The sequence below is a fragment of the Paraprevotella sp. genome (assembly GCF_986071375.1).
The window spans coordinates 1-115,343 of the sequence record NZ_CFQRNQ010000002.1 but is presented as its reverse complement, the minus strand read 5'-3'; the positions used below and the strand labels follow the sequence as shown (position 1 = coordinate 115,343).

The 115,343-nt window shown below is 48.2% G+C and carries 82 protein-coding genes, 4 tRNA genes and 4 pseudogenes; 39 read left to right on the top strand and 51 right to left on the bottom strand.

The features are described 5' to 3' along the window. Positions 1-57: 57 nt before the first annotated feature. The 6 genes from AC5RDV_RS01645 to AC5RDV_RS01620 form a co-directional block, all read right to left on the bottom strand. Entirely contained in the window at positions 58-1,302 is a 1,245-nt protein-coding gene (locus tag AC5RDV_RS01645; RefSeq protein WP_282747644.1) for an ABC transporter permease, read from the bottom strand. A gap of 13 nt (positions 1,303-1,315) precedes the next feature. Then, positions 1,316-2,518, bottom strand: coding sequence for a pyridoxal phosphate-dependent aminotransferase (locus AC5RDV_RS01640; protein WP_008625064.1), 1,203 nt, complete (start codon positions 2,516-2,518; stop codon positions 1,316-1,318). A gap of 139 nt (positions 2,519-2,657) precedes the next feature. After that, positions 2,658-2,730 (bottom strand) — tRNA-Lys (locus AC5RDV_RS01635). Between the two features lie 15 nt (positions 2,731-2,745). Continuing rightward, a tRNA-Lys gene (locus tag AC5RDV_RS01630) sits at positions 2,746-2,818 on the bottom strand. A 72-nt stretch (positions 2,819-2,890) separates the two neighbouring features. Further along, on the bottom strand, positions 2,891-3,700 hold the full coding sequence (locus AC5RDV_RS01625; protein WP_282747643.1) for an MBL fold metallo-hydrolase: 810 nt from the start codon (positions 3,698-3,700) through the stop codon (positions 2,891-2,893). A gap of 74 nt (positions 3,701-3,774) precedes the next feature. Beyond that, a complete protein-coding gene (locus AC5RDV_RS01620) occupies positions 3,775-6,645 on the bottom strand; it encodes a glycoside hydrolase family 38 N-terminal domain-containing protein (RefSeq protein WP_345894534.1) in 2,871 nt (956 codons plus the stop codon). Between the two features lie 183 nt (positions 6,646-6,828). On the opposite strand from AC5RDV_RS01620, the gene AC5RDV_RS01615 reads away from it, so the two are divergent. Next, the gene (locus tag AC5RDV_RS01615) at positions 6,829-7,278 is read left to right on the top strand and encodes a hypothetical protein (RefSeq protein WP_130892742.1); all 450 of its coding nucleotides are present in this window, start codon (positions 6,829-6,831) and stop codon (positions 7,276-7,278) included. On the opposite strand, the gene tamL is transcribed toward AC5RDV_RS01615, so the two are convergent. Continuing rightward, positions 7,244-9,568 (bottom strand): translocation and assembly module lipoprotein TamL, encoded by a 2,325-nt coding sequence (tamL, locus tag AC5RDV_RS01610; RefSeq protein WP_282747641.1) that lies wholly within the window; start codon positions 9,566-9,568, stop codon positions 7,244-7,246. The genes AC5RDV_RS01615 and tamL overlap by 35 nt on opposite strands. A 119-nt stretch (positions 9,569-9,687) precedes the next feature. Here tamL and AC5RDV_RS01605 point away from each other — a divergent pair, with 119 nt between their 5' ends. Next, positions 9,688-10,479, top strand: coding sequence for a TrmH family RNA methyltransferase (locus AC5RDV_RS01605; RefSeq protein WP_021979780.1), 792 nt, complete (start codon positions 9,688-9,690; stop codon positions 10,477-10,479). Here the strand turns inward: AC5RDV_RS01605 and AC5RDV_RS01600 are convergent. The 15 genes from AC5RDV_RS01600 to AC5RDV_RS01530 form a co-directional block, all read right to left on the bottom strand. Then, a complete protein-coding gene (locus AC5RDV_RS01600; RefSeq protein ID WP_282747640.1) occupies positions 10,445-10,765 on the bottom strand; it encodes a hypothetical protein in 321 nt (106 codons plus the stop codon). The genes AC5RDV_RS01605 and AC5RDV_RS01600 overlap by 35 nt on opposite strands. A 22-nt stretch (positions 10,766-10,787) precedes the next feature. Next, positions 10,788-11,783, bottom strand: coding sequence for a DUF4296 domain-containing protein (locus AC5RDV_RS01595; RefSeq protein ID WP_282747639.1), 996 nt, complete (start codon positions 11,781-11,783; stop codon positions 10,788-10,790). A gap of 14 nt (positions 11,784-11,797) precedes the next feature. After that, positions 11,798-12,424: a lipoprotein signal peptidase gene (locus tag AC5RDV_RS01590; RefSeq protein ID WP_282747638.1), complete on the bottom strand. Its 627-nt coding sequence runs from the start codon at positions 12,422-12,424 to the stop codon at positions 11,798-11,800. Continuing rightward, positions 12,424-12,801 carry a TraR/DksA family transcriptional regulator gene (locus AC5RDV_RS01585; RefSeq protein ID WP_039865307.1) on the bottom strand — a complete coding sequence of 126 codons (378 nt, stop codon included), beginning with the start codon at positions 12,799-12,801 and terminating at the stop codon, positions 12,424-12,426. The genes AC5RDV_RS01590 and AC5RDV_RS01585 overlap by 1 nt, the downstream gene beginning before the upstream one ends. Before the next feature lie 33 nt (positions 12,802-12,834). After that, positions 12,835-16,257, bottom strand: coding sequence for an isoleucine--tRNA ligase (gene ileS, locus AC5RDV_RS01580; protein ID WP_282747637.1), 3,423 nt, complete (start codon positions 16,255-16,257; stop codon positions 12,835-12,837). A 310-nt stretch (positions 16,258-16,567) separates the two neighbouring features. Then, positions 16,568-18,496: a RagB/SusD family nutrient uptake outer membrane protein gene (locus AC5RDV_RS01575; RefSeq protein WP_282747636.1), complete on the bottom strand. Its 1,929-nt coding sequence runs from the start codon at positions 18,494-18,496 to the stop codon at positions 16,568-16,570. 11 nt (positions 18,497-18,507) lie between these two features. Beyond that, positions 18,508-21,723: a SusC/RagA family TonB-linked outer membrane protein gene (locus tag AC5RDV_RS01570; RefSeq protein WP_130894305.1), complete on the bottom strand. Its 3,216-nt coding sequence runs from the start codon at positions 21,721-21,723 to the stop codon at positions 18,508-18,510. Positions 21,724-21,786: 63 nt separating this feature from the next. Continuing rightward, positions 21,787-23,487 (bottom strand): fasciclin domain-containing protein, encoded by a 1,701-nt coding sequence (locus AC5RDV_RS01565; protein WP_282747635.1) that lies wholly within the window; start codon positions 23,485-23,487, stop codon positions 21,787-21,789. 27 nt (positions 23,488-23,514) lie between these two features. After that, positions 23,515-25,716 carry a fasciclin gene (locus AC5RDV_RS01560; RefSeq protein ID WP_282747634.1) on the bottom strand — a complete coding sequence of 734 codons (2,202 nt, stop codon included), beginning with the start codon at positions 25,714-25,716 and terminating at the stop codon, positions 23,515-23,517. A gap of 3 nt (positions 25,717-25,719) precedes the next feature. Continuing rightward, on the bottom strand, positions 25,720-27,438 hold the full coding sequence (locus tag AC5RDV_RS01555) for a RagB/SusD family nutrient uptake outer membrane protein (RefSeq protein WP_282747633.1): 1,719 nt from the start codon (positions 27,436-27,438) through the stop codon (positions 25,720-25,722). An 11-nt stretch (positions 27,439-27,449) separates the two neighbouring features. Further along, complete coding sequence (locus AC5RDV_RS01550; protein WP_130892731.1) at positions 27,450-30,812, bottom strand: SusC/RagA family TonB-linked outer membrane protein; 3,363 nt, start codon at positions 30,810-30,812, stop codon at positions 27,450-27,452. A gap of 5 nt (positions 30,813-30,817) precedes the next feature. After that, positions 30,818-33,661, bottom strand: coding sequence for a hypothetical protein (locus AC5RDV_RS01545; protein WP_282747632.1), 2,844 nt, complete (start codon positions 33,659-33,661; stop codon positions 30,818-30,820). 341 nt (positions 33,662-34,002) lie between these two features. After that, the gene (locus AC5RDV_RS01540) at positions 34,003-35,157 is read right to left on the bottom strand and encodes an MFS transporter (protein WP_282747631.1); all 1,155 of its coding nucleotides are present in this window, start codon (positions 35,155-35,157) and stop codon (positions 34,003-34,005) included. Between the two features lie 3 nt (positions 35,158-35,160). After that, positions 35,161-35,982 (bottom strand): 3-methyl-2-oxobutanoate hydroxymethyltransferase, encoded by an 822-nt coding sequence (gene panB / locus AC5RDV_RS01535; protein ID WP_130892729.1) that lies wholly within the window; start codon positions 35,980-35,982, stop codon positions 35,161-35,163. Between the two features lie 33 nt (positions 35,983-36,015). Further along, on the bottom strand, positions 36,016-36,693 hold the full coding sequence (locus AC5RDV_RS01530) for an HAD family hydrolase (protein ID WP_282747630.1): 678 nt from the start codon (positions 36,691-36,693) through the stop codon (positions 36,016-36,018). Between the two features lie 109 nt (positions 36,694-36,802). Here AC5RDV_RS01530 and AC5RDV_RS01525 point away from each other — a divergent pair, with 109 nt between their 5' ends. From AC5RDV_RS01525 to AC5RDV_RS01490, 8 genes are all read left to right on the top strand, one after another. Continuing rightward, positions 36,803-38,464 (top strand): AMP-binding protein, encoded by a 1,662-nt coding sequence (locus AC5RDV_RS01525; RefSeq protein ID WP_282747629.1) that lies wholly within the window; start codon positions 36,803-36,805, stop codon positions 38,462-38,464. 5 nt (positions 38,465-38,469) lie between these two features. After that, positions 38,470-41,718, top strand: a complete 3,249-nt coding sequence (locus tag AC5RDV_RS01520; RefSeq protein ID WP_282747628.1) for a UvrD-helicase domain-containing protein — start codon at positions 38,470-38,472, stop codon at positions 41,716-41,718. A 13-nt stretch (positions 41,719-41,731) separates the two neighbouring features. After that, positions 41,732-44,545 (top strand): PD-(D/E)XK nuclease family protein, encoded by a 2,814-nt coding sequence (locus tag AC5RDV_RS01515; RefSeq protein ID WP_282747627.1) that lies wholly within the window; start codon positions 41,732-41,734, stop codon positions 44,543-44,545. A gap of 74 nt (positions 44,546-44,619) precedes the next feature. Beyond that, positions 44,620-44,694 (top strand) — tRNA-Arg (locus AC5RDV_RS01510). 122 nt (positions 44,695-44,816) lie between these two features. Then, entirely contained in the window at positions 44,817-45,299 is a 483-nt protein-coding gene (locus AC5RDV_RS01505) for a GFO_1088 family ECF-type sigma factor (RefSeq protein ID WP_008625127.1), read from the top strand. Next, positions 45,292-45,879, top strand: a complete 588-nt coding sequence (locus AC5RDV_RS01500) for a PG0215 family putative anti-sigma factor (RefSeq protein WP_008625129.1) — start codon at positions 45,292-45,294, stop codon at positions 45,877-45,879. The genes AC5RDV_RS01505 and AC5RDV_RS01500 overlap by 8 nt, the downstream gene beginning before the upstream one ends. 21 nt (positions 45,880-45,900) lie before the next feature. Continuing rightward, the gene (locus AC5RDV_RS01495) at positions 45,901-46,287 is read left to right on the top strand and encodes a DUF5024 domain-containing protein (protein WP_008625131.1); all 387 of its coding nucleotides are present in this window, start codon (positions 45,901-45,903) and stop codon (positions 46,285-46,287) included. 17 nt (positions 46,288-46,304) lie between these two features. Next, positions 46,305-47,075 carry a GIN domain-containing protein gene (locus AC5RDV_RS01490; RefSeq protein ID WP_008625134.1) on the top strand — a complete coding sequence of 257 codons (771 nt, stop codon included), beginning with the start codon at positions 46,305-46,307 and terminating at the stop codon, positions 47,073-47,075. A gap of 263 nt (positions 47,076-47,338) precedes the next feature. Here AC5RDV_RS01490 and AC5RDV_RS01485 read toward each other — a convergent pair whose 3' ends face one another. From AC5RDV_RS01485 to AC5RDV_RS01455, 7 genes are all read right to left on the bottom strand, one after another. Beyond that, positions 47,339-48,748: a VWA domain-containing protein gene (locus AC5RDV_RS01485; protein ID WP_276787645.1), complete on the bottom strand. Its 1,410-nt coding sequence runs from the start codon at positions 48,746-48,748 to the stop codon at positions 47,339-47,341. Beyond that, on the bottom strand, positions 48,723-50,291 hold the full coding sequence (locus AC5RDV_RS01480) for an AAA family ATPase (protein WP_276787644.1): 1,569 nt from the start codon (positions 50,289-50,291) through the stop codon (positions 48,723-48,725). Before AC5RDV_RS01480 ends, AC5RDV_RS01485 begins: the two co-directional genes overlap by 26 nt. Before the next feature lie 18 nt (positions 50,292-50,309). Further along, on the bottom strand, positions 50,310-50,717 hold the full coding sequence (locus AC5RDV_RS01475; protein WP_008625152.1) for a hypothetical protein: 408 nt from the start codon (positions 50,715-50,717) through the stop codon (positions 50,310-50,312). Positions 50,718-50,735: 18 nt separating this feature from the next. After that, positions 50,736-52,145, bottom strand: coding sequence for a sodium:proton antiporter NhaD (gene nhaD / locus AC5RDV_RS01470; protein ID WP_008625153.1), 1,410 nt, complete (start codon positions 52,143-52,145; stop codon positions 50,736-50,738). Positions 52,146-52,166: 21 nt separating this feature from the next. Continuing rightward, positions 52,167-52,239 (bottom strand) — tRNA-Gly (locus AC5RDV_RS01465). Between the two features lie 67 nt (positions 52,240-52,306). Next, entirely contained in the window at positions 52,307-53,476 is a 1,170-nt protein-coding gene (purT, locus tag AC5RDV_RS01460; RefSeq protein WP_282747626.1) for a formate-dependent phosphoribosylglycinamide formyltransferase, read from the bottom strand. A 39-nt stretch (positions 53,477-53,515) separates the two neighbouring features. Further along, positions 53,516-55,030, bottom strand: coding sequence for a DUF4301 family protein (locus AC5RDV_RS01455; protein ID WP_172604630.1), 1,515 nt, complete (start codon positions 55,028-55,030; stop codon positions 53,516-53,518). A 113-nt stretch (positions 55,031-55,143) separates the two neighbouring features. Here AC5RDV_RS01455 and AC5RDV_RS01450 point away from each other — a divergent pair, with 113 nt between their 5' ends. Then, positions 55,144-57,357, top strand: coding sequence for a RelA/SpoT family protein (locus AC5RDV_RS01450; RefSeq protein WP_008625157.1), 2,214 nt, complete (start codon positions 55,144-55,146; stop codon positions 57,355-57,357). Positions 57,358-57,384: 27 nt separating this feature from the next. On the opposite strand, the pseudogene AC5RDV_RS01445 reads toward AC5RDV_RS01450, so the two are convergent. Further along, positions 57,385-57,603, bottom strand: a pseudogene (locus AC5RDV_RS01445) (ABC transporter C-terminal domain-containing protein); the annotation flags it as partial. A gap of 101 nt (positions 57,604-57,704) precedes the next feature. Further along, a pseudogene (locus AC5RDV_RS01440) lies at positions 57,705-59,289 on the bottom strand (ABC-F family ATP-binding cassette domain-containing protein); the annotation flags it as partial. 283 nt (positions 59,290-59,572) lie between these two features. Between AC5RDV_RS01440 and rho the strand changes: the two are divergent. Beyond that, positions 59,573-61,591: a transcription termination factor Rho gene (rho, locus tag AC5RDV_RS01435; RefSeq protein ID WP_008625160.1), complete on the top strand. Its 2,019-nt coding sequence runs from the start codon at positions 59,573-59,575 to the stop codon at positions 61,589-61,591. Positions 61,592-61,721: 130 nt separating this feature from the next. Here the strand turns inward: rho and AC5RDV_RS01430 are convergent, their stop codons facing one another. Beyond that, positions 61,722-62,561: a helix-turn-helix domain-containing protein gene (locus AC5RDV_RS01430; RefSeq protein WP_008625161.1), complete on the bottom strand. Its 840-nt coding sequence runs from the start codon at positions 62,559-62,561 to the stop codon at positions 61,722-61,724. A gap of 165 nt (positions 62,562-62,726) precedes the next feature. Between AC5RDV_RS01430 and AC5RDV_RS01425 the strand changes: the two genes are divergently transcribed. Genes AC5RDV_RS01425 through AC5RDV_RS01415 form a run of 3 tightly spaced genes read left to right on the top strand, consistent with a single transcriptional unit; the run spans position 62,727 to position 68,475 of the window. Beyond that, on the top strand, positions 62,727-63,878 hold the full coding sequence (locus AC5RDV_RS01425) for an efflux RND transporter periplasmic adaptor subunit (RefSeq protein WP_008625162.1): 1,152 nt from the start codon (positions 62,727-62,729) through the stop codon (positions 63,876-63,878). A gap of 26 nt (positions 63,879-63,904) precedes the next feature. Next, entirely contained in the window at positions 63,905-67,108 is a 3,204-nt protein-coding gene (locus AC5RDV_RS01420; RefSeq protein WP_130892717.1) for an efflux RND transporter permease subunit, read from the top strand. After that, entirely contained in the window at positions 67,105-68,475 is a 1,371-nt protein-coding gene (locus AC5RDV_RS01415; RefSeq protein WP_008625165.1) for a TolC family protein, read from the top strand. The genes AC5RDV_RS01420 and AC5RDV_RS01415 overlap by 4 nt, the downstream gene beginning before the upstream one ends. A 199-nt stretch (positions 68,476-68,674) precedes the next feature. On the opposite strand, the gene AC5RDV_RS01410 is transcribed toward AC5RDV_RS01415, so the two are convergent. Then, positions 68,675-69,052: a DUF3127 domain-containing protein gene (locus AC5RDV_RS01410; RefSeq protein WP_008625166.1), complete on the bottom strand. Its 378-nt coding sequence runs from the start codon at positions 69,050-69,052 to the stop codon at positions 68,675-68,677. A gap of 133 nt (positions 69,053-69,185) precedes the next feature. On the opposite strand from AC5RDV_RS01410, the gene dnaN reads away from it, so the two are divergent. The 6 genes from dnaN to AC5RDV_RS01380 are packed head-to-tail and all read left to right on the top strand — an operon-like array spanning position 69,186 to position 76,602. Continuing rightward, positions 69,186-70,310 carry a DNA polymerase III subunit beta gene (gene dnaN / locus AC5RDV_RS01405; protein WP_008625167.1) on the top strand — a complete coding sequence of 375 codons (1,125 nt, stop codon included), beginning with the start codon at positions 69,186-69,188 and terminating at the stop codon, positions 70,308-70,310. 10 nt (positions 70,311-70,320) lie between these two features. Further along, a complete protein-coding gene (locus tag AC5RDV_RS01400) occupies positions 70,321-71,091 on the top strand; it encodes a 3'-5' exonuclease (protein ID WP_008625168.1) in 771 nt (256 codons plus the stop codon). 6 nt (positions 71,092-71,097) lie between these two features. Further along, the gene (gene coaBC / locus AC5RDV_RS01395) at positions 71,098-72,297 is read left to right on the top strand and encodes a bifunctional phosphopantothenoylcysteine decarboxylase/phosphopantothenate--cysteine ligase CoaBC (protein ID WP_130892716.1); all 1,200 of its coding nucleotides are present in this window, start codon (positions 71,098-71,100) and stop codon (positions 72,295-72,297) included. Between the two features lie 6 nt (positions 72,298-72,303). Beyond that, entirely contained in the window at positions 72,304-73,239 is a 936-nt protein-coding gene (gene porD / locus AC5RDV_RS01390; RefSeq protein ID WP_008625170.1) for a type IX secretion system protein PorD, read from the top strand. A gap of 4 nt (positions 73,240-73,243) precedes the next feature. Beyond that, positions 73,244-74,917, top strand: coding sequence for a DNA repair protein RecN (recN, locus tag AC5RDV_RS01385; RefSeq protein WP_130892715.1), 1,674 nt, complete (start codon positions 73,244-73,246; stop codon positions 74,915-74,917). Next, the gene (locus tag AC5RDV_RS01380) at positions 74,914-76,602 is read left to right on the top strand and encodes a serine protease (RefSeq protein WP_130892714.1); all 1,689 of its coding nucleotides are present in this window, start codon (positions 74,914-74,916) and stop codon (positions 76,600-76,602) included. Before recN ends, AC5RDV_RS01380 begins: the two co-directional genes overlap by 4 nt. A gap of 132 nt (positions 76,603-76,734) precedes the next feature. Here AC5RDV_RS01380 and AC5RDV_RS01375 read toward each other — a convergent pair whose 3' ends face one another. Further along, positions 76,735-76,971 carry a winged helix-turn-helix domain-containing protein gene (locus AC5RDV_RS01375; protein WP_008625173.1) on the bottom strand — a complete coding sequence of 79 codons (237 nt, stop codon included), beginning with the start codon at positions 76,969-76,971 and terminating at the stop codon, positions 76,735-76,737. A 262-nt stretch (positions 76,972-77,233) separates the two neighbouring features. Here AC5RDV_RS01375 and AC5RDV_RS01370 point away from each other — a divergent pair, with 262 nt between their 5' ends. Genes AC5RDV_RS01370 through AC5RDV_RS01360 form a run of 3 tightly spaced genes read left to right on the top strand, consistent with a single transcriptional unit; the run spans position 77,234 to position 81,912 of the window. After that, positions 77,234-78,748, top strand: coding sequence for a GDSL-type esterase/lipase family protein (locus AC5RDV_RS01370; protein ID WP_008625174.1), 1,515 nt, complete (start codon positions 77,234-77,236; stop codon positions 78,746-78,748). A 28-nt stretch (positions 78,749-78,776) separates the two neighbouring features. Beyond that, entirely contained in the window at positions 78,777-80,054 is a 1,278-nt protein-coding gene (locus tag AC5RDV_RS01365) for a GDSL-type esterase/lipase family protein (RefSeq protein ID WP_282747624.1), read from the top strand. Beyond that, positions 80,044-81,912, top strand: coding sequence for an MBOAT family O-acyltransferase (locus AC5RDV_RS01360; protein ID WP_282747623.1), 1,869 nt, complete (start codon positions 80,044-80,046; stop codon positions 81,910-81,912). The genes AC5RDV_RS01365 and AC5RDV_RS01360 overlap by 11 nt, the downstream gene beginning before the upstream one ends. Positions 81,913-82,657: 745 nt before the next feature. Here AC5RDV_RS01360 and nqrF read toward each other — a convergent pair. Genes nqrF through AC5RDV_RS01330 form a run of 6 tightly spaced genes read right to left on the bottom strand, consistent with a single transcriptional unit; the run spans position 82,658 to position 88,676 of the window. Then, entirely contained in the window at positions 82,658-83,926 is a 1,269-nt protein-coding gene (gene nqrF / locus AC5RDV_RS01355) for an NADH:ubiquinone reductase (Na(+)-transporting) subunit F (protein WP_008625179.1), read from the bottom strand. A gap of 18 nt (positions 83,927-83,944) precedes the next feature. Further along, positions 83,945-84,571: an NADH:ubiquinone reductase (Na(+)-transporting) subunit E gene (gene nqrE / locus AC5RDV_RS01350; RefSeq protein WP_008625183.1), complete on the bottom strand. Its 627-nt coding sequence runs from the start codon at positions 84,569-84,571 to the stop codon at positions 83,945-83,947. 36 nt (positions 84,572-84,607) lie between these two features. After that, positions 84,608-85,240, bottom strand: coding sequence for an NADH:ubiquinone reductase (Na(+)-transporting) subunit D (locus AC5RDV_RS01345; RefSeq protein WP_008625185.1), 633 nt, complete (start codon positions 85,238-85,240; stop codon positions 84,608-84,610). Positions 85,241-85,252: 12 nt separating this feature from the next. After that, on the bottom strand, positions 85,253-86,143 hold the full coding sequence (nqrC, locus tag AC5RDV_RS01340) for an NADH:ubiquinone reductase (Na(+)-transporting) subunit C (RefSeq protein ID WP_008625186.1): 891 nt from the start codon (positions 86,141-86,143) through the stop codon (positions 85,253-85,255). Beyond that, on the bottom strand, positions 86,127-87,293 hold the full coding sequence (locus tag AC5RDV_RS01335; protein WP_008625188.1) for an NADH:ubiquinone reductase (Na(+)-transporting) subunit B: 1,167 nt from the start codon (positions 87,291-87,293) through the stop codon (positions 86,127-86,129). Before AC5RDV_RS01335 ends, nqrC begins: the two co-directional genes overlap by 17 nt. 33 nt (positions 87,294-87,326) lie before the next feature. Beyond that, positions 87,327-88,676, bottom strand: a complete 1,350-nt coding sequence (locus AC5RDV_RS01330; protein ID WP_282747622.1) for a Na(+)-translocating NADH-quinone reductase subunit A — start codon at positions 88,674-88,676, stop codon at positions 87,327-87,329. 244 nt (positions 88,677-88,920) lie between these two features. Here AC5RDV_RS01330 and AC5RDV_RS01325 point away from each other — a divergent pair, with 244 nt between their 5' ends. From AC5RDV_RS01325 to AC5RDV_RS01275, 11 genes are all read left to right on the top strand, one after another. After that, entirely contained in the window at positions 88,921-93,249 is a 4,329-nt protein-coding gene (locus AC5RDV_RS01325) for a translocation/assembly module TamB domain-containing protein (protein ID WP_282747621.1), read from the top strand. 47 nt (positions 93,250-93,296) lie between these two features. Further along, complete coding sequence (locus AC5RDV_RS01320) at positions 93,297-93,764, top strand: nucleoside deaminase (RefSeq protein WP_276787618.1); 468 nt, start codon at positions 93,297-93,299, stop codon at positions 93,762-93,764. 480 nt (positions 93,765-94,244) lie between these two features. Next, positions 94,245-95,528 (top strand): leucine-rich repeat domain-containing protein, encoded by a 1,284-nt coding sequence (locus AC5RDV_RS01315; RefSeq protein WP_282747620.1) that lies wholly within the window; start codon positions 94,245-94,247, stop codon positions 95,526-95,528. Between the two features lie 598 nt (positions 95,529-96,126). Further along, positions 96,127-97,188: a DUF1573 domain-containing protein gene (locus AC5RDV_RS01310; RefSeq protein ID WP_282747619.1), complete on the top strand. Its 1,062-nt coding sequence runs from the start codon at positions 96,127-96,129 to the stop codon at positions 97,186-97,188. Between the two features lie 56 nt (positions 97,189-97,244). Beyond that, entirely contained in the window at positions 97,245-97,766 is a 522-nt protein-coding gene (locus tag AC5RDV_RS01305; RefSeq protein ID WP_282747618.1) for a hypothetical protein, read from the top strand. A gap of 8 nt (positions 97,767-97,774) precedes the next feature. After that, a complete protein-coding gene (locus tag AC5RDV_RS01300; RefSeq protein WP_282747617.1) occupies positions 97,775-98,293 on the top strand; it encodes a hypothetical protein in 519 nt (172 codons plus the stop codon). Between the two features lie 91 nt (positions 98,294-98,384). Next, positions 98,385-99,077: a TlpA family protein disulfide reductase gene (locus tag AC5RDV_RS01295; RefSeq protein ID WP_282747616.1), complete on the top strand. Its 693-nt coding sequence runs from the start codon at positions 98,385-98,387 to the stop codon at positions 99,075-99,077. 88 nt (positions 99,078-99,165) lie between these two features. Then, positions 99,166-99,834, top strand: a complete 669-nt coding sequence (nth, locus tag AC5RDV_RS01290) for an endonuclease III (protein ID WP_008625199.1) — start codon at positions 99,166-99,168, stop codon at positions 99,832-99,834. A 173-nt stretch (positions 99,835-100,007) separates the two neighbouring features. Beyond that, positions 100,008-101,255 (top strand): phosphoglycerate kinase, encoded by a 1,248-nt coding sequence (locus AC5RDV_RS01285; RefSeq protein WP_282747615.1) that lies wholly within the window; start codon positions 100,008-100,010, stop codon positions 101,253-101,255. Between the two features lie 75 nt (positions 101,256-101,330). After that, positions 101,331-102,293: an ABC transporter substrate-binding protein gene (locus tag AC5RDV_RS01280; RefSeq protein ID WP_282747614.1), complete on the top strand. Its 963-nt coding sequence runs from the start codon at positions 101,331-101,333 to the stop codon at positions 102,291-102,293. 4 nt (positions 102,294-102,297) lie between these two features. Next, a complete protein-coding gene (locus tag AC5RDV_RS01275; RefSeq protein WP_008625209.1) occupies positions 102,298-104,511 on the top strand; it encodes a tetratricopeptide repeat protein in 2,214 nt (737 codons plus the stop codon). A 9-nt stretch (positions 104,512-104,520) separates the two neighbouring features. Here AC5RDV_RS01275 and AC5RDV_RS01270 read toward each other — a convergent pair whose 3' ends face one another. The 3 genes from AC5RDV_RS01270 to kdsA all read right to left on the bottom strand — a co-directional run bounded on the left by AC5RDV_RS01270 (position 104,521) and on the right by kdsA (position 107,570). Then, on the bottom strand, positions 104,521-105,798 hold the full coding sequence (locus tag AC5RDV_RS01270; RefSeq protein WP_008625210.1) for a phospholipase D-like domain-containing protein: 1,278 nt from the start codon (positions 105,796-105,798) through the stop codon (positions 104,521-104,523). A 72-nt stretch (positions 105,799-105,870) separates the two neighbouring features. Next, positions 105,871-106,821, bottom strand: a complete 951-nt coding sequence (locus AC5RDV_RS01265) for a KpsF/GutQ family sugar-phosphate isomerase (protein WP_008625211.1) — start codon at positions 106,819-106,821, stop codon at positions 105,871-105,873. Further along, complete coding sequence (gene kdsA / locus AC5RDV_RS01260) at positions 106,818-107,570, bottom strand: 3-deoxy-8-phosphooctulonate synthase (protein ID WP_021979445.1); 753 nt, start codon at positions 107,568-107,570, stop codon at positions 106,818-106,820. Before kdsA ends, AC5RDV_RS01265 begins: the two co-directional genes overlap by 4 nt. A 209-nt stretch (positions 107,571-107,779) precedes the next feature. Here kdsA and AC5RDV_RS01255 point away from each other — a divergent pair, with 209 nt between their 5' ends. Then, positions 107,780-107,956 (top strand): restriction endonuclease subunit S domain-containing protein, encoded by a 177-nt coding sequence (locus AC5RDV_RS01255; RefSeq protein ID WP_282747613.1) that lies wholly within the window; start codon positions 107,780-107,782, stop codon positions 107,954-107,956. Positions 107,957-107,996: 40 nt separating this feature from the next. Here the strand turns inward: AC5RDV_RS01255 and AC5RDV_RS01250 are convergent, their stop codons facing one another. Both AC5RDV_RS01250 and AC5RDV_RS01245 read right to left on the bottom strand, forming a co-directional pair. Next, positions 107,997-108,296 (bottom strand): WG repeat-containing protein, encoded by a 300-nt coding sequence (locus tag AC5RDV_RS01250; RefSeq protein WP_253271000.1) that lies wholly within the window; start codon positions 108,294-108,296, stop codon positions 107,997-107,999. 105 nt (positions 108,297-108,401) lie between these two features. Next, a complete protein-coding gene (locus AC5RDV_RS01245; RefSeq protein WP_008625214.1) occupies positions 108,402-108,791 on the bottom strand; it encodes a hypothetical protein in 390 nt (129 codons plus the stop codon). 137 nt (positions 108,792-108,928) lie between these two features. Here AC5RDV_RS01245 and AC5RDV_RS01240 point away from each other — a divergent pair, with 137 nt between their 5' ends. Both AC5RDV_RS01240 and AC5RDV_RS01235 read left to right on the top strand, forming a co-directional pair. Continuing rightward, positions 108,929-109,210, top strand: a complete 282-nt coding sequence (locus AC5RDV_RS01240) for an Imm17 family immunity protein (RefSeq protein WP_008625215.1) — start codon at positions 108,929-108,931, stop codon at positions 109,208-109,210. Positions 109,211-109,214: 4 nt separating this feature from the next. Then, a pseudogene (locus tag AC5RDV_RS01235) lies at positions 109,215-109,608 on the top strand (hypothetical protein). Here the strand turns inward: AC5RDV_RS01235 and AC5RDV_RS01230 are convergent. The 6 genes and pseudogenes from AC5RDV_RS01230 to AC5RDV_RS01205 form a co-directional block, all read right to left on the bottom strand. Beyond that, a complete protein-coding gene (locus AC5RDV_RS01230; protein WP_253271001.1) occupies positions 109,592-109,969 on the bottom strand; it encodes a hypothetical protein in 378 nt (125 codons plus the stop codon). The pseudogene AC5RDV_RS01235 and the gene AC5RDV_RS01230 sit on opposite strands and share 17 nt — an antisense overlap. 35 nt (positions 109,970-110,004) lie before the next feature. Beyond that, positions 110,005-110,448 (bottom strand): hypothetical protein, encoded by a 444-nt coding sequence (locus AC5RDV_RS01225; protein WP_282747612.1) that lies wholly within the window; start codon positions 110,446-110,448, stop codon positions 110,005-110,007. Between the two features lie 74 nt (positions 110,449-110,522). Next, entirely contained in the window at positions 110,523-111,263 is a 741-nt protein-coding gene (locus tag AC5RDV_RS01220) for a toxin-antitoxin system YwqK family antitoxin (protein ID WP_282747611.1), read from the bottom strand. A 103-nt stretch (positions 111,264-111,366) separates the two neighbouring features. After that, the gene (locus AC5RDV_RS01215) at positions 111,367-111,759 is read right to left on the bottom strand and encodes an Imm51 family immunity protein (protein WP_008620118.1); all 393 of its coding nucleotides are present in this window, start codon (positions 111,757-111,759) and stop codon (positions 111,367-111,369) included. A 93-nt stretch (positions 111,760-111,852) separates the two neighbouring features. Next, positions 111,853-112,554 carry a DUF1963 domain-containing protein gene (locus AC5RDV_RS01210; RefSeq protein ID WP_172884489.1) on the bottom strand — a complete coding sequence of 234 codons (702 nt, stop codon included), beginning with the start codon at positions 112,552-112,554 and terminating at the stop codon, positions 111,853-111,855. A 60-nt stretch (positions 112,555-112,614) separates the two neighbouring features. After that, positions 112,615-113,735, bottom strand: a pseudogene (locus AC5RDV_RS01205) (tyrosine-type recombinase/integrase). 298 nt (positions 113,736-114,033) lie between these two features. Here AC5RDV_RS01205 and AC5RDV_RS01200 point away from each other — a divergent pair. After that, a complete protein-coding gene (locus AC5RDV_RS01200) occupies positions 114,034-114,750 on the top strand; it encodes an AlbA family DNA-binding domain-containing protein (RefSeq protein ID WP_282747610.1) in 717 nt (238 codons plus the stop codon). The last annotated feature ends 593 nt before the right edge of the window (positions 114,751-115,343 follow it).

Genomic DNA, 115,343 nt, shown 5'->3' with positions numbered 1-115,343 from the left:
TCCTATAACATTTTTCACAAAAATGCAACACAAACGAACCACTCCCATAATGTACGTTTATTCAAAACGAATAGACCGAGCCGGATGGATACGGGAAACCAAGAAGCTCGGAACGATAAGCGAAAACACGCATATCACCAAAGTAGCCACGTTGATAGCCAACACATAACAGAAATTGAACAAAACCGGTACCGAATCCACGTAGTATATCGACGCATCCAAACGGAATATTCCTGCATAATGCTGAAGAAGCACTATGCCTATACCTATTATATTTCCCAAAAGCAATCCTTTCCCCATGACGAACACGGCAAAATACAAGAAAATATGGCGGATGCCACGGTTGGTCGCTCCTAATGCTTTCATGATTCCGATAAAATTCGTGCGTTCCAATATAATAATAAGCAAACCGGAAATCATCGTAAACCCTGCTACTGATACCATCAAAGCCAAAATGACCCACACATTGACATCCAAAAGACTGAGCCATGCAAATATCTGAGGATAAAGTTCCTGTATCGTCATGGCCACATACGAACCACCATAAGCGTCCGTTTCCCGATTCATACGCTTAACCAACACACTGGCAACTTCGTCCACACGGTCCAAGTCCTTCACGGCGATTTCCATTCCACTATATTGGTCCGGAGCCCACGCATTCAAACGGTTGCAAGTATAAATGTCCGTAAAAACCAAAGCCTTGTCGAACTCCGTCAAATGCGTACAATAAATACCCGACACCGTAAAACGACGGGTACGCACGGAGTTCTCGAAGAAATAGGCAAACACTTTAGAGCCAACTTCCAAATGCAATTCATCGGCTATCTGCCGGGATATGACAATCCGGTTGGAAGCCACCGTATCAGAAAAAGACGGTAGTTCCCCCTCTTCCATGTGGGCTTTCAGGAAAGATGTATCGAATTCCGCCCCCACACCGTGCAAAAGGATACCTTTAAAATCGGCATCCGTCTTGAGTATTCCCTCCTTATTGCAAAAACGCTGCACATGCGCCACCCCTTCCACGTCCCCGACCTCCTTCATCAAAGCAGAAGGTATCGCAATAGGCTGAGGGGAATTCGTCGTGACCGACGCATAGTTTTGAATCTGTATATGAGAACCGAATCCAACGACTTTCGAACTGATTTCCTGTTTGAAGCCCAACACCACGCACACCGAAATAACCATCACGGCCAAACCGACAGCCACTCCGGACGTAGCTATCAATATGGCCGGACGCGATACTTTTTTCACATCACCGTGCTCACGGAACAGCTTTCGGGCTATAAACAAATTGAAATTCATCCCTCTTGCCGTCTTATTCCGCTACACGGCCGGGATATGCCTCCAATGCCTTGCGCAATACAAAAAGGGCACGCGTCAAATCTTCTTTCTTCAACACGTAAGCTATGCGCACCTCGTTCTTACCCGAACCGGGCGTAGTATAGAATCCTGCCGCCGGAGCCATCATCACAGTCTCCCCCTCATAATCAAAGTCTTTCAAACACCATGCACAAAACTCCTCGGCATCGTCTACGGGAAGCTTGGCCACCGTATAGAAAGCCCCCATGGGGATGGGAGAATACACTCCAGGGATACGGTTCAACCCGTCAATCAAGCACTTACGCCGCTCCACATATTCGTCATACACTTCCCGTCCGTATTCTTCAGGCTCGTCGAGCGAAGCCTCCGCCGCAATCTGTCCGATTAAGGGAGGGCTTAAACGGGCCTGGCAAAATTTCATCACGGCCTTACGAACCTCCACATTCTTCGTTATCAACGCACCGATACGTATGCCGCACTCGCTATACCGCTTGGATACGGAATCTATCAGCACCACATTGTTTTCTATCCCCTCCAAGTGGCAAGCCGAGATATAGGGAGAACCGGTATAGATAAACTCACGGTACACTTCATCCGAAAAAAGATACAAATCGTACTTCTTCACCAAGTCGCGAATCTGGTTCATCTCACGGCGCGTATAGAGGTATCCCGTGGGGTTGTTCGGATTGCAAATCAGAATGGCCCGCGTACGTTCGTTAATCAGCTCCTCGAACTTCTCGACCTTCGGCAACGAAAAGCCTTCTTCTATCGTAGTGGATATCGTACGGATGACCGCCCCCGCCGAAATGGCAAATGCCATGTAATTAGCGTATGCCGGTTCGGGAACGATGATTTCGTCGCCCGGATTCAGGCAAGAGAGGAATGCGAACAATACAGCCTCCGAACCTCCCGACGTGATGATGATGTCGTCCGCCGTAAGATTGATATTGTATTTGGCATAATATCCGACCAACTTTTCCCGGTAACTCAAATATCCCTGGCTCGGGCTATATTCCAAAACCGTCCGGTCTATGTGTCGGATAGCATCTATGGCCGCTCGCGGAGTCGGCAAATCAGGCTGGCCGATATTCAAATGGTACACATGTATCCCTCTACTTTTAGCCTCAAAGGCCAACGGAGCCAATTTGCGAATCGGTGACTCCGGCATTTCCTGACCGCGAACGGATATTTTAGGCATGTCTTTTCTTTTTTGTTTTTATTGGTTCGAAATTCATGCAAAGATAGCATTTCAACATAAAACAAGCAACAAATCAGCCTACAAAATCCATAAACCGCTCACCTGTCAACAAAAAAGGCAACCCTAAGGCTGCCTTCTGTACGCCCTCAGGGATTCGAACCCTGGACCCATTGATTAAGAGTCAATTGCTCTACCAACTGAGCTAAGGACGCAAACAATTTTTGAAGTACGCCCTCAGGGATTCGAACCCTGGACCCATTGATTAAGAGTCAATTGCTCTACCAACTGAGCTAAGGACGCATCATCTTTGATTTTGCGAGTGCAAAGGTAGGGCTTTTTATTTAACCCTCCAAACTTTCGCCCCTCTTTTTCTTATTTTTTTTCCAATTCGTAAATTTCGGAAGGTATACGGCGCTTCAACACTTCCAGTTCAAAGTCCCTTCCTGAGACAATCCCTGCGGAACGGAGACAAGTATCAACCGTTTTTCGCGCCAGTTCCGGATGATTGTTCTCCTCGCTGATATGGCACAACCATACATGCCGAAGCCTGTTCGTAACATGCTCCGCCAACAGCTGCGCCGCAACCTTATTACTCAAATGTCCGTAATCACCGCTAATCCGTCCTTTCAGATAAGCCGGATACGGCCCCATCATCAACATGTCTTCGTCATGATTGGCCTCCAATACCAGATAATTCGCTTGGGCGATATAGCCACCGAATTGTTCGGTCACATGTCCGGCATCGGTAATGAGGCAAAAATTGACATCTCCGTATTGCACGCTATAGCCCACATTGTCCGCACTGTCATGAGGCACATCGAAAGGCGTGATTACAAAATGGTCTAGCTCCAAGGTCTGTCCTTTCTGCAAGAAACGTATGTTTTCTTCCTTCAACTTAGGATGTACGCAATAATTACGCTTGATTCCGCCGTGCACAAGTTCGGTGGCATAGACCGGAATCCCGTATTCATTCGCCAAGCTCCCGACAGCTTTGACGTGGTCTGCATGGTCGTGCGTAATCAATACGGCCTTTATTTGTTTCAAAGAAAGCCCGCAAGTATTAAAATGTTTTTTCAGTGTTCGTATCCCAATTCCGGCATCAATCAATATCCCATAATTTTCTGAGAAGAGGAAGTAGCTGTTTCCGCTACTGCCGCTCCCCAGACAAATAAACTTCAGCATATCCGTATTTTTGTTTATGCAAATATACGAAAACATGAAAGAACGGACAAATATTTCTTTCCCGCCCTCCTGCCTTACCAGCTCAATTTAATAAATTTACTCTCCCACGGCCTGAACTCCGCTTTCCCCTTCTCGTCGATTGGTTTTCCTGTCACGTCACAAACCGTGGCTTTCCGTATCTTCACACAATCGGAAGTAACGGCAAAGACTGCCGGCCGACCATCCGTTTCACGTAAATGCAGCATCACGGCATGTTCCCCCTCCACCGGTGACATGTTGACCAACAAAAGGTTATCCGGGCGAAGCGTGAGAAAATTTCCGCAAGAGGGCGCAGCCTTGCCCTCACGGCCGCCGGCCTGAAGTACCCGGGTCAGGAAAGGAATCCGGTTTTCCCAAGCAAAACGCGTGGCAAATCCGGCTGTCGTGTCCGCCGACGAAGTGATGAAATAACTCCACTGCAAACCTCCGGTCTGGTCTGCGTTAAAATTGGTAGTCCAATAGTTATTCATCGGCCAGGAATACATATTAGTAGTCTGGGGTACGGCACCAGACTGATAACGTCCGGTATTGATGGCACCGAATTGCATCAGGGGTATTTCAGGGCTTCCCATTACAACCTGAACGCCCGGACTGCGTGCCGCCGCAAAATTCTGCACGGTATACCAATCGTTCGACGAACCGGGAATCTGGTCTATCCCGGCTTCGATATTTCCGCCGGGCACGTCCAGAAAGATTCTGCCGCCCTCTATCTGGTACGGAAAAGACACATATACGGCTTCCGGCTCTGCCTCTGCTTTTTTACGCAAACTGTAAACCACTTCTATCTTTTTCTCTACCTTATATATATGGTACTCCACCGTCAGATTATCCTGCCCTATCCCGGCTGCCGTCTCTCCTTTGAAACGGTAAGTATCCCATATAGCCCCTTCCTCGTACGCCTCGAAGCGCATTTTCTCCGGATGCCTGCGTGTAAAGCGTGGGTACGTATATCGCTCCAAAGCGCCCCGGTCGTCTATCGTCTCATAAATGAATTCTCCCAACTCCCATTCCGCATCCTCCGTCAACAACTGCCGTTGCAGGTCTTTATCGTAAAGTCGGGAAATGGTGCCCCGTTGCAGATTGAAATCAAGACCATACCACTCATTCTCTACATGCGTACCGGACAAACTCCCTGCGGATGCTTCGGACGGCAATGGCTCGTCTTTCACGTCTATGCGACACCGGATGAAGCCCAAAGCCGGTACATCCCGGACATAAATATACCAATACGTTCCGTCCGAACGGCTCTCACCGGCCTGAGCAGGAACGCTACGTCCCGACGCATCCGTAATCTCAAAAGCTTTGTCGCGCGGCAAAAGCTGATGGTCTACATACACCTTGGCTATTCCGCTATAGCTCCAGTTCAATGTATTGAAAACCAATACGGAAGGCTCATCCGTTTTCGGAATGAAAGACTGCAAAAGCCCCATTACCGCCTCGCCCAACAATCCGGCATGCCGGTAAGCCTCCCACGCATACGACTGTTTCAGCGAGCGTTGCTCCCACGTCTCCCGGCCATACGGGTCACGCACACTCTCGCAATACCCGAACGTATGCTCATCATAGAAAAGCAGGGCTTCGTTCATACCACTCACCTTCCCCATCACCCCGTGGGGCAACTCGGCTCCGGCCAGTTTTGCCAAAGCCAAACCGCCTTGCCCGGCAATCGCATGGGAATGGGTAGTACGGGAAACAGCCGCTTCGCGTGCTCCGGAAGCAAAACCATCCGTCCACCAGTCCGGCCACGCTCCCCGAATGACGGGTATCTGCCCGGCATAATCACGCTCCACGGTCTTGATAAAATCCGTAGCGACTGCCGAACGTAATTTAGGCCATTCGTACTTTTCATTCCAACGTTTCACCATCTCGCAACTCCGGGTAGAAGGAGGAGCATTATCGGTCAGATACCCGGAATGCTGAATGGCACAAATGTCATACGGGTATCCCTTAGCTTCCAGTTGCCCCAGATAATCCCACACGCATTGCTCGAACTTTGTGAAATCATCAGGGTTGTGCACACCCCAATAGTTCCCCTGATGGTAATGTTCCGCACGATAAGCCAGGATTTTTTTCCCCGATGGCGACTCCCACCAAAATACCGTGGGCTTATCGAAGCATATCAATGCCCGATGCCCATGCGTCCCCATATTCAGGTACTTCACTCCTGCGTCGGCAAAATATTCACTGAAACACCAGGCTATTCCGTTTACATCATCTTGCATGGCCAAGTCCGTCCGTAACCCTTCCTCCCGGAACAACTTCAACGGAGCCAAGGATGCAGCCAAGGTCTGTTCGTCCGGCAACTCATCAAAATTCAGGTACATGGCACCCAACTCAATTCGCCCTTCTTTCACCCTGCGTTTCAAACGTTCGACCTGGGAAGCCGGACGATTTTTCAAATACTCTTTCACGGGCCAAGACACCTCGCAAGTCCATCGGAACCGCTCGGCATCTGGATAATGATCCGTGGCATCACAATAATCCAAAGCATAATCTATGTAACGCAAATGTTCTGCCAAAATCTCCATCTGCGAACGAGTATAGCCGATGTCCGTATGTGTATGCTGCACCAGATTCATCTGCCAATGCCGGGCTACCGGTACTTTTATTTCATCCGAAGCCAAAGACACCTGCCCGGTGCGTAAAGACAACGGCAATGTACGGTCCACGCCAGCGTCAGGAATATCAAATACAAAATGATTTTCCCCCTTTTCCAAACGGACATGCTGCACCAACCTGCCCAACGCCAATTCCGCCTCTGTGACCTGTCCGTCATAGCCTACCGTCACAGCCACCCGGCGGACCGGACCTGAAGAAGATTTATACACAGCCGGATACAGCTTCGCCTGAAGCACCGGAGACGCTGCGGAACAAACCGAATGAAAAGCCGCCCCCCAAAAGAGCATCCCCAAAAACAAATTCTGTAATCTCATAGTGATTTATTGTGATTAAATAGTTAGGATTCGTCAAAAATGTTTCTCCTTTTCATTGGCCATCGCCGGAAAAGACATATATTTGCGTTGTAAAATTACGAAATCAGACGGTGAGGCCAAACGGTACTTCACTGAAAGACGTAAAAGCATTAAAAAATGACGAAAAGGAAAAGGTGGCCTCTGGTTTTATGCCTGCTTACAGGATTAGGAGCAGCCGGATGCACCAACAAAGAAGAGGAACAAGTAAACAGCAGGGCTAAGGAATTTGCGGAAAATTATTTCAACCTGCGTTTCGACAAAGCATACGGGAATTGTACCAAGGATTCCCGTAAATGGATGGCTTTCCGTGCGTCGAACATCACCGAACACGACCTCGAAGCCGTACGGTCTGCCCCGGAAGAAGCATACGTAAGTTCAACAGAATGCCAACAAATCAACGACAGCACGGCACTCGTACGTTGCATCGTTTGCCAAGCACTTGCCGCCGATTCGTTGGAACAGCAAAAAGGCCGTATTGTTCCGGAAGCCGCATATCTCATCCCTTTACGGAAAGAAGGCCGCCGATGGCTTGTCAGAATGGAAGGCCCACTGCAAAATGCAAAGTGAAATCCCGCTTAAAGTCCGGATGAATAATCGGGTAATGATGACGGACATCATCATACGCCGGATGAATGGCTTTCATACCTCCGTCCAGACGTAAGATGAAATAATCGAAATTCAAACGGAATCCCAATCCGTAAGACACGGCTATCTCCCGCCAGAAACTCCGCATGCGGAACTGTCCGCCGGGCTGCTCGGCATAGTCGCGGATAGTCCAGATATTGCCGGCGTCTACAAAAAATGCCCCATGCAATTTCCAGAACAGATAGGTACGGTATTCCGCATTGAGGTCCAATTTGATGTCACCGGTCTGATTGATAAAGTCTATACGTCCGTCTCCCCCGGTAAAACGTCCGGGTCCCAATTCCCTGACCGACCACCCTCGCACACTGTTGGCTCCTCCGCTGAAATACCTTTTCTCGTAAGGCAGGATGGTAGAGTTTCCGTATGGATAGGCTACCCCTACGCCAAAATGCAAAGCCAACGAGTTACGGTCGTCGAAACGGAAGCTCTTGCTGATGTCGAAATCTCCTTTCAAATACTGTGCATACGCTATATTGAACAATGTATATTGCCCTTGGTCGTTCCGGTTGGCTCCAAAGAGATTAGAGAAACCATACAGTACATTGCCGGCCGACTCCACATTAAAACGGATGCCCAAGGCATTGCTACCGTAATCCACAATACTCGTTGCATTGCGTTGCGAATTATAGGTAAAACTATAGCCTAGCCTCATGATGAAAAGATTTTCGTAATTGTAACGCAGGATAGCATTCCGGTCGGTTTCGTCTTCCAGGTAATCCTTGCGGAACGTCTCGGAAATCCAAGGCATGAACACGTAGTTCAAGTCTATCAGGTCGATGCGGTGGCGGAGCAGGCCGTTCGGGCTTTGCCAACGGTAACGCAGAGCTGAAGTCAAAACACGCCGATGAAACTCAGGACGGTTTTGGGAATCATATAATAATGAGATCTCCGAAGTGGCACGCATCAACCCACGGTCGCGGCCATTGAAGCGAAACAACCTGAAATTAGGGAATGTCAGGCCGGCTTCCACACTGATTTCCATATAATTCTGGTCACTGTACCCTTCCAGACCGGTAATGGCTTCAAATGCCCCACGAAGTTTCAGGGACAGCAATTCAGAGCCTCGAAACAGATTCCGGTTCTGGTAAGTCAGAAGCAAGGCCGCCCCCAAATCACCTGCCGAATTGGTACCTTCCAATTCCGCCCCCAACGAACGCGGCTTATTCTCGTGCACGGTCACGAATCCGTCTAGCATATTCGGCAAGGAATCGTTCTCCACCATCTTGATATTGGAAAACATCACGGCTCCCAACTGGCCGAAGTTACTATAAGTCCGTTGTACGTCGCGCTCCCGGTACAGATGCCCCGGCTCGATTGCATTGTTATTGGTAAAGACAGAAGGCCGAAAAGCCAGTTTATGCTTGTAATAAATAGGAAAACCCCGATAGACCATACTGTCCAATCGGGAAGTATCACGGCTCGTGTCAAAAGCCGCCGCATCGCCGGAAAAGGAAACAGAGTGAATTTTATAACGCCGGTGAAGTTCCGGATTGCTTTCCGCTGATACCCGGTACAAAGGTATCACCACATCCAGATCCACCTTCTGGTTCCCCACGCACGTATCCGCTTCAAACCGGACATATTCCTTGTTGAATTTATAATATCCGCTGTTTTGCAAACGACTGCTGATGCGGCTGCGCTCTCCGTCCAACACATTCAAATCGAAAGGCATTCCGGGTTGCAAGGATGACAATGAAGCTTGTTCGCGGACAATACGTTCCACCACAGAATCCTCTATAAGGTAACGGATGTTTCTCACCCTATAACGCTCTCCCGGCACAATCTCGTATGCCAACCTTACCTTCTTCCCTTTCACCGCACGCTTCTGATTCACCCGGGCATGAAGATACCCCAAATTGTTCACAGCCGCCAACATGTTTTCTCCCGAACGGTTAGCCTGTACCGTATCGAAAATTACCGGCGCCTCTCCTACCCGTTGCAAGAAACGGTTGATTCGCTTAGTCGTGTCCCGCCCGGACAGGGCATACGGCCCCATAGGGACTTTCAGCAGGCTGAACCACTTGGAATTAGGATGCTGACGAATGTATCCTTTCAACGACGTGGCATCGAGCGATTTATCCGTCGACTTCACAGAAACGCTTTCCAACATATATTCGCCTTCGGGTACGAATTTCGTAGCTGAGCAAGCGCCCAGCAACGCCATGATGATTCCCCCGGCCATACTGTATAAAAGTTTCCGCATAAGTGCCATTTCAAGTACAAAAATACATCATTTTTCCCAATAAAACGGTTTAGGCGGACACAAAAACAAAAGCCGGTACACGCTATTCGAAAATAACTTCTTAGATTTGCAGTATAATTGGAATCGAAATGATCAGCAAAAACAAAATCAAACTCATCCGCTCCCTTGAGCAGAAAAAATTCCGCAAGGAACAGCAACTCTTCGTGGCCGAAGGACATAAACTGGTAGACGACTTGCTACCGGCTTTCGACTGTACCTTTCTCGCAGCCCTGAAGGAATGGTTGGACACACGGCGGGAAGTTGTGGAAACACTCGCCCGTAAAGGATGTGAAATCCAAGAAGTATCGGCCGAGGAGCTTCAAAAAGCCAGCCTGCAAAAGAATCCGCAGGACGTGTTGGCCGTATTCCACCAACGTCAGGCCGAAGGGGCACCGGAACACATACTGAAAGAGCAACTCTGCCTTGGGCTCGATGGCGTGCAGGACCCGGGCAATCTGGGCACGATTATCCGTATAGCCGACTGGTTCGGTATCGAACATATATTCTGCTCTCCCGACACGGCCGACCTTTATAATCCCAAAACCGTACAGGCCACCATGGGAGCCATGGCACGTGTCTGCGTACACTACCTTTCACTGACGGATTTGCTGCGGGCAGCCGACACCGACACACCGGTCTACGGAACGTTTCTGGACGGGAATGACATGTATGGTACGGAACTAAGTTCCAACGGACTGATTGTCATGGGAAACGAAGGCAAAGGCATCAGCCGGGACATCGCGTCGCTCATCAACCGGAAACTGTACATCCCCAACTATCCCCTCGAACGAAACACATCGGAAAGCCTGAACGTAGCCGTAGCCACAGCCATCGTTTGCGCCGAGTTCAGAAGACGGGATACCATCGGAAGACAGGAGTAAGAATACCCGCATCGGCAGGCAATCCATCGGCACTCCAAAGCCGCAAAGCATGCGGACTTACATCTGGATTTGTTTCCCGCAACAACGCGTCAATACTGTCCCCGGGTTGCGGAACGGCCTCGGGAGGCAATAACAAACCGACGCCTCCATTCCATATCACAGCCGGCATTTCTTCCGTCAAGATATAATGGAATTGATAAAAGCCTTTCTCATCGACCGTTATCACCGGCATGACCTCAAAACACCCCGATGGCCAATACACTCTATGGAAAGCAATATGTTTCAAGGCCGCTTGTTTCCTTATTGTTTCAATGTCCTCTTCGTCCCGTTCCCGTAGCCCCCGGTTTACGAATCACACGATAGGGCTTTTCCTTCACCACATGAATGGAACGTTCCACCGGACGACTATCCCTCAATTCGGTTGGAGAAAGACGGCGGGAAACCGTATCAGCCGGTATCACCCGCAACACTGAATCTTTCAACGATGCGTCCATACTATCCGGCTTCGCCACAGCTGCCGCAGTATCCACAACCACCGGCTGCAGATGGAAACGAACCAACATGATGTCTCGAAGCAACAACAGGCGGGATTCTTTGTCTTCGTCCGAAGGTTTATAATACACGAATCCGCCCACTTCCCGAATCGCATGAGCCGTGTCTCCTTCCAAACGAAGCTGCATCAGGTTATTGGAATAAATTCTTTGCGTAATACCTGCCGTGGAATCATTGTCGTATTTCACATAAAAACCGGCGTATGCCTCATTTTGCCGTCCGTGGGATATATAACGGGCATCGAAGCGCCAAAGCAGGGCATCCCCTTTACGGAAAGTCGTATCGGCTGTCATGGTAAACAGCAAACGGTCTTCCATAAAACTCGGTTTCAGGATTCTGAACGCACGCTCCTGCCAAATATTGGCCGTGTCCCCCCGTGCATCCAAATGGGCAAAGATGTCGTTCTCCCCGGTAGAAGCTCCCAACGCCGAAACATGCGCGCTGTAACGCTCCTGCAACTTTTTATAAATGTCATTCAAGTAAGTGGCATGCGACGCATACCACACCATCGTGGAGTCGAATTCGGCCTCGCTCACCTCATGCTTCTCAAACACGGCCTGCACGTAACTGTAACGTTTAAAGTTCATGCTGTCCCCTCCCGTCTCTGCCATGGCCTGTGCGACGTGGTAATCATAAAGCAAATCTTCCAGTTCCTCTGGCTGAATCAGACCGGACGGTACGCCGGGCTTACAGGCCGACAATAAAAGGACGGCCGCCACAGCACCACATACTTTACGCAACGACTTTGACATGAAACGGTTAAGGGCTATTGGGAAATACGTTTATGATAGAAAATCAACAAGGCAATGATACCGCAACTGATGGCTGCATCCGCAAAATTGAATATGGGACTGAAAAAGATGAAATGCTCCCCTCCCACCCATGGCATCCAATCCGGCCAATAAGTGTCGATGATGGGAAAATAAAACATGTCCACCACGCGCCCGTGGAACACACTTTCGTACCCCGTCCCGAAAGGTACGAAATGAGCAGTGAACGGTGCGGGAGGATTATTGAAGATTAATCCGTAGAACACGCAATCTATGATGTTCCCGGCAGCACCGGCCAAGACCAATGACAAACAGACTACAAAACCCGTCGGCACGCCTTTGCGTATCGTCCTGTAAAGGAGATACGCAATGACGGCCACGGCGATAATACGAAAAGACGTCAAGAAAAGCTTGTCGAAAAACTCCCACCCGAATGCCATGCCGGGGTTTTCAGTGAAGAGAATGTAGAACCAATCGGTCACATGAATCTTCTCATGCATATACATCTGAGTCTTGACCGCAATCTTAATCCATTGGTCTATGACCAACACCAATAAGATAATCAGCCCGGCCAAACGTCCTTGGGTGAGCCATCCCCGACCGCTACTTCCTTCTGTCCTCATTACTTTTTCATGTTTTTAGCCTCTATGCTCAATGTCGCATGGGGAACCAAACGTAAACGTTCCTTGGGAATCAATTTACCGGTCTCACGGCAAATCCCATAGGTCTTGTTTTCGATACGTATCAGGGCAGCCTCAAGCCCCTTGATGAACTTCTGTTGGCGAGCCGCCAACATAGACAGTTCCTCTTTGGTCTGAGTATTGGCACCTTCTTCCAACGCCTTATAAGTAGGCGACGTATCATCCACTCCGTTATTGTCCGTGTTCATCAATGTCCCCATCATGGTTTCATATTCTTCACGCGCCACTGCCAGCTTACTCAGGATCAACTCCTTGAATTCTGCTAATTCCTCATCACTATAACGTGTTTTCTCTGTCATAATACTTCTTATTTTAGGGTTAATAATGCTCACTTACTCTTTATCTATCTTTATCTCCACGGTGTAATCGTCTAAGTCTATGGCCACGCCATCATCCACCTTGTCCGCCACCGTAAGCGAATTGGCCAGGACCTGGCCACAGATGTAGTCTCTGTATTCCGCCACGGCCTTGTCCGTTTGTTCCGCATGGGAAAGCGTCACGGCAATGCGGTCGGTAATCTCGAAATCCTTTTCCTTACGCAAGTTCTGTATACGCTTCACTAATTCACGGGCCGTTCCCTCCACACGAAGCGCATCCGTCACGGTAATATCAAGTGCCACCGTCAGGCTGCCTTCATTGGCCACCGTCCAACCGGGAATGTCCTCACTGAAAATCTCCACATCGGCAACTTCGATGGTTACCTCCTCGCCGCCCTCCAAAACCACGCCGAGCATGCCTTCTCGTTCCAATCCGGCAATCTGTTCTTGCGTCAGGTTTTCCACCGCAGCGGCCACGTTCTTCATCAACTTGCCGAACTTCTTGCCCATCGTACGGAAGTTGCACTTCACTTTCTTCACCAACATGCCATCACCTTCCACAAACTGCAATTCCTTGACGTTCACTTCGTCCAGAATCAACTGCTTCACGGCTTCTATGCTTTCACGACGTTCCGCGTCGCCCGACGGTATGGAAATGCACTGCAAGGGTTGGCGCACGATAATCCGTTCTTTCTTGCGCAAGGACAAGACCATGGACGTAATCTGTTGCGCCAATTCCATACGGTACTCCAATGCCTTGTCCACCTTTGCGTCGTCGCAAACCGGGAATGTAGCCAAATGCACGCTCTTCGCTTCTGCACGGCCCGTTGCAGCCGTCAAGTCATGATACAAACGGTCGGCATAATACGGAGCGATGGGTGCCATCAGTTTGGCCACCGTCTCCAAGCACGTGTACAACGTCTGGTAAGCCGAAAGCTTGTCCGTGCCCATCGCACTGCCCCAGAAACGTTTGCGGCTCAGGCGGACGAACCAGTTGCTCACGTTGTCTATCACGAAATCCTGAATCAGGCGTCCGGCCTTCGTCGGTTCATAATCCTCATAGCAGGCATCCACGTTCTTCACCAACGTATTCAACTCGGACAAAATCCAACGGTCTATTTCCGGACGCTCGCCCATGGGCACATCGGCTTCGGCATAATGCCAACCGTCCACGTTGGCATACATCGTCAGGAAAGAATAAGTCTGGAACAATTTGCCGAAGAACGTGCGACTGACTTCCTGTACGCCGGCCTCGTCGAACTTCAGGTTGTCCCACGGCGAAGAATTGGTTATCATATACCAACGTACGGCATCCGAACCGTACTGCTCTATCGCGCCGAAAGGATCCACTGCATTGCCCAAACGCTTGGACATCTTGTTCCCGTTCTTGTCAAGCACGAGACCGTTGGATATGACAGCCTTATAAGCCACACTGTCGAACACCATCGTGGAGATGGCATGCAACGTGAAGAACCATCCACGGGTCTGGTCCACACCTTCCGCAATGAAATCGGCCGGATAAACCGTACGGCCGTCCAACTCTGCCTTATGTTCGAACGGATAATGAATCTGGGCGTAAGGCATGGCACCGGAATCGAACCACACGTCGATGAGGTCTGCTTCACGCTTCATCGGCTTGCCCGTGGGGCTTACCAAAACGACCTCGTCCACAAACGGGCGGTGCAAATCTATTTTGTCATAATTGCCCTGACTATAATCTCCGGGAACGAAACCACGGTCTTTCAGCGGATTGGAAGCCATCAGTCCGGACGCTACCGCTTTCTCGATTTCGGCATACAACTCCTCTACCGAACCAATACAGGTTTCCTCGCCGTCTTCCGACCGCCAGATCGGCAACGGCGTACCCCAATAGCGGCTGCGGCTCAAGTTCCAGTCATTCAGGTTCTCCAACCATTTACCGAAACGCCCGGTTCCTGTGGATGCCGGTTTCCAGTTGATGGTACGGTTCAGTTCTATCATCCGCTCCTTGGCAGCCGTACTACGGATGAACCAACTGTCGAGCGGATAATAAAGGATCGGCTTGTCTGTCCGCCAACAATGCGGATAGTTATGCACGTGTTTCTCGATCTTGAACGCCATGCCGCGCTGCTTCAGTTCCATGCAGAGTGCCACGTCGAGGGTCTCGTCTTTGTCGGTCTTCTTCGGGTCGTAGGCGTTTTTCACGAACTGGCCTTCCCACTTCTTGTATTCATCCACGTTTACCTTATGTTGCACGAAATCTTCATCCAACTCGTCCAACAGGTAAAACTTACCGGTCAAATCCACCATCGGACGGAATTCGCCCTTGCGGTTGACCAACTGCATGGGAGGAATGCCGGCAGCCTTGGCCACCTGCGCGTCGTCCGCACCGAAAGTCGGGGCGATATGCACGATACCCGTACCGTCTTCCGTAGTCACGTAATCTCCTGGGATGACACGGAAAGCCCCTTCTCCGGGATTTACCCAAGGGAACAACTGTTCGTAGGCCATGCCGACCAAATCCGCCCCGAGGTACTCACCCACAATCTGGTAAGGTATCACTTTGTCCCCCGGCTTGTAACCGTCCAACGGCATATTCTCGCCTTCCGGGTTAAGATAAGCTCCCAAACGCGCCTTGGCCAGTACCACTGTTACGGGTTCGCCACTGTACATATTATAAGTACGCACGCATACATACTCTATTTTCGGTCCTACGCACAATGCCGTGTTGGACGAAAGCGTCCAAGGCGTAGTAGTCCATGCCAAGAAATAAGGCGTGCCCCACCCCGTCATTTCAGGGCGCGGATCGAGCATCCGGAACTGTGCCGTCACCGTCGTGTCTTTCACGTCGCGGTAACAACCGGGTTGGTTCAACTCGTGCGAACTCAGCCCCGTACCGGCGGCGGGCGAATAAGGCTGTATCGTATATCCCTTATACAACAAGCCTTTCCGGTAGAGCTGCTGCAACAGCCACCAGAGCGTTTCGATATATTTGTTGTCGTAAGTGATATACGGATGCTCCATGTCCACCCAATAGCCCATCTTATGGCTCAGGTCGGTCCATTCCTCCGTATATTTCATCACGTTCGTGCGGCACTTGCGGTTATATTCCTCGATGGAAATCGTCTTGCCTATGTCTTCCTTCGTGATGCCCAATTCTTTTTCCACGCCCAATTCCACGGGAAGCCCGTGGGTATCCCATCCGGCCTTGCGCTTCACCAAGAAACCTTTCATGGTCTTGAAACGACAGAACGTATCCTTGATAGAACGTGCCAGGACATGGTGGATACCCGGATGCCCGTTGGCTGAAGGAGGACCTTCGAAGAAGATAAACGAAGGACAGCCTTCACGTTCTGTCATACTCTTATGGAAGACATCTGCGTCATCCCACATCTTCAACACCTCTTTGTTCACCTCAGAGAGGTTTAGCTGTGTACGTTCTGCGAATTGGTTTGCCATATATCGTAGTTTACTTTCGCGTTACTTTAAAATTTTGGCAAAAATACGATTTCTTTTTCAGAATAGGAAAAATTTCAATAAAAAACAGAAACGGAAATCATAGTCCTTATCTTTGGGAATCATCTGCCTTAGAACGGGAAATCAATCTAAGCCAAACGAAAATTCAATCTAAGCCGAATGATTTTTCATTCTCCGCACAAAAAACAAGCATTTATATACATTTGTAATTCAGTAGGTTATAATATAAAAAAAAGAGGGCAGGGAATCCCAAACATTCCCTGCCCCGACATTAAGTCACGAACAAAAACAATTACATTCCTATCTGTCCTTTCCAATTCAGGAACCAGTTGCTTTCTACCATCAACTTGTTGTAAAGCGAACCGTCACGATTCTCTTTGCCTTCGCGCTTGCTGACCGGGTCGGCCACCCACGCATTATTACGGTAACGTTTGGCAAAACGGATCAAATCATAAAAACGCTTGCCCTCGAAACAGGATTCCAACGCATTTTCATTGATGATCATGCTGTCCACGCGGGCTTGCTCCTCAGCCAGGTTCAGGTAAGCCCAGTCCTTGCGGCTCTGCCCCACGTAACCGTTGACACGGTTACCGTCCTTGTCCAAAGAATCCACCATCGGATAAGCATAATCCGGATCCAACTCGGCATAACCGCAACCACGTGAATGTACGCCCACCGTATTGAAAGCATCGGTAGCACTACCGCCTTCCTCACCGAGACGTCCGTTACGCGTCTTGAATGTATTGAAATAATTGTTGGCCGTATTCAACTCGTTGAGGAATGCCAAATCGGCATCGTTGCAATATACGGACACACTGTCATCTACCACGTCCTTACTGATTCCCGTGGCCAAAATGGCGTATGCCATGCGCGGGAACCCGCCATTGTTAAGGGCTTCGGCCAAACGCAGCCAGACATCGCTTTCACGATAAATCCCGATGTTACGTTGGTTTACTTTGTAGATGTTCTGCATCATAAACTTATCAGCCGTTCCTCCCGTCGTAATGTTGAAGGTTCTCGACCGCCATTGGGCTGCCAGTCGCAAATCCCCTTCTAACAACCGATTCTCCTCAATCATGTCCGGAACAGCGTCTATCGGGCGGTTATTCTTGTCCAAGAATGAATAAGATTGCGCCCGGCTGATTTCCTGCATGTGCAAAGACGGCGTGATGCTGTAGTTCGTCGAAGTAATATAGTTTCCGTTGTCATCGGTCGACGAATTGTACAAAGTCTGCACTTCGCTATAATATCCTTGGCTAGCAGCCGAGTCCATCGGAATGATGGTGAAGGCTTCCGTCCCATATATCGAAGGACTCTGCCCCGGAATCATATAAGACCACCCATAAGAAGTTCCCGTGCTTGAAGAATACTCTTGCCAATAAGCAGAATACATGTTGGAGAAATAGTAAATAGGCTTCGAGAACCCGTCCCCAACGTTACGTGTGTCCATAATCCAACGGAAATAGCATTTGGCAGCCTCGCGGTAATATGCACGTCCGGCATCCGTCCCCTGGCAAGAAGCTTTCCAGAGATACAAATCGCCCAACACCATGTCTACCGGGAAATAGCAGTTGGCCATAAAAAGACTACCCACCTTATGCAAAACGGGCCATTCCGTGTTGCTGTATGGTTTCAGGTCGTTGATGAAAAAATCGCAAATGGCTTCAATGTCCTTACGGTCTTTCACGTCAAGACTGACATCATCGGCATCCTGCTCCGTCAACAACGGCTCGGTGTAGAAAGGCACCTTGCCATAGTTCAAAGCCAGTTGCAGATAGGCCCATGCGCGGATGGACCTTACCTGTGCCATTTCCTTGGCAAAAATTTGGTTGCCGCGATTGTCGTATGCGTTAGTATCAGCGTATGCAAGATAATAATTACAGTTGTTAATCACCGCATAATAATCACGCGGACTGTTATACCTGTTCTCGTCCGTCACCTCGAAGTTGGCCAACGCGCGCAAATCGGCATTGGCTTGGGTGGTCAAAGTAACGAGGTCGCCCCGCACTTCGCCCAACAGGTTGGTACGGTCACCGATGGCCTGTAGCTTATAGATAATACCTATCAGGGAAGTGGCTGTATCGGCCGGTGTTGTCAGATGGCTGCCGTTTTCGTATATCACATAATCCGAAGTCGGTTCAAGCATATCTTCGCAGGATCCTAAGATTCCTGCTCCGACAGCCGCCAACGCAATCTGAAAAATATAAGATTTGAGTTTCATAAGAGACTGAATTAAAGGTTGATTTTAATACCGAGCATAAAGTTACGGCTGTTAGCCAACAGGCCGCGGTCTATGCCTTGTTCCAAAACACTGTTGCTCATGGAGAAGTCCGGATCGGCTCCTAAGTACTTAGACACGGTAAAGACGTTGTTTGCCTGTCCCCAGAACGTCAGGCCGTGGATGAAAGTGCTGTTGAGCGGAAGTTCATAGCTCAACGTGATAGACTTCAGGCGCAGGTAACTGGCATCCTCAATCCAACGGTCGCTGAAGCGGGCATTACCCATAGGATCTTCCCACATCACCGTCGGCATGTCGGTCACCTGTCCTTCATAGCTCCAACGGTTCACCATCGCTACCGACTGGTTCATGAAACGGTTTCCGCTTTCCAACTGCGAACGCAAGTAGTTGTAGGCATCGTTGCCCAGGCTGTAATTGAAGTTTACATCCAAACGGATACGCTTGTAACTCAAAGAGGTGAAGATGTTACCGTAAATATCCGGGTTCGGATCTCCGATGACCTGCATATCGGCCTTGTTGATTTCCTTGTCACCATTGTCAGCAAACTTCACGTCGCCGGCTCCGAAGTAAGTCTTGTCGATACCGTTCTCACCCAAGATATACAATCCGTCGGCTTTGGCCTCTTCCGAAGTGGCATATACGTGCGTACCGGATGCGGTGGCCTCGGTCTTGTAACCATAGAACAAATTCACCGGTTGGCCGATTTGCGAACGGATGGTAGCACCGTAAACCTCGGTTTCCACATAATCTTGTCCGTCGGGCAAAGCCGTCAGCTTGTTCTTGTAATGGCCGACGCTGGCACCCAGTTCCCAGTTCCAGTTGCGGGTGGCAATGATATGGCCGTTCACCGTAATATTATAGCCCTTGTTCTCCAAAGAACCACCGTTCACCCAGTTGTTTTCCAAACCCGTAATGAAGTTCAGCTCATGGTAAGTCAACAGATTGTCTGTCCAACTCTTGAACACGTTTACTTTCAAGTTCAAACGGTTCTTCAGGAAATTCAACTCCGTACCGAAACTGAAGCGACGGGTGGTTTCCCACTGTACTTCCGTATTGCCCAAATTACCCAAAACCAAACCATTGGCCTTATTCTGGAACAAGATACTCTTGAAATAAGTACGGGTGGCATCAAAGTCGATACCGTCGTTACCGCTCACATCGTACCCCATCGTAAATTTGGCATAGTCTATTCCCGGCACATCGAACCAACTTTCATTGGACAACACCCAACCGGCCTGGATTCCGGGGAAAACACCCCAACGCACACCGGCCAGTTTGAAACCGTCTTTCGCTTCTTTACCAAATCGTGAAGAACTTTCGATGGCCAGATTACCTTCCACGAAATAACGCTTTCTGTAATCGTAACGGGCCTGTCCGTACCAACTCATCGAAGTCCATTCGTTGGTGCTACCGGTAGTCACCTTGTTTTGCGTATCATTGATAAACGGCGTTTTGTCGCTACCCGTATTATAACCCAACTGCGTGTCTACCTTGTAACGGTCGTTCATATAACGGAACCCTCCCAACAAATCAATGCTGTGTGCCCCATACTGGTTGCCCCACTCTATTTTCGTATCGCTCGTGATAGAGTTCTGCGAAGAATAAAGCGAACGGATTTCATTCTCCACAGTAAGGCCGATAGAAGACACATAGTAATCAGGCACGCCATTGATGGGCACATAATACTTGTCGTTCGTATTTGTCAACGTATAGCTGAACAAAGAACTGAGGGACAAATGCTTGTTGAACTGCCATCTCGGTGTAATGGCGATGTTCAAATAAGAGTTCTCAAAGTAATTCTTGTTCTGGGCCGTACCGTATTCATTGATAGAAGCCGGGTTGGCCAAACGGTAATTCACATTACCAATCGAAGCCAAAGCCTGGTCCAGATAATCCTCGTCGTTATTGTCGAATGCCACGTCGGAAATCTTACCGTTAGAATAAGCATACGGGCTCAGCATCGGGCTTTTCACCAAACCGAGATAATTGACGGAAGTCACCGTTCCTTCATTGTACCCTTCCGGCGCACCCTGGTCTTTCAAGTTACGCGTCACATTGCTGTAAGAAGCGTCGAAGCGGATGAACAGATGCTTGAACATGTTGATGTCCGTATTGAAGCGGATATTCAAACGGTTCACGTCATTGTCTTCCAACACACTCTGCGCACCATTATACCCCAATGCGAGGAAATAGCTAGCTACCTCATCACCTCCTTGTACCGAAATACCATAATTCTGCGAGAAAGCCTCACGGTAGATGACATCGTTCCAATCCGTATTATTATTATATTTATTGTAATAGTAATTATTCGGATCGGAAGTCAGGAACTGGAATTCAGACAAGTTCGTACCCGTCGTCTTCAACAAGTCCGAAGCGTATGTCTTGAACTGCGAACCGCTCATCACCGGAAGCGACTTAGGCAATAAGGTAATACCGGCCGACACGGTAGCATCGATTTTCGTAGCCAGACTCGTGTTGCGCTTCGTCTCAATGAGAATCACGCCATTGGCACCTTTGGCTCCGTAGATGGCCGTACCATTGGCCATCACCTTCACGCTCTTGATTTCATTGACGTTGAAAGATGTCAGGATATCATTGTAGAAACCGTCATGGATCATCGTACGGTCATATTGTTGGTCCACGATAACCCCGTCAATCACGACCAACGGTTGACCGTTGCTGTGCAAGGAGTTGATACCGTTCATCATCATGAAATTTCCGATACCGGGCGTACCTCCACGGGAAATCGTACGGACATTGGCTCCTAACTGGTCACCAATTTCGGACGTGATATTCAATGACGGACTATAATCGAACTTGTCTGCCACCACCGTGTTCAGGATATTGTCGTCCGCACCGTATGCCGAACGCATGGCACTCGAATACATCGTCACGTCACGCAACTTACCTGATTGGTTAATACCCACACGAACCGTATTATAGTCCGGTGCCGTGATTTTTAATGCCGTGGCGTACTCCGGCACGTCGAGCTTATACGTACCGTCTTCTTCGGTCAACGCACTGTAACCGTCGTAACCGCTCACACTGACCAACGCCCCACCCAAAGGAGTGCCGGATGTCACTGCGAACACTCGTCCGCTGACCGGACGTGTCTTTACATTTTTCTTGATCGGACTGGCAGGTCTGGCCGCAGTCACGGTGTCGGTAGCGGCCTCTTCCTGGGCATAGCCCCCCAAAGTGCCTGCCATCAACAATGCTAAACAATAGAATCTATATCTTTTCATTACTCATGCTCTAATATTGTTCTACAATCAATTTTCATCGCTTCCGGAACCGGATGTAGGACGTGGCTCGAAAATCACACAGTCTATCGCCAAATCCTTACTGTAACCGTCCGGTACCGTACGTCCCTTGATAGATTGTATGGTCAGCAACACTCTGGAGTCTTCCTCTCCGTAGTTACAAACCGGAGATACGAAGCCTTCCTTCACCGTTATGGTGTCCATCCTTGTGGCATCGACATCTACGTCCGTGCACAAAGTCACCGCATTGCTTCCTTCAATCATATCGCCGGTCCTCGACGAATAATATCTGATTTTCGCAGTAAACTGACGCTTCAACTGCGCATCCTCCTTGGCCAAAGAGTCTCCGGCCAAAGGAGAGGCAAACACGACCTTGATGTCATACGGGCAGTTGGAAAGCGTGCTAGGAATCTTAAAGGTAATTTCCGGTTGGTTGGTACGCCCCGAACGGGCATCCTTTACCACTAAGTAACCACCCGCTGACACCTTGAAATTCTCATTGGTTGCCTCTACTGCATTTACCTGGATTGAAGTCGAGTCGCCCGAAAGCGTCACTGTCGAATAATTATTAGCATATTCCGCTTCAACCTGAACAGGAGTCATGTAAATCAATTTGGTAGGAGGAATACGCCAATCCGTAGCCTTATACAACCGACCGTTGCTACAGTCCTGAGGAGTCAGGCCATGCAGCAAACCACCTGCCTGCATCGGCCATTCAAACTTGGAGCAATCCGGATAAAAAGAAGTATAAGTCGTGGCAACGATGGAATCCGGATTCGCTTCGTTGAAAGGCAATTCTTGCGACCTTACATTAAAGAACGAACTGTATAGGAACATAAATTTGGAATAGAGGTTCTGTAAAGAGTCGCCGTCTTCTCCCAAACTCTTATGGTACTCGAAATAAGAACGGTACAAGTCTATGTTTTCCTTCCAAATCTTATTGGTAGGAGCTACGAACCAATACAAACTGTCTTCAGAATCAATCCGGCCCAACTGATTGAAAATAGGATTGTAATTGTACATCACGGAATCCAAATAAACAGTTTCGCCATCCACAATACCACCCGGCACACTGGCCTCTTCGTCAAGCTCTATACGATTCCATGAAAGGAAGAAGTTAGCCACGCTGTCCAGACCGTTGTCTCCTTCCAAATCCATACGGACACGTTCCCAAATATTAGGAAAGAAAGTAGCGGGTCCGTCCACTTTATAAAGCATGCCATTGGAAGACGGGACACCGTTACCCACCATATTCACTTCCCCATTGAGCATGGAGCCGGTCAAGCTCAAACGTTTGCCGTTCATCATCTTGACAGTCTCGTCCTTTGTCAACGACGAAACTTGCTGATTGTACATGGCGATATGATTCTTGATAAACTGGTTCAAGGTAGAATTATCGTCATCAATGATCCCCTGGCTTTTCTCTCTCTTATAGGTGTCAATCCACTCCTGGGCTTCTTCCTCCGTAATTTCCGGAGCCCAAACGGTAAACACCTGATTGGCATTCAAAATGTCTTTGTAGCCACAAGAATCAAGAACCTTCACGAAAGGACGTATGCTCTCGTCGAGTTGCATATTTTCCCACAGCGTAGCACCGGGCACCGAGCCATTCACACTGTAATGGTCGTCCCATGTATCCGTACAGGACACACCGGTGGTTGCGGCGATTAACGCCACAACTCCTGTCTGCATATAATATTTCAATTTCATTTTTTCTTTAGTGTTTTAATGTGAATATTAGTAAAGATCTTCACCGATACCTCCGGCACCGCAAATGCTTACGGGTACCAATTCCATATAATCGAGCACAAAACACCCTTTGTTTCCTTGGGTGAATACGGAACGGATACGAATTTCGTGAGCCGTATGGGGTTTCACCTCTACATTGCAAATCTTACGACGGAAAGTATAGGCATTATTGTACATCATAGTACAACTATTCGGACTGTATCTCGGAGCATCCGTTCCGTCATTCCCCGTAAAGCAACTCTTCGGCCCACTATAATAACCGTTGTTCTTCATCGTCCGGGCATTCTCTTCCAACTGTTCAGTGGTGTAAATACCGGAAGTACTTTCTTCCGAATTCCGGAAACCGGTAGTCCCATTATATAACCCACCGACTCGTGCATCGTCAGCACGATAACGCATGTCAATAGGAATCCCCTGCGGTATACCGTCCACATAAATCTGGGCAATACCGCGATCCAACATACCCGGATATCCCAAACGAAGTTCATACATGCCGGGAGGGACATTAGGCAACGGGAAAGTCACGTCGTAACTCGTTCCCAAAATGTTAATCTCATCCCCGCCCCAATTCCACCAAGGCACTTTAGGACGTTGCACGAAGAAAATGGTATTCTCGCTGAATGTACAATTCTTCATATACCCTACCGGAATATAGTAATTGAATCCACCATTTTCGCCCCCATTCTCATCATTGTCATGAGAACCATGAGCCTGCGTCGGATTTCCACACAAACGAATGTCGTTATTGGTCAACTCCGGCCACAAGGTGGAAAAATCCATTCTGATTCTCGTATTCATTACGTTGTTCCGCATCGTCTGGTCGTAAGCTACCACGTCATCGAGATAGAAATAGGAGACATTCAATGAGAAGTTTTCCGCATTGGGCCGAGTCAAATAGGCACCCCGGATCCTGTCATAAGAATTGTACTCCGTAGCCGTACTATGGTTGACATAATAACCGGCCGGATGTTCTACCTGCTTGTCCACAGTGGCATACACTCTCTCCAACTTTATCGTGGAATAATCCAACAAGGTGGAAATCCACTCCGTAGGGTTGGCGTATGCCGTATTGGTGCCCCAACAGTTTATCAACTTGGCCGTACTGGCAAACAAACGGTCCAGAATGTGATACGACAAGAACATGTTCAACGGATTGTAACGACTGGTCAAGGACTCCCTGTTCCAATACCGTTCCTTATACGTACGCCCTTCCGAATCGTCAGGATCCACATCATTCAAACCGAATATGTTGGCAGCTGCATTATCTTTATATTTTTCCACAGCCAAATCGTACAACGCATCAACCTTCTGGTCCAAAGTCATATTGGCGTTGAAGCGATTGCTGTATTTTTCATACAACACCTCATCGGGAACGATAAGCAACGTAAAACCTTGGTAACGGTGGTCCGGACGCTTGGCATGGTAGGCATAACCTTGATCATTTTCATTGAAAATACCTCCGGAATGAATATCTTTCTTGAATTCAGGGTAATTCTCTTTCCAGATTTCATAACTGTCATCACGATAATGAATCAACGAATCCAATAACCCCGTACGTTTGAGCGCTTCATAATAAATCGTGAATTCGTCATGCTTTTCATCCAACAGACTGGAACCCAAACTGGTATTCGGAATCAATACGCGATCCACCGGATGAACAACTCCGTTGTCTACAGAGTCATTCTTCAACTCATTGATAATGGCGGAACGACGGTTGATGACACTTAACGTCATCCCATTCGCGTCCACCGTATCTCCGTCCGTCACGATAATCAAAGGCAAGTCGAGCTCATTATTGATTTGCTCCGTTTCGGCAAAGTTATAAGTGTACTTGATGCTATTATCCACCAAACAAGCTTTCACTAACGTATCGCACAATTCCACAGGCATGTCCTCGACAGAAGCGTAGCCACGTTCCTTCAAAAAGGCTTCCACTCCGGAATTGATAGCCGGATAAAACGTTCGGGAACCACGGCTCGACAGGAAATCCATCTCGCCGGCACGCTCGACAATGCGCTTGAACAGGCTGAAATCTTCGCGATTCTTCAAAAAATCACTCATCATCTCCCCCGTAAAAGTGTAGTAGCTGTCGGACGCCAAGTCGTCATTGCAACTGGTGAACAGATTCATCTGCACCGTCAAGAATAAAACGGTGCAAATGGATATTAATATTTTAAACAAGCCCTTCATATTTTATTTATTTGTAGATTCGTATGAATCACCGGCCTCCGGATAAGCAGGATTCTGCTTCAAGTTGGAGTTAACCTGCAATTCGTCGTAATTATAAGGCCAATACATAGCCATTATATTCTTCAGCTTACCGGTGGCAGTCGCCGCATTCTCCGTAAACTTGTTTTGCACGGCTTCCACCAAATATTCCGTATTACCGTCACGACGACTGTGGCGTACCAAATCAAACCAACGTTTGCCCTCGAACAAGAACTCACGTCTACGTTCGTCGAACACCAAATCCATCAATTGTGATTTCGTAGAATAATTGCTATAAACCAAAGAGGAAGAAGTATTCGGTGCCGAACGGTCGGCAATCGCCTTGATCAAATCGAAAGCAGCCTGTCCTAAGCTGTCATTTCGCTCCGATTCTTCTTCTCCCATCATGCAAATCAAAGCTTCTGCCTTAATCAGCATCATGTCACTCACCCGGTAGAACACCCAGTTGGCATCGTTTTTCGTCATACGTTCAACATAAGCCAAAGAACTACCGGAAGAAAGGCCCGGATTAATGCTCGTATAAGCATATTTTGCAATGGTCACGATTTCCGGATTCGACTCGTTGTCCACATGGATGGACTCCTTGATACGCGTGTCTTTGTTCGACAAGAATATCTGCGGAGAAGATAACTCTTTCCAAAGATCTTCTGCCGGTGCGAACTGTCCATAATTCGGGTCTTTATCATTAGATTTGAAAAAACGGTTGAAAAACTCGGCCGGTACATCGTTCGACTTTGAACCATCCGTCGTACTTTCAGAAAAATCCAACTCAAAAATACTCTCTGGGCCACCACCTTCGCCGAAGTTATATTCATAAGCCACACCTGCCAACAAGATGGTATTGTCATTATCCGGAATCAAAGGATAATCATCCACCATGTAATAGGAAGAATAATTACTCTTGAAATATTCCGTCTTGGAATCGATAACCATTTGGGCATACTTCTCTGCATTAGAGTAATCCCCTATCCACAGGTACATATCAGCCAACATGGCAAAGATAGCATTCTGTGTGATACGTCCGTAACTGATATCCTTACCGGACTGTTTCGGCCATGCCTTCAACGCATCCGGCCACACAGCCACCAAATCATTAATCAGGTTCCGGACGATGACATCCCCATCCGTAGCCGGTAAGTTCAGCTCTTGTTCGTCATTGGTAATGGCCTCCGTATAATACGGCACATCCTTAAACGTACGTACCAAATAGAAATAACAAAGCGCACGCAAAGCTGTTACCTCGGCAATCGTTGCCTGAACGTCGCTCGGCAAATAATTCGGATCTTTTTCTGCCACCTCCGGTGCTTTTTGGATAACCAGATTACAGCGGTCTATGACAGAATAGAAACTCGACCAATCGGTATAGGCATTATTCGACAGGATATTTTCCGACAAAATATACCCTTCCGCCGAGGTTGCGCTGAATTTAGGATGAAACCCTTTGCGCGTATTGTCCGAACGGCTCTCGCCCCAAATGAACAGGCGGCGGACAAAATCATCATCCTGCATACGGGTGTAGCAACCTGTCACAATCTGGTCCACGTCGTTCTTTTCATTCCAGTAATTATCTTCATACACCATGGTCAACGGATAAATATCCAGAAAGTCTCCACAAGATGTCATAGACATTCCGACCATGGCCAGAAAAGCTGATTTAAACCATATTTTCTTCATCTTATTCATAGCATTATCAATTAGAAATCTACTGTGACACCAAAAGTATATGACTTGGCACGCGGAGTCTGCGCGTTGTCTTGCGTCACGCTATATCCTCCGTAACCCAACTCCGGATCTACGCCGGAATACTTCGTCAAGCAGAAAAGGTTATTACCACTCAAATAGAAACGCAAACCGCTCAAACCGATTTTCTTTACCATCTTCTGCGGCATATTATAAGAAATCTGCAAATAGTTCAGACGCAGGAACGTTCCGTCTTCCACAAAGCGGTCGCTAATCATTGTATTATAGTTCGCGAAGTTGCCGCTTGCGCTCAAAGCACGCGGGATAGAAGTGATGTCCCCTTCTTTACGCCAACGGTAGTTCACAGCCTGGCTCTGGTTGTTGTTGGAACTCATGCTCTCCATGTTCAAACGGGCAAGGTTCACAATGTCGTAGTCCACACGGTAGTTGAACTGTGCATTCAAAGCCCAGTCGCCATAATTGAACTTGAGTCCGAAACCGCCGGTCAACTTCGGCAATGAGTTACCCAAGTAAACCACGTCGAGTTGGTTGATGTTACCGTCATGGTTCACATCTTCATAGATGGCATCTCCACCCTTAAATTCATATCCGGTCCCGCCTGAAACATAATTGAACATCATCTGCAACGGATCACCCTTCATGTCACGTACGATTTCTCCGTTCGCATTGTACACCAAAGGTGCCGTCCATCCCCCATTGTTATTGAAGTTAGCGATGAAAGCCTTAGCCTCCGCATCACCGTCGGCCGCCAAGCGTTCCTTCTGCAAATATGTATCATAATTATACATATAGACACCTTTGCAACGGTAACCGTAAATGGCACCGAAAGGATTGTCCACCTGCACACGTTGCAGGAGCTTTGCGTTTTCTGCCACCCAGTCATTGTTCAAAGTTTCCAATACACGGGGATCCATGCGGGTTATCTCATTCTTGTTGTTGGCAAACGTGAAATTCAAGTCCATCCAGAACTTACCCTTCTGAATCAGTTTGTTGGTGTTCAAGTTGATTTCCCAACCTTTATTGTTCATGTCACCTACGTTCTGGTAAGGATAATTCGTGAAACCAGAGATACTGGATATCCTCACGTTCTCCATCAACATGTCCTTGGTGGTCTGAGTATACAGGTTAATGTCAGCCTTGATACGGTCATCCCAAAAACCCAAGTCGAAACCTACGTTCCACGTGTACTTCATCTCCCACTGCAAGGTATTCAACTTCAAGTTATTCGGAGCCATACCGGTAGCACCGAAATAGTTACTGGCGGCACTATATTGGTTGACATACAGATAGTCTTTATTTGGTTGATTACCAGTCATACCCCATCCCGGACGGATAGAAAGCATAGACAACCACTTGCGCGTACCCTCCATCCAAGGCTCATCTATTATGTTCCAACGGCCTGAGAATGCAGGAAAAACACCCCAACGCTTACCCGGACCGAACTTGGTTGTACCGTCTACGCGGGCAGATACGTCAAAAATGTATCTTTCTTTATAAGCATAGTGGGCAGAGAACGTATAATAAAGACTTCTCCAACGGTTAAAATTACTAGACATCCCCGGGGTAATACCACCGGCACTCGGAGCCTCTATCCCATTTGGCAAACCGGCCACCTCCGTCTTTTGGTCACTCGACGTACCTGAAACTAATTGGAAACGTCCCATCGTCATAAATGAATGGTCTTCATTCAGGAAATGAGGCACGAAAGTCAACGTATGCGTAGTGGTAAAGGCCAGACTCTTGGAGCTATAGCTTGTAGCCTTGCTCACTCCGTCGGCATTCCAGTTGTCCGTAGACAATTCACGCGGATAATAGGTGTCTTCGTATGCATTGAACACATTCATGATTACCTTTCCGTTATAAGTCAAACGGTGCTTGGTTTCATCTATACCCAAGAAGTCATATTGCAACTCCAATTTCGGGTCGATGGCGTATGTCGTATAAGAATTCTTGGCATACTTGGCACTCGCAATCGGGTTCACCAACCCACGTTGGTCTTCCAATGCGTCTTTGGCCTTCAACATCTCGTAATAACGCCCCAAAGAATTACCTTGCTCATCTTCTTCAAATATGGCCAAGTTAGGCATTTTCTTATAAGCAATGTTCAACAAGTCATCAGAGTTTCTCTGGTTGTCCGTATAAGTCAAAGCAAAGTCACTGATAATCTTGATACGGTCACTCACGTAATAATCTAACATCATACGGGTCGTAAAACGATCCAACTTCTGCTCGATGATAGAACCCGTTTCATGGTCGTAACCACCGGATATACGGAAAGTCGCCTTCTCACCACCACCGGTTATGGAAACGAAATGATTCTGACGCAAACCGACTTGCTTCACTTCTTTCACCCAATCCGTGTTGTTGTTGAACATCTGCCATTCAGAGAACACACGCTTATCCGTGATATAATTAAGCTCAGGGATATTAGCGGCCTCATCGCTCAAACGAGGATTGAAATATGCTTCTTTCAATAACATGGTATACTGGTCACCCGTCAACAAATCCACCCCATCCGGCTGATATGTACCCGTCAAACGAAGAGAATAAGTCAATCTCGGTTTTCCACGTTTACCACGTTTCGTCTTAATTTCAATCACACCGTTTGCACCTTGAGAGCCCCAGATAGCCGTAGCAGCAGCATCCTTCAAGACGCTGATACTCTCGATGTCTTCAGGATTGATGTTCAATAATTGCGCGAACTGCTCATCATTTGCATTTTGTACATCAAAATTACTCTGATCCACGTTCCAAACATCACCGTTCACCACAATCAAAGGTTCGGAACTTGTCAACGTACTGATGGTGGACGCACCACGCAAACGCATCGTCGTACCGGCACCCAAGTTACCAGAATTCATCACGATATCCAAACCTGCGATACGCCCTTGCAAAGCTTCATCTACGGAAGTCAAACCCAAACCTTCAAATTCCTTGGCATTGATAGTCTGTGAAGCGAAAGAAACTTCACGCTCGGGAATAGCCAGACCGGAAGACTCCACACGTTTCTTAGCTTTTACTTCCACCTGTTTCAATACCATAGCATCTTCCAACGTCACATGGTACACCTTTTTATTGATAGGAAGAATCTGGGTCTTCATACCCACATAGCTAATCTTCAAACGGTTTTTAGGATTCTTGATTTTCAGGGTAAAGTTACCGTTAAAGTCTGTCACGGTGGCAGATATGTTACGGTTAGAAGCGTCCATTTCCACAATAGCAGCCCCTACGACAGGCCCGAAGGAGTCGGAAATCGTTCCACTCACACTCGTTATTCCCTGAGCATTCACTACCGAGGCAATAGCCAGGCAGCAAATTAAGAAATAATATTTTAATTGTTTCATTGTCTTTATCATTAAGGTTAATTACCTGAAATCTTATTGTAAGCATTAGACAATTCTTCTGTATAAAGCAACGGTTTGTCTATCAAATGTACAACAGCCGTAGAAGAGTTGAAAATACGGGTTGCCGATTCAATATCCGTACATGCAATAGGACCACTCGAAGAACCGTCACTTGAACTTACACCGGAACGGAAGCGATATTCACGTGCAAAGTAATTGCCTTCCAAAACCTTCCGGGGAGCTTCCCCTTCAATTTCCATTTTATTGGCATCATTGCAAGTGATGACTATACTTCCCGAACCGGCCTGGCCGCTGTTCGACACGGTAAGCGTGGCAAAACGGCTTCCTCCCATATAAGAAGTCTCGTAAGTACCCGATGAGGCTGGAGCTGTAAGATAAATCGAACTATTCTGAATGTGATAACGTATAAAATTGTTAATCAATGTATTCATGCTATCAATCTGGACCTCCAATCGCTCAGCCTCCTGCGGATTACTGTTCTCGATTTCATCCAACTTGCCTTCCAACTCAATCACGTCTCTCCAATCCGGAAGCAATTTATGCTCATACATTTTCTCAATCTCGGCTGTAGGCGGAGCATACACTGTATAATTATAATTCTCCATGACCGAGAGGGTCAAACCATTGGAAATGGTCTTGGCTACACCTGTAGAAGAAGACCCGCTTGTAGTAATGTTATAGAACTGAGATACTAACGTACTATTTTCCACCATTTTAGAGAACTCGCTATAACGGTCATCCTTTGTAGCCAACTCCTTTAATAAAACAGAAACAGATTTTGAAGCAGACATCACCGGCTCCATGTCTACAATAAAAGTTTCACCATTGCCGTCTGGATTTGATCCCATATTATAATAACCTTCCACCTCACGGACTTTCAGTTCAAAGGGGCTATTGCTACTATTCTGGTCGGCAAGCTCTTTACGATAAGGAGTGGTAATACGGATGTTTGCGCCCGTACCTTCAAGTATGACCGGACAACCGCCCTTTGTAACCCATACACTCTTACCCGTTGAAGTAGTGGCAGACTTATCCTGTACGATGATGGAATTCTCCAGAATATCTTTCAGACGATTCGTTACGTAATCAGATTCCGTACTACCGTTTTTCCAAGGGTTAGTGATTTCTGCACCGCGTGTCAACGTACCGTCAGCATTCTTCGTTGCATTATAACGTTTACATTTGATGCGGCTACCGGTCAGCGAAGGACTGTAATCATAATAAAACTCCGTAATGGTAGGTTGGTTCTTGTGATAATCCACCGGGTCTACATAGTTTTTCAACGCTTCATCGGTAGGAAGAATGAACAAGAACATACTTTCCATGGAATTCAGGTAAGCCTGATAGTCCAATTCATTGATGATAAAACGCATGATATCAGTCTTGGTATTACGGTCGTTGTCGTTCAAAGACGCAGGGAAAGCCACAGACTGGTATTCCGGAATATTATAAACTTCGTTAGACTTGTATACCACACCATTGTTTGCCATAAGACAAGAACCGATACCCGTCTGTCCGCCCGGTTCGCCCACAGAAAGTCCCATTTCCAGTTGGGCCGTATTCATCACCGAACTGAACTTGCTAGGCACTGTAGCCACCAGAGAATACTTCATGAAGTTATCCAACATATTCACGATGATGTGGTTCGGGATGCTGTCTACATATTTATAACGGTCAACCAAAGCAGCACCACCACCCGATTTGAAGTAACGCTCGAAAGCGGCATCCGTAGGAGCGACAATGACTGCCATGTCTTCGCTCATGGGGGTATTGGAAGAACCGTTCTCATACTGGTTCCACCCTGGATCGTAGGACAAGACATCCGCTGGATCGTAATCCACATTCTTATAGGTCAACAATGCATTTTTGCCTCCCTCGGTTCCCAAATCGAAACCGTTATTCAGATAACGCCATACGAACGCAGAGTCCACACCGACCGTATTCGACAATCCTTCATTATATACCGGTACGGCAAAACGATCCAACATCTTACTGAATGTCGAAAGTTCTCCGTCGTTATGAATAGCTTCGGCCATATTGGTCAAAGGATTCATTACGTTTTCCAAAACCTGAATGTAACCGTTCTGGCACGTGATATCTCTTTCCACCAAACGCTGCCCGTTGATATACGACTCTGAAGTGTTGTCGCAAGCCCCATTGGTCAAGAACTTCAAGTCATCGTTCGTAATCGACTTATTCGACATATAAGCGGAAAGGAAATGCACCATCGGGGATGTCGTATTGTCCCGAAACACCGTCATTCCTCCCATCGCCGCATCCGAATATTTAGTACGGTAATACTGCCAATATTCGTTGTCCGGCATGTCCGAAACGCGCAACTGCGGAATCGTATCATACAGGTTCAACGAAGAAGAACGGCGTATCATAGTGCCGGGTGCCGGATTATCGCCAGGCGTACTTGACATCAACTCTATCAGATAAGCACTGTTTATCATCGAAGAATTAAACAATAACTTTTTCTGTGAAGGTGTCAAATCACTATAAGACTTGGCCCCCCACACATTGTTCTGAAAGAATCGGGTAAAAGCATCGTCATTTGCAACGAACAACGTCTTACTACCGGTCAAACGTAAAGTTCTGGCATACTCTGTCTCGCCGTTTGCATCCACGGTCGAAACATCCTTGTCATTGATAAGTTCCAACATCGTTTTATAATTCCCACGCTTCTCCAACTCTTCGTAGATGCTGCTACCCAACCACGAAGGCATTCCGGTCAAAAGCTCGTCCTCACAAGAGACTAACAAACCACCGGCGAAGAACAGCGCACATGCAGAATAGGTAAAACGACCCATTTTACTTTTAATGTTACTGCCTTTCATATTTCCATTAGGTTAATATTTTAATAGATTATTATTCACTCAATATATAAACATCGTTATGACGCCATACACCGAACCTGTCACCGGCTCTTGGCCGGGAATTGACAAGCAGTGTGCCCACACAACATTTTTGGCACTTTTTCACTGGGAGCCCTAACTCCTCTAAAGTGCTGAATCCGTGTCCTCTAATATAGCCTACTTTACATTCCATTAGGTTAATTATTCAATATTTTTTTAATCAGGTGTACAAAACGCCCTCATTTGGGTATCAAAGATATGACATTTCTGTAAAAACACATAATAAAATCTAAACAAATATCGAAAACATGTTTAAAAACATATTATTTCCGTTTATTTCTCATATACCACAGCCTGGTCCAAAACAAATGAAACATTCCCATTCCCACGAATATAGCCCCCATTATATAAGTATATATCGTTTCCCCAACTTCCGTTCTCAACCCGAAAGAAACAGAATACCCGGCCCAAAGTCCGGCATCCCATCCCAAAAGGTAAGAAGTCTGTGCCGTTCCTCTCTCGCAATGCTCGCAAATACGAATATAAGAAAGCAAGTACCGGCTGGTCACAAAACCGAGGCCACTTCCCAAGCATAAAGCAATGCTCCATTCCATTCCTTTCATATCGCCACCCAATCCCCATAACAACGCACTTGCCGAGAGAACAACGAATCCTACTGCCAATTCCGTTTGCAACTTTCCCCTAAAAAAGAAGTGATGCCCCCATAAAGCCAACCAAAAACCGACAGCCAAAAACAAGTAGAATTCGACATCCCGGTATTGCCCCAACATCAGCCCGGCAGAAAAAGCAACTCCCATCAAAGGAACAAAAAGCCGAAATCCCCGAGGCAACCAAAAACGGTCGAATGTACACCATGACGGCTCCAAAGGAGCCCGGAAAGGAACGCGCATCGTCACAATCAACACCCCGGCACAAAGCAGTAAAGCCACGGATACTCCGGCAAAAAGACGTACACCGTAATGCACCGGCAAGAGTATACCCGACAAGGGACCGAAAACCAAAGCTAAACGGGTGAACCAATAGTAAACATGTGCGGCTTCCGTCCGCTTTTTCGTATCGGACAAATCCAACAACAAAGTACTCCCCAATGCTATTTGGAACACACAATACGAAGCTCCCTGCATCATCCTCGCCACCCCTCTCACCCACTGCGGACCATCGAAAAGAAACGCCATCGTAGCACATACAATGCCGACTAACGCCCACAAGGCCACATTTTTCCGCCGATAAGCATCCAACCAGTAATTACAGAAAGGTGCAGGTAAACATATGCCCACCCAAAAGAGCAACACGGAAGCACATATACCTCCCATTTCTCCCCCCAATATCCGTCCCATACACACGGGAACGACAGGCAAAAACATATATAAAGAGGTACATACACAAAAGTTGGCTAAGATGATTTTCAGGAAATCAGCATGCCATAAAGCCTTATGCCCGACAGAGATTTGTGCCACGCCTTAATACTGCTCGTTTTCATCCGGAAACGTCCGGGCTTTTACGTCGCTCACATATTGCCCGATGGCATCCGTCATTACCGTATGCAAATCGGCATAACGTCGGAGGAATTTCGGAGAAAAACCCTTATTCATACCCAACATGTCGTTGACCACCAATACCTGCCCGTCTACTTGCGGTCCCGCCCCGATACCGATGATGGGGATATGTAATTCAGAGGCCACACGACTAGCCAACGATGCCGGTATCTTTTCCAATACGATGGCAAAACAGCCGGCTTCTTCCAGTAAATGCGCATCGGCCACCAGTTTCTCCGCCTCGGCCTCATCTTTAGCACGCACGGCGTATGTGCCGAACTTATTGATACTCTGCGGTGTCAGCCCTAAATGTCCCATAACGGGAATACCGGCTGCCAATATAGCCTTCACCGTATCGATAATATCCGCCCCGCCTTCCAGTTTCAGAGCGTCGCAACCACTTTCCTTCATGATACGGATGGCATTGGTCACTCCTTCTGTGGGATTAACCTGATAAGAACCAAAAGGCATGTCGCAAACGACCAAGGCTCGTTCCACACCGTGCATCACCGAAGTCGCATGGTATATCATTTGATTCAACGTAATCGGAAGCGTGGTCGTATTGCCCGCCATCACGTTCGACGCGGAATCGCCAACCAAAATCACATCCACTCCGGCACCGTCTACGATACGGGCCATCGTATAGTCGTATGAAGTCAGCATGGCTATTTTCTTTCCCTGCTGTTTCATTTCAATCAGACGATGCGTCGTCACTTTGCGCGTATCCTCCACTAAATATCCTGCCATAATCCTGTTTTTTTAATAAAATCGGCCGCAAAATTAATCATTATTATCCGTCCAGGCAAGCATTTCAAACAATTTTTCCACATAGAAATCCTGGAAATCCGGAATCACACTGTCGCACAAAGCCTGAATCTGGTCCGGTGCATTCGTCGTGGAAAGCCCAACCACCTTCATTCCTGCAGCCCGTCCGGCCTTCAGCCCGTTGAAAGAATCTTCAAACACGACACAGCGCGTCACCGGAAGACCGAAAACTTCGGCCCCCAACAGATAACAGTCCGGTTCCGGTTTGGAACGGGAGAAAAATTCCGCCGTCAGGATACGGTCGAAATATGACTTGAATTCCGGATGTGCCTGGTACACGTTCTGCATCTTATCGTCGTTCGAACTGGTTACGACAGCCGTACGGATACCGGCCCGCCGCAGGTCGCGAAGGAAATCTTCCACTCCGGGCACGTAGTCGTAGGCCATGTTCCGTTCAAAGTCCTCCAACTCATCGGCTATCTTGCGCTGCACGTCACCGCACCCGGCAAACCACCGGTCGAAAATCTGCACAAGCGTCTGTCCCTTTATCACGTTCTCAAAATGCTCCACTTCGGGATGGTACATCTTTCCTTTCATGCCCCAAAAGATTGAATACTGAGACTCGGTATCGAAGACCACTCCGTCCAAATCAAACAAAGCCGCCACCTCTTGGCCTTTACTTAATTCCATCATTTTCTTTCGCCGTCTTTATCATTCAGGAAGCAAAATTACGGATTTTAGTTGGAATATGCCTTGTTTTTTGTACTTTTGTCTTCAATACCAAGATATATGTCCAAGCGATATGGAAGACAAATTGATAGAACTTATCGAAAACAGCATAAAAAAGAATTGGGACCGGAAAGCGTTCACGGATTTCAATGGAGAGAGCTTGCAATACAAGGACGTGGCTCGTAAAATAGCCAAGATGCACCTGCTCTTCGAAGCGGCCGATATCCGTCCTGGCGACAAAATCGCTTTGTGTGGACGTAACAGCGGAAACTGGTGCGTGGCGTTCCTGGCCACCATTACCTACGGTGCCGTCATCGTGCCCATCCTGCACGAGTTCAAACCAGATAATGTACACCACATCGTCAACCACAGCGAAGCACGTTTGTTGTTCGTGGGCGATCAGGTGTGGGAGAACTTGAACGAAAACCGCATGCCAGCCTTGCAAGGCATCATTTGTGTGAAGGACTTCACACTCGTGAACAGCCGCTCTGAAAAACTTTCTTTCGCCCGCAAACATCTCAACGCCCTATTCGGACAGCGTTTTCCCATGATGTTCCTTCGCGAACACGTACATTTCGTGCCCGAAAGCTCACCCGAACAGCTCGCCGTCATCAATTATACTTCGGGCACCACAGGATTCTCCAAAGGAGTCATGCTTCCCTACCGTAGTTTAATGTCCAACGTGTTGTTCTGCAACCGTACCATCGGCATCGCACCGGGAGACAATATCGTATCCATGCTTCCCATGGGACATGTGTTCGGTTTGGTCTACGACTTCCTCTATGGCGTATGTTTCGGTGCCCACCTGTATTTCCTCACACGCATGCCGTCGCCCAAGGTCATCATGACCACCGTAGCGGCCATCCATCCCCGTATCCTTTCTTGCGTGCCATTAGTTATCGAAAAGATTTTCAAAAAGGAGGTCCTCCCGAAAATCGACAGCAAATTGGGCAAACTGCTCCTGCACATCCCCATCATCAACGAGAAAATCAAGGAAAGGGCACGCACGGAAAGCCTGCGCCTTTTCGGGGGGAACATCAAGGAAGTCATCATCGGCGGCGCACCGTTCAACGCCGAGGTGGAGGCGTTCGTACGCTCTATCAATTTCCCCTATTCCATCGCCTACGGCATGACGGAATGCGGCCCCATCATCTGCCACAGCCCGTGGTACGAAACAGCTTATATGTCGTGCGGAAGGGCGGCCGACGGTATGGAACTGAAAGTGCTGAGTTCCGCCCCCGAACGGATTCCCGGTGAATTGGTATGCCGAGGACGCAACACCATGTTAGGTTACTATAAAAACCAAGAAGCCACGGAACAAATATTCGATGCCGACGGTTGGCTGCACACGGGCGACATGGCCGTCATCAACCCGGAAGGCGATGTGTACATCAAAGGACGCTGCAAAAACATGCTGCTCAGCGCAAGCGGACAAAACATTTATCCGGAAGAAATAGAATCGCGGTTGAACAATCTTCCTTACGTCAACGAATCATTGGTTATCATGTGCAATGAAAAATTAGTGGCTCTCGTTTACCCCGATTTGGGCGAAAGCTTGAAAGACGGGTTGGACGACCATGCCTTGTGGCGGCAAATTGACATCTCACGACAGGAACTGAACAAGGAGCTGCCTCCCTATTCGCAAATCACCAAAGTGGTGTTACAAAACGAAGAATTTGAAAAGACCGCCAAAAAGAGCATCAAACGTTATCTTTACCAAAACATGAATCCCTGAACGACATGAAATCCAGCCTGACTGTTTACAAGGCATCGGCAGGCTCGGGCAAGACGTTCACCCTGGCCATACAGTACATCAAGACGCTGATCGAACAGGAAAGCCGCCATGCCTATAGCCACATCTTAGCCGTCACTTTCACCAATAAGGCTACGGCCGAAATGAAAGACCGTATCCTCCAACAACTTTATGGCATTTGGAAAGGACTTCCATCCTCCGCCAATTATCTGGAATCTCTCCAAAAAGAACTCCGGGCGGACAGTATCGAGTTGCCTGAGGAAGAAATCCGCAGCCGTGCCGGCGCGGCCCTCTGCCATATCCTGCACGACTATAACCGTTTCCGTGTGGAAACCATCGACTCTTTCTTCCAGTCGGTCCTGAAAAACTTAGCACACGAACTAAGCCTCACAGCCAACCTCAAAGTAGACCTAAACGACAAGGAAGTACTCCATGCGGCTGTAGACCGTATCATGGAACGCCTTCACCTTACCCCCACCGTCCTGAACTGGATTTTGGAATATGTGAACGACCGTATCTCGAACAACGAGCGGTGGGACATCGCCCGAGAGGTGAAAAGCTTCGCCGCATGGATTTTCAAAGAAGCTTATTTGGCCCGGGAACACGAAATGCGCGAAGTGCTGCGCGAGAACAAACGCATCGGCGAACTCCGCACCGCGCTCAACTACGAGCTGCACGCCTCTTTGGACATCGTGCAGAGCGCGGCGGCCAACTTCCGCGCCGAAATGGAAGCATGGGGACTCGGCTTCGACCAATTCAGCCGGGGCAGCACGATAGACACCTATCTCCGGCGCATCGAAGACGGCAACATGAGGGCCGAGTTCGGCAGCACGCTCCAAGGCTACACTGAGGATGCGGAAAAAATGCTCCGCAAGGCCGACCGCTCCGTGGCGGACTTGGTTGAAGCCGCCGCCCACTTCAGCAAACTGTTGGCAGAACTGCGCGGCTTCCAAACCGAACAACTCGTACGCCACACCAGTGCGTCGCTGGCACTGAAACACCTCAACCCTTTGCGGCTGTTAGGCGTCATCGACGAGGAGGTCACGGCCTTGAACCACGAGAACAACCGTTTCCTGTTGGCCAAGACCCCCATCCTGCTCCACGAACTGATAGAAGAAAACGACGCTCCGTTCATTTTCGAAAAAATGGGCGCGTTTTTCCATCATGTGATGATAGACGAGTTCCAAGACACTTCCACCATGCAGTGGAAGAACTTTAAAATCCTGCTGTTGGAGAGCATGTCCTCCGGCTTCGGCAACCTGATTGTGGGCGACGTGAAACAAAGTATTTACCGTTGGCGGAACGGAGACTGGACCATCCTGAAAAACATAGAGAAAGAAATGGCCGTGCACCGCCCCGACATAAGGAACCTTGCCATCAACTACCGGAGCGAACGCCGCATCATCGCGTTCAACAACGCCTTGTTCACGGCTGCCGCCGAAGAACTGGATCGGCTCACGCCGGACGCTCCCATCCGAATGGCGGAGGCTTACGGAGACGTGGCCCAACAATGCCGTCTGGACAAAGGAAACGACGGATACGTGCAAATCCGCTTCTTTGATGAAAAAGACAAAGAAGACGACTGGGAAACCCTGATGTTGGATGAACTTTGCGAACAGGTCCGTACCCTGCACGAAGCCGGACTGCCTTACGGGAAGATGGCCATCCTGCTGCGTTACCGTCGGCATGCCGACCCCATCATCCGTCATTTTGCCGAACGCTTCGGCGACCGGGTCAAACTGGTATCGGACGAGGCATTCCTCTTGTCCAGTTCATTGGGCGTGAACCTGCTCATCGCCGCCATGCGTTACATGGTGGACACGGAAGACCGCGTGTCATTGGCCTTTTTGGCCCTGCACAGCGGGAAACAGACAGAAGCCGACGTCGACCTGTTGGCTTCCCAATCCCTCGAGACTTATCTGCCCGAAGCTTATCTGAACCGTAGGGAAGCATTGCAGACCCTTCCGCTCTATGAACTTCAGGAGGAGCTCTATAAAATATTCGACCTGGGACGTATCCCCGACGAAGACGCCTACCTGTTCGCTTATTTCGACCAGGTGACCGCTTACCTGCAAGACAACCCTTCCGACCTCCGTTCTTTCCTGACCTATTGGGACGAGACGCTCTCCGAAGTTTCCATTCCGTCCGGTGAAGTGGACGGCATCCGGATTTTCACCGTACACCAGTCCAAGGGATTGCAGTTCCACACGGTATTCGTCCCTTATTGCGATTGGAACATCGAACAAGACACACGAGGCTTCAACCGCCGTAACGACCTGCTGTGGTGCGAAACGCACGAACCGCCCTACGACAGCCTGCCGGTCATCCCCATCACCATCGAGGGCGCCATGCGCGACTCCGTATTCTGTCGGGAGTATGAAGAGGAGCACCTGCAACGCCGGGTAGACGCACTCAACACGCTCTACGTGACCTTCACCCGTGCGGAGAAGAATCTGTTGGCCTGGTGCCGTACGCGCTACACCATGGATGAACGCAGCACGACGGGCGACCTGCTTTACCACGCCTTGCCGCGCGCGTTGGACGGCGTTGAAGAGACGGACGGGGAAAACGGAGAAACATCGCTCTTTACTTATGGCAAACCGGTCACGTCCTATTCTTCCGGCCGCAAAACCTCCGACAACCGCATGGAAACCGATTACCGTCCGGTACCGGTCGTCATGCACTCCTACGAAGCCCGTATCGACTTCTGCCAATCCAACCGCGCAGAAGAATTCTTAGACGCTTTTTCGAATACGGACAAGCCCCGGCATTCCCGCAACGACAAAAGGCGCATGGGTATCCTCATGCACAAAATATTCTCTACGATTTATACCCGCGACGACGTGGAAAAGGCACTCCGCACTTTGGAAACCGAAGGCCTGATCGGTACACAACTCGAAATGGATGCGCTCAAGCAGCAGGTGGAAAAAGCATTTGCCTTGCCCGAAGTGACCCGTTGGTTCGACGGCACAATGCAGCTTTACAATGAGTGCCCCATCCTGACGCAGGAATACTATGAAGAAACGGGAAAATACGGCACTTACCGCCCCGACCGGGTCATGTTCGGCAAAGACGAAATCACTGTGGTGGACTTCAAATTCGGCCGTCCGCACGACGAATACCGCGACCAGGTGGGAGGCTATATGAAGCAGCTCCGCCTGATGGAACCGGACCGCCGCGTGAAAGGTTACCTGTGGTACATTCTTAACAACCGGCTTGAAGAAGTTCAAGTCTAATCCGCCTGTTTTTATGGAAACATTCATCCGACTTATCGCCCAAGACCTCATACACCGTTTCGGCACCAACCTGCGCGACGTTACAGTGGTATTTCCCAACAAACGCGCCGGACTTTTCATGAACCAGCAACTGGCCGCCGTGTCCGGACGGCCGGTATGGGCACCGCGTTACCGTACCATCAGCGAACTGTTCGATTCCTTGTCGGACTTCACCCGTTGCGACGACATCCTCGCGGTGTGCGAACTCCACCGCGTCTATGCCGCGCTCGTACCCGACCCGGAATCGCTCGACCGCTTTTACGGTTGGGGCGAAATCATGTTGTCCGACTTCGACGACATCGACAAGCATCTGGCCGACCCTCATAAACTGTTCAGCAACATACAATCCATCAAGGAACTGGACCACAGCGACTTCCTGACACCCCGCCAAGAAGAGGCTCTGAAACATTTTTTCGAAGACTTTTCCATCGAAGGCAACAGCCGGCTGAAAGAGAAGTTCCTCGCCCTGTGGAACCGGATGGACGACATCTATGCCACGCTCAACGCACGGCTGAAAGAAAAAGGAATGCTGTACGAAGGGGCGTTGTATAAAGACGTGGCAAAGCATCTTGCCGAACGCGCCGACCGCATCCCTGCGGACATGACGTATGTCTTTGTAGGCTTCAACGTGCTCAACGATGTGGAAAAACGGCTGTTCAGTTACTTGCAGGAACGCGGACAAGCCCTTTTTTACTGGGACTATGACGTGATGTACGTCGGCGAGAAAAGCCGTTTCGAGGCCGGGACCTTCATCCGCCAGAACCTGAAAGAGTTCCCCAACGCCTTGGAAGAAACATGCTTCGACAACTTCAAGAACCCGCCGCGCATCGAGTTCATCGCCACGACTTCGGAGAATGCGCAGGCACGCTATATTCCCCAATGGCTGGACTCGGCCCTCACGGAACCGGAACAGGACACGGCCATCGTACTTTGCAACGAATCCTTGCTCCAACCGGTGCTCCATTCGTTGCCCGATGCCACATCGCCACATCCCGTGAAACGCACCAACATCACCATGGGATTCCCCATGACCGACACGCCGGTGTACAGTTTCATCAACGCTTTGCTCTCCTTGCAGACCGATGGTTACGACCGCGACCGCCGCTGTTTTCGAGCGGAACAGGAAAAAATCGTGCGCAGCCATCCCTACGCCGCCTTGTTGGAGGAACAGGAAATCTTCTGTCCGCATGCGGAAAACCACGCCTTATTGGTCTATATCCGTTCCTTGCTCGAAGGCTTGGCCGCAGCGTTCGGACAACAAAAAGACCGGAAGGGCGACGTGTACAGCCAGTTGTACCACGAAGCGCTCTATCGTGCCCATCAGGTCATTAGCCGCTTCATCCGCCTGACGGAAGACCGTACGCTCGACGTACAGCCCTCCACCCTGCGCCGCTTGCTGCGCACCGTGCTGGGCACGACCACCATTCCCTTCCACGGCGAACCGGCTGTAGGCTTGCAGGTCATGGGCGTATTGGAGACGCGTAACCTGAATTTCAGGCATATCCTGATGCTCTCCGTCAACGAAGGAATGTTGCCCAAAGCCGTGAACGACACTTCGTTCATCCCCTACCACCTGCGGGAAGTGTTCGGACTGACCACCATACAACATAAAATAGCCGTATACGCGTTCTATTTTTACCGTCTTGTGCAGCGTACGGAACGTATCACATTCATGTACAACATCGCTACCGACGGACTGAACAAAAACGAAATGTCGCGCTTCCTGCGCCAACTGTTGGCCGAAACGGATTTTCCCGTAGAACTGAAAATCCTGCAATCCGGCCAGGCCGTACCGGCCGACAACGGCATGGAAGCAGCCAAGACACCGGAAGTCATGAACATCCTGCGCCGTAACTATGGCAGCGGCCAACCCGGTTCGCGCCCCCTCTCTCCTTCGGCACTCAACGCTTACATCGACTGTCCGCTCAAATTTTATTACCAACAGGTGGCACGCATACGGCAACCCAAAGACCCACAGAACGGTTTGGACAACGCACTGTTCGGCACCATCTTCCACGAGGCGGCGGAACTCGTCTACCGAAAACTGACCGAACGCAACCCCGTCATCCGTCGTCAGGACATCGAGCGGTTACTGGAGGGCGGAGAAACAGCCTTACTCCCTTATATAGAAGCCTCGTTCCTGAAAAACTTCTTTGAAGGACGTGAAGACACGGTGTTCTACAACGGGCAACTGCTCGTTGCACGCAAGGTCATGGCCAGTTACCTGCGCCAACTGCTCGCCCACGACAGCCGCATGGAACAATTCGTATTGGAGGAAATGGAACAGGAACACCACCAAAGTGTGGACATCATATCGGACGGCCACCCTCTGTCCATCGACATCGGAGGAAAAATAGACCGCATGGACACGGTCAGGATGCCGGACGAAACCACGGGCCAGAAAGTGGAAACCCTACGTATCGTGGACTATAAAACGGGCGGCACACCGGAAAAAGCCATTTCGATGGAACAACTGATACAGCCCGCCGAGCACCGTCCCTCATACATCTTCCAGATATTCCTGTATGCCTGGGTCATGACAGGCGAACAAAAGCGTCCCGTATCCCCGGCCCTGTTCTTCGTACACAAATCCAATGCTGAAGATTATGATCCTACCATCGTGTTCAACCGCGAACGGGTGACGGATTTCAGCCGCTTCAAAGAGGAGTTCCAAAAGATGTTACAAGGCGTGTTGGAGGAACTGTTCAATCCGGAAATTCCCTTTCGGCAGACTTCCGTACCTAAAATTTGTGCCTACTGCGACTATAAGCTGCTTTGCGGACGATAGAAAAGTTAAAAAAATCACGCATCCGGCTTGCAGAAATGAAAATAAACCTCTATCTTTGCACCCGATTTAAGGTCGGTTCCGTAGCTCAGTTGGATTAGAGCAACGCCCTTCTAAGGCGTGGGTCTTGGGTTCGAGTCCCAACGGAATCACAGGAAAATGCAATTCATCTACCGGATGGTTGCATTTTTATTTTAATCTTCTCCAAAAAACATTCTTTTTACCTGTCACAAAACGCCTTTCCCCACGTATTATATATAGAAAGTCACAAAGGATGAATATAGATACATACAAACAGGAGGCCGCACGGCTACGTCCCCGGCTCCTCCTCATCGCTCGCAGGTATACCGGAAGCGATGAGGAGGGAGAGGACATTGTACAAGACTGCCTTTTGAAAATTTGGATGATGAGGGAAGATTTATCGATTCCGCTTGATGCTCTGGCTGTGACCATCACCCGGAATCTCTGTATCGACCATTTACGCCAACAGCACCTGACATCCTTGCCCGAGAATCAGATAACAGGCATCTCGGACATAAAAGACTGTGACGAAGAGCGTATTGAAAGAATGATGAATATCGTCCATACGTTACCCGACATGCAGCAAACCGTACTCCGGCTTCGCCATATAGAGGGGAGGGAAATGGCTGAAATCGCCCAACTAACGGGAAGCACGGAAACGGCCGTACGGAAAGCCTTAAGCCGGGCACGATTGGCCGTAAAGAAACAATATTCAAGGAGGAAAAACGATGACTGAAAGCGAAAACAACAGAATCAAGGAACTTACCGACCGTTTCTTCGAAGGAGAGACCACCGTGGAAGAAGAGCGCGAACTCTATGTACTCTATCTCAAGGAGGACATTCCCGAAGAAATGGAAGAACATAGGGAGATGTTCCGGGACTTTTCGGCCATCATAATGACCGAAGAAGAGAAAAGCCTGTGTCCGTACACCGTCCATCCGGTACAAGTGACCTTGCAAACGAACACTCACCGCCCCACTACGGTAAAAGGAAAAACAAGGAATAGAGTTTTATGGCCATTCATTAGCGGAGCAGCAGCCGTCTTAATTGCCACCATCGGCATAAGCCTGAGTCTCAACAGACAAGAGGAAGTCCGGTTGGCAAAGTTATATGGCGGAAGCTACATGATTGTAAATGGAACAAAAATCAATAAATTGACGCGAATACATACAGACATCGAACAAGTCCTCTCGGAAGCTGACGAAATGAAAGATATGCTATCAACCAAAACCGTCATACAAAAGGCAGAACAGGACGTACTGGACGGCATAGACGATGAAGCGGAACGCGAACGCATCCGCAAATTAATGGAATAAAACAAATTGAAAGGAAAAGAGATGAAGAAACTATTGTTCACATTACTGTTCATGACAGGATTCAGCTTGGCAGGACAGTCCCAAAACAGTATCGACCGCCTGGTAGAGAAACATTCTACCACGGGGGAATCTGTCTTTACTTCGGCCATAGAACGGGAACCTGCATCTCAAAAGGTCATCAAAGTGGTGAAGATGTTGAAATCCAAACACATGAATGCCTCGCCATTCATAGCTGCCTTTGAAAATGAATCCCGACACGCAAACAGCAAACTGACCCATTCAAAGGATAAGACCACCCTTGTACTCACGACGGAAAGCAAGGACAACGTCAGGATTTATATGCTTAAATATGACCCAAAAAGCAAAATCGGCATAGAAGTAACCATTATCGTAAAACCTAACAAATAACATAAGACACATTAAAGATGAAAAAGTTAATGACTATTTTGCTCGTTATCGCCACAGTTCTCACCGCAAGCGCACGGAATCAAACGGTGAAAAAGACATTCCGGATAGAGGGCTTCAACGCCATCCGCTGTGAATTCGTTGCGGATATTTACTACACGCAAGGCAAATCCTACTCCGTAGAAGCCCAAGCTTCGGAAAAAATCATGAACATGGTAAGTATCAATAAAAGAGGCAATACCCTCGTCATTACCCAAAAGAAAGGTAACAAGGAAAAAATCAAAGGCAAAGAAAGACTGCAACTCTACGTCACAGCACCAGAAATCAATGATTTGCAAATACCCGGTGTGGCAGATTTCCATGCCAAAGAAATGGATGTGGAAGACTTTAGCCTGAACGTCAAGGGAGTATCACGTTTTGAATGCGAAAACCTGACTTGTAAATCTTTCGTTTCTTCCACCCCGGGAGTGAACAAAAGCCATGCCACGATCCATGCACAAACGGCACGCTTCGATTGCAGCGGAGTAGACAAATCCACACTCCGTATCTATGCGGACAACTTGCATCTGCAAAGCAGCGGCGTAAGCAATCAAACAGTGGATTTTAAAGGTAAAAAGGTTGATATTCAGAACTCCGGGGTAGGAACCATTCATATTACTATGGAATGTACTTCGTTGAAAGCCCGCAACAGCGGAGTGGGCAAACTTATCCTATCTGGAACAGCAGACCAAACAGAAATAAACTCGGACGGAGTAAACAAAATAGATGCCACTGAATTAAACAAATTCTGATCCTCGAAACCGGTTTTCTTCTATTTCAGCATCAAACCTGAAGATTTAGAAAATGACATTAGAATTGAAAAGCATGTGATTTTAGTTTCAACAAGACTAAAACCCACATGCATTTCTTTTATATTTGTCATACAGAATCAAGTTAATGCTTTCATTGTGAAAAATCAAAACGCCACGAGAATCGTTCAAAAACATCCATTCGTGGGATTGCCCGCAAATATGAAAATCTCGCAGTATTTAGAAATACTCACAAAAGGTGTTAGTCAATCGGCGGCCCAAATACGGTCGGCCAACCTGAGGTAAGATGCCTCTGACCGATGACCGAAAGACACGGCATAGAGGCGCATGCCCCGTTGCTTCAGTTCCTCTACATATTGCACCCACACCGGAGTAAGCGGATCCATCTCAAAATCCGAAAGCCAAAGCAAATCGGCATAGTAAAAGTCTTCACGCATCAAAACTTCTACGGATTCTTTCATCGCACAAGTCATATCGGAACCTCCATGAAAGGAGTTGCACAGAAAGGTCTCCAATAAAGCCAAGTCGGAATAAAGGTTATTCAACTCAATGGCTTCCGTTTGGTCGGAAAAGAGTATCACGCGACAGGGGCGACGCAATTTGTCAGCTATCAAGGCCAAACTCAACACGACCGCTTTGGACAACAACTCACGTTCCCCTTTCATCGAAGCGGACGTATCCACACAAACCACAAAAGGGCCATGTTTGGCCCGTTTCTGCAAGTCACGTCCGCTGTGTGAAGAAGCCTCGGCATATTCCATTTGTCGGGACATGGCATCGAAAACCGCCAGTTTCTTTTCGGTATAACGGCGGTAGAAAACCGGTTCCAAAGCGGCATCCGACAAGAAACAATATTCCATCGGGAGCAGGGCATTCAGATTGTTCCCTTCCGTAATGCCCACAATGTCGGAATGCGTAGCAGAACGTAATAAAGTAACCGGAGTCCTTCCGATCATGGCCTGATACAGACGCTGTTCATCTGCTTTCTTACGCCCTAAAACATGATTCAGTTCCTTAATCAACTGGCTTTTACGGATTATTTGCGAAAGTTGTTTGAGCTTCACACGAAGTTCCGGAGACTGCGTCAACTGAAGCCAGGCCAATCGTGGCGAAGGACCTTCCCCCTTTCCTCCCACATTCTGCAACATACCGACATTGGCCGATACCATACGGTAATAATCTTCACAGAGCCGTTCTATGTGCTGCTTCTGATACGTACGCTCCCGCCCTTCCAACAGGTTCCTCCATTTCTTCATGAAATGTTGGCGGAGAGTCAGCCAACGGCTATCTGTACGAGGATAACGCACCAACTGTTCCATATAATAGAGTGCATCCAATTCGGCCGGAACATATAAACGGGCAAAAACGGAACGAGCCTGTTGCAACATGGGCAAAAAGTCGGCATCCGAAGCCACAACGACCTGATAATAATAATCCCACTGTTCCCCATAATAGGAATATACGTCTTGCAAACCTGATTTTTTTTTTGCAAAATAACGCTGTATTTCTTCCTCCATCTCTTCGGGACGGATGACACCAGATGACAAGACCTCTGCATAAACCTCACTAGCTATTTCATGCAAACGCCTCAAAAAAAGAGCGGACAACTGGCGCACGCGCTCATGCCCCTCATGATAATTTCCTGCCGGTTGCATGACTCAATTCCTGACTTTCGATTTCCAAAGAGGTTATGTCGGAACGTACACGACGTAAAGCGTTTTTCAATATATCCCTTTGCCTGTCTTGTAAAAACAAATGTGTCTGTACATATTCTGCTTCTTCCTTTTGCCATTGTTCCAGACGGGCTGACACCTCGCCCAATTCGGCCACGATACGTTCAGCCATCGCTGATGAAAAAGTCTTCCGGGAAGAAACTTCAGTCTGGGGCACTGCGTTTTCACCACCCTCCCCTACCTCACGAAGCAATTCATATTTCCGTCCATTCACCTGCAAACCAGTAGTAGTACGAACCACTTGAAGCAGATCCTTTGGAAAAACATCCGGATGGCGGCTTTTCTCATACTTGCGCAGTATTTGCGCTCCGGTTTTGCGACGGTCGGCAACCAACACAAAAGGTATCGGTTGGTCCGGACTTAACGCTTCGTATTCATTCGTATAAATCAGCACTGTACGCCCGGGATACATGGATTGTATTTGATAGAAAAAAGCCTTGACCACCTTAAAAGACACATGCATTTCCGAAACATCTAGCCCCTCTTCTTTCAAGGCAGCCAAACGATCTGACAACAGGGGGACACCGACATGTTCTTCAGTGGCTGCCACAAGAGCGTCGGTCAAGAGCCACTCCAAAACAGTCTCCTGGGCCGGAGTATCCCATACACAGGCCTGCAACAGAAGCAAATCTGCCAAATGGACGACGGAACAACCGTTCAAAAAGGCAGAAGTCCGCCACAGATGTACCATCTTCTTCCAACGGCGGTCGGACACATAAAACAGGGACTCTCCTTTTTCTTCTGCCGATACATTGTAAGTCGTCAGAAGCCTGCGGAATATATGGACAAATGAAAATACAAAAACCGGTATCTCCACCGCATCTATCCCTTCAGCCCACATGTGTAGCTCATCAGCAGACAAGCGTATGGCATCCGGCACTTCTACCTCTGACTGAACCGTAGAAGAAATCATCAAATTAAAAAGTTCTTTATCGGCAATGCCTCCCACCACACAACGGACAAGGAAACGGTCCCATAACGCATCCAGATTTTCCCCCTCGGCAGGAAGTTCATTGGAGGCAGCGACCACCAACTTCAGCGGAAGCCTCATTTCTTCTTTGCCATTCAGATACACTTTTTCATTCAACACCGTAAGCAGAGCATTCTGAATGCTAGGTCCGGCTTTCCATATCTCATCCAAGAAAACCACATCTGCCGTGGGCAAATACCCTTCGGTCATTCTCACATACCTGTCTTCGTCCTTCAGGGCAGAAATGGACACCGGCCCGAATATCTCATCCGGCGTACTGAAACGAGACATCAGATATTCAAAAGAACGGCCTTCCCGGAAAGCCGATTTCAGTCTTCTGGCTACCATGCTCTTTGCTGTTCCGGGAGGACCGAGCAGGAAAATACTCTCGCCGGCAACTGCCGCCAAAAGGGACAGGGAAAGTACATGTTCTTTCTCAAAAATCCCCTTCCCTAAAACTTCCAACAACTGAACAATACGCTTCTTATCCATCATCCGGGCGGCTCTTTCTTTCTATTCTTTCAGAAAACGGCGATAAAATATCATATCGAAAATACACTCTGCTATCAAAAACATCAAAAAGAGCAAAGCTGTAAACAGGGGTTGTGCAGACAAGAAAAAACTAATACCCCCTCCGGCAAGCAATGATATGCCGACACGCCACAGGATTCCATGGCGATAATACCGTAATATATTCCGGCTATCTTCCAAAGCTTCCTTTGAAACTAAAAAAAATTGCAGCATTTCCCACAAAAAGAAGAACCCCACAATAAAATAAAGGGGCAAGGATTCAAGATAGCTGAGAGGATAAAGCACAAGACGCATCGCCACGGAAAGAATCAGCAAAAAGCTTAACAGAGCGACTTGTATCAACGTAAAAGACAGTATTTTCCTCTTAAATAACGTATTGTTTATCTGCATATTATTTTGTCCTATCTCTTATCTGATAAACGAATCTATAAAGAAGTAAACCCCAAGGCCGGCAAGCCATCCCACCATAACCTTGCCGGATATGTGGCGGAAATACCACCAAATGGAAACGTTCTCACTTTTCATCAACGCATATCCGGCAGTAGAACCGATGGAAAGCAAACAGCCGCCGATTCCTCCGCTATAAGCGACTAATTGCCAATACTGACCATTCAGCGCAAACGAACGAAAGTATTCCGGATCCATACCGGGAATGCTTTCCGTCATCCCTACCACATCATACATGGATATGCTAGTCAGCACAAGTGCCACGTTATCCAAAAAGGCGGAAATTCCTCCTAATATCAAACTGTATACGTAGATATTATGAATATATTGGTCGCACCATACGGCAACCGTATAGAGCGCCCCCGTCTCTTGAATGGCGGAAATAGCCATGCTTACGCCTATAAAAAATAAAATAGTCTGGATACTCTCTGCCTGCATGAAGCGTGGCGTAGGACGGAAAAAAGGTTGGTCGGATTTGATCAACCTCCGATTGCACAACTCGTTTACGACACTGAAAAGTGCCAATACACACAACGCTCCGACAAAAGGAGGCAACTTGGTCAGATTGTGAAACGTTGGAATAAACCACAGCCCTCCAATCCCCACGAACAGCATCAGAATACGCTGCCAACGCGTCAAGGTCGTATCATCCCCGCGATAGCGGATACGAGGCGTATTAATATCCATCTGTTCCGGCAACTTGCGGGAAATCAAATAAGTGGGAATAGCCACGGCTACAATGGACGGCAAGAACATGGCACCCGAAAAACTGGACGGTGTGACCGCTCCCTTGACCCACAGCATCAAAGTAGACACATCGCCGATTACCGTAAGGCAACCTCCGGCATTGGCCGCAATTACAATGACCGCCCCATAATACATGCGGAAACGACTCCCCGGCAACAACTGACGCACGATGGCAAACATCATCAAAGCCGTGGTCAGATTGTCGAGGTTGGCCGACAAGACATAGGTTATGAAAGCGACCATCCACAAAAGACGCTTGCTATTACGGGTCGTAATCCACTCGCTGATGAAATCGAAACAACCGTTCGTATTCAACAAATCGACAATGGACATCGTAGCCAAAAGATAAAGCACAATCTGACAAATATCCGCTACGTGGCCGATAAAAATATAATTGGCAATAAAATTCTTAAGAGAAGTGACATTAGAAGCATTTCCACCTAAGAAATCAGCATATTCCTCAGCGTACATCATTTCTACATACTGTTTACCCGCCACCATGTAGAGTGTCCAAACAATAACTCCGAGAAACATTGCCACAGCGGCTTTATTGATATTGGTGATATGCTCAGTTGCAATAGCACAATATCCCAAGAGCAAAACAATGGCAATTATTACGGTCATGGAAGATAACTGATAAAAGAGAGCGACAAACGGGACTCGAACCCGCGACCCTCGGCTTGGGAAGCCAATGCTCTACCAACTGAGCTATTGTCGCAAATCGGATACAAAGGTATATCTTTTCTTGAAAAAAACACTCCGTATCCGGATTTCTTATTTATACATTAATATACTTTAACTTTTCTCGCCAAGGCTTTGCATTTATTCCTTAATGATTCCTGATCGGCATCCAACTTATCCCAACAAACCACCACTCCCATACGGCGCCCTACATGCGCTTCGGGCTTCCCGAAAATACGCAGATAAGTGTTCGTTGCCGCACAGACCTCCTCCTCGCCGGAATACTTCGGTGTTCCATGGCTTTCCACTTCCGAGAGGATGACCGCACTGGCTCCCATGCGTTCCTGTGTGATTTCCGGTATCGGCAAGCCTAAAACCGCACGGCAATGCAATTCGAATTCCGAAAGATTTTGTGTGCCCGCCAAAGTCACCATCCCCGTATCGTGCGGACGAGGACTCAACTCGGAGAATATCACACCTTCTTTATGGCTCAGGAAGAATTCTACTCCCCAAATCCCGGCTCCGGTCAGGGCACGCGTGATTTTCTCCGCCATATCCTGCGCATCTTTCAGCATTTCGGGAGAAATAGCAGCCGGTTGGAAACTTTCACGGTAATCTCCTCCTTTCTGTACGTGACCGATAGGCTGACAGAACAAAGTAGGCCCGTTCTGCTGGGTCACCGTCAACAGCGTAATCTCACTGTCGAAAGGAATAAACTGCTCTACGATGACTTCTTTCACATCACCACGTGCCCCCGCGCATGCATACTCCCAGGCGTGTGCCAAATCCGCGGGACTGTCCACCTTGCTCTGCCCGTGTCCGGAAGAACTCATCAAAGGCTTGATGATACAGGGGAATCCTATCACATCGGCCGCAGCCTTCAACTCATCATAAGTTTTGGCATAACGATAATCCGCCGTTTTCAATCCAAGTTCCGTATGAGCCAGTTCTCGGATTTCCTTTCGGTTCATGGTGAAATTCACAGCACGGGCACTCGGTACGACCTGAATACCCATCTTTTCGCAATCATACAACTTCTCCGTACGGATGGCTTCTATTTCGGGGACGATAATGTCCGGTTTATGCTTTTCCACTACGGCCATCAACGCATCCCCATCGAGCATGTGGAAGACCTCGCACTCGTCGGCCACCTGCATAGCCGGTGCATGTGCATACGAATCGCAAGCAATCACATACTGCCCCTTGCGTTGGCACGCAATGACAAACTCTTTTCCTAATTCTCCAGAGCCTAATAATAAAATTTTTTTCGTCATAAGAATATCTTAATTTATGCACAGACAATCATATCCCCGTTATTGGTGTTGCTCACGCAGAAGGTCGTTCACCGTTTTCACCGGATTGAACGTACTCAGCGGCACTTCCACAAACACCGTATTCCAATCACTCATAGCACCGTTCCACAAACCAGGCAACTCCAAAGCCTTGAGTTCTTTCCCGTTTTTGCTTTTATAAGAGATGAATCCTGTATTGCGGTCCACATAATCAGGCAAGTTAAACTTGTTTCCTTTATAATCCTTTACTGCACAAACCAAATCTACGGGATTGAAATGCGTCCCGTTCTTGAACATGGCCACATATTCTGGATTCCGGGTATCAATCTGACTGCTTTCGAGAATTTGCAACGAAACCGTCCCGTCGCTATTGTAAGCCAAGAAAGGACCGCCGCCAGGCTCTCCCACATTTTTCACCACGCCACAAACGCGCATCGGACGGTTCAATTTTTTACGCAAATAAATCACAAGCTCCGCATCTTCCAGTTCTTTCACATCCTCACGACGGCAGAAGAGCGTCTGCTGAACGAACCGGATGATTTCCTCTATATCCGCATGGCTATAGTCCCCACTGTCCAACTTACGCAAATAAGCAAAAGCTTTCTGTTGCAATTCTACCAGAATACCGGCCAACACCTGCTTGTAAGTAACCGTATCCCCTTTCAAACGATCCGGCACCACATTATCTATATTCTTCACGAAAACGACATCGGCCTGCAAATCATTCAAATTCTCGATAAGCGCCCCATGTCCGCCTGGACGGAACAAAAGTGTGCCGTCCACACGGAACGGTTCATTGTCCATCGTGGCAGCTAAAGTATCCGTCGCCGGCTTCTGTTCGGAAAATGTGACATGAAACGTCACCCCGTATGTTTTTTCATATATCGGGAGCTTCTCCTCCACCAATGCCTTGAACAAAACTTTGTGCTCTGCACTCACCGTAAAATGAACTTCAGCTTTTCCCTTGCTGGCAGCATACAAAGCCGCTTCTACCAGATGTTCTTCCAACGGAGTACGCGAACCGTTCTCATACCGGTGGAACTTAAGCAATCCTTTAGGCAACTGACCGTAATTCAATCCTTCCGGACGAAGCATGTTAGCCACAACCTTTTTATATTGGCCGGATGCCACCAAACCGTCAATCCCGCAACCTTCATTTTTCATGCAGGCTGCATCCAATTCATCATAGAATGCAAAATCACGAATCGCCGCAAAAAAGTTTTTTTCGAAATCTGTGGTCGGCACATCATATTCCGCATCCAGAAATTCGAACATATTCTTAAACATACGACTGGCCGCACCTGAAGCCGGAACAAACTTGCTTATTGCTTTTCCTTCTTCTTTATAAGCCTTCCATACCTCCTCATAATGCTTGCACTCTTCTGTCGAAGGAGCCAAAATACCATGAGCCAACGAAGCGGCCGCTTTCAACTTCAAAAATGGAAATCCTTTCTTAAAAATCTGCAATTGAGCCTCTATTTGCTCTTCGGTAATCCCCTTTCCGGCCAATAAGGCCTTGTCTTCTGCTGTCAACATATTATATAATCGTTTTAAACCTTCCCTAAAAAACATTCAAATATAGGCTTTTTTAAGCAAACAGGTAAACGTTTCAGCAAAAAAGTACTACCTTTGAAGAAAAATAGCGGATTATGGAACAGAATGCTTTTTTCTCCGCACAAGAAAAAGTGCGACTTGCACAGTTATACAGGGAACTTCTCAAACTTTCCGGCAATATACTTTATCCTGATGATTGCAAAAAGCTGAAGACTTATTTGCTTGAAGCGGTACGCCGTAACCTTATCCAAAGGAACGTGTTCGGCATGAACCCCATCCTCAACGACATGGAAACAGCCTTGATTGTGGCCTCTGAAATCGGACTGACGCGCGGAGCCATCCTCGGCATCATGGTGCACACCTGCGTACGTTGCGGCTATTGCACGACGGAAGACGTGGAAAGAGAATTTGGGGTAGATGTGGCCGGTATCATCAAGGGCCTGAACCGTATTTTGGAATTATACGATAAAAATCCAAGCGTAGAAAGCGAAAACTTCAGAAGCTTATTGCTGTCTTTTGCCGAAGACATGCGTGTGGTCCTCATCATGATAGCCAATCGTGTGAATATCATGCGCAAAATCAAAGACACGGAGAACAAGGAAGCCCAACGCAAGGTGTCGGAAGAGGCAGCTTACCTGTACGCTCCTCTGGCTCACAAATTGGGGTTATACCGCCTGAAAAGCGAACTGGAAGATTTGTCACTGAAATACTTAGAACACGATGCCTATTATTTAATAAAAGAAAAGCTGAACGCCACAAAAAAATCACGTGACGAATATATAGAGAAGTTCATCCGGCCAATCGACGAAAAGCTGAAAAAGGCCGGTCTAAGATTCCACATGAAAGGGCGCACCAAAAGCATACATTCCATCTGGCAGAAGATGAAGAAGCAGCATTGCGGAGTGGAAGGCATATACGACTTGTTTGCCATCCGCATCATTCTGGATTCTGCCCTCGAAAAAGAAAAAATGGAGTGTTGGCAGGTCTATTCCATCATAACGGACATGTATCAGCCCAATCCTAAACGGTTGAGGGATTGGTTGTCCATTCCCAAAAGCAATGGCTACGAAAGTTTGCATATCACAGTCCTCGGACCGGAAAACAAATGGGTGGAAGTGCAAATCCGAACCGAACGGATGGACGAAATAGCAGAACGAGGATTGGCCGCACATTGGAGATACAAAGGCATTAAAAGCGGAGAAAGCGGAGTTGACGAATGGCTCAACAACATACGCAGCGCATTGGAGAATAACGACGACCTCCAACTCATGGACCAGTTCAAAATGGACCTCTATGAAGACGAAGTCTTCGTGTTCACCCCGAAGGGGGACCTGTTCAAGTTTCCCAAAGGTGCCACTGTTCTGGATTTCGCCTACGCCATCCACACCAATGTGGGCGACCATTGTATCGGTGCCAAAATCAACGAAAAAAATGCCCCACTCCGTCAAAAGCTAAACAGCGGCGACCAAGTGGAAATCCTGACCGCCAACAACCAGTCGCCCAAACAAGACTGGCTGAATTTCGTCGTAACCGGAAAGGCACGGGCCAAAATCCGTCAGGCCCTCAAAGAAATGCAAGCCAAGCAAGGAGCCTTTGCCAAAGAATTACTGGAACGCAAATTCAAAAACCGAAAAATAGAATACGATGAGCCGACCATGATGCACGTCATCAAAAAACTCGGGTTTAAAGTCGTAACGGACTTTTATAAAAGCCTGGCCAATGAAACGACGGACATCAACGAAGTGCTCGACTTATACACTGAACAACAAAAAATAGAAGCCGGACTGGCAGAACACACTCCGGCTCCCAGTGCAGAAAGCTATAATATCCCGTCGGAAGCCGAACTCAAAGCTAAAACAAACGACGATGTTTTGGTCATAGACCAAAACTTAAAGGGACTGGATTTCTCTTTGGCCAAATGTTGCCAACCGATATACGGGGACGATGTGTTCGGCTTCGTCACAGTGAACGGCGGCATTAAAATACACCGCCAAGATTGCCCTAACGCACAAGAACTCCGCAAGCGGTTCGGCTACCGTATCGTCAAGGCACGATGGGCCGGCAAGCGAGGCAGCCAATACCCTATCACGCTCAAAGTCATCGGGAACGATGATTTAGGCATCGTGAACAACATCACGTCCATCATCAGCAAAGAGGAAAAGATTTCATTACGGAGTATCAGCATCGACTCCCATGACGGCTTGTTCTCCGGCACACTGACCGTCATGCTTGACGATACAAGCAAACTACAACTTTTAGAAAAGAAATTGAAAACCATAAAAGGCGTGAAACAAGTGTCCCGCAACTAAAGCGGACACTTGTTTCGCACCTTATTCTTACCCTTCAATCTCACTTAATTCCAACCAACGCATGGACTTTTCGTCCAATTCGTCGTTGAGAAGAGGCAGTCGTTTGGATTTATCCGTCAATTCTTCCACAGACAGCATCCCGCTACACAAGGCTTCCTCTATATTTTTCTTCTCCGATTCGAGTGCCGCGATATCTTGCTCCAACATCTCCATCTCCCGACGTTCTTTAAACGTCATTTTACGCCTTTGTTCCCTCTGTCCTGTTCGGGAAGCTTTTTGCACCGGCGGCTCTTTTGTTTTTGAAAGCAGGTCTTTTTGTTGTTCGCGTTCAAACTTTTGTTTTTCTCCTTGCCATTCCCGATATTGCGTGTAATTGCCAGGGAAGTCACGCACATCGCCCTGCCCCTGAAATACCAAAAGATGGTCCACCACCTTGTCCATAAAATAACGGTCGTGGCTCACCACAATCACACAACCTTTGAAATTCCGCAAATATTCCTCCAATACCTGCAACGTGACAATGTCCAAATCGTTGGTAGGCTCGTCCAACACCAGAAAATTCGGATTCCGCATCAATACGGTGCAAAGATACAGGCGACGACGTTCTCCTCCGCTCAACTTATACACATAGTTTTGTTGGTCTTTGGGCGAAAACATGAAATGCTGCAAAAATTGCATGGCCGACAGATGTCGTCCTCCCCCAAGGTCGATATATTCGGCAATGCTCCTCACCGCATCGATGACTTTCATTTGTTCGTCGAAAGCTATCCCGTCTTGTGAATAATACCCGAACTTCACCGTCTCGCCCACGACGACCCGCCCGCAGTCCGGCTTCACCAAACCTAACAGAATCTTGATAAAGGTAGACTTGCCGGTACCGTTATTCCCCACGATGCCCATTTTCTCATACCGCGAGAAAGTATAAAAGAAATCTTTCAGGATGACTTTGTCCGCTCCGTAACTTTTGCTGATATAGTCGGCTTCGAAGATTTTACTGCCGATATAAGACGATTTCACCTCCAATGCCACACTCTGTTCCGTCGTTTTACGTTTAGCCACTTTCTCCAGTTCGTAAAACGCTTCCTTGCGATAACGCGCCTTATGCCCTCGGGCACAAGGCATGCGGCGCATCCAGTCCAATTCCGTACGATAAAGGTTGTTGGCACGCGCCACCTCGGCATTCGATGCGTCGATACGTTCCTGCCGTTTCTGCAAATAATAGCTATAGTTCCCTTTGTAAGTATACATGGTATGGTCGTCCAGTTCCAATATGACGGAGCAGACCCGATCCAGGAAATAACGGTCGTGCGTCACCATCAGCAGGCTCAACTTAGAACGTTTCAGATAACCTTCAAGCCATTCTATCATTTCCAAATCGAGATGATTGGTCGGCTCATCCAGAATCAGCAAATCCGGTTCGGTAATCAATACATTAGCCAAGGCCACCCGTTTAAGTTGCCCGCCCGACAGTGTGGAAATCTTTTGATTGAAAGAATGGATTTTCAACTGCGACAGGATTTGCTTCGCCCGGTTCTCGTAATCCCAGGCTTTTTCCTTCTCCATTCGGTCGAGAATCTCTTCCAAGCGAGGGTTCCCAGGCGTGTTCATACAATTTTCATATTCCCGTATCAAATTGGTCACGGCATTGCCATGGCTAAAACAAGCCTCGATGACCGTCAAATCGGGCGGATAAGAAGGACCTTGTTCTAGATAGCCCACATTCAAGTCGCGGCGAAACACCACACTTCCTTCGTCATATCCGTCTTTTCCTCCTATTATATTTAATAAAGTCGACTTACCAGTTCCGTTCTTAGCAATCAAGCCTACCCGTTGCCCTTCGGCAATGCCGAAAAAAATATGTTCGAACAACACACGGTCGCCAATACGCTTGGTCAAACCGTCCACCTGTAAATAAGGATTCACTAAAGCCATATTCCATCCATATAAATTGCCCGCGAATATAACGATTAATTATGAAACCCACAAAAAGAAACTTTAAAGTGGAAAACTTTCTGTTTTCAGTGAAAAAAAACGGGGAAGATGCGTGTTTTTTAGAAATTATTCATTACTTTTGCACCAACAAAATGCAAGATGACTGTAACCACACAGTTTTCTTTCTTTAATTACAACAAAGAAAATCCAATCAAAAGAATCCTACTTTTATTCTACAGATGAACTCTGTACAATACAAGAAAAGTACAACACATACTTACATATGCATAAGAAAAGTGAATTAGAAGCCATGTCTCAGGAAGAACTGATAGACATAGCAAAGAATTTGGGAATCCCCTCACCCAATGAAGACGACCGTATGGGGCTGATTTATCAAATCATAGACGAAGAGTCCATATTGTCCGCCTCACAAAAAGCCACTACAACGAAAACACCGCGCAAACGCGTCAGAGTGAGCAAGAAAGAAACCGACCGCGTATATAGTGCCTCGCAAGGCAACGGCGAGAACTTCGATATGAAGAAAAAGGAAGCTGCCCGCGACAACAAAGAAGAGGCAACGGAACTGAAAAATGAAAAAACGACTCCTGTAATCAGTCCCGAATTGGCAGACCTGCCGGTGGAAGCCATTGTGGAAAAAGAAATGTCTGACAACACGATAGAACAAAATGCAGAAGTTCTTGCCGCCCCTCTCCCCAAAAAGAGAGGACGGAAATCAAAAGCAGAAAAAGCGGCACTGGAAGCTGCTGCAAAATTAGCAGAGGAACAAGCCTCTGTTTTGTCGGACGATACAAATCAGCTTCCGGTTATGGATGAACCTATCACCGAAGTCCCGTTGGAAATCTTGCAGGATATTCCGGAGCAGCCTGTAGAAACAATTGACGATGCGACAGAAACTGAAGTTCCGGAAATCACAGAAAAAACAGAAACTGAAGCACCTTCTACAGAAAACTTCTTCGCAACAGACGAAAACGATTTCGTCGTGGTAGAAGACATACCCGTTATCCCGACAGAACCAACCATGGACGAGACGTATATGACCTACCCAAGCCAACAACCGGACATTACGTCGCACGGGCTTGCCGATACATATTCGTACGAAGCGTCAGAAAGTACCCCTGAAAAGGAAATCGCATTCCCTAAAATTTCCGAACCAACATACGATTTCGGAGACATCCTGACGGGCGAAGGGGTTTTGGAAATCATGCAGGACGGTTATGGCTTCTTGCGTTCCAGCGACTATAATTATCTGTCTTCTCCTGACGACATCTACGTAAGTACCTCACAAATCAAATTGTTCGGCCTTAAAACCGGTGATGTCGTAGAGGGGCCCGTACGCCCTCCGAAGCCCGGTGAAAAGTATTTCCCGCTCATCCGAGTGACGAAAATCAACGGTTGTGCTCCTAGCGACGTGAGAGACCGAGTGCCTTTTGAACATCTCACTCCGCTTTTCCCCGATGAAAAGTTCAAACTTTGTAAAGGCCATAACGACAACCTTTCTACACGCATCGTAGACCTGTTTGCCCCCATCGGCAAAGGACAGCGTGCCTTGTTGGTGGCACAGCCCAAAACGGGTAAGACCATCCTGATGAAGGATATTGCCAACGCTATCGCCGCCAACCATCCGGAAGCTTACCTCATCATGCTATTGATTGACGAACGTCCGGAAGAAGTAACAGACATGGCACGCACGGTCAACGCCGAAGTCATTGCTTCCACGTTCGACGAGCCGGCAGAACGCCACGTGAAAATAGCCGGCATCGTACTGGAAAAGGCCAAGAGGATGGTAGAGTGCGGACACGACGTGGTCATATTCCTCGACTCCATCACGCGACTGGCACGCGCCTACAACACGGTTTCTCCCGCCAGTGGAAAAGTTCTCTCCGGAGGTGTGGACGCCAATGCACTGCACAAACCGAAACGTTTCTTCGGAGCTGCCCGTAACATTGAGAACGGCGGTTCACTGACCATTATAGCCACTGCACTGATAGACACTGGCAGCAAAATGGACGAAGTCATCTTTGAGGAATTCAAGGGTACAGGGAACATGGAACTCCAACTCGACCGCTCACTGAGCAACAAGCGTATCTTCCCTGCTGTCAACATCGTGGCTTCGAGTACACGTCGCGATGACCTGCTGCATGACAAACAGACTCTGGATCGCATGTGGGTATTGCGTAAGATTTTGGCCGACATGAATCCGATAGAAGCCATGACGTTCTTGAAAGACCGGATTGAGCCAACCAAGAACAATGAAGAGTTCCTGATGAGCATGAATTCATAAAGCCCTCCGCACGAGGTCTATACTGGCTTACACAGATACAAGCGTTCCATCGTTTCCTTCCTTTCTGAAAACGATGGAACGCTTCTTATAGAATCCCAACCTGCATGTTCTGAGATTTTGAAAGGGGCTGTCAACGTTTCGACCTCAAGCGGTATTGTTGGGGAGACATGTGCTTCAAACGTTTGAAAAAACGTCCGAAATAAGACTGGTCTGGAAACCCAAGGCTCACACTAATCTCCTGTATACTTGAATTATTTTTATCCAACAATTTCATGGCTTCGTACATAAGGGTCTCGTCGATAATCTGTTTAGGCGTGCGCCCTATCATCCCCTTCGATATTTGAGTTAGGTATTTAGAAGAGATGCAAAGTTTACCGGCATAAAACTGTACTTCATGCTCACGCATCAGATGCTTATGAAGCAATTCCATAAAATTCCGAAACAGCTCCCGGGAACGAGAAGAATCCAACGACAACTTTGCCAGACGCACCGCCCCACACATCTCGTATGCCCCGTACACCAATCCGTTCACCAAACTCAGGACTAATTCACGGGTATACCCCCGACCATAGTCCCTTACCGCAAAACGAAATAACTCCCGGAAGTGTTCCACTAATTTACGATTCTCCGCATTCAGGGTCCAAACTACCTGTGTAAATAAAAGCAATAAAAAACGAGGCTCCATCCGTTCTGTACTTTCACGAATCATGGAAGGAGGAAAGACCATCAAAGAAACGGAAAAATCGGATGTAGAACGCAACTTTTTCAACGGTAATTCTGGACGCATGAAAAGCATCTGATGCCGATCCAAGACATATTCATTTTCACCTATAACCACGTTGGCTTTTCCCTTCTCCACCATCATGAGCACACACTTGTCTACAACCAATCCATTCTCTACAGTCCAACCCAACGAAGTTCTATAATAGAAACACTCCTGAAGCAACAATGTACGTACTTTATCTCCCATAAACAGAAATCTTTCGTTAATAGAAACCAAAATTAAGTAGAATATTCCTAAAATGCAAGGTTACTTCCCAAAATGAACAAAACAAACGTATTTTTAATACACATAAACTCGTTCAGTTTATGTACTTTTGCACCGTTTTTGAGATTATTATTTTATTAATTAGTTATGAATAGAGGTATTAAGACTGTTGCAACGACAGCATTTTGCTGCTTGGTTGCATTAACGGGTTGCAACAAGCAACAACAAACAATGGACATGGGATCATCTTACAAGACCATGACCGTAAAAACAGATTCCAGAGTTTTAAAATCGCTTTACAGTGCCACTATCCAAGGACGCCAAGACGTGGAAATTTACCCCCAAGTCGGTGGTACGCTCCAAAAACTTTGTGTACAGGAAGGCGACCGTGTAAAAAAAGGGCAGACGTTGTTCATCATCGACCAAGTACCATATCAGGCAGCCTTGAATACGGCCGAAGCCAACCTGAAAGCAGCGGAAGCAGCTGAGGCTACAGCCAATTTGACTTTTAAGAGCACGCAAAAGCTATTCGAGCAAAAAGTCGTATCGGATTTTGACTTGCAGAAATCAGAAAACAGCCTACTGAGTGCCAAAGCAGCCGTGGCCCAAGCCAAAGCCCAAGTTGTGAACGCAAGAAACAACTTGTCATATACCGTAGTAAAGAGTCCCGCTGACGGAGTTGTAGGCCAACTTCCCTACCGTCAAGGTACATTAGTGGGCAGCTCAATGCCACAACCGCTCACCACAGTGTCTGACAATAGCGAGTTATATGTGTACTTTTCTGTCAATGAGAATGACTTACTCAACATGACACGCCAATACGGTTCACTCGAAGAAGCAGCCAAAAAGATGCCGCCCGTGAAACTGATTCTCAATGACGGCAGTGTATTGCCTGACAGTGGGCACGTAGAGTCCATCAGTGGAGTCATCAACACCAGTACGGGTACGGCACAGGTGCGCGCAGCATTCCCCAACACTTCCAACATGCTGCACAGCGGAGCCAACGGTAACGTAGAAGTTCCGGTATTCTACAAGGATGTAATTGTCATCCCTCAGGCTGCCACATTTGAGTTGCAAGACAAAGTTTTGGTTTACAAAGTCGTGGACGGAAAGGCACAAAGTGCCAACATCGAAGTGGCTCCCAACAACAACGGCACGGAATATATCGTGACCAACGGACTGAGTGTAGGTGATGTCATCATTGCTGAAGGTGCAGGATTAGTACGCGAAGGTACACCGGTCGGCACAGCCACTCAAGCAAATGCAACACAAGGTGAAACACAGAAACAAGATAAATAAGAGAGTATTACTAATTAAGCAAAACAATGAAAGGTAACATATTTATTAAACGCCCGGTGATGGCATTCTCCATCTCCATTCTTATCCTTATCGTAGGATTTATTTCACTGGGCACCCTGCCGGTTGAGCAGTATCCCGATATTGCTCCCCCGACAGTACGAGTATCAGCCTCCTATACGGGTGCCAGTGCCGATGCCGTGATGAAAAGCGTCATCCAACCGTTGGAAGAAGCCATCAACGGTGTGGAAAACATGACCTACATGGAATCGACCGCCACCAACTCAGGCTCGGCCGATATCTCCATATATTTTAAACAAGGCACTGACCCCGACATGGCTGCCGTCAATGTGCAGAACCGCGTGAGCAAGGCGCAAGGCTTACTGCCGGCGGAAGTGACCCGTATCGGTGTGACTACCACAAAACGCCAAACAAGTTTCTTGCAAATTGGTGCCTTGTACAGCCCGAGCGGGCGCTACGACAAGACTTTTATTGCCAACTACCTCGACATCAACGTCGTGCCACAGATTAAACGTATCGAAGGAGTAGGAGACGTGATGGCCTTGGGTGACACATACAGTATGCGTATTTGGTTGAAACCGGATGTCATGGCTCAATATGGCTTAGTTCCATCCGATGTGACAGCCGTGTTGGGTGAACAGAACCTGGAAGCCCCTACCGGCTCGTTGGGTGAAAATTCCCAAAACACATTCCAGTTCACCATGAAATACAAAGGTCGTCTGAAAAGCATCGAAGAATTCCAAAACATAGTTGTACGCTCCATGCCCGATGGTAATGTATTGCGTCTTAAGGACGTAGCCCGTGTGGAATTGGGTACACAATCCTATGCTTTCGACAGTAATGTAGACGGCCATCCGAGTTGTACGTTCATGGTATTCCAAGTAGCCGGCTCTAACGCCACGGAAGTAAACGAAAACATCGCTAAACTGTTGGAAGACATCGAAAAAGACCTTCCCGAAGGTTTGGAATTCATGACGATGATGAGTTCTAACGACTTCCTTTTCGCTTCTATCCATGAAGTGGTAGAAACCTTGGTTGTGGCCATCATCCTTGTAATCCTCGTGGTTTACTTCTTCCTACAGGATTTCAAGAGTACGTTGATTCCCTCCATCTCCATTATCGTATCTCTCGTGGGTACGTTCGCAGCCATGCAAATGGCCGGATTCAGTATCAACATCCTGACCTTGTTTGCCTTGGTGTTGGTCATCGGTACGGTAGTGGACGACTCCATCGTGGTGGTCGAGGCTGTGCAAGCTAAATTTGACGTGGGCTACACGTCCCCCTATTTGGCCACCAAAGACGCCCTTGCCGACGTGACGATGGCCGTTATCACCTGTACCCTCGTGTTTATGGCCGTATTTATCCCTGTGACTTTCATGGGTGGGACCTCAGGTATCTTTTACACTCAGTTCGGTGTGACCATGGCTGTAGCCGTAGGTATTTCCTGTTTGAACGCCTTGACCCTGTGTCCTGCACTTTGCGCCATGTGGATGCGTCCCGCTAGCGGCAAAAAAGGGAAAATGAGCATCAATGGCATCGTGAAAGCTGCTTATAATGCCTCTTTCAATGCCATGATGGCTAAATATAAAAAGGGAGTCATGTTCTTCATCCACCAACGTTGGCTCTCGTGGAGCACGTTGGTAGTGTCTTGCGTGCTGTTGGTCTACTTCATGAAAACCACAAAGACAGCCTTGGTTCCGCAAGAAGACCAGGGAACCATGATGGTAAACGTCAGCATGTCTCCGGGAAGCAGCTTGGCCACTACCAACAAAACCATGGCGAAGATTGAAAATATCATCAAGCAAATCCCAGAGATAGACCATTATTCAAAAATTTCCGGTTACGGTTTCATTGCCGGACAAGGAACGTCTTATGGTTCATTCATCATCCGTCTGAAAGATTGGAACGAACGTACAGGAGAAGGACAAGACGCTAATTCGGTCATGAACAAACTGAACTTCATGCTGCAAAGCATTAAGGAAGCCCAATCCTTTACTTTCCAACCGGGTATGATTCCGGGTTACGGTATGGGTAACAGTATAGAAATGCACTTGCAAGACCGCGTGGGTGGCGACCTCGATGCTTTCTACCAAAACACAATGAAATTTATTGCAGCTGCCAACCAATGTCCGGAAGTGGCCATGGCTTACACGACTTTCAACCCGAAGTTCCCACAATATGAAGTCAATGTAGATGCAGCCAAATGTAAACGTGCAGGCATTTCCCCGTCCGAAGTATTGAGCGTATTGGGAGGTTATTGCGGTGGTATTTACGCATCCAACTTCAACTTGTTCTCTAAAGTATACCGTATCATGATCCAAGCCGACCCCAAATACCGCTTGGACGAGCAGTCGCTAAACAACATCTTTGTACGAATCAACGGCGAGATGGCCCCCATCAGCCAGTTCCTGAGCGTCAAGAAAATGATGGGGCCGGAAATCACAAACCGTTTCAACTTGTTTGATGCCATCACTTGTAACATCAACCCGGCACCGGGATACTCTTCCGGTGAAGCCATGAAAGCCATAGAAAAAGTGTTTGAAGAGACTATGCCAAACCGCTACCACTATGAATACGGTGGTATATCGCGTGAGGAAAAGCAAACCGCAGGCTCAAACGACACGGTATTCATCTATGTGCTCTGCGTCGTGCTCATCTTCTTGATTCTGTCATGTCTTTATGAAAGCTTCTTGGTTCCTTTGGCCGTTATCCTTTCCGTGCCGTGCGGTTTGATGGGCTCGTTCCTCTTTGCATGGCTCTTCGGCTTGGAAAACAACATCTACCTGCAAACAGGTGTGATCATGTTGATTGGACTTTTGGCTAAGACCGCCATCCTTATCACGGAATTTGCATCGGAACGCCGCCGCCAAGGCATGGGTATCGTAGAAGCCGCTTACGCTGCGGCACAAGAACGCCTCCGCCCGATTTTGATGACGGTATTGACCATGATATTCGGTATGTTGCCCCTGATGTTCGCTTCGGGTGCCGGAGCCAACGGTAACAGTTCTCTGGGTACGGGTGTTGTCGGCGGTATGTTGATTGGTACGCTCGCGTTGCTTTTCATCACCCCGGTATTCTTCATCGTATTCCAGTATTTGCAGGAAAAGGTTCGTCCGCCTATGCATAAGGAAGGTAACATCCAAATCATGGCAGAACGCCAAAAGAGTTTGGAAGAACGTAGTGCATTTAATAGCGAAAAAGATAAAAAATGAAAAAGATAATTATGACCATGACCACAGCTGCTCTGTTGAGCAGTTGCGGTCTATACAAGAGCTACGAACGCCCGGCCGACATCCAGACGGACGGCTTGTACCGCAGCGACAACACTCAAAGCGGCGACTCATTGGGCTTAGCCTCATTCGCATGGAGAGAAATCTTCACGGATCCCCAACTGCAGACCCTGATTGAAAGAGGGTTGGCACAAAACACGAACTTACGTAGCGCCCAACTGCAAATCGAACAGTCCGAAGCCTCGCTGAAGGCTGCCAAATGGGCTTATATCCCTAGCCTCGCTTTCGCTCCGCAAGGGTCATTGGCCGGTGTGGATTGGGGAAAAGCCACACAGACATACACGATTCCTGTGTCGGCTTCTTGGCAAATAGACATCTTCGGAAGCCTGCACAATGCCAAAAAGCGTGCAAAAGCCCAACTTGAAAACAGCCATGCCTACAAGCAGGCCGTACAGTCGCAACTGATTGCGGCAATCGCCAACTATTACTACTCGTTGGCCATGCTGAAAGACCAGTTGGCCATCAGCCAGGAAACGGAAAAACTGTGGAAGGAGAACGTCGAAACCACCCGCGCTTTGATGAATGCCGGCCAAAGCAACATGGCAGCCGTGTCGCAAACGGAAGCCAACTACTACAGCATCTGCACCCAAATCACAGACTTAAAACAACAAATCAGCGATTTGGAAGATGAATTTTCTGCCCTGTTAGGCGAGGCTCCGCAAAAATATGCCATCGGCTCCATGGACAACTGGAAAGTCCCGACCCGCATGTCTGCCGGTATCCCGGCTGCCGCATTAGCCAACCGTCCGGATGTGAAACTGGCCGAAACCCAGTTGGCCGTAGCCTACTACGCCACCAATGAGTCGCGTGCTGCTTTTTATCCTGGTTTGAACCTGAGCGGCGCAATCGGTTGGACGAACGACCTCGGTACCATACCGGTCAATCCGGGCAAATGGATATGGAATGCCATGGCTTCGTTGACACAACCTATTTTCCAGAACGGAAAGTTGCGTGCGCAATATAAAATCTCAAAAGCACAGCAGGAACAAGCCAAACTCTCATTCCAACAGACCTTATTAGATGCGGGAACTGAAGTGAACGCAGCTCTTACCAAAATACAGGCTACCGGAGAGAAAGACGGCTTGTACACCAAACAAATAGCCTCTTTGGAAACGGCCGTAAAAAGCACGCAGGCGTTAATGATGAACTCATCGACCAACTACCTGCAGGTGTTGACTGCCCAACAGACCTTGCTGACGGCCCAGATGTCGCAAATCAGCAACAAGTTCAGCCAGATACAGGCAGCCATCGAATTGTATCAGGCTTTGGGCGGAGGTTACGACGAATAAAGCAACTACCTCTTTTTATAAATCAAGCGAAGACGGCTTCCGGCCAATGAATCCGGAAGCCGTCTTCGTTTCTACATGCATCCCACCCCATCCAAGACATACGGCAGAATCCATATCTCCGATCCGACACAACTAACGCACAAAAAATCCCGATAGCCACTCGCTACCGGGATTCACCATATGCATTCCGACGCTCCTATCAGAAAGGCAGGTCATCCTTGGAATCTCCTGCCGAGAAATCGACAGGTGCCGCATCCGGAACCGGCGGAAAAGGAACCTGTCCAACGGGAGCGTCTGCCGCAGTTGCCGCACGCTCTACCTTCCATGCACGGATACTGTTGTACCAACGCCCTTGATACTCTCGCGCATCAATATCAAACGATACGGTAAGCTGGTCGCCAATCTTAATGGCAAACTGCGCTATCTTGTCTGCTCCGAAAACGTCAAAACACATCTTTCTGGGATATTGTTCTTGGGTTTCCAACACATACTCCTGCACTTTCCACTCCGAACCGGTACGTTGGGAAACACCGCCCCGCTCAGGCAACACGGCAATAATTTTTCCTGTAATTTCCATATTTCTACATTAACTGTTTAGTGATGCGAAATTACAACTTATTTTCTACTTTCTCGAATTTTAATTTATTTTTTTTGTTCCGTTCTACTTAAATCCGTAAATTTGCTGAATATAATTCTAAAAATACCACATCATGAAATTTATCGTATCAAGTTCTGCCCTTTTCAATCGTTTGCAGACTATTGGACGTGTCATAAATTCAAAGAATACGCTCCCCATCTTGGATTGCTTCTTATTTGAAATCCAAGATAATATACTCACCATTACGGCATCAGACAGCGAAACGACGCTGATTACCAGTTTGGAACTCGTGGAAAGCGATGCCAATACCCGTTTCTGCATCAACGCCAAAACCATCCAGGACTCCATGAAAGAAATTGCGGAACAACCCCTTTCTTTCGACATCAACCCAGACAACATGGAAATCACGGCCAACTACCAAAACGGACGTTTCAATATCGTGGGACAAAGTGCCGACGAATATCCGGAAATGAATCTCCCGCAGGAAGATATGAAGGGCCTCGTCATACCGGCCGAAACGATGCTCAACGGCATAAACCGTTGCCTGTTTGCCACAGCCGATGACGAATTGCGCCCGGTGATGAACGGGGTATATTTCGACATCCAGGCAGACAACCTGACATTTGTCTCTACCGACGGTCACAAATTGGTGCGCAACAGAAACTACACCATCAAAGGCGACCAACCCGCCGCCTTCATCCTTCCCAAGAAACCGGCTACGATTCTGAAGAACCTCCTCCCGAAAGAGTCGGACGATGTCACGTTAAGGTTCAATGAGCGTAATGCTTACATTACCATGGAATCTTCCCGGATCATCTGCCGCCTTATCGAAGGACGTTATCCGAACTATAACTCCGTCATTCCGCAAAACAACCCCTATCGGGTCACAGTGGACCGCCTTACTCTGTTGAGCGCACTGAAACGCGTATTGATATTCTCCAACCAGAGCAGTGCTTTGATCAAGTTGCATTTGGAAAGTAACCAGTTGGTAGTTTCCGGACAAGACATCGACTACTCCACCTCAGCCGAGGAACGCGTGCCCTGCGAATACGGAGATTCTCCGATGAATATCGGTTTCAAGGGCACGTTCCTCATCGACATACTGAACAATATGGGGGGAGAAAACGTCATCATCGAACTGGCCGACCCGAGCCGGGCGGGAGTCATCGTGCCGGCTGAACAGGAAGAAAATGAAGATCTGTTGATGCTGCTGATGCCTATGATGCTGAACGACTAAAAGAATAAAAATGAAATTAAATCTGAACAACCCCGTCGTTTTCTTCGACTTGGAAACGACGGGCATCAATATCACAAACGACCGTATCGTAGAATTGTGCTACATCAAAGTATACCCTAATGGCAATGAAGAATCCAAAAGCATGCGAATTAATCCGGAGATGCACATTCCGGAAAGTTCTTCGGCCATACACGGTATCTATGATGAAGACGTGGCAGATTGCCCCACCTTCAAACAGGTAGCCAAAGACTTGGCCAACACCATCAAAGGTTGCGATTTCGCCGGGTTCAATTCCAACCGTTTCGACGTACCGATGTTGGTCGAAGAATTTCTTCGGGCGGGCATAGACATAGACATCCGCAAGCGTAAGTTCATCGACGTACAAAACATTTACCATAAGCTCGAACGCCGGACGTTGAGCGCCGCATACAAATTCTATTGCGGAAAGGATTTGGAAAACGCCCATTCTGCGTTGGCCGACACACGAGCAACATACGAAGTCCTGATGGCACAACTGGACCATTATCCTGAAGACTTGAAAAATGACGTGGCATTCCTGTCCGACTTTTCCAAGATGACGGATAATGTGGATTTTGCCGGACGAATGGTTTATGACGAGAATCATGATATCGTGTTCAACTTCGGCAAATACAAAGGAAAAAAAGTCGCCGACGTATTACGTACGGATCCCGGATATTACAGTTGGATTCTGCAAGGTGACTTCGCACGTAACACCAAGCAGATCTTAACCCAGATTCGTCTGGACATGAACAAGGCATAAACCGGCATGGAAACATTAAGAGGTAAGAAAATCGTATTGGGAATCACGGGAAGCATCGCGGCCTACAAAGCCTGCTACCTCATCCGGGGATTGATTAAAAGAGGAGCCGAAGTACAAGTGGTTATCACTCCGGCAGGGAAGGAATTCATCACGCCCGTCACCCTCTCCGCACTGACTAGCAAACCCGTGGTCAGCGAATTCTTTTCCGGACGCGACGGGAGTTGGCACAGCCATGTAGCACTCGGGCTTTGGGCCGATGCCATGGTGATTGCACCGGCTACGGCCTCGTCTATCGGCAAGATGGCTCACGGCATAGCCGACAATATGCTCATCACGACCTACTTGTCCATGAAAGCTCCCGTTTTCGTGGCTCCGGCAATGGATTTGGACATGTTCGCCCATCCTTCCACGCAGCAGAACCTCGAACGCCTCCGTAGTTACGGCAACCACATCATTGAGCCTGCGTGCGGGGAATTGGCCAGCCACTTGGAAGGCAAAGGACGCATGGAGGAACCTGAAAATATTATCAAGGTCCTGGAAGGCTACTTTTCTGACAGACAAGACTTGCAGGGGAAAAGAATCCTGATTACAGCAGGCCCCACGTATGAAAAAATAGACCCCGTAAGGTTTATCGGCAACTATTCATCGGGCAAGATGGGAATCGCCTTAGCCGAGGCTTGTGCCCGACGCGGCGCAGAAGTCACGTTGGTTTGCGGCCCGACACCCCTCGGCACCACGCAGGCGGGCATCCGGCGAATCGACGTAGAGTCGGCCGAAGACATGTTCCGCGAAGCCACGGCGCACTTCCCGGAATCGGATGCAGCTATCTTATGTGCAGCCGTGGCCGACTTCACGCCTGCACAAACTTCCGACCGCAAAATCAAACGTGAGTCAGAAGACCTCGTCCTGCATCTGAAGCCGACACGCGACATAGCCCAAGCGCTCGGCCAGATGAAACGTAAAGAGCAGAGACTCATAGGCTTTGCCCTCGAAACCCATGACGAGACGGCACACGCGCACGAAAAACTGGAACGGAAGAACCTTGACTTCATCGTGCTCAATTCGTTGAATGACCCAGGAGCGGGCTTCCGTCATGACACGAATAAAATAACCATCATCAGCCGGACTGATTCCGTGGTCTATCCTCTGAAAAGCAAAAAAGAAGTGGCGGCCGACATTGTCGACCGGCTCGTGTCCTCTTTCTAACTTCGGATGAATATGCATGACGTACGCAGACACATAGCCTCCAGTCTTAAAATCATGGCCCTGACGGCATGTTTCCACATTGCAGCCCCTACTGCGGCACAGGAACTCAATGCCAAAGTGACCATCAACCGTTCCCAAATCTCCAACACGACGGAAGCCGTATTCGAGGCGTTGCAGAACTCCCTGACGGCTTTCATCAACGAAAGGCAATGGACCGGGATGACATACGAAGAAAAAGAACGTATCAACTGCACTTTCAGCATCACGCTGAAAACTTACAGTGAAACAGACAATTCATTCACGGGTTCGATACAGGTGCAGAGTACACGTCCGGTGTACGACTCCAACTATTCGACGACGGTGTTTAATTTTCAGGATGAGAATTTCAACTTTACTTTTCAACAGTTCGACCAATTGGAATTCCGGCCGGAACAAGTGGACAACAACCTTACGGCTGTCATCGCCTACTACGCCTACCTCATCATCGGATTGGACATGGATACGATGGCTCCGCTCGGCGGTTCCGACATCCTGCAAATGGCCATGGACGTAGCCAACAATTCGCAAAACTTGGGCTATGCCGGATGGAAAGCTTTTGAAAACGACCGCAACCGCTTTGCCATTATCAATGACTATCTGGATGGAGCCATGGAACCGCTCCGGCAACTGGAATACAAATACCACCGCCTGGGGTTGGACCGCATGACGGAAAATACCGATACGGCACGCATGGCCATCACGGAATCCATGGAAATGCTCAAACAAGCCCGCGACCAAAAAAGCATGAGCGCGCTCCCCGTCATATTCACCGACATCAAACGGGATGAGTTGGTCAGCATCTACAGCGGAAAGGGCACTGCGGAAGAACGTGAGAAAGTATATAATATCGTGTTCGCCATCAACGCTTCACAAAGCAATTATTGGGAAAAACTCAGAAAATAAGGATATGCTGAAATCTTTATTCATTCAGAATTACGCATTAATAGACACATTAGACATCCGGTTCGAGCCGGGATTTTCCGTCATTACCGGGGAAACCGGTGCCGGAAAGTCCATTATCCTCGGTGCCATCGGCCTGCTGCTCGGTCAGCGCGCAGACAGTAAATCCATTAAAAACGGCATGTCGAAATGTATCATCGAAGCCGTTTTCGACCTGAGTGCCTACGGCATGCAGGGGTTCTTCGAACGCAATGATTTGGAGTTCGACGGAAAAGAATGTATCGTCCGCCGTGAAATCACGGCATCCGGCAAGAGCCGGGCGTTCATCAACGATACACCCGCTCCCGTGAGCCAACTCAAGGAATTGGGAGAAATGCTCATCGACGTGCATTCCCAACATCAAAACTTGTTGCTGAACAAAGAGAACTTCCAACTGAATGTCATCGACATCCTGGCCGGAGACAAAGATGAACTGCAACAATACAAAAGACTGTACACGGCTTACAAGCAGACGGAAAAGTCGTTGCAGCAGGCTAGGCAAGCCGCAGAACAAGCCCGTACGGAAGAAGACTATATCACATTCCAACTGGAACAATTAGAGAACGCCGCATTGAAAACCGGAGAACAAGAGGAACTGGAACAAGAGGCCGAAACGTTGGCACATGCTGAAGAAATCAAACAAGCCTTATATCAAGCGGAAAACCTTTTGGACAATGAACAAAACGGTATCGTCAACGTTTTGAAGGAAACGACCCATCTTTTGGATAATATAGGAAAAGTTTATCCCGATGGCAATGAATTGGCATCACGCATGGAGTCCTGTTATATCGAACTGAAAGACCTTGCCGGCGAGATTGCCGGACGCACGGAACAGGTCGAGTTCAATCCGGAACGTCTGGAATACGTCAACGAACGGCTCAACACCATCTATGACTTGCAACAGAAACATCGTGTGGACACGTTGGACGACCTTCTGCGAATAGAGGAGGAATACCGCGAAAAGCTCAACGCCATTACACATAGCGACGAACATATACAGGCCTTGCAACAACAATGCGACCAAGCCCTTGAGGCGATGAAGAAACAAGCAGGCAGACTGACCTCGCTACGGCAAAAGGCAGCTTTGGTCGTGGAAAGGCAGATGAAAGAAAAACTCATCCCGTTGGGCATCCCGAACGTCCAATTCAAAGTGGAACTCACTTCCAAAGAAGTACCGGACGAGACAGGAACCGACAAAATAAACTTCCTTTTCAGTGCCAACAAAAACGGCCAGTTGCAACCTATCTCCCAAGTGGCATCGGGGGGTGAAATCGCACGCGTCATGCTTTCGCTGAAAGCCATGATTTCCGGGGCGGTCAAACTGCCTACCATCATTTTCGACGAAATAGATACCGGCGTCTCCGGCAGCATCGCCGAGAAGATGGCACATATCATGCAGGAAATGGGGGCACTCAACCGGCAAGTCATCAGCATCACCCATCTGCCCCAAATCGCGGCTCTCGGCAGCACGCATTACAAAGTTTACAAGGAAGACCACGCGGAAGGTACCAGCAGCCATATCGTCCAACTGGACGAAAAAGGACGCGTGGAAGAAATCGCCCACATGTTGAGCGGTACCACACTGACCGATGCGGCCATCAATAACGCTAAAGAATTGCTTAACCAATCCTATAGAAAATGAAAAAGATCATATTTATATTGACCTGCCTGTCTACCTTGGGTAGCCATCTGGTTGCCCAAAATCCCAAATGGTTCAAAAAGGCGGCAAAAGCACAAATCAGCATCGTGACCATGAATGAAAAAGGAGACATGCTGCAATCCGGCAGCGGCTTTTTCATCGGCAAGGATGGAACCGCCTTAGCCGATTACCAACTGTTCAAACAAGCCAGTAAGGCCAAAGTCGTCAGTGGAGAAGGAAAGGAATACGAGGTGGAAGCCATCATCGGGGCTAGCTCATTATACGATTTGGTGAAATTCCGGGTAAAAACCGACAAGGATACTCCGGCACTGACCATTTCAGACCGTATGGGCGTGAAACATGAACACGTCTACGTCCTTCCCTACCCGACAAAAGAAAACAAAATGTGTGTGAACGACACTTTGCACGACATTCAGAAATTCAACGAGAAATACGGTTATTACACCTTAGGCCGGCCATTGGACGAAAAGTACTTGAACAGTCCGGTCATGGATGAAGAAGGCGAAGTTTTGGGAATGATACAAAGGAAAGCCGACGCCTCTGCCACAACTTCCTACGCTGTCAGTGTCGCATACGGTAACACTCTTTGCACCGATGGCATGTCTTCGGCCGACAACGACTTAAATGCCATCCACATCCGTAAGGCATTACCGGCCGATGAGGCGGACATACGCACGTTCCTGTTCATGACGGCCTCCCGTTCGGACTCTGCCACCTATAGCCAATACCTGAACGATTATATACTGCAATTTCCTAAAAGCAGCGAGGCTTACACGCAACGGGCTGATTTCTACATGGCACACGGCAACTATGCAGCCGCCGAAGAAGACATGAAAAGTGCCCTTGAAGTAACGGAAAAAAAGGATGAAACCTACTATGCGTTCAGCAAACTGCTTTACGAATTGAACCTGAAACCAGGCTATCAGGTTTATAAGGACTGGAATTTAAACCATTCGCTCACTCTTGCAGAAGAAGCTTATAAGGCCAATCCTTTACCCCTTTATATCCTTCAGGAAGGTAACACACTCTACGCTTTGAAAGAATATGAGAAAGCCTGCGAAAAATACCTCTCCTTACGGGAAACAAACATGCGTTCGGCCCAAATCTTTCTCTATGCCGCACAGTGCAAAAGAATGGCAAAAACAGACACGCTGCAAATACTGGCCCTTCAAGACAGTGCTGTGGCTTGCTTCAAGAAGCCTTATCCCAAAGATGCCGCTCCGTCCCTATTGGAACGCTCTAATACCTTGCTTGAATTGGGACGTTACCGTGAAGCCATTGCCGACCTGAATGAATATGAGCACTTAATGAGTAATGAGCTGACAGCTTATTTCTATTATAGACGCGAACAGGCGGAAATGCAGTGCCGCATGTTCCAACAAGCAGTAGATGACATCGACCGGGCCATCCGCATGGAACCCAAGGAACCGCTCTACCATGCAGAACGCGCAGTTGTCTACTACAGGCTCGGGGAATTCGAGGAAGCACTCAAGTCGGCTCAAAAGAGTGCAGAACTAAATCCCAAGTTCGGAGACGCCTATCGTTTAGCGGGAATTTGCCAACTCAGATTAAACCAACGTGAAAAAGGCCTGTCCAATTTGAAAAAAGCAATCGAATTGGGCGACGAATCCGCACAAGCCATTTTAGCCGAAGAAACCCAACCATAAACTTATCCTTCTTTCCTCCTACCCATATAAGGCCATGTTTTTGACGAAGCATGGCCTTATACTTTTTAAGTATAGTTCACACCATACTTAATCCGAAAACGGTTAAAAACATCCGGAAAGTTTTCCAAATAGTCAAAAATATACATTCGGTGTGAGATACAAATAAGCTATCTCATCTTTACTATCATGGTGTTCCAATTCAAACTGTATTTTATCTTCGCACGCCAACCAACCAATGACACTGCCCAATTCCGCATCATCGAATCCCATCATTTGCTTTATCTCGGAATATTCCCACCTGCGTTGCTCGTTACTGTTTAGCAAATGCAATACCTTGAGGGCGTTTTCTCCAATAATATGTTTATCCATACTCTTAATTTATTTGACGATTTAAACTTACATACAAATATAACAAATCGTTGACAAATTATTTACCCCCCCCATTTATTAACCTACATTAACACTTTATGCTGAAATATTCAGAAAAGGCACCCTACATCATGCTTTTAAAATCAGCTAAGCCCAAAATATAGAAAACAACTATGCCCCTGTCTCAATCTGACGATTTTATTCGGTTATTCCAACGATATTCCGTAACTTTGCAAGGTTTTTCACAAACACCGCAAACAGGATGAAAATCAGGATTATTATTTGTTTTATCTTTTCTATCTTAGGATTGTTGGCACTCGTTGCGTACTTTTTCCCGGAGGATGGCATTGCCGTAGGCAGTGTGCGGATGCAGTTTCCCTCCCTGGCAGAAGTCCTTCAAACGGAAGAGGAAAAGGAAACACTCCCGACCGACACTGTAGCAACCGATACACTCAGCACAGAAGAACTGCTGCAAATGCGCATGGACGCACTCAAAGCGGAAAAAGAAAGCGAGTTCATGACCTATTGCGAGACGAATGCCGCACGTATTTATATGCCGGGAGACAATATCGATTATTTGGACCCGTTTTTCGACGCACTCGAAGCTGCACGCGAACGCCCCGTCCGCATCATGCACTACGGTGATTCGCAGTTGGAAGGCGACCGCATCTCATCCGTCTTGCGCGAAGCGTTCCAAGAACGGTTTGGTGGAAGCGGCGTGGGATTGGCACCGGCCGTACAAACCGTCCCGACCTACACGTTGTCACAATCCGTATCGCCGGAAGGGCTATCCCGACACATCGTCTATGGGCCCAAGGATATGCGGCTCGAAAGCAAGGCATACGGTGTCATGGGACAAACGGCCACACTTGACAGGCCGGCCACATTCCGGTTTTCCACGCGCGACCGCCAGCATTTTCCGCACGCTTCCCGTTTCAGCCAAATCACACTCCTGACCAGTGCGCCGGTAGAAGCGGCGGTAGTGGCCGGAACCGATACCCTCACCCTGAACGAGACACGGCTCAACGACCAATTTTACTGCTACTCACGTAATTTCAACACTCCCCGCACTACGGTCAGCCTCACGGTCGACGGACAAGCGGACGTGTACGGAGTGATGCTCGACGGGCAAACTGGCGTTTCGCTCGACAACATCCCCATGCGCGGCTGTTCCGGTACGATATTCACTGGCATCCATTCATCTACGCTCTCCCCGTTCTTCGGACGCGAAAACGTCCGGCTCATCATCCTGCAATATGGTGGAAACTCCGTCCCTTACCTGAAAGGAAAAGAGGGCATCGCAGGCTACATGTCCGGGCTGAAACGACAAATCGAATACCTCCGGAAACTGGCACCCGACGCTTGTTTCCTCTTCATCGGCCCGTCGGACATGTCCACTTCGATTGACGGCGAAATGCAGACTTACCCCGTGCTGCCCCGTTTGGTGGAAGCCATGAAAGCCATGGCAGACAGCTGCGGCATAGCATATTGGGACCTTTATGCCGCCATGGGCGGACGCGGCTCCATGATGAAGTGGGTGGATGCCTATCTGGCCGGACCGGACTACGTGCATTTCACTCCCAAAGGTGCACGCCACGTAGGCAACATCCTCTATGAAACGCTTGAATTTTACCATAAGTTTTATCGTTTCCGCACAGGAAAAGACAAACTGAAACTCAGTGCAGACAGTACGGAACTGGTGGTAGATACCACACTGGCCCCGTCCCCACAGGCAACCGGCACCGACACGGTTCCCCACGATTCACTGAACCCTTAATTTTATCTTCAATATTCCTCCGAAAGACATGAAGAAATACAGGATATTATCCGGACTTTTAGCAGTCTTTGCCCTGTTGGCAGGCTGCCGCGCCCATGAGAGGAAGGACTCCGTACGCCGGGAAGCCGCATTACGCCCTCTTCCCGATTACCCGTTCATCCGATACGAAGACAACACGTTGCAATTCCCATCCGGACGAGCCGACTTCGACACACTCTATCACAAAATGGATAGCTTGCTGTCCACCGGAAAAGGCAAAATAAACATCCTCCACATCGGGGGCAGCCACGTGCAGGCCGGATACCTGAGCCACCAGTTGCGGATGAATTTTTCCACCTTAGGCAATTCGGTAATGACCGCCCGAGGCGTGATATTCCCTTTCCGTATCCTGCGAACGAACGCCCCCCAAAACTACCGTATCGGTTTCACCGGAACATGGGAAAGTTGCCGGTGCACCAAACCCAACGGTACAGATACCCTCGGACTGACCGGAGCCGCAGTCAGCACTGGTGCCCCTTCCGCCAGCCTGACGCTCCGGCTCAATCCGAGCGGTACGTCCGTCTGGCATTTCACACGACTGCGCATACTGGGCTATGCCAACGACACAACGGCATATCCCTACGCCATACATCGCGGAGACACCTTGCTCCCACAGCATGACGCTGCCACGCACAGCTACCTGATACACTACCCCGAAGCCTGTGACACGGCACACATACGCATCCACACCGGAGAGGGAGGACGTTTCACGCTGACGGGCATCTTGCCGGAAAACGACCGGGACGGAATGACTTATCATGCCGTGGGCATTAACGGTGCAGACGTACCGGCCTGGCTGCGTTGCCACCACCTGCCCGGAGACCTGAAACTTATCCGGCCGGACCTTGCTGTTTTCGGCATCGGTATCAACGACGCCAATGTCCCTCCACAAAAATTCGATCCGGAACAGTTCAAAGCGCGTTATCGCGAACTTATCGCCCTGTTCAAATCCGCAAATCCGCATTGCGCCTTGCTTTTCGTGACCAACAACGACTGCCTGCTCAACCTCGGAAGAAGGCACGGCAAGCGCACCAATCCCAACACGGCACGCGTGGCCAAGGCATTCAAAGAACTGGCAGCCGAGACTGGCGGTGCCGTATGGGACCAATACCATATCATGGGCGGTTCGCGCTCTTCCGCCTTGTGGCGCGGCAAGAGGTTGATGCGCCCCGACCGTATACACTTCACCGCCGAAGGATACCACCTCATAGGCGATATGCTCTACAATGCAATCATAACCGACTATTTACAAGCTGATGGAAATTAAAGAAAACCTGCTCGTGCTGTGGCATTACATAGAAAGTGTGTTCTCGTTCGACCCGAACAGTCCGCTGTTGTTCACGCAATTCCAATTTTGGGCCTTTTTTGCCATTGTCTTCGCCGTTTTTGCGCTTTTCCGCAACAAGCGGCTGCTGCGTAACACTTACCTGTTCTTCGTCAGCGTTTTGTTCTACTACAAAACGAGCGGGCTGTTTTTCGGCCTGCTCCTGTTCGTGACGTGCAGCGACTTCATCATCGCCCAACTCATATACCGCGTGCAGAGGCGTTGGCAAAAGCGGGCCTTTCTCATCCTGAGTGTCGCCATCGACCTGTCCATCTTGTGCTACTTCAAGTATGCTTACTTCTTCGCGGACTTGGTGAACACCGTATGCGGCACCTCCTTCCAAGTGACCAACCTGTTGGCTGCCGAGGGCAACCGGTTGCTTGGCCAACCGTTCTTCAGCGTAGACCGCATCATCCTGCCTGTGGGAATCTCCTTCTACACGTTCCAAATCATCAGCTATACGGCCGACGTGTACCGTGGGTTGGTAAAACCGGTACGCAACCTGTTCGATTTCGGTTTTTACGTCACGTTCTTCCCCCAATTAGTGGCCGGCCCTATCGTGAAAGCCAGCGACTTCATCCCGCAGCTCTACCGCAAGTACTGCCTGAGCCGCCTGCAATTCGGCATGGCCGTGTTCTGGATACTCAACGGCCTGCTCAAGAAAATCATCCTGAGCGACTACCTCGCGGTGAACTTCATCGACCGTGTGTTCGACAACCCCATGCTTTTCTCCGGTTTCGAGAATCTCATGGCCCTCTTTGCCTACAGCCTGCAAGTGTATGCCGATTTTTCGGGCTATACGGACATTGCCATCGGCCTCTCGCTGCTCATGGGATTCTATCTGCCACGTAATTTCAACTCACCGTATAAGGCACCGAATTGCAGCAATTTCTGGAAACGTTGGCACATCTCGTTGTCGCGTTGGTTACAGAACTACCTGTACATTCCCTTAGGCGGAAACCGCAACGCCACCTTCGGCACGTATTTCTGGATTCTGACCATCACGTTCGTAGCCCTTGTCCTCTCGGGGAATCTTTACGTAGCTGCCGCCGTACTGGTATTGGCAGCCATCGTGGTGACTGTGGGCCTGCGCTGTCCGGATCGCCGCAAAAAGATATGGGCCAACCTGAACTCGATGATCACCATGCTGCTCGGCGGATTATGGCATGGCGCGAGCTGCAACTTCATGATTTGGGGCGGACTAAACGGAGTAGGCATGATTGTCTACAAGTTCTGGAGGGACTTCCGGCCGGTAGTCCGCACGCTCTGGTCGTTGCTCATCTTGTCCGTAACGGGAGCCTTATATGTCTTTGCCCCCGCGCCTATATGGAACCTGCTGCTCGTCTTCATGCTGTTCATCACAGCCAGTGCGATTATCAAATGGTTGTATTCACTGAGCGGCTTGCGATGGCGCTTTGCATGGTTGGGGCACGCATGGGCCGTGGGTGTCACCTTCGTATTCATCACCTTCACGCGCCTGTTCTTCCGTTCGGGCTCCAATCTCGACCCGGCCATTGCCAACGAGACGGCATGGCGCATCGCCACGGAAATGGTAAACCAAATGGGGACGGCATGGAACGCCAATGTGGGCGACATCATCCTGGCCTACGACAAGGTGTTTGCCCTCTTCGCCTTAGGCATGGTCATACATTGGTTGCCCGACAACTGGAAACGCCGTTATCGCATTTGGTTTGCACGCATGCCGTTGCCGTTGATGGCTGTTGCCGTCGTGTTGGCCGTTTTCATCGTCTACCAATTCGTCACAGCAGAAATGCAACCGTTCATCTATTTCCAATTTTAAGAAGAGCCACTTTAGCTTTTCCCATGGTCCTATGACGTGCAGCCCCGTAGCCATACCGCTTTGCAATAGTGTCAAAATGACAATCCTCCCCCGGCAAGATTCCTCCATTTGTACCCCGAAGCGGAACCTTTTGGAAATATACGATTCTCGCCACGTAAGGAGAAAACGGTTTGTTACCTATTTAGGGCCTCTACTTTCAAAAAGCCAGACGGAAAGCCATGGCTTGCGCATGCGTTTCAGTATGAGGCAAGCCATCACTAAATTTTCATAACGATTTGATAGTCGAATCCTGTAAGCCAAAAGGAACGAAATAGAGAAAAAAGAGGCCATATTGGCATCCCGTCTTGGCGTTTTCTGGTCTGTCATCAGCCGACATGAGGAAACCGGTCACACAACATGCGGAGAAAAAAAGTGTTTTTTCAGCCAAACGATTTTTCGTTTGGCTGAGATTGATGCCCCATCTTGCTGAACAAACATAAAAATCAAGTCCGATTTGCAAAAATATGTATTCAAAACTTCCCTTTGAGCTGCACAGATGAAGAGAAAAAGAAGATTTGCTTGTTCAATCAACAACTGTTTTCCTATCTTTTTGAAATCAGAATACAGGATTTATCAAACAAAACATCAACGTAGAAATCAAAATGGCATCCCTCCCCGATTGGATATAAAAATTTGCGGCAAACCCATCGTATACCAATGGGACCTGCCGCAAACCACTATGAAAAAGAATATATCCTTTACCTTACTATCCGCCGAAGTTATCGTACATGATAGATTCCGGATCTACACCGAGACCGTCGAGCATGCCGACCACAGCCTTCGACATCGGGCCGGGACCGCACATGTAATATTCGATATCCTCAGGCGCATCGTGGTCTTTCAGATAAGTCTCATACATCACGTTATGCACAAAGCCCGGAGTGTACTTCACGCCTGCTGCGTCTGCGGCAGGATCCGGACGGTCCAAAGCCAAATGGAAATGGAAATTCGGGAAATCCTTTTCCAATCCTAAGAAATCCTCCAGATAGAACACTTCGTTCAATGCGCGCGCACCATAGAAATAGTGCATCTCGCGGTCGGTCGTATGCAACGTCTTTGTCATGTGCATGATTTGCGCACGCAACGGAGCCATGCCGGCACCACCACCGACCCAAATCATTTCTTTCTTGCTGTCGAAATGCGGATGGAAGTCACCGTAAGGACCACTCATAATCACCTTGTCACCCGGTTTCAGCGTGAAGATGTAAGATGAAGCGATACCCGGGTTCACATCCATGAAACCGCTGCGGTCAGCCTTGAAAGGAGGTGTGGCGATACGTACAGTCAACATGAACACGTCGCCTTCTGCCGGATAGTTGGCCATAGAGTAGGCACGCACGGTCGGTTCCGGATTGACGCACTTCAACGGGAAGAGACCGAACTTCTGCCATGCCGGCAGGTACTCATCACCGATGAGGCTCTTGTCGATATCCTTATCGTAATCCATCGTAAATGCAGGTATCTTGATTTGGGCGTATGAACCGGGGATAAAGTCCATGTGCGCTCCTGCCGGAAGCTGCACCTTGAACTCTTTAATGAAGGTAGCCACATTCTTGTTGCTGATCACCGTACATTCGTACTCCTTCACACCCATTACAGACTCGGGCACCTTAATCTTCAAATCGCCTTTCACCTTGCACTGGCAACCCAAGCGCCAATGGTCTTTGATTTGCTTGCGGGTAAACTGTCCCTTTTCAGAGTCCAGTATTTCACCGCCCCCTTCTACCACCTGGCATTTGCACTGCCCGCAAGAACCTTTACCACCGCAAGCCGAAGACAGGTAAATCCCTTCGGAAGCCAAGGTAGAAAGCAAGCTTCCTCCCTGCGCTACGGAGATAGTCTTGTCGCCATTGATAGTAAGGTTCACGTTTCCGCTCGGAGACAGATATTTCTTAGCCACCAACAAAATAATCACCAACAGGAGTATTGTAACGAGGAATACGCCAATGCTCGCTAAAATAAAATTCATATCCATTGTTCTATTCCTTTCCTTTTAAATACTTAAACCTGAGAAACACATAAAGGCCATGGCCATCAGCCCCACCGTGATGAAGGTGATACCCAATCCCTGCAAGGGCTTGGGCACGTCAGTATAAGCCATCTTCTCGCGGATGGCGGCCAAGGACACAATGGCCAACAGCCAACCGATACCTGAACCCAAAGCGTATGCCAAAGAATCCCATACGCTGGAGATAGCCTGCGTGCTCGTGGCCGGATCCATGGAGATTCTCTGCTGCATGAACAGTGAGGCACCCATGATGGCGCAGTTCACGGCAATCAAAGGGAGGAATATACCCAACGCGGCATAAAGCGAAGGAGAAAAACGTTCCACCACCATCTCTACCAACTGCACGATACCGGCAATCACGGCTATGAAAAGGATAAACGCCAAATAAGTCAAATCCATGCCGAGGACGCCGTCTTCAGCCAATACTTTGGTCTGCAACAGATAGTCCACCGGCACCGTCACACAAAGCACGAAGGTCACGGCAACGCCCAACCCCAATGCAGTCTTTACATTCTTAGATACGGCCAAGTAAGAACACATACCCAAGAAGAAAGCGAAAATCATGTTGTCCACAAAAATAGAACGGACAAACAAACTTAACATATGTTCCATATTCTTTTTTCTTTCTGTTTCTGGTTATGATTCCGATTACTTTTTCTCTTTCCTTTCATTGTAAGCCCGGTGAGCCCAAATGAAACATCCCAAAAGAATCAATGCCATGGCCGGCATGGTCATCATACCATTGTTCATATAGCCCATGTCGTAGAAGCTCTGTGGAATAATCTGAAAGCCCATCAGGGAACCGTTTCCGAAGAACTCACGGACGGCACCGACCAAAACCAACACGTATGCATAGCCCAAACCGTTACCGATACCGTCGAGGAAACTTTCCCACGGACCGTTCATCATGGCAAAAGCCTCCAAACGTCCCATCAGGATACAGTTGGTGATAATCAGGCCGACATACACGGACAACTGTACGCTCACATCATAAGCAAAAGCCTTCAGCACCATACTTACGATGGTTACCAATGCAGCCACGACGACCAACTGAACGATAATGCGGATACGGTTGGGAATCGTCTTACGTATCAAAGATATAATCAGATTGGAAAAAGCCGTAATCACTGTTACCGAAAGCCCCATGACAATGGCCGGCTCCATTTGCGAAGTGACAGCCAAGGCGGAACAGATACCGAGCACCTGAACCGCAATCGGGTTGTTGAGGTTAAGGGGAGACGAGAATACTTCTCCATTCTCTTTAGAAAATAACTTACTCATATCTTACCTCCTTTATTCATTAGTATTTAAAAAAGTCATATAACGTGAAATACAGTCATGAAGCATGTTGTTCACACCGTCCGAAGTCAAGGTAGCACCGGTGATGGCATCGCAACGGCTGTCATCAGAAAGTCCGTTCACGACTTTACCTTTCTTCACCACGCTGATAGCTACGGCGGACTTGTCGTCATTCATCAGCTTCTTGCCCTCGAACTGCTTCTGGAACTTATCGTATTCCGTAATAATGGCACCCAAACCGGCCGTTTCGCCCTTATGGGTAAAATATACGCCGTAAATGGTGTTCTTGTCGGCATTTAAAGCCACATATCCCCAAATCGCATCCCACAAACCTTTACCCGTCACGGGAATGACATATTTGGTTTCTCCGTTCACCTTACATACATACAACGGGAGGTTGCTGTCCGAGATGTTTTTGTCTTCTACGGCAAAACCGTCTGCATCTTTGGAGGTACCGTCTTTCACCACGTTGCCGTCCTTGTCGATGATTTCATCGGCCACTACGACTTCATCGTATGTTTTTTCCACTTCGGTTTTCTCCACATCACGAAGATTCAAAGCGGCCAGAATCTGACTTTTCTTGTCGATACGTACGTTAGCCATTGACTGCGGTTCCAAAGCCTTGGAAACGAAAGCCAACAAGAAAGCCACGATAACGACCACAACACATGAGTATATAATGGTATAAGTATTACCGTCGGTGTTCAGCCCTTTCTTCGCTGGTTTATCCGTTTCTCCGGCCTCCACGATTTCTTCGAACTCAGAAGCGGGAGCCTGACACACCGGGCATTTTTCAGGCGCAGCGTCACCCTCATGGACGTAACCGCACACTTTACATTTGAATTTCTTTGTTGCCATAGTTCCTTTATTATTTTTTAATTGCACGTTTAGCCCGCTTGTCGATATTACTCTGGATGACATAATAGTCGATCAGCGGAGCAAACAAGTTCATCAACAAGATGGCAAGCATCATACCTTCGGGATAACCCGGATTCAACACACGAATAATAACAGCCATGGCACCGATGAGGAAACCGTAAATGTATTTACCGGTCTCAGTGCGTGCCGAAGTCACGGGGTCGGTAGCCATGAACACGGCACCGAAACAGAAGCCGCCCAATACCAGATGCTGGTACCAAGGCATGGCTGCACCGGCATTTCCTTCCGGTCCCCATACATTGAAGACCCATGCCAGAAGCGCACCTCCGGCAAACACGCTGAACATCGTCTTCCAACTGGCAATACCTGTCCACAGAAGAATCACAGCACCGATAGCAATAGCTATCACGCTAGTCTCACCGATAGAACCGGGAATGAAACCGAAAACCTGGTCCCATGAAAAAGCGGGCACAGTCCCTACTGCCGCTTCTCCTAAAGGAGTGGCCATCGTAAACGTATCAGGCAGGTCGTTTCCCAAACCGCAAATGCTTTCCTTGGCCACCCAACAAGCATCGCCACTCATTGCCGTAGGATAGGCAAAGAACAAGAATGCACGGGTAATCAAAGCCACATTGAAAATGTTCATACCCGTACCTCCGAAAATTTCCTTGGCGAAAATGACGGCAAAAGCACAAGCTATCGCAATAATCCACAACGGACAATCAACCGGTACGATCATCGGAACCAAGATACCCGTTACCAAATAACCTTCCTGAATCTCCTCATGCTTCCATTGGGCCACGATGAACTCGATACCCAAACCCACCACGTAGGACACGATGATCTTAGGCAACACGGCCAACAGGCCGAAACCGAACATTTCCCAGAATGTCCCGTCCACTCCGGCGGCCGCATAGTTCTGATACCCGATGTTGTACATACCGAACAACAAAGCCGGTAACAACGCTATAACCACAAAAATCATGATACGCTTGCTGTCTATCGCATCATGTACGTTCACTCCCGACTTCGACGTGGTATTCGGCACGAAGAGAAAAGTCTCGAAACCGTCAAACACAGAACGAAATGCGTGAAGCTTGCCGCCCTCTTCAAAGTTCGGCTTTATCTTATCAAGATATTTTCTTAACGCGTTCATTATCTAAATCATTTAAACCTGTGATGAAATTAATTAAGCCATCTCCTTGCGAAGCATATCCAACCCTTCACGGACGATGCGTTGCACCTCCAGTTTGGAAGAATCCACGAACTCACACAAGGCAAAGTCCTCCGGGGCCACCTCATAGATGCCCAAAGCTTCCATGCGGTCTATGTCGCCGGTGATAATGGCTTTTACCAACTGTTCGGGGAAGATGTCCATCGGGAACACGCGGTCGTATTCGCCCGACATGATCATGTGGCGTTCGCCGCCTTTTACACGAGCATCAAGCGCATACTCTTTCTTGCCCATCAACCAACTCATGTAAGCGCGACTGGAAGAATAGTCGTTCAGTCGAGGCATAATCCAACCGAAAATTTCGTGTACGTCGTCTCCTTCCGGAATCACGTTCACCTCCGTCACGTGAGCACCCAAGAAGCCGTCTGCCGAAGTTTTCACACCGGTCATCACATTGCCGTTTATCACACGCAGGCTCTTGCCCGTCGCCACATTGCCTTCGATTAAAGTGCCCAGTTGCTGTCCTACCGTCATTTTGCAATAGGCCGGCTTCTTCACTTCCGAACCGGCAAATGCAATTACGCGGGTAAAGTCCAAACGTCCCGTATTCAGCAAGTGCCCGATGAAAATCACCTCTTCCGCACCGAGCGTCCAAACGACTTCACCTTTGTTTATAGGAGAAATGTGATTGATTTGCACGCCTACGTTTCCCGCCGGTGCCGGCCCGTCGAAAAAGTTTATTTCCACGTTCTTGGCTGCAGTCAACGCCGTAGCCGTCTGCTTCGAGCTTACGCCCAAGTAAGTTTTCGCCATTTTGGCCAAAGCATCGAGTCCTGCCTGGAAATCAGCCTCACGCCCCCGTAACACATATTCAAAATCGGCTGCAAGCGGCATGGAATTGAAGGCGGAAACAAAGATAGCCTTCGGAGTATCCGTCGGATTTGCCGTCACGTCGTAGGGACGTTGCTTAAAGAAAGCGAACAGACCCGATTCCAAAAGGAGAGCTTTCACTTCCTGAGCCGTCATCTGCCCCGCACTCTTCTTGCCGAAATCCACATACTGCAACTCTGCATCGGCTTCCACGCGAACGCTCAATACTTTGCGACGATCGCCGCGCTCCACCATGGTTACCCGTCCGCTCACGGGAGAGACAAACTTGATTTCAGGATGGTTCTTGTCCACAAACAAAGCATCCCCGACCTTCACCACGTCGTTCTCTTTGACTACTACCTTGGGCTTCATTCCCGTAAAGTCATCCGGCATCAATGCATAGACAGCCGGTTTCTTCACCTGAAATTCCTCCTTGGCAGCTTTGCCCTTGAGATTCACGTCAAGGCCCTTACGTAATTTAATTACATTTGCCATTATTATAGGATTAAATAAACTGGTTTTAATTAAAACGTCGCAAAATTACATTAAAAATATGACAAAGTGAAGGATTCTAAAAAGAAAATAGTAATTTTGTCGTATAAATAAGGGTCATATTAAAAGATTAAGAAAAATATTCAGAGTACTCGCAGGTATAGCCGTGGGCTTCTACCTGTTGTCGGTTGCGCTACTCCACGTTCCGGCCGTGCAAAGAGGTGTCACGTTGCTCATCTCTGGAGCCTTGAAAGATATTTTACACACAGAGCTTTCCATCAGCCGGGTGGATTTGGGATATTTCAACCGTATCATTCTCGATGACGTGGTCATTAAAGACCAAAAGAACAAGGATTTGCTAAAGGCAGCCCGCCTGTCGGCCAAAATAGAATGGGCTTCATTGCTACACGGCAAAATATCCATTTCAAATGTCCAGTTCTACGGATTCGACATCCACCTCTACCAACGTACGCAGAAGGAAAAGCCGAACTTCCAGTTTCTCATAGACACTTTCGCGAAAAAAGACAGTCTGCCTTCCAACCCGAACCTCCGCATCAATTCCGTGCTTGTCCGGCGGGGCAAACTGTCGTGGCACCGTTATGACAAGCCTCCTACTCCCGGCCGTTTTAATCCGAACCACATCGTGTTGGACAAAATCAGTGCCACGCTTTCATTGAAAAGTTATACGGCAGATTCCTTGAACCTGAACGTCAAGAAATTTTCCTTTGAAGAGCACTCCGGCCTACAGCTTAAACAACTGTCTTTCAAGATTACGGCCAACCGGGAAAAAGCACTGCTTGACCACTTCACCATCGAACTGCCCCATTCCCGATTAGCCCTCCATCCGGTCACCATGAGCTACCGTCATATAAAAGAAGGAAGCGGAAAAGGGCGGTATCAGGATTTCACATTCCAAGGCAGCATTGAAGAGGGGGCATTCTCTTTCGCCGACTTCATTCCCCTCTACCACAAACCAACTCAAAGCCATACTCTTGAGGAGTTTCCGACATTAACTGTCGAAGCGCGGTTCAACGGAAACCTCAAACAAGTCCTGATAGACCAATTCACACTTTACACTCCCGACCGGAGCATGGTACTCGAAGCCCCATTGGCTATCAGTCACCTCGAAAATCCGGCCCAACGAACGATAAAAGCCGACATCCGGAAACTGCAAATCACCCCGACCGGCCTCAAGCAACTGTCTGAATGGGTTTCAAACGGCAAGATTTCCATTTCACCTTATTTACAGGCTATCGGCACATTAGAAGCCACAGGAACCCTGTCCTATCGTCCCCAATATCTCAAAAGCCATCTCAATTTACATACCGATTTAGGCTCCCTGGCCGTATTCGGCTCTTTCGCCAAAGGAAACGAAATCGAGGCGGAAGTGCATACTCCCGGATTCCAGCTCGGCAAGCTAGCAGGACGGGAAGAGCAATTCGGCGAGACGGCCTTCGACTTATCGGGCAAAGGACTCCTGCGCTCCGGTGCCTATCCTGCCCTTTTATTGCAAGGAACCATCGGCCGTTTTTCTTATAACCATTACGACTACCACGACATCACAGTCGACGTAGATTACCGAAAAGGAGGATTCGCCGGCAACGTAAGCATCAATGACCCTCACCTCGCTCTTACTACGAAAGGAGAGTTCAACTTACATTCATCCACGCCTTACATTAAGGCGGAAGCTTCTGTCCGACATTTCGCACCACATGCCCTCGCCCTAACATCCAAGTATGCCGGAACAGTGTTCCAAGGTAACCTGCAAGCTGATTTCCAAGGGCACAACATTGAAAACATGGAAGGACTTATCAGCCTGAACGATTTTTGCATGTCTACATCGGAAGAAAACTATACCCTCGGACCGATATGTTTTAAAGCCACCAATGAACCCGGCAAACGCAACCTCTCGCTGCACAGCGACTTCCTACATGCAGAAATGGAGGGAGATTTCAGGCTCGGCACGTTAATCGCCCACAGCCGGAAACTGCTCCATGCCTATATCCCGTCTTTCGTCAAAACACCCCAACTTAAAAAAGACACTCCGGACGAAGTAGCCTTGTACGTGCACATCGACCACACGGAACCTATTGAAAAGATTTTCGACATCCCTTTGCAAATCCCGAAAGCCGGACACATCAACGGTTATTTCAACAGCCGTACCGAGGAACTGGACTTCAATGCCTCCATCCCGTCGTTCAACTACAACGGGCAGCAATTGGACGACATACGGATTCTGGCCGGCCGTGTCAACGATTCCCTCACCTGCACTCTCGATTTCAAAAAGCAAATCGGCAAAGCTCCCGTAGATTTCAGGTTGTTGGCCCGCGCCGCCCATGACAATGTCTACACAGGACTGAATTGGACCAACCATGCCGAAAAAATCTATCAAGGTTCCATATCGGCAGACACCCGGTTTACCCGAAACGAAGAAAAAAAGATGCTGACTGACATCAAATTCCATCCCTCACAAATCATCGTCAACGACTCGGCTTGGAACGTACACGCATCTAGCGTACATGCCGCGCCGGGCTTAGTCAACATCAATGGATTCACCATCGAACAAAGTGACCGCCACCTGATTCTCAACGGTAACGTATCGGGCAACCCGGGCGATTCATTGACGGTTGACCTGAAAGACATCAATCTGGAATACATTTTCAACATCATCAATTTCCACGCCGTAGATTTTGCCGGACAAGCCACCGGACGGATCTACGCAGCCAACTTGATGAAAAGCCCCGAAGTGGATGCCCATCTCCATGTCCGGAACTTCACTTTCAACCAAGCTTATTTGGGCGAAATGAACCTGCACGGCGGTTGGGAGAAGGAGAAAAATGCAATTTTCCTGCACGCACGCATGGCAGACCCGGCCCACAGAAGCATGACCAGTGTAGACGGAGACATCCGAATAGGCGCTGCCCCCAAGGGAGGCCTCGACCTGATGATTCGTACCGAAAACATAGACCTGGCTTTTCTGAACCACTACACAGACGGCATATTCACCGGCTTGCACGGACGAGCTTCGGGATGGACCCGCGTATTCGGCCCGTTCAAAGGTATCAATCTGGAAGGCGACATGCTAGTCAGCGAAGGAGGAATGAAAGTCAACGCAACCGAAGTGGACTACCGCCTCGTCAACGATTCCGTCATCCTGCGCCCGGACAGCATTTATTTCCGTAATGCCATGGTTTACGACCGGCAAGGCTCTCCCGGCAAAGACGAACACTATGCCGTAGTCAACGGTGTGCTCCAACATTCCAACCTCTCCCACATGCGTTTCGATTTCGACATCGATGCTTATAACATTCTGGGTTATGACGTCAAGGATTTCGGGGACGAAGTGTTCTGCGGGACAGCATACGCCACCGGAAAAATCGGGTTCAACGGACAGCCGGGCAACCTGAACATCAACATCGATGCCCGCCCCGAAGAAAACACCATGTTCGTCTACAACCTGTCCTCTCCAACGACTTTGACAGACAACCAGTTTATCACCTACAAGACACATGAGGACAGTATCGAAGGACATTCCCATTCCCCTGGTCTTCCCTCTCTCCCGGAACCGGAATCGGACATGCGCATCAATTTCCGCCTTAACCTGACACCGGAAGCTACCATGAAGATTCTTATGGACCCGAAGGCCGGTGACTACATCGCCCTGAACGGACACGGGAATATCCGTGCCAACTATTATAATAAAGGAGACTTTACGATGTATGGCACGTACACCATAGACCATGGCATTTATAAGCTCTCGTTGCAGGACGTCATCCGCAAGGACTTCATTTTCAACCCCGGCGGCACCATCGTATTCGGCGGTCCGCCCATTCAGGCCGACCTCAACCTGCAAGCCGTCTACACCGTACCCTCCGTATCGCTGAACGACCTGAGCGCACGCTCTACCTTCAGCCAGAACAACGTACGCGTGAACTGCCTGATGAACCTTGGCGGAAAGGCCCAGTCTCCTCAAATCAGTTTCGACTTCGACCTGCCCAACGTCAATGAAGACGAGAAACAGATGGTGCGCAGCCTCATCAGCACGGAAGAAGAAAAAAACATGCAGGTGATTTACCTCCTCGGCATCGGGCGTTTCTACACTTACGATTACAGCAACACGGAACAAAGCCAATCCTCCGTGGCCATGAAGTCATTGTTGTCCTCTACTCTGAGCGGGCAACTCAACCAAATGTTTTCCACGCTGCTCGGCAACAACAGCAACTGGAACATCGGGACAAACCTCAGCACAGGCGAAACGGGATGGAGCGACATGGACGTAGAAGGACTGCTCTCCGGACGGCTGCTCAACAACCGCCTGCTCATCAACGGAAATTTCGGTTATCGGGACAACAGCACCAACCCGAACGGTAACTTCATCGGCGACTTCGACCTGCAGTGGCTGTTGACCCCGAGCGGAAACGTAAGCCTGAAGGCATACAGCAAAACCAACGACCGCTACTTCACCAAATCGTCGCTGACCACTCAAGGTGTCGGAATCGGACTGAAACGGGACTTCAACACGTGGCGGGACGTATTTCGGGTATTCATTCCCAAAAAGCGGAGGAAGAACCCGTAAATACCGTTCCTCTCTTTTTCACTCACAACATACTAAAAACAAAGCGTATGGGAAACAAAGAATTTATGCGCAAAGCCATTGAGCTTTCAGTAGAGAACGTAAAAAACGGCGGCGGCCCGTTCGGTGCCGTCATCGTAAAAGGAGATGAAATCGTCGCAACCGGAGTAAACCGGGTGACTGCCCACAACGACCCGACGGCCCATGCGGAAGTCAGCGCAATCCGCGAAGCTTGCCGCCGACTGGGCACCTTCGACCTTAGCGGTTGCGAAATATACACATCTTGCGAGCCTTGCCCGATGTGCCTCGGTGCTATATACTGGGCCCATCTCGACAAAATATACTACGGTAATAATAAGGACGATGCAGCCGATATCGGATTTGACGATTCCTTTATCTACGAAGAACTGGCTCTCCCCCGTCAAGACCGCAAGAAAGCTATGGAAGAACTGCTGCCCGAAGAAGCCATCGCGGCTTTCGACCTATGGCGGAACACGACGGACAAAACAGAGTATTAGCCCTCTGCCATTCCGGATTATCACCATTACGTCGTATCTCTTTAATGAAAAATCCAAAGTCCGTTGTAGGTAGCTTTGGATTTTTCATTGTTCACATTTATACAAAAAAATATTCATAAATTCTTTTCATTAGAGAAAAAATGTTTAATTTTGCCGATGCGATGTAGAACGAAGCGTCGGGACACATCCTCTTTGTGGGAACAAAATTGCATTTACTGCATATTCTTGTCAATGTTGAAACCTGAGAAATTTCAAAAACAAGTCTGATGAGAAAGTGTGGGTGGATGCCTGTGTCATACGCAGGCTTCCATTCCCGTCTTTCCAGACTTAGGGTTTTCTCAGGACCTCAACATTAGAAAAACGGGATGGAGGCTGCGCTATATTTATATCAAATATTGCCCCCACTTTTAATCCCTTTTTCTCCACCAATCTGCTACGGGCAATAAAATGATGGAATATAAATCAAATCAGCATAGACAAATGGCTACAGTCAAAAACATCCTATCACAAATATTCTTTCCCAAAAGGCAAGAATTATCCTCCCACGAACCGTATTCCGGTTCATGCGGAACTCGTGCTCAATGGAACCTGAATCCTGAAAACGAAGAACTCCGTATCACTGGTACGGGACCACTTTTCGATTTTTTCGGTGAAAAAGAAGCTCCCTGGGAAAGCCATCTGGACCACATCCGAAAAGTGGTCGTCGCCCACGGTATCACTTACATAGGATTCCAGGCCTTCAGTTACTGCACGTCCTTATCAAGCGTAGAACTTCCGGACACACTGACTGGCATAGGACAGCACGCCTTTGCCTATTGCAAAAGCCTGACCTCCGTCTTTCTGCCCGAAGGAGTGAAACACATCAAGGATTACGCTTTTGCGCACTGCTACCACTTGCAGGAACTCACCCTGCCCGCCACACTCAAAAGTATAGGCAAAGCCGCTTTCTGTTCTTGCCACGGCCTTACCCGCATATCCATACCCGACAATGCCATCCTGTTGGGAAGCGAAGTGTTCGCCGATTGCAAAAACCTGACGGAAATAAAGCTCCCCGAAGGACTGTTGCAACTCAAAAGCAATAGTTTTGCGGGCTGTATCTCCCTCGCTTCTGTATCACTGCCCCCCACCGTGGCCTATCTCGGAAATTCCGCATTCGAAGGATGCAACAGTTTTACACGAATCGACATTCCGGACAAAATCGTTCATATCGGCGACCGCGTTTTCGCTGACTGCCATGCGTTGGAACAAATAACCATTCCTCCCTCCGTACATCATTTAGGCAAACACATATTCTCAGGTTGCCGCTCGCTAAAGACCCTAACCGTCCCCTTTCCGGCCTGTGGTACTCCGGCCACCTATTCTAACTTCGGCGAACTCTTCGGTACTACCCCCGACACCGAGATGCGGAAAATAAGCCAGGATAACGAAACGGGAAAGGAAACAAACTATTACCTTCCCCGCAACCTTTCCGTCCTTCGCATATTGGAGGGATGCGAAGTCATTCCGTCCAAATGCCTCATGAATTGCTTTGTGCTGAAAGAACTCCACCTTCCGGCTTCACTTTATATGATGGGCGAAAAAGCCATTTACGGCTGTGCCGGCCTGAAAAACATTTATTGCCAAGCTGCGGAACCGGCCTCTATCCATGCCGACACCTTCGAAAGCATCAGGTTCAACGTTTGCCGGCTCCACGTCCCGCAAGGTTCTACAGAGAAATACAAACAAGACAAGCACTGGAAACCTTTCTCACTGATAGAAGAATAAGGAACAACCTTACAGGTGATGAACCGGAGTTGAATCTGTGTCTATCTTTTTCCTTTCGTCCCAACCCGTAAAAAGAAGAGACACAGACTATCTCACATAGTTCTGACTTCCAACCAAATAACAATATAAAAATCACCTCTGCAGAACAGAAAAAATTTCTGCGCCGAATGAAAAATCACTTGGCTGAGATTGATTTTTCATTTGGCGCAGATTGGAAAACCATTCTCCACCGAACGTTTTTCCCACCTTTTACCACCCACCTTCAAACCGGTGGTCACACTGCCTCTCTGCCCTTCTACAGCATCCCCCCCACACCCAATTTCCGGCCTTCCGCAACTAACACCCGACGAGGTTTGTTCCTCCCACTCTATGAACACGCAAAAGGACGGAATAAGCCACTGAAAGGCAAAAACTGGAGTATTAACGAATATTAATCAAACAAAACCATGGATTCAAAAAAAATAGTTCCTTGATTATCAATAATATAAAAATCAAGCAATCAAACTAAATGCAAACTAAAATATTTGGTTTTATGCTCCACACCTCCTAACTTTACCATCACAGACATCCATCATTCTATGACAGAAAGGAGCAACAAATGAAAAAACAAAAATGCTACACCCTTGCCTTCACCATGGCAATCATGCTGATGTTCCTCACCGCCTGCACGCGACAGGAAAAGAGGATAGTAAACGGGCTGGATTTCCAAAGCACGATGGAAACGTGCCAAACTCATGGACAAAGATTCTGCATCGTCTTGTTAGATACGACTCAAACCACGTCGCAAATCTACCTCCAACGTTTACAAGAGACCGCGTCCCAGGCACTATTCAACATCATCTTCACCGACTTCACAAAAAGCAACGTTTATGAACAATGGCTCTATTCCGATGCCACGCCAGTCACGTGCATTTTCTCTCCCGACGGCCACTTGACGGACATCATCCCGGGCGCATCGCGTAAATGCTTCAGATGCATAGACGAAGTCTTACAAATCGGAAAAATGACCACAGAATTAGAATACTACAATAATTTTACAATGGACAAGGCCAAAATCATCCCTTTGCTCGATGAAATATGGCAATGTAACCTCCTTCTGGAAAAAGGTTCAGATTTAACACTACGGTTGGAACAAATCGCTCAAAACATAGAGTATCCTTTCCTTACCTACCTTGAAATGGAAAATGCCATCCGGAATGGTGACAAGGAAAAAACGGATTCCCTGGCCTTACGGTTATGCAGCTACGAAGGTGATTTGGACTTGGAACTATATCCCGACCTGTTCATCACGGCCCGGGAAAATACCATACCCGGCTTTGATGCCACAGAGGAAGCTAACCTGAATGCTCCTTCCGTCGTCAACCTACACGGATGCATGACAGGAAAGCCCAAGGTGTTCCACATTCCGGTCAATAATTCCGGAAAAAAGCCATTGGACGTAGAAGGAATAGAAATGAGCTGCTCGTGCTTGGAACTTTTTGATGACACGGACTTCACCCTCATGCCGGGCGAAACAAGAAACCTGGAATTCGAGTTCACCGCCGACCGCAACGGCCAAATAGAACGGGAAATCATCATACGTAACAACGGGATTTATCCCATAAAAAGAATAAGAATCATAGCTGAAAGGCAAGCCCAAACAAGAAAGGAGGATATATAACGGGATGCCCGATGTGAGAGCAACACTTAAATTACCCACAAAAAAACAAGAAAAAAATGAAGCAAAAAAGAATCATCATCGGATGGGCACTTGCGACCGCAACGTTCGCCTTATTCGGTTGCAATCAAGAGAATCCGTACGGACCGGAACCCACGGCACACGAAGAAGCACTCAACTTGTGCGCCCCCAGCGGAGAATACATCGCGAAAAATGTCCGAGAACTGAAAAAGCTCATGGAACCCCACGTGGAGTCAAACCAACGGGAAAGCAAGGATTTCGAAATTGACGAAATCAAATACTACCCACAAGAGAAAGGCTATCTGGCAGAAGTCATTTACACGACGGAAGACGGATACTCCAGCAATGTGGTAATTGAAAAGGGACCTATCAGGCACAGAATCCGAAAAAGAGGCGAAAGCGGAGGAGGCACTGGCACATCTTTTTATTCCTGCAAAGAAAACGATTCGGGGAAATGTTCAAGTTGCCGCCTGGTTGTTGACCAACGAGCCAAACAAAGATACTGTGTTTGTGACAAAGGAATATCAGAAGGATGCTCATTATATAAAACAACTTATTAAAAAAGCTTATGAGATACAAAACATTGCTATTTATTTTGATTTGTGTTCTTGGAGAAAGTTGCAATACCGATGATACGGTAACAGACACTAAAACTCAAGTCTTTATTAACCTGACAGCTCCTAACGGACAGAGAATCGCCTCTAACATAGAGACTCTTACATGGAAAATCAATAAGGCAGCCGAAAAGACTTTCCGAGAATACAAAGACATCAAAATCACGGAAGTCACTTACCACGATGTCCCGGTAGGGTTCATGGCAGAAATCAAGTATGAAACATTTGATGGAATACACACCAACGCCATCATGACCAACATTCCACAAAAAGGAAAAAAGCACTTCAAACGGATCATGCGACGATCTGAATCACCGGGAGGAAATACAGGAACTGTCATCTACAGTTGTAGTAGCACAGACTCAAAAAAATGCCCGAACTGCTCTGTCGTAGAAAAATCCGACGGAAATGTTGAATGTTTTTGCTCTGAAGGGCAAAGGAAATATTGCGAGTTAACGGAAACGAGCGTCTAAACTCTCCACGTCAGCCTCAACCGTGCGGCATGCCCCGTACGGCTGAGATCTTCAAAACCGATTCTATACCATTATATTAAAGAAAGAAACGATGAACCGCTTAACATACCTGATATTACTCATGGGGATTTTCTCCTTCTCCGCCCATGCCCAAGGAGTAAAAACGTGGCGTGTGGACGAATCCACCATCATGGTGGAAGCCGACACCATACTACATTTCACGGCAGACGGTATCCCCATCACCCTGAAAGCTTTCAACGACTCCCTTGCCACTGGAAAATACATCATTACTTCCAAAGAAGTGGGGAGCACGTTGGAAGACTACCTGACCTACAAGCACCCCACTACTGAGACCCTGTTAGGAATACCTCTCCCACGCAAGACATTCACGGATCTCAACGGGAAACAAGTAGACGTAAACGCCGCGAACTTCACCATTGTCAGTTCGTGGAACAAATACTGCGGCATTTGCATTGCCGAACTGACCGTATTGGATTTACTTGCCGAAGACTTTCCCGGTGTGCAGTTCGTGGCTTTAACAGGTGACCCCGAGGACGAGGTGCGAACGTTTTTGGAAAACGCATGTTGGAAATGGCGCGATGTCTCCGTGGTCATTGATACAGGACGTTCTCTGATGCACTCGTTCCATATCATCACCGACCCGTCCAACCTGATTGTAGACGGAAAAGGCATCATACGTGCCGTTGTGTTCGGAGGAGACATACGCGAACTTGTGACCACGCTCGACCGCCTTTGCCGTGAATCAATCGGAAGTAGCCGATAATCAGATACGAAATTAAATTTTCCACCCCAATAGGAACTTAACTTCAGGACTTTTCATTATTTTTGCTTATAAAACGACATAAAAGCAAATGAAAAAGCAAGAACTCTATGACCGTGTCATTGCTTATTTTGAACAAGCAATGCCCGTGGCTGAAACCGAGCTGCACTACCACGACCCGTTCCAACTGTTGGTAGCAGTCATACTTTCCGCCCAATGTACGGACAAACGGGTCAACATGATTACCCCTCCGCTCTTCCGCGACTACCCCACTCCGGAGGCCATGGCCGCCGCCACGCCGGAAACCATTTATGAATACGTCCGTAGCGTGAGTTATCCCAACAACAAAGCCAAGCACCTGGTAGGGATGGCACGCATGTTGGTGGAAAACTACCACAGCGAGGTTCCTTCCGATTTGGACGAGTTGGTCAAGCTTCCCGGCGTAGGACGTAAGACGGCCAACGTCATCCAAGCCGTCGTTTTTGAAAAAGCCGCCATGGCCGTAGACACCCATGTGTTCCGCGTGAGCCACCGCATCGGGCTCGTCCCTGCCACCTGCACCACGCCTTACAGCGTGGAAAAACAACTGGTACGTTATTTCCCGGCTCCCATTATCCCCAAAGCCCATCACTGGCTCATCCTGCACGGACGCTATACCTGCACGGCACGTACGCCCAAATGCGAGGCCTGCGGACTGAAAATGATATGCCGGCATTACCTGCGTACCCACGGAGCGGCACGCCCTTCCGCCCAACCGTAAACAACCCGTGGCACGACGAGCGGAAACACCGCACGAAAACGTAGCCCGTCCTCCGCAAATAAAGGGTCTGCTTTCTTGCAAATATGAGCGGAAAAGTATAATTTTGCAGTGCTGTAAAAGCATCATATTAAAGAAAGAAACGACAGAAAACCTTTAAATAAAGATTTAAAATTATGACTATTGACAATTACAAGTTTGCCGGCAAGAAGGCAATCGTACGTGTGGACTTCAATGTCCCCTTGGATGAGAACGGTAAGATTACAGACGATACCCGTATTCGCGGAGCATTGCCGACGCTGAAGAAAATCCTGGCCGAAGGCGGTGCGCTCATCATCATGAGCCACATGGGCAAGCCGAAAGGCAAAGTGAACCCGAAGTTTTCTTTGAGCCAGATTGTAGACGCCGTTTCAGAGAAATTGGGCGTAGCCGTAAAATTCGCTCCCGATTGCGCCAAGGCCGCTGACGCTGCCGCTGCTTTGCAACCGGGTGAAGTTCTGTTGTTGGAAAACCTCCGCTTCTATCCTGAAGAAGAAGGCAAACCTGTAGGCATCGACAAGGAAGACCCCGCTTACGAAGAGGCCAAGAAAGCCATGAAGGCTTCCCAGAAAGAGTTTGCCAAGACATTGGCTTCATACGCAGACTGCTACGTAAACGACGCGTTCGGAACAGCTCACCGCAAACATGCTTCTACGGCTGTCATCGCCGACTATTTCGATGCCGACAACAAGATGCTCGGCTATCTGATGGAGAAAGAAGTGAACGCTGTAGACAACGTGTTGAGCAACATCAAACGTCCGTTCACGGCCATCATGGGCGGTTCTAAGGTTTCTACCAAAATCGGTATCATCGAAAACCTGATGGACAAGGTGGACAACCTGATTCTGTGCGGCGGTATGACTTATACTTTTGCCAAAGCCCAGGGCGGCAAGATCGGTAACTCCATCTGCGAAGACGACAAATTGCAGTTGGCTCTCGATATCATCGAAAAGGCGAAGGCCAAAGGTGTAAACCTCGTATTGGGTACGGACTGCGTGGCTGCCGACGCTTTTGCCAACGACGCGCACACACAAGTGGTTCCGGCCAACAACATTCCCGAAGGTTGGGAAGGCTTAGACGCAGGTCCGGCTACCCAAAAAGCTTTTGCCGAAGCCATCAAGGGTGCCAAGACGATTCTGTGGAACGGTCCTGCCGGCGTATTCGAATTCGATAACTTCACAGCCGGTTCGCGTGCCATTGCCGAGGCTATTGCCGAAGCTACCAAAAACGGCGCGTTCTCACTCATCGGCGGTGGTGATTCCGTAGCATGTATCAACAAGTTCGGCATGGCCGACCAGGTTTCTTACATTTCTACGGGCGGTGGTGCCCTGCTCGAAGCCATCGAAGGCAAGATTCTTCCGGGTATCGCAGCCATTAAAGGTTAATCCGTCCCGGCGGACATTCTGAAATACGAAGGGCGACTTGTGCATACGGGTTGCCCTTCTTCATTCCAAAACCCCATGAAGAAGTTAATTCCCCTACTCCTCTTATTGGCTATCGTGTGCGGATGCCACTCCGGACAGAACGATACGGCTACCTCGCAGACCGAAAAAACGCGTCAAGATTCCTTAGCCCTTAAGGTGGCCTTGATGCCGACCTTGGACTGCCTGCCATTCTACTATGCCCAACGGTGCGGACTGTTCAAAGAATTAGGTCTGGACATCCGCCTGCAAACTTTCAATGCCCAAATGGACTGTGATACAGCTTTCGCCCGCAGGCACGTGGACGTGTCCTACACAGACCTGATTCGTGCCGCATGGATGCAAAGCAAAGGTACGGGGTTGTATGTATTCATGCAGGCGGACGGACACCATGAATTGTTGACAGCCAAAAGCAGACGCATACGACAGACCAAACATTTAAAGGAACGGATGGTGGCCATGGCCCGCCACTCGGTGACAGACCTCTTGTTAGACACGGTCATCGGACAGGCACGTCTGGAACCGTCTACGGTCTACCATCCCCAAATCAACGACATCCGGCTCCGGTACGACATGCTGAACAATGCCACGATAGACGCAGCTTTCCTTCCCGAACCGTATGCCACGCAAGCCAAGTTGAAAGGACATAGGAGCATCTACGACAGCCGGAAGCCACACATACGGCTCATGGCCTTCATGGTTTCGTCCGACGTTGTGGCCGACAAAAGGAAATCGGAACAAATGCGCTTGCTGCTGCAAGGCTACAACAAAGCCGTGGAACAAATCAACCGTAAGGAACAAACGGACAGCATACGGAACATACTGCTCGGCTACCCAGTGGAACCGGAAACGATAGATTCCCTGAAAATTCCGGCTTACCCTCAAGCCCAAAAAGTGGAAAAAGACAACGTGGCCACAGCCCTCAGTTTCCTGACTTACCGACATTTGATTACGCCTGAATATACGGGCGACACGCTCATCCACACACCATTCATCCCTTAAACTTATGGATAGGAAAAGTTTTGAACTTCTTTATCACGATGCCGTAGAGGCTCTCATCTCACGCCACATGCACGATGCCCTGAACTGTATCCGGGGGATTTTGTTCAATACAGAGAATCCGGAACTGAACCGTGAACTGGAATCTGTACAACAGGACTATGGCATGATGCTCACTTTCATGGCGCAGGGCGGCACGGATCCCCAACAAGCCCTCGTCCATCGTAACCTGACCCATCGGACTTTCGCACTACTCGACAAGTCCGCACGGCTCTACCACGTCCGTTACGAAAACGACCTGTATACGGAAACGTTCAATCGCTGTTATACAGAGCAATCCTCCCCATTTGACCAATGGATGGAAACAGCTGATTTATTACGGGATAAATTATCAGAGGACTGCAGAAAGGCCTATACGGAAGAGGCAGAGGAGAACAATTTCTATAATGTGTACGACAAGCTGTTCGAATACATTTGGACCGCTCCTCTTTTCCATGCGTCCGACGCTGAAAAACTGAAAAGTTTCATAGAACGGCAGGAAGCCGATGAACAAGCCTTGCTCATCAGTGCCGTCATGCTGAACATACAACGATATTTCGACCCGCAAAAATATCGCCTGTTGCTTCATTTCTGCCGGACGGAGCATACGAAAGTCCGCGCACGGGCCATGACAGCTGCCGTGTGGACCTACATGCAATACGAAAAACGATTTGTCTACTATCCCGACCTCTCGGACGGACTATCATTGTTAGCGCAAGACGAACGCCTAAAAGGGGAACTCATCCTCCTGCAACAGCAATTCCTGCTCAGCCTGGAAACGGCTAAGGCTGAAAGGAAATTGCAAAATGAAATTTTCCCCGATTTGCTCAGAAGCAGGAACTACCAACGCAATAAAATGGGATTCGAGCAAATGGAGGAAGATTTGGCAAAAGCCTTACGCGGCGAACCGAATGCGGAATGGGAAAAGTTACGGGGCAACAAACAGTTGGCCGACAACATGAAAGCCATCATCGCCATGGGTAAGGAAGGGATAGACATCAACTTGGGTACTTTTTCCTCGCTCAAAGGCTTCTCATTTTTCCAATCCGTCGCACATTGGTTCGCGCCATTCAACAAACGGAGACCTGAAGTGAAAGGCATCTTTCCCCCAAACGTACGGCACAATCCGATACAGATGCTTATGGAAGCCGGCAACTTCTGCGAATCGGACAAATATTCGCTTTGCATGATGCTCAACCAAATAGCCCCTTCGCAACGGGACATGATGATTTCCCAAATCGGATCACAGATAGAAGGCAACGAAGAAGGTCTACGGGATGTAGCCAAGGAAAGCATGAACATCGGCTCTGTCTACCGTAGCTATTTGCAGGACTTGTACCGTTTCTTTAAACTTCATCCGCGTAAGTCACAGTTTGACGACCCGTTCAAGGGAGACCAGTTATTCACCCGTTATACAGTATTGGAAAGTATGCTGAAAACACCGGCTTATTTGCGCGAGACGGCCTCGTTCCTTATGAAAAGGGAATGTTACCAGGATGCCATTGCCTATATGGAAGAAGCGCTCAAACACGAAACGGCAAACGCTGAAATGCTACAAAAGGTGGCCTTTTGCTATCAACATACAGACCGACCGAGCAAGGCCATATACTATTACCAACAAGCCGACCTGTTGAGCCCGAATAACGAATGGATTCTGAAACAAATGTACTTGTGTTATTCCGCTTTGGGACGCTATGAACAGGAACTCGACTGCCTGAAGAGTCTGGAAGAAATGAACCCGGGCGATACCCGCCTGATTTCGGAAATCGGATTATGCCTGATGCAACTCGGACGCTACGAAGAGGCCGCCCAACGTTTTTATGAATTGGAATACAACGGGGAAAGAGTAGTACCGTCATGGCGGGCCATCGCCTGGTGCAACTTCAAGATGGGACGTCTGGAACAGGCAGACAGGTACTACCGGAAAATACTGCAACAGGACAAGGTGACATGGGAAGATTATCTCAATGCCGGACATACGGCATGGTGCCTGAAGCAAACAACGGAAGCCATCACCCAATACCAAAACTACCTCAGACTCTACCGCAGCAAAAGGAAGGATACGGCACAGCCTTTGCTATCCCCCTTTGATGAAGACCGGAAAGAATTGCTCCTACACGGATTGAACGATTTGGACATCAGCCTGATGCGGGACATTCTCCAACCAGAACCGGAAAGCTGAATGTCAAAATCAAATCAAGGGAATGAGAAGATGGTAGAACCATCCCATAAAGCGGCGTCCGAAAGAGCGCCGCTTTTTCCAATTCTCCGGAGTGAGTAAAGTAGAATGGTGTTTGTCTGCCTCGAAAATGTTCTGTAACTCACGGGTCGTACAGGAATCGATGATAAAAGCGTTCACTTCATAGTCGAACTTCAGGCTCCTGCTATTCAGATTAGCAGACCCGACCGTACAAAACGTACTGTCTACCATCATGACTTTCGAGTGATGGAACCCGTCCTCATAATAGTAAATATCGGCTCCGCGTTTCATCAATCTTTTGGCATGGTAGGCCGCCACATCGGGCATGACAGGAACGTCACACTTGGTAGACAACATGACCTCAAGCTTCACTCCGCGCTTCAACGCACGATATAAGGCCTTTTTCACACTGGGCACCAAAGTAAAATAGGGGTTCACAATCTGTATCCGTTTTTGCGCATTGTCAATAGCGTCTATATAGCTCCTGCGGATTATCGCCGGACTTCTCTTCGGTTCACGGTTGGCCACGCCTAAAAGAATGCCGGAAGAATCCGCGCAGGCTGTTTCTTTCAGCCCCCGGAAGTCAGTCTGGATAGCCAGGCTATCCGGCTGATATTCCAAACTGTCGATCTTATGGTCGGTACAACGTTCCCACATTTCACAGAATATACGCCGGTAAAGGGGGACGCAATCTCCTTCCAAACGCATGTGCATATCCCTCCATTTACCGAACTCCGGACGGCCATGGATATAATAGTCGGCCACATTCATTCCTCCGGTGTACACCACCTTATCGTCAATAACCACAATTTTGCGATGATCGCGGTGCAAGGCGTGGTTCACCCATGGAAACACGATGGGGTCGAATACGACCACCTCAAAATGCCGGCTCTTTAATTGCCTAAGATGTCTTTTCCGCAAGGGGCGGTCGTTACTGACATTACCAAAATCATCGTAAATCACCCTGACCTTTACCCCTTCGCGCACCTTTTTATCCAATAAGGTAAACAAAGCTTTCCCGATAGAATCATTGCGAAAATTAAAATACTCCAGATAGATATAATGACGGGCCTGCTCTATCGCTTTGAACATGTCTTCAAACTTTTCCGCACCGCTCGGTAACAACGTCACCCGGTTACGGGGCGTAAACAGTACACCGTTCTCTTTCAAGTCCTCTACCGTGAGAGAATCACTCGGGCTTGCCTGTGCCATAGACACAAGCCCCAACGACAACAAAACGCCACAGAATATGACACGCCATTTACTCATAATTGTTCCCACACCTCGACCTGAGCCGAGGCCTTCAATCCTTTTTTATAAATTTTATATTGAATACATTGGTCAGAACATACAACTGAAGTGGTCTACCACGCCCAACAAATGTCGGTCATCGTCCACCACCAAAACCGTATGTATCTTGTTATTGTGCATGATATCTTGAATCTTGGCAATCTTGGTATCCGGCGACACGCATTTCGGCGTACGTGTCATCACCTGCTCCACCGGGACGTTGAAGAACTTGTCCTGCAGACTTTCCATGGCGCGCCGCACATCGCCGTCCGTTATCAACCCGACTACCTTATCATTTACCATCGCCACACACAGCCCCAACTTGCCTTTGCTCACATGGATAATGGCCTCGCCCAACTTCATTCCGGGAGGTATGACCGGCAAGTCGTTGCTGCGCATCACATCATGCGCAGTGGTCAAGAGGCGTTTGCCCAACGTCCCGCCGGGATGGAACTGTGCAAAATCCTTTGCCTGAAAATGACGCATCTCGATGAGCGCACAGGCCAAGGCATCGCCCATAGCCAAAGTGGCCGTAGTGGAGGATGTCGGTGCCAAATTCAAAGGGCACGCCTCATGGCTGACCTTGACCACCAAATGGCACGTGGAATACTTGGCCAACAAAGAATCGGGATTTCCGGAAATGCCAATCAAAGGAATATGATGTTCCAATAAATAAGGTATGAAACGAAGGAGTTCATCGGTCTGGCCGGAGTTGGAAATGGCAATGACGACATCATCAGGTGTCATCACCCCCAAGTCGCCATGGAAGACATCCAGCGGATTGATGAAAAAAGCCGGTGTCCCCGTACTCGCCAACGTAGCGGCCATCTTGGCACCGATATGCCCGCTTTTGCCCACTCCCGTTATAATTACCTTTCCGGTACAACGGAGCATCAAATCCACCGCAGCATCGAAATGTTCATCCAACTGAGGTATCAAATCCAAAATGGCCTGGGCTTCGTCGCGGAAGCACTTGACGGCAATATCTTTCACTTGGCTCATAGCAATGATGCGATTACGGTTTCCAAATCTTTCAGATACAACATATTCGGGCCGTCGCTCATGGCTTTCTCCGGGTCGGGATGCGTCTCGAAGAAATATCCGTCCGCACCGAACGCTTTCGCAGCCAAGGCCATGGCCGGCACGAACTCACGGTTTCCACCGGTCTTTCCGCCTGCCGCACCGGGCCGCTGCACGGAATGCGTACAATCCATGACCACACGGGGGACAAAGGCTTTCATATCCGGAATATTACGGAAATCCACCACCAAGTTATTGTAACCGTAAATATTGCCGCGCTCGGTCAGCCAAATCTCCTTTGCTCCGCTCTCCTGCGCTTTTTCCACGGGGTATTTCATGTCAAGTCCCGACAGGAATTGAGCTTTCTTGATGTTGACAATCTTACCGGTACGGGCTGCCGCTACCAACAAATCGGTCTGACGGCACAAAAAGGCCGGTATCTGCAGGACATCCACCACTTCGCCCACCGGAGCGGCCTGAAAACTTTCATGAATATCCGTCAGGAGCTTAAGACCGTACTTCTCACGCACGTCACCCAACATCTGCAAACCTTTCTCCAGTCCGGGGCCACGATAAGAATGCACAGAAGTACGGTTGGCTTTATCAAAAGAAGCCTTAAAGTAAATCTCTATATTAAATTTCTGCTTTATCCGAACCAGCTCGCACGCCACCTCGTCCAACAAATCAGCGGATTCAATCACACACGGACCGGCTATAAATATAGGGGTCATCACAATCTGTTTTAATAATACAATATGCAAAGATAGCGAAAGGCAAGCGCAGAGACAAACGAAAAACAAAGTTTTTCAAGTTTGGCATTCCATTACGCATCCGCAAAGATGACTTACTACACATACGCCCCATTATGAGAACGTGCCGTTTGAGACACCTAACAATTGGGTGTGGACGGCATTGGATGAAGTAGGCACTTGGCAATCAAGTGGAACTCCTAGTCGTTCAAACAAAAACATATTATGGTGGAAATATACCTTGGCTTAAAACAGGAGATTTAAATGATGGATTGATTTCGGATATTCCAGAAAGTATAACAGAGGAAGCTGTCCCAAACTCTTCTGCTAAAATCAATCCTACTGGGAGTGTGTTAATTGCGATGTAAGCCCCATTGTTAGCAATCAGACAACTGACGGGTACTAGTACTACATATTTGGAGTACTTTCTTCACTTTTCTGCCCTTTCTTGTCGATATAATACCATTCGTCGCTTTCCCAATAGTGGTATTCTCCACCAGAACCCGGCACTTCTTTCATCTCTCCCTTGTCCGTTACTTTAGCCTTGCCGTTCTCGAATGGGAAGCCGAAGGCGAAGCGGGGCTTGATGACTGTCCTGCCGCTTTCGTCCGCGTACCCGATACGCCCTCGCTTGTCCACGATACGGTACAGTCCCTCGCTGACATAATCGTTGCCGTTGTCACATTGAAACACACCGTAGTGTTTCATGGAACTGCAACCGCATAATAACATTATCGCAATTATCGTTGGAATTTTGCCCATAGTGTAAATCTTAAAATTATCAGAACCATGAACTATTATCCTTCTTCCTGCTCATACTAAGAAAAGCCAAAGACTTATGCCTAAAACTATCGAATACAGGCAGAGGGGTAACAGCAACTGCAACCAGAAGTAGTTTTTATCTTTCCTTTCAGGATAAAGGCGGTAATAGGCACGCTCCCGCGCTTTGGTAAAGTACTTCTTTTCAATCTTTGAATACACCTCTACTGCTGCCCAGACCAAGCCGACAGACAAAGCTGACGGCAGCCACAACGGTATTACCCAATATAGGAATCTTATTATAAGAAGCGAAGGGACAACAGCGAAAACCCACAAAAAGATAGCATCCAACGGCATAAACCACCTGTTGTGGATGCGTCGTATGCGACCCGCATAATACAGGTGGTCTATTATACTGAACTTATATTTCCGTCTGAAACCCATCTCTGCTTTTCGTTTTCGCAAAAATACTGTTTTTGCGGCAGACAAAGGACATCCGGCACATTGTTTTTCGGCATAACGTGATGATTAAGTGAGCGGAAAACATTATTTTTGTGTTCGGAATCCTTTTAATCATAAGTATGACGATTACCGATATATACGAAACTATGAACAGCAAGGCAGAATCTTTTTTCGAGTGGGCGCAGGCTCATCCGAAATACGGACTGCTGTTTGCAGCCGCACTGCTTGCCCTTTGGCTTGCAGGATTGCTGCTCCGTTGGAAATGGGCGTGTCATTGGCAATTCAACAGCACGCTATGGTTCTTTGACGGTTGCAAGCCTGAAACACGCCGCAAGGTTCAGATGGTATTGGTCGGCATGGCGATAATTGCCTGCCTGACGATATTTTTTGCATGGAAATAACGGTATGGGAAAGAACAATCGGAAATACCGGTTCTGCTTCATCGACTATATGTGGTATGTCGCCGAAAAATGGAGCGAGCGAGAACATAGCAATCTCAATGGGAGAATGTTGCTTTTCCTATGCTGGCTGTTCGCCATAACCATACCGCTTGGAATACCGTTGATGTTTCGCTTTTTCAGTTGGATTGTCGCCCTTGTCATCGTAATGTTGTTCTGCCTTCTGCCCTCCATATTCTGCAAGCTCCGACACAGCCGGACATCGGAAAGTAATCAGTGAACATTACCGGGATATGAAACATATTGGCAGGAGACTTGCTAAAATTCTTCTTATCTCCGTCGCACTGGCTGTGAGGAATGCCGTACTGATGTTTTACCTCGGATTTATATATAGGGCATGACAATGCCTGCCGCTACCGCCACTGCAATGACAACGGCATAGTACACCGCTATCGCCTTTTTCCAGTACAAGTAACGCAAATCAAGTTCTTCCCGGACTTCCATTCTCCAATCAGAAGTTTTGAACTGAAATCCGGAAGTGCACCATGCAGCGACAACCGCCCATCCAATCAGTATGCCGGTAACGATTTTATGACCGGTACTCGGTTCGTCTTTTAATGTAAGTAATGCCACCAAAATTAAAGAGAGGTAGGGAAGCCCGATTATCCCGCCAGCCCGACGCTCCACCCAATCATGCACGCCTTTCTTTCGCAGCATATCGTAAGCGAGGATATATGCGGTTTTATGTATCATCGCAATCATACGGAAAAATCGGCTAAAAATGTTTCTTTTATTTGTCATTTAAGTATTTCAGTTATCCATTTCAGAGCAGTTCCTAATAAAACCATTGCGGGAATAAGAAGCAAATAGAGAGTGAAAAAGAACAGGTTGCGCCGGAAGGGACTGAACTTGCGCCCCGCATAATGCTGCACGACCGCTTTCCGCCGGGAAGGCGGGTATATTTTGCCGAACAGACGGTCTGTCATGAAGACAGAAACGGAGTACACGATTAGAAGAACGGCTCCAAACACCTCGAATGCCAAGTCATCCAGAAAATGACCGGCGATGGTCAGAACCGGCATGAATATAAAAAGCGTGATACAGGCCCACAGCATGTCACTTCCTCGGGGTTGTTTGAAATTGACCTTGTGATAGTTTTCCCATGTTATTTCTCCCAACCAGAACAGATAGTCGAAGAAATAATAATGTCGTTCTTGCTCCTTATATTCCTGTTTCTTCATTTAAGATTATCGTGAATGGTCTAACTCGATGTACAAGTCAAAAGTAGTGTTATGATAACTGTCTTCATTTCAGTTTAAGCCCCACCCTCACCATGCCATGTGCAGGTTTGGGTATTATCTTGGTGGTTATGCTGTATCCATTGCCCCGATTTCTCACCGTCGGTGTATTGTCCCTCAATGGTTATATAAGGTTTGCCCTCCCATGTTGATTCCACACGGTACGAACCATCGAGTTTTCCGTTACAGTAGTGACGTGTAGTCTTGCTGCGTATTGCGCGGCCGTCCTCGAAGATTTCCCATTCCTCGCCATCTTTTTTCCCGTCGATATAATGAGATTCAAAAATCTGCTCACCCGTCTTGTTGGCAAAGCGGCGTTCCCGTCCGTTCTCCACACTCTGTTTGTACTCCTTTTCAATCTCTATTTTTCCGTTACGGAAATAGGTCTTTACAGTCCCGTCTATTTTGCCTTGCAGCATGGGTGTTTCCTTTCGGGGAGTAACGCCGTCTTGGTAGTATTCCGTGAATGTTCCGTTACGCTTGCCCTTGACATATATGCCCGACTCACGCAATACCCCGTCACGGTAGCAGCGATAGTCTCCGTTTATCATGCCGTCTGAAAGTTTCACGTGTTCCTCGTCAAGTCCTCGTATAATGCGATATTTTCCCTGCAACGGCCGTTTACTGTCTTTTTTATAATATACCGTGCGCCGTGCGTCATCCGTTAGGGTCTGCAAATCATTCCATTCTACTGTTCGTTGTGCGGAAGCCGTGCCACACAATAGCAAAAAAAGATATAGTGTTAATATTCTATTCATTGTATTTTTGCTTTTTGAGGTTGATAATGGGATGCAGATAGCAACCTGTTACGGTTGCTTATCTGCGTGTTATCCGCATAATTATTTCTATTTATACAAATGGTTAATCCCATTCGATTTCATCTCCTTTCTCTCGAAGAATTTTATATATTTCTTCTTCGTTTTCTATTAAAGAGATGATAATGTCGGCAAAGCGTTTTGCTTTTTGCTCGTTTTCTGCGGTGTCCTCAAAATAAGCTGCGTAAGAACCAGCTTCAGGGTCGCTTTCCATACTTTCCAAAATGTCTGGTGCATTTTCTTCCAGATAGTAGTTGAAGAAGGCATCCCAGTTGTAACCGTTCATGTACGCCTCTTCGTTTATCTCATTCATTTGCTCTCCTATTGCCAATGTTTTTTCAACCTCATTTTGGAAGAGCAGAACGATGTTACCAGAACCATTTGTGTAAATTTGAACATACTCATTATTAAAGATGTCTCTTTCTTCTGTTGTTGCCATAATCTTTTAATTTTTAATTGTTTTACTATTGCGAATAATGTTCAGTGAATAATCGACCTTTTGGGAGATTGATTCGCTTGTTATCTGCATTTACTAATAAAAATCACAATAAAGCCTCCAATCTCCAGTTTGACTGTTTTTTGCCAAATAGAAATTTCCGCTATCTATGATATTAAGGTTCGCTTTTTCATCTGAAGCTATCTGAATCATAAATTCATATCCATCACCGAAATCTATACCTGACTGTATATAATTAGGATAACCGCCTATTTTATGCCCGGCAAAACAATCCGTATAGTCATAATAGTCGGTGATTTCCCCGGAATCTTCCATTTCCACCAACTCATCTTCTATATCCATTGGAATGTCGCCACTATCCCATACAGGATAATCTTCAGTAATTAGTTGGCTTTTCAGCGGATAGGGCTTTATGCGTAACGATGATTGCATGTATATATCCTTAACAACCAACACATCTTCTTCTTTGTATTCACGAATAACCCAATCATCTCCGTTATATGCCAGTCTGCCGGGCATATTTTCAGACACAAAAACAGTCAATACTTTCGACCCTTTAAGTGCATCAGGAATATAGGGCAACCCTTCAAGACATATTTGTAACAATGGCAACATTGCTTTACCATTGCTATCTATCGGTATATCTTCACTTTCTCTATATAGATACACTTGACCAATCCAACTTTCAGTATTGGAATTTGTAGGTCTAAATCCCCCGGTTATAAAACCAGTTGCCCTTTTAACCAATTGTTTTTTTATTTCTTCTATTTTTTTCATTTTTTTCTATGCAGATAATGTTATGCTATCAGCCGATTTGGCTGTTATTTTCTTTAAGTATCAGACCTCGTCTTCCTCCATCAACAGATCGTCCAACGGGCTTTTGATATTGCTTTTGAAAGTGCCGGCTATGTGGACATACCTTTCCGTTGTCTTGATGTTGTTATGTCTCCCATAAGCCCTTTCACTATCTTGATGTCGGTTCCTTGCTCTAGCAAGTGGGTGGCGAACGAATGGCGCAGCAGGTGCGGATAAATCCGCTTCGTGATTCCCGCTTCCCGGGCTGCCGCCTTCAGCCGTTTCGACACGATGCTCTCGGTGAAAGGTTCTCACGGTCTTTGTTCAAAGAACCACACTTTCGGTTTGTACAACCTGTTATATTTCGTCAGTTTTTTCATCAACGGTTTTGACAGCAGGGTGTAGCGGTCTTTTTTCCCTTTACCCTGCCGCACCCGTATCAGGGAGCGGGATTCGTTGATGTCGCCGGGTTTCAGTTCCAGCAGTTCGCTGATGCGCAACCCTGCGGAATAGAGTATGGAGAACATACAGAAGAAACGCAGGTCTGTCACCGTCACGTCGAGTATTTTCTTTATTTCCTCCTTGCTCAACACGTCGGGCAGCGTCTTCTCCCGTTTGGCACGGTTCACCTTGTAACACCGCCGTTCCTGGCCGAGAACTTTCTCGTAATAGAACTTGATGGCGTTGATACGCTGGTTTTGCTGGCAGGAGGATATGTTTTTCTCGTGGATGAGATACAGCAGGTAGTCGTTTATCTCGCCGGGGGTAACCGTTTCAATCTTACGCCCCTCGAAATGCTGTTGGAAATCGCGGAAATAGGAGGTATATACCCTTACGGTATGGTCACTGTAACGCACTTGCTGAAGTTTTTCCAGATAGCCTTCCGGCAGTGGCGGCCGTTTGTCTTCCTCTTTACGGGGTGCGGTTTCCTTGATGGCAGAATAGTCTATAAACGCCATTTTTACATAGCGGTCGAAGAACTCGGCAAGCACGAAATCCTCTGCCGGCAGATAGGCGGTATCGCCTGTTACGATTGCACTGGGTTCGCACGACAAACTTTGCCGCAAAGCCTCATCGCCACCATAGGCGGCCGCTATGCAGTTGCACCCATTCCGCTTGGCGAAAGAGAGCGTGATGCGCTGCTTGGGTCGATATGCGTCCATAATACTTTTGATTTGGAAGAACAATACCCTCCAACAGCAAAAGTACAGAATTTCCGCCATACCGTCTGCATTTTTAGTCTGATTTTTTACCTCGCAACCAGCATTTTACAAAAAACACAAATTCCATCTCTGCCATCTCTTTTGTCGGTGTTCTCCTCTTACCTTTATTCCCCTCATATCGAGATGGTTCGGCTTCGTCATTTCCAACATTCCTGCGGCAATATTAGATAGCAAAACATAGCCTCTGTCTCCTACATTTTTGTACCTTTGTACTTTATTTTAGACCGAGACTACATTTATGGAAATGACAATTGAGGATTTGAAGCAACTGCGCGAAAGCGAAGACCATATAGAATTTAAGGAGGCAAAGCATAACTATCCGTTCACCGGAGGAAAACACACCGACCCTAAAGACAGGCGGCGGTGTGTCTTGGGGGATATTGTCTCTTTGGCGAATGAAAGAGGCGGACGGTTGGTGTTGGGTATGGCAGACCATATACCCCATGCAGTGGTCGGCTCTGATTTTGCGCAAAATGAAGTCGGGCAACTCGTGGATGAAATCTACAAACGGTTGGACATAAGGGTGGAAACAACAGAATTGTACGAAGAGGATAAGCGTGTGCTTGTCATTACCGTTCCGTCACGCCCTGTAGGTCGGTTGTTGCGTTTTGAGGGTGTGCCCCTTATGCGTACCGGAGAGAGCCTGCGTGAAATGTCCGATACCGAGATATTCAATGTGCTGTCCGAACAGGAATCGGATTTCTCGGCGAAGATATGCGAAGGACTTGCCATTGAGGATTTGGATAAGGAAGCCATAGTGGAAATGAAAACCCAATATGCCCGGAAACAGGAAAATCCGCTGTTCCGCAACTGTCCCGATGAACAGGTCTTGTCGGATTTGGACTTGCTCAAAGACGGCAAGCTGAATTATGCGGCTCTTATACTGCTCGGCAAATCCGAAGCCATACGGAAATGTCTGCCGCAGAACAATATTGTGGTGGAGTTCAGAATGTAATACAATACACCGCACGCAAGGAATTCCAACTTCCGTTGTTCATAGTGATTGACAAGGTGTGGGATTATATCAACTAGCCGACGAGCAATCCGCTTCTGCATTACAATGACGGCCCTTACATCTTCGATATACCTTCGTTCAATAAGGAGGCGGTCAGGGAGTGGATAAAATGTTCTACAACTGCATCATGGAGGGAAAGGCTCTGCCGGACTATTCGGAAACAGACCCATATCAGGTAAACCTCACGTTCAAAGCTCCGATATTGGATGCGGCTTTTGTCATATTCATCCGAAACGAGCAGAACCGCAGAACCCCGGCCGGACAGTTGAACGTCTTTAAATTGCTGACCTTGTACAAAGTCGCAATGAGGGATTACGAGGGACTTGAAAGGCATCTATATCAATCCTATATTCTATCTTACGCAAAGATACGAAATTACCGCTTGAATCCTTATTTTTACTGGAAGAAATCAAAAAGTCTTTTTACTCATTCATTCGGAGAGGATTGCAGGCTTACTATCTTCACGCTCCAACGGCATAATCCTGTAACGGTTACCCTTTTCCGTATGCCGCCGTTCCACGCCTGCGGCCACG

Coding starts and splice junctions, on each gene's coding strand:
- AC5RDV_RS01645 (WP_282747644.1), bottom strand. CDS start 1,302: ATGAATTTCAATTTGTTTATAGCCCGAAAGCTGTTCCGTGAGCACGGT.
- AC5RDV_RS01640 (WP_008625064.1), bottom strand. CDS start 2,518: ATGCCTAAAATATCCGTTCGCGGTCAGGAAATGCCGGAGTCACCGATT.
- AC5RDV_RS01625 (WP_282747643.1), bottom strand. CDS start 3,700: ATGCTGAAGTTTATTTGTCTGGGGAGCGGCAGTAGCGGAAACAGCTAC.
- AC5RDV_RS01620 (WP_345894534.1), bottom strand. CDS start 6,645: ATGCTCTTTTGGGGGGCGGCTTTTCATTCGGTTTGTTCCGCAGCGTCT.
- AC5RDV_RS01615 (WP_130892742.1), top strand. CDS start 6,829: ATGACGAAAAGGAAAAGGTGGCCTCTGGTTTTATGCCTGCTTACAGGA.
- tamL (WP_282747641.1), bottom strand. CDS start 9,568: ATGGCACTTATGCGGAAACTTTTATACAGTATGGCCGGGGGAATCATC.
- AC5RDV_RS01605 (WP_021979780.1), top strand. CDS start 9,688: ATGATCAGCAAAAACAAAATCAAACTCATCCGCTCCCTTGAGCAGAAA.
- AC5RDV_RS01595 (WP_282747639.1), bottom strand. CDS start 11,783: ATGTCAAAGTCGTTGCGTAAAGTATGTGGTGCTGTGGCGGCCGTCCTT.
- AC5RDV_RS01590 (WP_282747638.1), bottom strand. CDS start 12,424: ATGAGGACAGAAGGAAGTAGCGGTCGGGGATGGCTCACCCAAGGACGT.
- AC5RDV_RS01585 (WP_039865307.1), bottom strand. CDS start 12,801: ATGACAGAGAAAACACGTTATAGTGATGAGGAATTAGCAGAATTCAAG.
- ileS (WP_282747637.1), bottom strand. CDS start 16,257: ATGGCAAACCAATTCGCAGAACGTACACAGCTAAACCTCTCTGAGGTG.
- AC5RDV_RS01575 (WP_282747636.1), bottom strand. CDS start 18,496: ATGAAACTCAAATCTTATATTTTTCAGATTGCGTTGGCGGCTGTCGGA.
- AC5RDV_RS01570 (WP_130894305.1), bottom strand. CDS start 21,723: ATGGCAGGCACTTTGGGGGGCTATGCCCAGGAAGAGGCCGCTACCGAC.
- AC5RDV_RS01565 (WP_282747635.1), bottom strand. CDS start 23,487: ATGAAATTGAAATATTATATGCAGACAGGAGTTGTGGCGTTAATCGCC.
- AC5RDV_RS01560 (WP_282747634.1), bottom strand. CDS start 25,716: ATGAAGGGCTTGTTTAAAATATTAATATCCATTTGCACCGTTTTATTC.
- AC5RDV_RS01555 (WP_282747633.1), bottom strand. CDS start 27,438: ATGAATAAGATGAAGAAAATATGGTTTAAATCAGCTTTTCTGGCCATG.
- AC5RDV_RS01550 (WP_130892731.1), bottom strand. CDS start 30,812: ATGATAAAGACAATGAAACAATTAAAATATTATTTCTTAATTTGCTGC.
- AC5RDV_RS01545 (WP_282747632.1), bottom strand. CDS start 33,661: ATGAAAGGCAGTAACATTAAAAGTAAAATGGGTCGTTTTACCTATTCT.
- panB (WP_130892729.1), bottom strand. CDS start 35,982: ATGGCAGGATATTTAGTGGAGGATACGCGCAAAGTGACGACGCATCGT.
- AC5RDV_RS01530 (WP_282747630.1), bottom strand. CDS start 36,693: ATGATGGAATTAAGTAAAGGCCAAGAGGTGGCGGCTTTGTTTGATTTG.
- AC5RDV_RS01525 (WP_282747629.1), top strand. CDS start 36,803: ATGGAAGACAAATTGATAGAACTTATCGAAAACAGCATAAAAAAGAAT.
- AC5RDV_RS01520 (WP_282747628.1), top strand. CDS start 38,470: ATGAAATCCAGCCTGACTGTTTACAAGGCATCGGCAGGCTCGGGCAAG.
- AC5RDV_RS01515 (WP_282747627.1), top strand. CDS start 41,732: ATGGAAACATTCATCCGACTTATCGCCCAAGACCTCATACACCGTTTC.
- AC5RDV_RS01505 (WP_008625127.1), top strand. CDS start 44,817: ATGAATATAGATACATACAAACAGGAGGCCGCACGGCTACGTCCCCGG.
- AC5RDV_RS01500 (WP_008625129.1), top strand. CDS start 45,292: ATGACTGAAAGCGAAAACAACAGAATCAAGGAACTTACCGACCGTTTC.
- AC5RDV_RS01495 (WP_008625131.1), top strand. CDS start 45,901: ATGAAGAAACTATTGTTCACATTACTGTTCATGACAGGATTCAGCTTG.
- AC5RDV_RS01490 (WP_008625134.1), top strand. CDS start 46,305: ATGAAAAAGTTAATGACTATTTTGCTCGTTATCGCCACAGTTCTCACC.
- AC5RDV_RS01485 (WP_276787645.1), bottom strand. CDS start 48,748: ATGCAACCGGCAGGAAATTATCATGAGGGGCATGAGCGCGTGCGCCAG.
- AC5RDV_RS01480 (WP_276787644.1), bottom strand. CDS start 50,291: ATGATGGATAAGAAGCGTATTGTTCAGTTGTTGGAAGTTTTAGGGAAG.
- AC5RDV_RS01475 (WP_008625152.1), bottom strand. CDS start 50,717: ATGCAGATAAACAATACGTTATTTAAGAGGAAAATACTGTCTTTTACG.
- nhaD (WP_008625153.1), bottom strand. CDS start 52,145: ATGACCGTAATAATTGCCATTGTTTTGCTCTTGGGATATTGTGCTATT.
- purT (WP_282747626.1), bottom strand. CDS start 53,476: ATGACGAAAAAAATTTTATTATTAGGCTCTGGAGAATTAGGAAAAGAG.
- AC5RDV_RS01455 (WP_172604630.1), bottom strand. CDS start 55,030: ATGTTGACAGCAGAAGACAAGGCCTTATTGGCCGGAAAGGGGATTACC.
- AC5RDV_RS01450 (WP_008625157.1), top strand. CDS start 55,144: ATGGAACAGAATGCTTTTTTCTCCGCACAAGAAAAAGTGCGACTTGCA.
- rho (WP_008625160.1), top strand. CDS start 59,573: ATGCATAAGAAAAGTGAATTAGAAGCCATGTCTCAGGAAGAACTGATA.
- AC5RDV_RS01430 (WP_008625161.1), bottom strand. CDS start 62,561: ATGGGAGATAAAGTACGTACATTGTTGCTTCAGGAGTGTTTCTATTAT.
- AC5RDV_RS01425 (WP_008625162.1), top strand. CDS start 62,727: ATGAATAGAGGTATTAAGACTGTTGCAACGACAGCATTTTGCTGCTTG.
- AC5RDV_RS01420 (WP_130892717.1), top strand. CDS start 63,905: ATGAAAGGTAACATATTTATTAAACGCCCGGTGATGGCATTCTCCATC.
- AC5RDV_RS01415 (WP_008625165.1), top strand. CDS start 67,105: ATGAAAAAGATAATTATGACCATGACCACAGCTGCTCTGTTGAGCAGT.
- AC5RDV_RS01410 (WP_008625166.1), bottom strand. CDS start 69,052: ATGGAAATTACAGGAAAAATTATTGCCGTGTTGCCTGAGCGGGGCGGT.
- dnaN (WP_008625167.1), top strand. CDS start 69,186: ATGAAATTTATCGTATCAAGTTCTGCCCTTTTCAATCGTTTGCAGACT.
- AC5RDV_RS01400 (WP_008625168.1), top strand. CDS start 70,321: ATGAAATTAAATCTGAACAACCCCGTCGTTTTCTTCGACTTGGAAACG.
- coaBC (WP_130892716.1), top strand. CDS start 71,098: ATGGAAACATTAAGAGGTAAGAAAATCGTATTGGGAATCACGGGAAGC.
- porD (WP_008625170.1), top strand. CDS start 72,304: ATGAATATGCATGACGTACGCAGACACATAGCCTCCAGTCTTAAAATC.
- recN (WP_130892715.1), top strand. CDS start 73,244: ATGCTGAAATCTTTATTCATTCAGAATTACGCATTAATAGACACATTA.
- AC5RDV_RS01380 (WP_130892714.1), top strand. CDS start 74,914: ATGAAAAAGATCATATTTATATTGACCTGCCTGTCTACCTTGGGTAGC.
- AC5RDV_RS01375 (WP_008625173.1), bottom strand. CDS start 76,971: ATGGATAAACATATTATTGGAGAAAACGCCCTCAAGGTATTGCATTTG.
- AC5RDV_RS01370 (WP_008625174.1), top strand. CDS start 77,234: ATGAAAATCAGGATTATTATTTGTTTTATCTTTTCTATCTTAGGATTG.
- AC5RDV_RS01365 (WP_282747624.1), top strand. CDS start 78,777: ATGAAGAAATACAGGATATTATCCGGACTTTTAGCAGTCTTTGCCCTG.
- AC5RDV_RS01360 (WP_282747623.1), top strand. CDS start 80,044: ATGGAAATTAAAGAAAACCTGCTCGTGCTGTGGCATTACATAGAAAGT.
- nqrF (WP_008625179.1), bottom strand. CDS start 83,926: ATGGATATGAATTTTATTTTAGCGAGCATTGGCGTATTCCTCGTTACA.
- nqrE (WP_008625183.1), bottom strand. CDS start 84,571: ATGGAACATATGTTAAGTTTGTTTGTCCGTTCTATTTTTGTGGACAAC.
- AC5RDV_RS01345 (WP_008625185.1), bottom strand. CDS start 85,240: ATGAGTAAGTTATTTTCTAAAGAGAATGGAGAAGTATTCTCGTCTCCC.
- AC5RDV_RS01335 (WP_008625188.1), bottom strand. CDS start 87,293: ATGAACGCGTTAAGAAAATATCTTGATAAGATAAAGCCGAACTTTGAA.
- AC5RDV_RS01330 (WP_282747622.1), bottom strand. CDS start 88,676: ATGGCAAATGTAATTAAATTACGTAAGGGCCTTGACGTGAATCTCAAG.
- AC5RDV_RS01320 (WP_276787618.1), top strand. CDS start 93,297: ATGGGAAACAAAGAATTTATGCGCAAAGCCATTGAGCTTTCAGTAGAG.
- AC5RDV_RS01315 (WP_282747620.1), top strand. CDS start 94,245: ATGGCTACAGTCAAAAACATCCTATCACAAATATTCTTTCCCAAAAGG.
- AC5RDV_RS01310 (WP_282747619.1), top strand. CDS start 96,127: ATGAAAAAACAAAAATGCTACACCCTTGCCTTCACCATGGCAATCATG.
- AC5RDV_RS01305 (WP_282747618.1), top strand. CDS start 97,245: ATGAAGCAAAAAAGAATCATCATCGGATGGGCACTTGCGACCGCAACG.
- AC5RDV_RS01300 (WP_282747617.1), top strand. CDS start 97,775: ATGAGATACAAAACATTGCTATTTATTTTGATTTGTGTTCTTGGAGAA.
- AC5RDV_RS01295 (WP_282747616.1), top strand. CDS start 98,385: ATGAACCGCTTAACATACCTGATATTACTCATGGGGATTTTCTCCTTC.
- nth (WP_008625199.1), top strand. CDS start 99,166: ATGAAAAAGCAAGAACTCTATGACCGTGTCATTGCTTATTTTGAACAA.
- AC5RDV_RS01285 (WP_282747615.1), top strand. CDS start 100,008: ATGACTATTGACAATTACAAGTTTGCCGGCAAGAAGGCAATCGTACGT.
- AC5RDV_RS01280 (WP_282747614.1), top strand. CDS start 101,331: ATGAAGAAGTTAATTCCCCTACTCCTCTTATTGGCTATCGTGTGCGGA.
- AC5RDV_RS01275 (WP_008625209.1), top strand. CDS start 102,298: ATGGATAGGAAAAGTTTTGAACTTCTTTATCACGATGCCGTAGAGGCT.
- AC5RDV_RS01270 (WP_008625210.1), bottom strand. CDS start 105,798: ATGAGTAAATGGCGTGTCATATTCTGTGGCGTTTTGTTGTCGTTGGGG.
- AC5RDV_RS01265 (WP_008625211.1), bottom strand. CDS start 106,821: ATGAGCCAAGTGAAAGATATTGCCGTCAAGTGCTTCCGCGACGAAGCC.
- kdsA (WP_021979445.1), bottom strand. CDS start 107,570: ATGACCCCTATATTTATAGCCGGTCCGTGTGTGATTGAATCCGCTGAT.
- AC5RDV_RS01250 (WP_253271000.1), bottom strand. CDS start 108,296: ATGAAACACTACGGTGTGTTTCAATGTGACAACGGCAACGATTATGTC.
- AC5RDV_RS01245 (WP_008625214.1), bottom strand. CDS start 108,791: ATGGGTTTCAGACGGAAATATAAGTTCAGTATAATAGACCACCTGTAT.
- AC5RDV_RS01240 (WP_008625215.1), top strand. CDS start 108,929: ATGACGATTACCGATATATACGAAACTATGAACAGCAAGGCAGAATCT.
- AC5RDV_RS01230 (WP_253271001.1), bottom strand. CDS start 109,969: ATGATTGCGATGATACATAAAACCGCATATATCCTCGCTTACGATATG.
- AC5RDV_RS01225 (WP_282747612.1), bottom strand. CDS start 110,448: ATGAAGAAACAGGAATATAAGGAGCAAGAACGACATTATTATTTCTTC.
- AC5RDV_RS01220 (WP_282747611.1), bottom strand. CDS start 111,263: ATGAATAGAATATTAACACTATATCTTTTTTTGCTATTGTGTGGCACG.
- AC5RDV_RS01215 (WP_008620118.1), bottom strand. CDS start 111,759: ATGGCAACAACAGAAGAAAGAGACATCTTTAATAATGAGTATGTTCAA.
- AC5RDV_RS01210 (WP_172884489.1), bottom strand. CDS start 112,554: ATGAAAAAAATAGAAGAAATAAAAAAACAATTGGTTAAAAGGGCAACT.
- AC5RDV_RS01200 (WP_282747610.1), top strand. CDS start 114,034: ATGGAAATGACAATTGAGGATTTGAAGCAACTGCGCGAAAGCGAAGAC.